This window comes from Pseudomonas sp. FW305-3-2-15-C-LB1, from assembly GCF_058787615.1.
On sequence record NZ_JBYSZX010000012.1, the window covers coordinates 56,126 to 171,468 of the forward strand.

The 115,343-nt window shown below is 61.0% G+C and carries 94 protein-coding genes and 1 pseudogene (2 of these 95 running past the window's edge); 41 read left to right on the forward strand and 54 right to left on the reverse strand.

Annotated elements, in window-relative coordinates; genetic code table 11:
* The 4 genes in view from cobW to AC3WP7_RS21565 are tightly spaced (at most 3 nt apart) and all read left to right on the forward strand, a layout consistent with a single transcriptional unit that may run on beyond the window.
* Positions 1-255 carry the 3' portion of a cobalamin biosynthesis protein CobW gene (gene cobW, locus AC3WP7_RS21550; RefSeq protein WP_071490665.1) on the forward strand. 807 nt of this gene lie to the left of the window's left edge, so 255 of the gene's 1,062 nt are visible here — the last part of the coding sequence; its start codon lies beyond the left edge, outside the window; the stop codon is at positions 253-255.
* Positions 256-258: 3 nt separating this feature from the next.
* Positions 259-4,020 carry a cobaltochelatase subunit CobN gene (gene cobN, locus AC3WP7_RS21555; RefSeq protein ID WP_102592829.1) on the forward strand — a complete coding sequence of 1,254 codons (3,762 nt, stop codon included), beginning with the start codon at positions 259-261 and terminating at the stop codon, positions 4,018-4,020.
* Entirely contained in the window at positions 4,020-5,021 is a 1,002-nt protein-coding gene (locus tag AC3WP7_RS21560; RefSeq protein WP_102592828.1) for a magnesium chelatase ATPase subunit I, read from the forward strand. The genes cobN and AC3WP7_RS21560 overlap by 1 nt, the downstream gene beginning before the upstream one ends.
* The gene (locus tag AC3WP7_RS21565) at positions 4,946-5,677 is read left to right on the forward strand and encodes a vWA domain-containing protein (protein WP_102592827.1); all 732 of its coding nucleotides are present in this window, start codon (positions 4,946-4,948) and stop codon (positions 5,675-5,677) included. The genes AC3WP7_RS21560 and AC3WP7_RS21565 overlap by 76 nt, the downstream gene beginning before the upstream one ends.
* A gap of 133 nt (positions 5,678-5,810) precedes the next feature.
* Here AC3WP7_RS21565 and AC3WP7_RS21570 read toward each other — a convergent pair whose 3' ends face one another.
* Positions 5,811-6,758 carry a DUF1853 family protein gene (locus AC3WP7_RS21570; protein ID WP_093127508.1) on the reverse strand — a complete coding sequence of 316 codons (948 nt, stop codon included), beginning with the start codon at positions 6,756-6,758 and terminating at the stop codon, positions 5,811-5,813.
* Between the two features lie 145 nt (positions 6,759-6,903).
* On the opposite strand from AC3WP7_RS21570, the gene AC3WP7_RS21575 reads away from it, so the two are divergent.
* Genes AC3WP7_RS21575 through pepN form a run of 6 tightly spaced genes read left to right on the forward strand, consistent with a single transcriptional unit; the run spans position 6,904 to position 13,404 of the window.
* Complete coding sequence (locus tag AC3WP7_RS21575; protein WP_003217892.1) at positions 6,904-7,794, forward strand: NAD(+) kinase; 891 nt, start codon at positions 6,904-6,906, stop codon at positions 7,792-7,794.
* Positions 7,791-8,765 carry a metallophosphoesterase gene (locus AC3WP7_RS21580; RefSeq protein ID WP_162276401.1) on the forward strand — a complete coding sequence of 325 codons (975 nt, stop codon included), beginning with the start codon at positions 7,791-7,793 and terminating at the stop codon, positions 8,763-8,765. The genes AC3WP7_RS21575 and AC3WP7_RS21580 overlap by 4 nt, the downstream gene beginning before the upstream one ends.
* Positions 8,762-9,631 carry a rhomboid family intramembrane serine protease gene (locus AC3WP7_RS21585; RefSeq protein WP_093530407.1) on the forward strand — a complete coding sequence of 290 codons (870 nt, stop codon included), beginning with the start codon at positions 8,762-8,764 and terminating at the stop codon, positions 9,629-9,631. Before AC3WP7_RS21580 ends, AC3WP7_RS21585 begins: the two co-directional genes overlap by 4 nt.
* A gap of 14 nt (positions 9,632-9,645) precedes the next feature.
* A complete protein-coding gene (locus AC3WP7_RS21590; RefSeq protein WP_017528545.1) occupies positions 9,646-9,906 on the forward strand; it encodes a YeaC family protein in 261 nt (86 codons plus the stop codon).
* Positions 9,903-10,733, forward strand: a complete 831-nt coding sequence (locus AC3WP7_RS21595; RefSeq protein WP_093514517.1) for a DUF2797 domain-containing protein — start codon at positions 9,903-9,905, stop codon at positions 10,731-10,733. Before AC3WP7_RS21590 ends, AC3WP7_RS21595 begins: the two co-directional genes overlap by 4 nt.
* A 13-nt stretch (positions 10,734-10,746) precedes the next feature.
* Positions 10,747-13,404 (forward strand): aminopeptidase N, encoded by a 2,658-nt coding sequence (pepN, locus tag AC3WP7_RS21600; RefSeq protein ID WP_093127515.1) that lies wholly within the window; start codon positions 10,747-10,749, stop codon positions 13,402-13,404.
* A gap of 52 nt (positions 13,405-13,456) precedes the next feature.
* On the opposite strand, the gene AC3WP7_RS21605 is transcribed toward pepN, so the two are convergent.
* Positions 13,457-14,503: an aldo/keto reductase gene (locus AC3WP7_RS21605; protein ID WP_093127518.1), complete on the reverse strand. Its 1,047-nt coding sequence runs from the start codon at positions 14,501-14,503 to the stop codon at positions 13,457-13,459.
* A gap of 161 nt (positions 14,504-14,664) precedes the next feature.
* Between AC3WP7_RS21605 and AC3WP7_RS21610 the strand changes: the two genes are divergently transcribed.
* The 4 genes from AC3WP7_RS21610 to AC3WP7_RS21625 all read left to right on the forward strand — a co-directional run bounded on the left by AC3WP7_RS21610 (position 14,665) and on the right by AC3WP7_RS21625 (position 17,553).
* Complete coding sequence (locus tag AC3WP7_RS21610; RefSeq protein WP_093127521.1) at positions 14,665-15,381, forward strand: helix-turn-helix transcriptional regulator; 717 nt, start codon at positions 14,665-14,667, stop codon at positions 15,379-15,381.
* Positions 15,382-15,433: 52 nt separating this feature from the next.
* Entirely contained in the window at positions 15,434-15,769 is a 336-nt protein-coding gene (locus AC3WP7_RS21615; protein WP_071490655.1) for a nuclear transport factor 2 family protein, read from the forward strand.
* A gap of 15 nt (positions 15,770-15,784) precedes the next feature.
* A complete protein-coding gene (gene zapE, locus AC3WP7_RS21620; RefSeq protein ID WP_102592826.1) occupies positions 15,785-16,888 on the forward strand; it encodes a cell division protein ZapE in 1,104 nt (367 codons plus the stop codon).
* A gap of 173 nt (positions 16,889-17,061) precedes the next feature.
* A complete protein-coding gene (locus tag AC3WP7_RS21625) occupies positions 17,062-17,553 on the forward strand; it encodes a GNAT family N-acetyltransferase (protein ID WP_093127531.1) in 492 nt (163 codons plus the stop codon).
* 90 nt (positions 17,554-17,643) lie between these two features.
* Here the strand turns inward: AC3WP7_RS21625 and AC3WP7_RS21630 are convergent, their stop codons facing one another.
* The 4 genes from AC3WP7_RS21630 to AC3WP7_RS21645 form a co-directional block, all read right to left on the reverse strand.
* Positions 17,644-17,865 (reverse strand): hypothetical protein, encoded by a 222-nt coding sequence (locus AC3WP7_RS21630; protein WP_093127534.1) that lies wholly within the window; start codon positions 17,863-17,865, stop codon positions 17,644-17,646.
* A 144-nt stretch (positions 17,866-18,009) separates the two neighbouring features.
* Positions 18,010-20,238 (reverse strand): TonB-dependent siderophore receptor, encoded by a 2,229-nt coding sequence (locus AC3WP7_RS21635; protein WP_102592825.1) that lies wholly within the window; start codon positions 20,236-20,238, stop codon positions 18,010-18,012.
* A gap of 113 nt (positions 20,239-20,351) precedes the next feature.
* Entirely contained in the window at positions 20,352-22,109 is a 1,758-nt protein-coding gene (locus AC3WP7_RS21640) for a phosphoethanolamine transferase CptA (protein ID WP_093127750.1), read from the reverse strand.
* 161 nt (positions 22,110-22,270) lie between these two features.
* Positions 22,271-22,450, reverse strand: a complete 180-nt coding sequence (locus AC3WP7_RS21645; RefSeq protein WP_255337132.1) for a DUF6026 family protein — start codon at positions 22,448-22,450, stop codon at positions 22,271-22,273.
* A gap of 270 nt (positions 22,451-22,720) precedes the next feature.
* On the opposite strand from AC3WP7_RS21645, the gene gnd reads away from it, so the two are divergent.
* The 4 genes from gnd to AC3WP7_RS21665 all read left to right on the forward strand — a co-directional run bounded on the left by gnd (position 22,721) and on the right by AC3WP7_RS21665 (position 30,892).
* Positions 22,721-23,704: a phosphogluconate dehydrogenase (NAD(+)-dependent, decarboxylating) gene (gene gnd / locus AC3WP7_RS21650; RefSeq protein ID WP_071490650.1), complete on the forward strand. Its 984-nt coding sequence runs from the start codon at positions 22,721-22,723 to the stop codon at positions 23,702-23,704.
* Entirely contained in the window at positions 23,701-25,224 is a 1,524-nt protein-coding gene (zwf, locus tag AC3WP7_RS21655) for a glucose-6-phosphate dehydrogenase (protein ID WP_071490649.1), read from the forward strand. The genes gnd and zwf overlap by 4 nt, the downstream gene beginning before the upstream one ends.
* The gene (locus AC3WP7_RS21660; protein ID WP_102592824.1) at positions 25,221-26,066 is read left to right on the forward strand and encodes an HAD family hydrolase; all 846 of its coding nucleotides are present in this window, start codon (positions 25,221-25,223) and stop codon (positions 26,064-26,066) included. Before zwf ends, AC3WP7_RS21660 begins: the two co-directional genes overlap by 4 nt.
* Before the next feature lie 95 nt (positions 26,067-26,161).
* Entirely contained in the window at positions 26,162-30,892 is a 4,731-nt protein-coding gene (locus AC3WP7_RS21665) for a dermonecrotic toxin domain-containing protein (RefSeq protein WP_102592823.1), read from the forward strand.
* A gap of 1 nt (position 30,893) precedes the next feature.
* On the opposite strand, the gene AC3WP7_RS21670 is transcribed toward AC3WP7_RS21665, so the two are convergent.
* The gene (locus AC3WP7_RS21670) at positions 30,894-31,154 is read right to left on the reverse strand and encodes a hypothetical protein (RefSeq protein ID WP_093514511.1); all 261 of its coding nucleotides are present in this window, start codon (positions 31,152-31,154) and stop codon (positions 30,894-30,896) included.
* 345 nt (positions 31,155-31,499) lie between these two features.
* Between AC3WP7_RS21670 and AC3WP7_RS21675 the strand changes: the two genes are divergently transcribed.
* The gene (locus tag AC3WP7_RS21675; RefSeq protein ID WP_102592822.1) at positions 31,500-32,825 is read left to right on the forward strand and encodes a sigma-54 dependent transcriptional regulator; all 1,326 of its coding nucleotides are present in this window, start codon (positions 31,500-31,502) and stop codon (positions 32,823-32,825) included.
* A 121-nt stretch (positions 32,826-32,946) separates the two neighbouring features.
* On the opposite strand, the gene fapF is transcribed toward AC3WP7_RS21675, so the two are convergent.
* From fapF to AC3WP7_RS21710, 7 genes are all read right to left on the reverse strand, one after another.
* Entirely contained in the window at positions 32,947-34,251 is a 1,305-nt protein-coding gene (gene fapF, locus AC3WP7_RS21680) for a fibril amyloid transporter FapF (RefSeq protein WP_093514509.1), read from the reverse strand.
* Between the two features lie 49 nt (positions 34,252-34,300).
* Complete coding sequence (gene fapE / locus AC3WP7_RS21685; RefSeq protein ID WP_102592821.1) at positions 34,301-35,044, reverse strand: fibril amyloid subunit FapE; 744 nt, start codon at positions 35,042-35,044, stop codon at positions 34,301-34,303.
* A 38-nt stretch (positions 35,045-35,082) separates the two neighbouring features.
* Complete coding sequence (gene fapD / locus AC3WP7_RS21690) at positions 35,083-35,763, reverse strand: fibril amyloid maturation endopeptidase FapD (RefSeq protein ID WP_071490642.1); 681 nt, start codon at positions 35,761-35,763, stop codon at positions 35,083-35,085.
* Between the two features lie 62 nt (positions 35,764-35,825).
* Positions 35,826-36,575: an amyloid-like fimbrin subunit FapC gene (fapC, locus tag AC3WP7_RS21695; RefSeq protein WP_102592820.1), complete on the reverse strand. Its 750-nt coding sequence runs from the start codon at positions 36,573-36,575 to the stop codon at positions 35,826-35,828.
* Positions 36,576-36,642: 67 nt separating this feature from the next.
* Positions 36,643-37,194 carry a fibril amyloid subunit FapB gene (gene fapB, locus AC3WP7_RS21700; protein WP_102592819.1) on the reverse strand — a complete coding sequence of 184 codons (552 nt, stop codon included), beginning with the start codon at positions 37,192-37,194 and terminating at the stop codon, positions 36,643-36,645.
* Positions 37,191-37,649 (reverse strand): fibril amyloid chaperone protein FapA, encoded by a 459-nt coding sequence (gene fapA, locus AC3WP7_RS21705; protein ID WP_492561390.1) that lies wholly within the window; start codon positions 37,647-37,649, stop codon positions 37,191-37,193. Before fapA ends, fapB begins: the two co-directional genes overlap by 4 nt.
* A gap of 330 nt (positions 37,650-37,979) precedes the next feature.
* Positions 37,980-38,975: a FecR family protein gene (locus tag AC3WP7_RS21710; RefSeq protein ID WP_102592818.1), complete on the reverse strand. Its 996-nt coding sequence runs from the start codon at positions 38,973-38,975 to the stop codon at positions 37,980-37,982.
* Positions 38,976-39,120: 145 nt separating this feature from the next.
* Between AC3WP7_RS21710 and AC3WP7_RS21715 the strand changes: the two genes are divergently transcribed.
* On the forward strand, positions 39,121-39,390 hold the full coding sequence (locus tag AC3WP7_RS21715) for a PepSY domain-containing protein (protein WP_092248979.1): 270 nt from the start codon (positions 39,121-39,123) through the stop codon (positions 39,388-39,390).
* 20 nt (positions 39,391-39,410) lie between these two features.
* On the opposite strand, the gene AC3WP7_RS21720 is transcribed toward AC3WP7_RS21715, so the two are convergent.
* Entirely contained in the window at positions 39,411-44,495 is a 5,085-nt protein-coding gene (locus tag AC3WP7_RS21720) for a dermonecrotic toxin domain-containing protein (RefSeq protein WP_309475189.1), read from the reverse strand.
* Positions 44,496-44,783: 288 nt separating this feature from the next.
* Here AC3WP7_RS21720 and AC3WP7_RS21725 point away from each other — a divergent pair, with 288 nt between their 5' ends.
* Complete coding sequence (locus AC3WP7_RS21725) at positions 44,784-45,821, forward strand: Ldh family oxidoreductase (protein ID WP_071490636.1); 1,038 nt, start codon at positions 44,784-44,786, stop codon at positions 45,819-45,821.
* 36 nt (positions 45,822-45,857) lie between these two features.
* On the opposite strand, the gene AC3WP7_RS21730 is transcribed toward AC3WP7_RS21725, so the two are convergent.
* A complete protein-coding gene (locus AC3WP7_RS21730; protein ID WP_016979401.1) occupies positions 45,858-46,178 on the reverse strand; it encodes an ElaB/YgaM/YqjD family protein in 321 nt (106 codons plus the stop codon).
* Positions 46,179-46,341: 163 nt separating this feature from the next.
* Between AC3WP7_RS21730 and AC3WP7_RS21735 the strand changes: the two genes are divergently transcribed.
* Entirely contained in the window at positions 46,342-46,596 is a 255-nt protein-coding gene (locus tag AC3WP7_RS21735; RefSeq protein WP_058424873.1) for a hypothetical protein, read from the forward strand.
* Here the strand turns inward: AC3WP7_RS21735 and AC3WP7_RS21740 are convergent.
* On the reverse strand, positions 46,568-47,482 hold the full coding sequence (locus AC3WP7_RS21740) for a LysR family transcriptional regulator (protein ID WP_092248988.1): 915 nt from the start codon (positions 47,480-47,482) through the stop codon (positions 46,568-46,570). The genes AC3WP7_RS21735 and AC3WP7_RS21740 overlap by 29 nt on opposite strands.
* Positions 47,483-47,564: 82 nt before the next feature.
* On the opposite strand from AC3WP7_RS21740, the gene AC3WP7_RS21745 reads away from it, so the two are divergent.
* On the forward strand, positions 47,565-48,491 hold the full coding sequence (locus AC3WP7_RS21745; RefSeq protein WP_102592816.1) for a carbon-nitrogen hydrolase family protein: 927 nt from the start codon (positions 47,565-47,567) through the stop codon (positions 48,489-48,491).
* Between the two features lie 157 nt (positions 48,492-48,648).
* On the opposite strand, the gene AC3WP7_RS21750 is transcribed toward AC3WP7_RS21745, so the two are convergent.
* Positions 48,649-49,110 carry an LEA/WHy family protein gene (locus AC3WP7_RS21750; protein ID WP_092248995.1) on the reverse strand — a complete coding sequence of 154 codons (462 nt, stop codon included), beginning with the start codon at positions 49,108-49,110 and terminating at the stop codon, positions 48,649-48,651.
* Between the two features lie 12 nt (positions 49,111-49,122).
* Positions 49,123-50,550, reverse strand: coding sequence for a nucleobase:cation symporter-2 family protein (locus tag AC3WP7_RS21755; RefSeq protein ID WP_092248998.1), 1,428 nt, complete (start codon positions 50,548-50,550; stop codon positions 49,123-49,125).
* Between the two features lie 233 nt (positions 50,551-50,783).
* Here AC3WP7_RS21755 and AC3WP7_RS21760 point away from each other — a divergent pair, with 233 nt between their 5' ends.
* Positions 50,784-52,409 (forward strand): methyl-accepting chemotaxis protein, encoded by a 1,626-nt coding sequence (locus AC3WP7_RS21760; protein ID WP_093127591.1) that lies wholly within the window; start codon positions 50,784-50,786, stop codon positions 52,407-52,409.
* 132 nt (positions 52,410-52,541) lie between these two features.
* On the opposite strand, the gene AC3WP7_RS21765 is transcribed toward AC3WP7_RS21760, so the two are convergent.
* The 11 genes from AC3WP7_RS21765 to AC3WP7_RS21815 all read right to left on the reverse strand — a co-directional run bounded on the left by AC3WP7_RS21765 (position 52,542) and on the right by AC3WP7_RS21815 (position 64,829).
* A complete protein-coding gene (locus tag AC3WP7_RS21765) occupies positions 52,542-53,519 on the reverse strand; it encodes an NAD(P)-dependent oxidoreductase (RefSeq protein WP_102592815.1) in 978 nt (325 codons plus the stop codon).
* Positions 53,516-54,808: an MFS transporter gene (locus tag AC3WP7_RS21770; protein WP_071490628.1), complete on the reverse strand. Its 1,293-nt coding sequence runs from the start codon at positions 54,806-54,808 to the stop codon at positions 53,516-53,518. Before AC3WP7_RS21770 ends, AC3WP7_RS21765 begins: the two co-directional genes overlap by 4 nt.
* A 45-nt stretch (positions 54,809-54,853) precedes the next feature.
* Positions 54,854-55,795 (reverse strand): sugar kinase, encoded by a 942-nt coding sequence (locus AC3WP7_RS21775; protein ID WP_093127600.1) that lies wholly within the window; start codon positions 55,793-55,795, stop codon positions 54,854-54,856.
* Positions 55,788-56,570 (reverse strand): sugar phosphate isomerase/epimerase family protein, encoded by a 783-nt coding sequence (locus AC3WP7_RS21780; RefSeq protein WP_102592814.1) that lies wholly within the window; start codon positions 56,568-56,570, stop codon positions 55,788-55,790. The genes AC3WP7_RS21775 and AC3WP7_RS21780 overlap by 8 nt, the downstream gene beginning before the upstream one ends.
* A 44-nt stretch (positions 56,571-56,614) precedes the next feature.
* Entirely contained in the window at positions 56,615-57,628 is a 1,014-nt protein-coding gene (locus AC3WP7_RS21785; protein WP_102592830.1) for a LacI family DNA-binding transcriptional regulator, read from the reverse strand.
* A gap of 109 nt (positions 57,629-57,737) precedes the next feature.
* Complete coding sequence (locus AC3WP7_RS21790; RefSeq protein WP_102592813.1) at positions 57,738-58,325, reverse strand: LysE family translocator; 588 nt, start codon at positions 58,323-58,325, stop codon at positions 57,738-57,740.
* 54 nt (positions 58,326-58,379) lie between these two features.
* Complete coding sequence (locus tag AC3WP7_RS21795; RefSeq protein ID WP_092249015.1) at positions 58,380-59,219, reverse strand: AraC family transcriptional regulator; 840 nt, start codon at positions 59,217-59,219, stop codon at positions 58,380-58,382.
* A 73-nt stretch (positions 59,220-59,292) separates the two neighbouring features.
* Positions 59,293-59,934 carry a DUF1345 domain-containing protein gene (locus AC3WP7_RS21800; RefSeq protein WP_102592812.1) on the reverse strand — a complete coding sequence of 214 codons (642 nt, stop codon included), beginning with the start codon at positions 59,932-59,934 and terminating at the stop codon, positions 59,293-59,295.
* 127 nt (positions 59,935-60,061) lie between these two features.
* Positions 60,062-60,457, reverse strand: coding sequence for a hypothetical protein (locus AC3WP7_RS21805; protein WP_092249018.1), 396 nt, complete (start codon positions 60,455-60,457; stop codon positions 60,062-60,064).
* Positions 60,458-60,587: 130 nt separating this feature from the next.
* On the reverse strand, positions 60,588-63,680 hold the full coding sequence (locus tag AC3WP7_RS21810; protein WP_102592811.1) for a multidrug efflux RND transporter permease subunit: 3,093 nt from the start codon (positions 63,678-63,680) through the stop codon (positions 60,588-60,590).
* Positions 63,681-63,686: 6 nt separating this feature from the next.
* Positions 63,687-64,829, reverse strand: coding sequence for an efflux RND transporter periplasmic adaptor subunit (locus AC3WP7_RS21815; RefSeq protein WP_058424858.1), 1,143 nt, complete (start codon positions 64,827-64,829; stop codon positions 63,687-63,689).
* Between the two features lie 288 nt (positions 64,830-65,117).
* On the opposite strand from AC3WP7_RS21815, the gene AC3WP7_RS21820 reads away from it, so the two are divergent.
* Both AC3WP7_RS21820 and AC3WP7_RS21825 read left to right on the forward strand, forming a co-directional pair.
* The gene (locus AC3WP7_RS21820; protein ID WP_092249023.1) at positions 65,118-65,819 is read left to right on the forward strand and encodes a response regulator; all 702 of its coding nucleotides are present in this window, start codon (positions 65,118-65,120) and stop codon (positions 65,817-65,819) included.
* Positions 65,820-65,822: 3 nt separating this feature from the next.
* Positions 65,823-67,124 carry an ATP-binding protein gene (locus tag AC3WP7_RS21825; protein ID WP_092249025.1) on the forward strand — a complete coding sequence of 434 codons (1,302 nt, stop codon included), beginning with the start codon at positions 65,823-65,825 and terminating at the stop codon, positions 67,122-67,124.
* On the opposite strand, the gene AC3WP7_RS21830 is transcribed toward AC3WP7_RS21825, so the two are convergent.
* Genes AC3WP7_RS21830 through AC3WP7_RS21840 form a run of 3 tightly spaced genes read right to left on the reverse strand, consistent with a single transcriptional unit; the run spans position 67,125 to position 68,878 of the window.
* Positions 67,125-67,793, reverse strand: coding sequence for an anti-sigma factor (locus AC3WP7_RS21830; protein ID WP_102592810.1), 669 nt, complete (start codon positions 67,791-67,793; stop codon positions 67,125-67,127).
* Complete coding sequence (locus AC3WP7_RS21835) at positions 67,790-68,305, reverse strand: sigma-70 family RNA polymerase sigma factor (RefSeq protein WP_093127629.1); 516 nt, start codon at positions 68,303-68,305, stop codon at positions 67,790-67,792. Before AC3WP7_RS21835 ends, AC3WP7_RS21830 begins: the two co-directional genes overlap by 4 nt.
* Before the next feature lie 51 nt (positions 68,306-68,356).
* Entirely contained in the window at positions 68,357-68,878 is a 522-nt protein-coding gene (locus AC3WP7_RS21840) for a DUF3455 domain-containing protein (protein WP_092249032.1), read from the reverse strand.
* A gap of 140 nt (positions 68,879-69,018) precedes the next feature.
* On the opposite strand from AC3WP7_RS21840, the gene AC3WP7_RS21845 reads away from it, so the two are divergent.
* Both AC3WP7_RS21845 and AC3WP7_RS21850 read left to right on the forward strand, forming a co-directional pair.
* Positions 69,019-69,789 (forward strand): class I SAM-dependent methyltransferase, encoded by a 771-nt coding sequence (locus tag AC3WP7_RS21845; protein ID WP_102592809.1) that lies wholly within the window; start codon positions 69,019-69,021, stop codon positions 69,787-69,789.
* Between the two features lie 91 nt (positions 69,790-69,880).
* Positions 69,881-70,666, forward strand: a complete 786-nt coding sequence (locus AC3WP7_RS21850; protein WP_092249036.1) for a sulfite exporter TauE/SafE family protein — start codon at positions 69,881-69,883, stop codon at positions 70,664-70,666.
* Between the two features lie 84 nt (positions 70,667-70,750).
* On the opposite strand, the gene AC3WP7_RS21855 is transcribed toward AC3WP7_RS21850, so the two are convergent.
* Complete coding sequence (locus AC3WP7_RS21855; protein WP_102592808.1) at positions 70,751-71,992, reverse strand: acyl-CoA dehydrogenase family protein; 1,242 nt, start codon at positions 71,990-71,992, stop codon at positions 70,751-70,753.
* Between the two features lie 252 nt (positions 71,993-72,244).
* Between AC3WP7_RS21855 and sfnG the strand changes: the two genes are divergently transcribed.
* A complete protein-coding gene (sfnG, locus tag AC3WP7_RS21860; RefSeq protein ID WP_093514493.1) occupies positions 72,245-73,330 on the forward strand; it encodes a dimethylsulfone monooxygenase SfnG in 1,086 nt (361 codons plus the stop codon).
* Between the two features lie 43 nt (positions 73,331-73,373).
* On the opposite strand, the pseudogene AC3WP7_RS21865 reads toward sfnG, so the two are convergent.
* A pseudogene (locus AC3WP7_RS21865) lies at positions 73,374-73,817 on the reverse strand (GNAT family N-acetyltransferase); the annotation flags it as partial.
* A 94-nt stretch (positions 73,818-73,911) separates the two neighbouring features.
* Between AC3WP7_RS21865 and AC3WP7_RS21870 the strand changes: the two are divergent.
* Both AC3WP7_RS21870 and AC3WP7_RS21875 read left to right on the forward strand, forming a co-directional pair.
* A complete protein-coding gene (locus AC3WP7_RS21870) occupies positions 73,912-75,498 on the forward strand; it encodes a RimK family ATP-grasp domain-containing protein (RefSeq protein WP_092249040.1) in 1,587 nt (528 codons plus the stop codon).
* 7 nt (positions 75,499-75,505) lie between these two features.
* Positions 75,506-76,444: a magnesium transporter CorA family protein gene (locus tag AC3WP7_RS21875; RefSeq protein WP_092249042.1), complete on the forward strand. Its 939-nt coding sequence runs from the start codon at positions 75,506-75,508 to the stop codon at positions 76,442-76,444.
* Positions 76,445-76,472: 28 nt separating this feature from the next.
* On the opposite strand, the gene map is transcribed toward AC3WP7_RS21875, so the two are convergent.
* Together map and AC3WP7_RS21885 are read right to left on the reverse strand one after the other, a co-directional pair.
* On the reverse strand, positions 76,473-77,228 hold the full coding sequence (map, locus tag AC3WP7_RS21880; protein WP_102593264.1) for a type I methionyl aminopeptidase: 756 nt from the start codon (positions 77,226-77,228) through the stop codon (positions 76,473-76,475).
* A complete protein-coding gene (locus AC3WP7_RS21885) occupies positions 77,228-77,428 on the reverse strand; it encodes a ParD-like family protein (RefSeq protein WP_003190946.1) in 201 nt (66 codons plus the stop codon). Before AC3WP7_RS21885 ends, map begins: the two co-directional genes overlap by 1 nt.
* A 273-nt stretch (positions 77,429-77,701) precedes the next feature.
* Here AC3WP7_RS21885 and ilvA point away from each other — a divergent pair, with 273 nt between their 5' ends.
* Positions 77,702-78,724 carry a threonine ammonia-lyase, biosynthetic gene (ilvA, locus tag AC3WP7_RS21890; RefSeq protein ID WP_102593265.1) on the forward strand — a complete coding sequence of 341 codons (1,023 nt, stop codon included), beginning with the start codon at positions 77,702-77,704 and terminating at the stop codon, positions 78,722-78,724.
* 234 nt (positions 78,725-78,958) lie between these two features.
* Complete coding sequence (locus AC3WP7_RS21895; protein ID WP_071490607.1) at positions 78,959-79,228, forward strand: DUF1652 domain-containing protein; 270 nt, start codon at positions 78,959-78,961, stop codon at positions 79,226-79,228.
* Here the strand turns inward: AC3WP7_RS21895 and AC3WP7_RS21900 are convergent.
* From AC3WP7_RS21900 to AC3WP7_RS21955, 12 genes are all read right to left on the reverse strand, one after another.
* The gene (locus AC3WP7_RS21900) at positions 79,225-79,617 is read right to left on the reverse strand and encodes a hypothetical protein (RefSeq protein ID WP_102593266.1); all 393 of its coding nucleotides are present in this window, start codon (positions 79,615-79,617) and stop codon (positions 79,225-79,227) included. The two genes, AC3WP7_RS21895 and AC3WP7_RS21900, sit on opposite strands and share 4 nt — an antisense overlap.
* An 84-nt stretch (positions 79,618-79,701) precedes the next feature.
* Positions 79,702-79,971, reverse strand: coding sequence for a DUF2790 domain-containing protein (locus AC3WP7_RS21905; RefSeq protein WP_102593267.1), 270 nt, complete (start codon positions 79,969-79,971; stop codon positions 79,702-79,704).
* 87 nt (positions 79,972-80,058) lie between these two features.
* Positions 80,059-80,997 (reverse strand): carbohydrate kinase family protein, encoded by a 939-nt coding sequence (locus AC3WP7_RS21910; protein ID WP_071490604.1) that lies wholly within the window; start codon positions 80,995-80,997, stop codon positions 80,059-80,061.
* Positions 80,998-81,009: 12 nt separating this feature from the next.
* Complete coding sequence (gene xylB, locus AC3WP7_RS21915) at positions 81,010-82,491, reverse strand: xylulokinase (RefSeq protein ID WP_102593268.1); 1,482 nt, start codon at positions 82,489-82,491, stop codon at positions 81,010-81,012.
* 78 nt (positions 82,492-82,569) lie between these two features.
* A complete protein-coding gene (locus AC3WP7_RS21920; protein ID WP_102593269.1) occupies positions 82,570-84,051 on the reverse strand; it encodes a mannitol dehydrogenase family protein in 1,482 nt (493 codons plus the stop codon).
* Positions 84,052-84,069: 18 nt separating this feature from the next.
* Positions 84,070-85,173: an ABC transporter ATP-binding protein gene (locus AC3WP7_RS21925; RefSeq protein ID WP_102593270.1), complete on the reverse strand. Its 1,104-nt coding sequence runs from the start codon at positions 85,171-85,173 to the stop codon at positions 84,070-84,072.
* Between the two features lie 22 nt (positions 85,174-85,195).
* The gene (locus AC3WP7_RS21930) at positions 85,196-86,026 is read right to left on the reverse strand and encodes a carbohydrate ABC transporter permease (protein ID WP_003173672.1); all 831 of its coding nucleotides are present in this window, start codon (positions 86,024-86,026) and stop codon (positions 85,196-85,198) included.
* Positions 86,027-86,036: 10 nt separating this feature from the next.
* The gene (locus AC3WP7_RS21935; RefSeq protein ID WP_071490600.1) at positions 86,037-86,927 is read right to left on the reverse strand and encodes a carbohydrate ABC transporter permease; all 891 of its coding nucleotides are present in this window, start codon (positions 86,925-86,927) and stop codon (positions 86,037-86,039) included.
* 92 nt (positions 86,928-87,019) lie between these two features.
* Positions 87,020-88,303, reverse strand: coding sequence for an ABC transporter substrate-binding protein (locus AC3WP7_RS21940; RefSeq protein ID WP_371858640.1), 1,284 nt, complete (start codon positions 88,301-88,303; stop codon positions 87,020-87,022).
* A 293-nt stretch (positions 88,304-88,596) separates the two neighbouring features.
* A complete protein-coding gene (locus tag AC3WP7_RS21945) occupies positions 88,597-94,998 on the reverse strand; it encodes a hypothetical protein (RefSeq protein WP_102592978.1) in 6,402 nt (2,133 codons plus the stop codon).
* 141 nt (positions 94,999-95,139) lie between these two features.
* The gene (locus tag AC3WP7_RS21950) at positions 95,140-96,045 is read right to left on the reverse strand and encodes an AraC family transcriptional regulator (protein WP_071490598.1); all 906 of its coding nucleotides are present in this window, start codon (positions 96,043-96,045) and stop codon (positions 95,140-95,142) included.
* 72 nt (positions 96,046-96,117) lie between these two features.
* Positions 96,118-97,407: a glycosyltransferase gene (locus AC3WP7_RS21955; RefSeq protein ID WP_093530351.1), complete on the reverse strand. Its 1,290-nt coding sequence runs from the start codon at positions 97,405-97,407 to the stop codon at positions 96,118-96,120.
* Positions 97,408-97,565: 158 nt separating this feature from the next.
* Between AC3WP7_RS21955 and tpx the strand changes: the two genes are divergently transcribed.
* The 7 genes from tpx to AC3WP7_RS21990 all read left to right on the forward strand — a co-directional run bounded on the left by tpx (position 97,566) and on the right by AC3WP7_RS21990 (position 110,432).
* The gene (tpx, locus tag AC3WP7_RS21960) at positions 97,566-98,066 is read left to right on the forward strand and encodes a thiol peroxidase (protein ID WP_092249064.1); all 501 of its coding nucleotides are present in this window, start codon (positions 97,566-97,568) and stop codon (positions 98,064-98,066) included.
* Between the two features lie 231 nt (positions 98,067-98,297).
* The gene (locus AC3WP7_RS21965) at positions 98,298-99,599 is read left to right on the forward strand and encodes an MdtA/MuxA family multidrug efflux RND transporter periplasmic adaptor subunit (RefSeq protein WP_102592977.1); all 1,302 of its coding nucleotides are present in this window, start codon (positions 98,298-98,300) and stop codon (positions 99,597-99,599) included.
* Positions 99,596-102,697, forward strand: a complete 3,102-nt coding sequence (locus AC3WP7_RS21970) for an MdtB/MuxB family multidrug efflux RND transporter permease subunit (RefSeq protein WP_102592976.1) — start codon at positions 99,596-99,598, stop codon at positions 102,695-102,697. Before AC3WP7_RS21965 ends, AC3WP7_RS21970 begins: the two co-directional genes overlap by 4 nt.
* A complete protein-coding gene (locus tag AC3WP7_RS21975; protein WP_071490593.1) occupies positions 102,694-105,801 on the forward strand; it encodes an efflux RND transporter permease subunit in 3,108 nt (1,035 codons plus the stop codon). Before AC3WP7_RS21970 ends, AC3WP7_RS21975 begins: the two co-directional genes overlap by 4 nt.
* A complete protein-coding gene (locus tag AC3WP7_RS21980; RefSeq protein ID WP_092249070.1) occupies positions 105,798-107,267 on the forward strand; it encodes an efflux transporter outer membrane subunit in 1,470 nt (489 codons plus the stop codon). Before AC3WP7_RS21975 ends, AC3WP7_RS21980 begins: the two co-directional genes overlap by 4 nt.
* Before the next feature lie 267 nt (positions 107,268-107,534).
* Positions 107,535-109,631, forward strand: coding sequence for a putative bifunctional diguanylate cyclase/phosphodiesterase (locus AC3WP7_RS21985; RefSeq protein ID WP_102592975.1), 2,097 nt, complete (start codon positions 107,535-107,537; stop codon positions 109,629-109,631).
* A gap of 54 nt (positions 109,632-109,685) precedes the next feature.
* Positions 109,686-110,432 carry an SDR family oxidoreductase gene (locus AC3WP7_RS21990; RefSeq protein ID WP_092249074.1) on the forward strand — a complete coding sequence of 249 codons (747 nt, stop codon included), beginning with the start codon at positions 109,686-109,688 and terminating at the stop codon, positions 110,430-110,432.
* Positions 110,433-110,441: 9 nt separating this feature from the next.
* On the opposite strand, the gene AC3WP7_RS21995 is transcribed toward AC3WP7_RS21990, so the two are convergent.
* From AC3WP7_RS21995 to AC3WP7_RS22010, 4 genes are all read right to left on the reverse strand, one after another.
* Positions 110,442-110,897 carry a hypothetical protein gene (locus AC3WP7_RS21995; RefSeq protein WP_256573002.1) on the reverse strand — a complete coding sequence of 152 codons (456 nt, stop codon included), beginning with the start codon at positions 110,895-110,897 and terminating at the stop codon, positions 110,442-110,444.
* Positions 110,898-110,990: 93 nt separating this feature from the next.
* The gene (mapR, locus tag AC3WP7_RS22000) at positions 110,991-112,400 is read right to left on the reverse strand and encodes a GntR family transcriptional regulator MpaR (RefSeq protein WP_071492582.1); all 1,410 of its coding nucleotides are present in this window, start codon (positions 112,398-112,400) and stop codon (positions 110,991-110,993) included.
* A gap of 31 nt (positions 112,401-112,431) precedes the next feature.
* Complete coding sequence (gene ccoG, locus AC3WP7_RS22005; RefSeq protein ID WP_092249080.1) at positions 112,432-113,841, reverse strand: cytochrome c oxidase accessory protein CcoG; 1,410 nt, start codon at positions 113,839-113,841, stop codon at positions 112,432-112,434.
* A 183-nt stretch (positions 113,842-114,024) separates the two neighbouring features.
* A complete protein-coding gene (locus AC3WP7_RS22010; RefSeq protein WP_092249082.1) occupies positions 114,025-114,264 on the reverse strand; it encodes a DUF3203 family protein in 240 nt (79 codons plus the stop codon).
* Between the two features lie 121 nt (positions 114,265-114,385).
* On the opposite strand from AC3WP7_RS22010, the gene AC3WP7_RS22015 reads away from it, so the two are divergent.
* Positions 114,386-114,874 carry an MgtC/SapB family protein gene (locus AC3WP7_RS22015; protein ID WP_093127690.1) on the forward strand — a complete coding sequence of 163 codons (489 nt, stop codon included), beginning with the start codon at positions 114,386-114,388 and terminating at the stop codon, positions 114,872-114,874.
* Between the two features lie 21 nt (positions 114,875-114,895).
* On the opposite strand, the gene AC3WP7_RS22020 is transcribed toward AC3WP7_RS22015, so the two are convergent.
* Positions 114,896-115,343, reverse strand: the final stretch of a protein-coding gene (locus tag AC3WP7_RS22020) for a M10 family metallopeptidase C-terminal domain-containing protein (RefSeq protein WP_269076711.1). Its footprint extends 956 nt past the window's final position; only the last 448 of its 1,404 coding nucleotides appear in the window; the start codon falls outside the window, past its right edge; the stop codon is at positions 114,896-114,898.

Here is a 115,343-nt window from a genome sequence, read left to right on the forward strand (position 1 = left end):
GCCGATGAAGCACTGCTGCTCGATGCCCTGACGCAACTGGTGGTGCAACACGGCATCCTGCGCGTCAAAGGTTTCGCCGCCATCCCGAACAAACCGATGCGCCTGCTGATCCAGGGTGTGGGCACGCGGTTCGACAAACACTTCGACCGCGCCTGGGGCGCTGAAGAAGCGCGCACCACGCGCCTGGTGCTGATCGGCCAGGAACTGGACGCGGCGGGCCTCGAAGCGCAACTGCGCGCCGCCCTCAGCGTCTGACCCATGCACCTGCTCAGGACCCAGCCCGGTGGTTTCGTCTCGGACGACAATATTGCCGACCTTGGCCAAACCCCCGCTGACCTGGTGATCCTGTGCAGCGGCGATTCCAGCCTGGCGCTGCTGGCCGAAGCGGCCCAGCAATTGCCCGACGACTACCCGAGCCTGCGCCTGGCCAACCCGATGCAGGTGCAGAACCATGCCTCGGTCGACTTGTACGTCGATGAGGTGCTGCGCCACGCCAAGGTCATCCTGATTTCGCTGCATGGCGGTATCGGTTACTGGCGCTACGGCATCGAGCGTCTGGTGGAGTTGGCCGAGCGCGGTGTGCAGCTGATCCTGGTGCCGGGGGATGATCGCCCGGACCCGGAACTCAGCGGGCTGAGCACCGTCGGTGCCGAAGCGCGTGATCGGCTGTGGCACTTCCTGCGTCAGGGCGGCCTGGGCAATGCCCTGGATTTCTATCGTTGCCTGGCCAGCGCCTACCTGTGCCGCGACTATGCCTGGGCCGAGCCCCAAACCCTGCCACGCACGGCGATCTATCACCCGCACCACGCCAGCGCCCGCCTGAACCATTGGCAGGCAGACTGGAACGCCGACTGGCCGGTGGCGGCGGTGTTGTTCTACCGCTCCCATTTGCAGGCGGCCAATACCGGTTTTATCGATGTGTTCTGCCAGCGCCTGCACGCAGCGGGGCTTAACCCGTTGCCGATGGCGGTCGCCAGTTTGAAAGAGCCCGGCTGCCTGGCGGTGGTCGAAGACCTGCTGGATGAGGTCGGCGCGGCGGTGATCCTCAATACCACCGGCTTCGCCCAATCCAGCCCCGAAGCGCCGCATTTGCGCCCGTTTCGCCGCAATATCCCGGTGATCCAGGCCATTTGTGCCCAGGACAACCAGCCCGGCTGGGAGGCCAGCGAGCAGGGCCTCGGCCCCCGCGACCTGGCGATGCACATCGCGTTGCCGGAGCTGGATGGGCGCATCATCAGCCGGCCCATCAGCTTCAAGGACCTGGCCTGGCGCAGCGAACGCAGCCAGTCGGATGTGGTGTGCTACCGCGCTGCGCCGGAACGCATGGATTTTGTCGCCGAGCTGGCGCGGCGTTGGGTCGAGTTGGCGAGGGTGCCGAATGCGGAGAAACGCGTTGCGCTGATCCTCGCCAACTACCCGACCCGCGACGGTCGCATCGGCAACGGCGTGGGCCTGGATACACCGGCGGCGGCGCTGAACATCCTGCGTGCCTTGCAAGCCGAAGGCTATGCGCTGCCGGACGTATTGCCGGAGTGTGGCACGGCGTTGATCCACGAGTTGCTCGGCGGCGTCACCAACGACCTGCACAGCCTCGACCTGCGCCCTTGCCATCAAAGCCTGGGCCTGGACGAGTACGAGGCGATGTTCCAGTGCCTGCCCGAAGCCAATCGCCAGGCGGTGCTGGAGCGCTGGGGCGCGCCGCAGAACGATCCGATGTGTCGCGACGGTCGCCTGATGATCGCCGGCCTGCGCCTGGGCCTGACGTTTATCGGCGTCCAGCCGGCGCGGGGTTACCAGGTGGACGCCAGCGCCGTGTACCACGACCCGGACCTGGTGCCGCCCCACGCGTACCTGGCGTTCTACTTCTGGCTGCGCCACACCTACGGCGCCCACGGCGTGATCCATGTGGGCAAGCACGGCAACCTGGAGTGGCTGCCGGGCAAGGGCGTGGGCCTGTCGGAAAACTGCTGGCCCGATGCGTTGCTGGGGCCGCTGCCGAATATATATCCGTTTATTGTCAATGACCCGGGCGAGGGCGCCCAGGCCAAGCGGCGCACCCAGGCAGTCATCATCGACCACCTGATGCCGCCGCTGACCCGTGCCGAAACCTACGGCCCGCTGCGTAACCTGGAGCTGCTGGCGGACGAATATTACGAAGCGCAGTTGCTCGATCCGCGCCGCGCCCTGGAGCTGCAGAAGGACATTCTCAAGCTGGTGCGCGAAACCCGCATCGACCAGGAGCTTGAGCTGGAGAGCGACGCCGATGCCGCCGTGTGGTTGCCGCGCCTGGACACCTACCTGTGCGACTTGAAGGAATCGCAGATCCGCGACGGCCTGCATATTTTTGGCGAGTCACCCGAGGGTCGCCTGCGTATCGATACCTTGCTGGCACTGCTGCGCATCCCGCGTGGCGATGGCCGTGGCCCGCATTCGAGCTTGCTGCGCGTGCTGGCCAAGGCCTTCGAACTGGGCTTCGACCCGCTGGACTGCGCCCTGGCCGAACCCTGGACCGGACGCCGGCCGCTGGTGCTACAGAAGATCGACGGGCAGTTGTGGCGTACCGCCGGCGATACCCGTGAACGCTTGGAGCTTTACGCGGCGCGATTGATCGAGCAAGCCCTGGAAGGGCCGCTTGAGCAATTGGAAGAGCCCGGTTGGGAGGACGTGAAGGCCGTAATCGAAAGCCTGCGTATTGTCGTGGCACCTCGGCTGGATGCCTGTGGCCCGGCAGAAATGCGCGGTTTGCTGGATGCCTTGAGCGGCCGTTTCGTGCCCGCTGGCCCCAGTGGTGCGCCGAGTCGTGGGCGTTTGGATGTGTTGCCGACCGGGCGCAACTTCTTCACCGTCGATGTGCGCAACCTGCCTACCACCACCGCCTGGCGCATCGGTTTTCAATCCGCCAACCTGATTCTGGAGCGGCACCTGCAAGACCATGGCGACCACCTGCGCCAACTCGGCTTGTCGGTTTGGGGGACCGCGACCATGCGCACCGGCGGCGATGACATCGCCCAGGCCATGGCGCTGATGGGCGTGCGCCCTGTATGGGCGACGGGCAGTCAGCGCGTGGATGACTTTGAAATCCTGCCCGTCAGCCTGCTCGATCGTCCGCGCGTTGATGTGACGTTGCGCGTGTCCGGTTTCTTCCGGGATGCCTTTGCCAATCTGATCCGCCTGTTCGATGCGGCGGTGCAGGCGGTGGCTGCGCTGGACGAACCTGACGATCTGAACCCGCTGGCCGCCAAGGTGCGCAGTGAGCGTGAAGCGTTGCTGGCTTCGGGCCTGGACGCAGAGGCCGCGGCAAAACAGGCCGGCTGGCGCATCTTTGGTGCCAAGCCCGGCGCCTACGGTGCGGGCGTGCAGGGCGCGATCGACGGGCGTCTCTGGCAAAGCCGTGAAGACTTGGCCGAGGTTTACCTGAATTGGGGCGGCTACGCCTATGGCGGTTCCGACGAAGGTACTGCCGCCCGCGGGCAATTCGCCCAGCGCCTGAGCCAGGTGCAGGCCGTTTTGCAGAACCAGGACAACCGCGAGCACGACCTGCTCGATTCCAACGATTACTACCAATTCCAGGGTGGCATGCTCGCTGCCGTGGAAACCCTGAGCGGCGACAAGGCCGCCAGCTACCACGGTGACCATAGCCAGCCTGACCTGCCGAAGATCCGCACGTTGAAGGAAGAGCTGAACCGGGTGATCCGTTCCCGCGCCGCCAACCCCAAGTGGATCGAAGGCGTGAAGCGCCATGGCTATAAAGGTGCGTTTGAAATGGCCGCGACGGTGGACAATCTGTTCGCCTTCGACGCCACCACCGCACTGATTGACGATCACCAATACGCACTGTTGGCCGACGCCTACTTGCTCGACCCCGACACCCGGGCCTTTGTGCAACAGCACAACCCCGATGCACTGCGCGACATGACCGAGCGCATGCTGGAAGCCCAGCAGCGGGGCATGTGGCAGGAACCGGGGGCATACCGCGAGGCGTTGGAAAACCTGTTGCTGGATATAGAAGAAGACAGCTGATGACTGATATTCCCCATTTCCCGCTGTCCGCCGTGGTCGGCGCCGATGACCTGAAACTGGCGCTGTGCCTGACCGCTATCGACCCGAAGATTGGCGGTGTGCTGATCGAAGGCCCGCGCGGCATGGCCAAGTCCACCCTGGCGCGGGGTCTGGCCGACCTGCTGGCCAGTGGTCAGTTCGTGACCTTGCCCTTGGGCGCCACTGAAGAGCGCCTGGTCGGCACGCTGGACCTGGACGCCGCATTGGGCGAAGGCCGGGCGCAATTCTCCCCCGGTGTATTGGCCAAGGCCGACGGCGGCGTGCTGTACGTCGATGAAGTCAATTTGCTGCCCGACCATCTGGTGGACCTGCTGCTGGATGTGGCTGCCAGCGGCACCAACCTGATCGAGCGCGATGGCATTTCCCATCGCCATTCGGCGCGCTTCGTGCTGATCGGCACCATGAACCCGGAGGAGGGCGAGTTGCGCCCGCAACTGCTCGATCGCTTCGGTTTCAACGTGGCCTTGAGCGGGCAGACCTTGCCGGCCGAGCGTGGGCAGATCATCCGGCGTCGCCTGGATTTCGACAGCGACCCTGTTGCCTTTTGCACGCAGTGGGACGTGCCACAAGCGGCATTGCGCGAGCGTTGCACCCAGGCACGGGCGCGGCTCGACAGCATTGCACTGGATGACCTGGCGCTGGCGCAGATCACCGAGCGCTGCTTTGCGGCGGGGGTCGATGGCCTGCGTGCGGACCTTGTCTGGTTGCGCGGTGCCAGGGCTCATGCCGCTTGGCGGGGAGCCAGTGCCATTGCCGAGGAAGATATCCAAGCGGTTGCTGAATTCGCTCTTCGCCATCGCCGTCAGGAACAGTCTCCTCCACCGGCCAGCCCGCCGAGTGAAGGGCAGTCGCCGAAACCCTCCGACACCTCGCCCGGTCAAGGCCAATGGGGCGATATGCCCGCACCGGCGCTGCCCACTGGCGCACGCCGGGAAGTGCCCGCCTGGCCAAAAAAGCCCTAGGCATTCGCCCTCGACCTGACGCGGGGGCGGATGCGCGACCCAAGGCAGGGCGACTAGGCAACGGCAGGCAAGGCAAGGCACGCAGCGCGAAGCAGGGCGCGATCAACTGGCCGGGCACCTTGCTTGGCGGTCGGCCGCAAACGAGAGAGGACTTGCTGTTTCACCTGCGCAGTCGTGCGGCCCATGAGCTGTGGTTGGTGATTGTCGATGCGTCGGCGTCCACCCGACGACATCGAGCGCTCTCCGACGCCAAGGGCTTGTTGGCGCAGTTGTTTGACGACGCCTACCGCCAGCGGTCGCGCCTGGCACTGTTGACGGCCAGCGGGCAGGCGCCGAAGTGGCAGGTGCAGGGGTTGAAAGCGGCCAAGGGTCTGGCGGGTTGGCTGGCGCAGTTGGGCGCGGGCGGCGGTACGCCATTGCTGGCGGCGCTTGTCGAGGCCGGAAATTGGCTGGCATTGCGGCGCAAGCGCTATCCGGCGGAGCAGCAGCGGCTGTTAGTGATTACCGATGGGCGGCTTAAGGAGATTGGCGGGTTGCCGGTGTTGGATTGCACTGGGTTGCTGGTGGATATCGAGCGGGGGCCGATCAGGTTGGGCAGGGCTCAGGAGTTGGCTTTTGGGTTGCAGCTGGAGTATCGGCATATCGACCAGTTGTAGTGCCTGCACCGGCCCTATCGGGGGCAAGCCCCCTCCCACATTGGATTGGGTTCACACATTTGTATTTGTGAATAGAGTCAAGTGTGGGAGGGGGCTTGCCCCCGATGAGGCCCTAAAAGACAGCGCAAAACTGTCAGCCCGCCCCCGGCACATTCGGCCAAAGATCCGCCACCAGAAACAACCGCTCGGCTTCCTCCCAATCCTCACCCACCTGTACCAGCCGCACCAGCAGCTGCGCCGGAGCCATCGGGTCCAGGTCGGCCAGCCAGCCGTGCATCTGTTGTTCGCTCCACACTTCTTCCGTGGGGTAGTGCGCCGGCGCCAGCCAGGCATGCCGGGGCAGGGGCTGCCAACGGCCCGGTTGGCTGAGGCTGACAAACGCCTGCCAGTCACGCTGATGCAACCAGCGCCCACGCAAATGCTGCGGATGCGCGCCACTGGGAGCCATGGCCTGGCCGGGCCAGGGGTAGAGCAGGTAGCCCCCCAACCATAAATGCGCATCAAACTGTTGGACATCCAACGCGGCCAGCACTTCACGGCTTTCCGCCCGTGACGATATCGGCAACTGATGCTGGGCCAGATGCGCCAGCTTGCGGTCCAGTCGATCATGACAGCCCGGGCCGAGCCATTGCGCAGTGTCCTGGCCGTTACCGTCCTGCGGGCCCAGATACAGCTTGATCGCCAGTTCCAGGTGATGCACGCCATCGCGGTCGCGCAGCAACATGTCCAGCTCGCCGAGGGTGTGCCCGGCACGGCGGATCGGCAGGTTGGCGGCCAGCAATTCCACGCCCGGCGCATGCTGCACCGCAAACTGCCACAGGCGTTCGTAATACAGGCCCAGGCGGCGCGTACGTGACAGGCTCAGCCACTGCTGCAAGGCGCTGCTGTCCTGGTCCAGTTGGCGTAGCCAGCGTTCCAGCAGATGCGGCGCCTGCACCCAGTCGCTGCCGGCCAGCGGGTGACGTTGTGGCCATGGCGTTTGCGCGAGCATCGGCGGGGCGAGCATCACCCACGCCAGGTCGCGCACCTCGGGGTGGCGCAGCTGGCGGGGCAGGTTGTGCAGATCGGGGAACACAGTCATGGTCCGAGCATAGCCTTTTAACGGCGCTGAAGGTGGCTGAGAACCGTTGTCATCAAGGCTTCACGGCGACAAAGGATTTTGCCTGAGACGGCCTTTCGCCCATAATCGTTCTTTTTTGCCACACTCCACATCCCGCAGGAGCCCCATGGAGCAATTTCGCAATATCGGCATTATCGGTCGCCTGGGCAGTACCCAGGTGTTGGACACCGTCCGCCGGCTGAAAAAATTCCTGCTGGAGCGTCACCTGCATGTGATCCTCGAAGACACCATCGCTGAAATCCTGCCGGGCCACGGCCTGCAGACCTCGTCGCGCAAGATGCTCGGTGAAGTCTGCGACATGGTCATCGTGGTCGGCGGCGACGGCAGCCTGCTCGGCGCGGCCCGTGCCCTGGCGCGGCATAACGTGCCGGTGCTGGGGATCAACCGGGGCAGCCTGGGGTTCCTCACCGATATCCGCCCGGATGAGCTGGAAGTCGAAGTGGCCAAGGTGCTCGACGGTCATTACCTGGTGGAGAACCGCTTCCTGCTGCAGGCAGAAGTGCGCCGCCACGGCGAAGCCATCGGCCAGGGCGATGCGCTCAATGACGTGGTGCTGCACCCCGGCAAGTCCACGCGGATGATCGAGTTCGAACTGTATATCGACGGCCAGTTCGTGTGCAGCCAGAAGGCCGACGGCCTGATCGTTGCCACGCCTACCGGCTCCACCGCCTACGCGCTGTCGGCGGGTGGCCCGATCATGCATCCCAAGCTGGATGCCATTGTGATCGTGCCGATGTATCCCCATATGTTGTCGAGCAGGCCGATTGTGGTCGACGGCAACAGTGAACTGAAAATCGTGGTGTCCAAAGATATGCAGATCTACCCGCAGGTCTCGTGTGACGGGCAGAACCATTTCACCTGCGCCCCCGGTGACACCATCACCGTGAGCAAGAAGGCACAGAAGTTGCGGTTGATCCACCCGCTGGACCACAACTACTACGAAGTGTGCCGCACCAAGCTGGGCTGGGGCAGCCGCTTGGGGGGTGGAGGCGACTGATGCTCGATCCCGCGCGTAGCTACGACCTGATTGGTGACGTGCACGGTTGCGCCCATACCCTTGAGCACTTGCTCGACCTGTTGGGCTACCACAAGCAGGGCGGCACCTGGCGCCATCCAACGCGTATGGCGGTGTTCCTCGGCGATATCATCGACCGTGGCCCGCGCATCCGCGAGGCGCTGCATATCGTCCACGACATGACCGAGGCCGGCCAGGCGCTGTGCATCATGGGCAACCACGAGTTCAACGCCCTGGGCTGGACCACACCGGCACCGCCGGGCAGTGGCAGGCAGTTCGTGCGTGAGCACAACCCACGGCATGCACGGTTGATCCACGAGACCCTGACCCAGTTCGAACATCACCCGGCCGACTGGCACGACTTCCTCGGCTGGTTCTATGACATGCCGCTGTTTGTCGACGCCGGGCGCTTCCGTGTGGTGCATGCGTGCTGGGATGATGGCTTTATCCAGCCGCTGCGTGGCACCTTCCCGGACGGCTGCATCGACCAGCACTTCCTGCAGGCCGCCGCCGTGCCGGGCAGTTTTGCCTGCAATGCGTTCGACCGCCTGTTGCGCGGCACCGACATGCGTTTGCCGGACGGCCTCACGTTGACCGGTGGCGATGGCCTGACGCGCTCGTTCTTCCGCACCAAGTTCTGGGAAGACGACCCCAAGACCTACGGCGATATCGTGTTCCAGCCCGATGCACTGCCCGAGCCGGTGGCGCGTACACCGTTGTCGTCCACCGAAAAGAATTCCCTGCTGCGCTACGGCGTCGATGAACCGCTGTTGTTCGTCGGGCATTACTGGCGCAGTGGCAAACCGGCGCCGATCCGCCCGAACCTGGCCTGCCTGGACTACAGCGCGGTGCTGTACGGCAAGCTGGTGGCGTACCGCCTGGATCAGGAAACGCGGCTGGACCCGAATAAATTCGTCTGGGTCGACGTTGAGCGGCCCGAGGTCATCCAATGAGTACCGTGGCCGTATTGCGCCTGCCACTGAGTGTGGACCTGGGCGGCTTTATCCAATTGCTGCAACGCATGCAGGTGCCCCATCGCGTCAGTGAAGAGGCCGGGGAGCAAGTGTTATGGGTACCCGAGACCATCAGCGACGACGTGCGCGTGCTGTACCAGCGCTTTCCCGCCGGTGACCCGGACCGGCAACTGGATATTCCCGAACAGGCAGCGAACAGGCGCCCTGGATTTGTCCAGCAACTGCGGCACAGCCCATTGACCGCTCTGGTGTTGCTGGCAAGCATCATCGTCGGCGCGGTGACCTTGCTCGGTGAAAACCTGCAAGCCATGAGCTGGCTGACATTCCTGCAGTTTCGCATTATCGGCGAGTACATCCAGTTCACGCCGCTGGCCGACAGTCTGGCGGCGGGGCAGTGGTGGCGCTTGGTCACGCCGATGCTGATCCACTTCGGCATCCTGCACCTGGCCATGAATGGCATGTGGTACTGGGAGTTGGGCCGGCGCATAGAGGCGCGCCAGGGCAGTATCAACTTGCTGGGCCTGACCCTGTTGTTCAGCCTGGTCTCCAACTACGCTCAATACGCTTATGGTGGCCCCGGTCTGTTCGGTGGGTTGTCCGGCGTGTTGTATGGCCTGCTCGGGCATTGCTGGATTTTTCAACTGCTGTCGCCCAACCCGGCCTATCGCCTGCCCCGTGGGGTACTGGTGATGATGCTGGTCTGGCTGCTGCTCTGCCTGTCGGGGCTGGTCTCGATGATCGGTTTCGGCGAAATCGCCAACGCGGCCCATGTCGGCGGCTTGGTCATCGGTTGCCTGACAGGTTTGCTGGGCGGGCTGTACAGCCGTCGCAAATCGTCTATTTGATAAGGAAGAGCCTCATGTCCTCTTTTGCTGAAATGATCGAAAACATCACCCCGGATATCTACGAGAGCCTCAAGCTCGCCGTGGAAATCGGCAAGTGGTCCGATGGCCGCAAGCTCACTGCCGAACAGCGCGAGCTGTCGTTGCAGGCGGTGATCGCCTGGGAAATCCAGAACCTGCCGGAAGACCAGCGCACCGGCTACATGGGCCCGCAGGAATGCCAGTCGAAATCGACCACCGTGCCGAACATTCTGTTCAAGTCGGATGCGATCCATTGATTGAAATTGGTCGCGGTGCAGTCAGCAAGATGTCGGCGCAACTCGGTGAGCCGACCGTTCAATACGCGTTTCGACTGGGCGACGCCGAGGTGCCGGTCAACCCGTTGATCGGCACCCATGTGCGCCTGGAATACCTCGGTGCCATCCATTGCAGCCATTGCGGCCGCAAGACCAAGACCAGCTTCAGCCAGGGGTATTGCTACCCGTGCATGACCAAGCTGGCCCAGTGTGACCTGTGCATCATGAGCCCCGAGCGTTGCCATTACGACGCCGGCACCTGCCGCGATCCAGGCTGGGGCGAGAAATTCTGCATGACCGACCATGTGGTGTACCTGGCGAACTCGTCAGGGATCAAGGTCGGCATCACCCGTGCCACCCAGTTGCCGACGCGCTGGCTCGACCAGGGCGCGAGCCAGGCGCTGCCGATCATGCGCGTGGCTACCCGCCAGCAGTCAGGTTTTGTCGAAGACCTGTTCCGCAGCCAAGTGGCCGACAAGACCAACTGGCGTGCGCTGCTCAAGGGCGACGCCCAGTCCGTCGACCTCAAGCAGGTGCGTGACCAACTGTTCGCCGCCTGTGCTGACGGCCTGCTGGGTTTGCAGGAACGCTTTGGCCTGCAGGCCATCCAACCGGTCACCGACATCGAGCCGCTCGAAATCCGCTACCCGGTGGAGCAGTATCCGGCGAAGATCGTCAGCTTCAACCTGGACAAGAACCCGATTGCCGAAGGCACGCTGCTGGGGATCAAGGGCCAGTACCTGATCTTCGATACCGGCGTGATCAATATTCGTAAGTACACGGCCTACCAGCTCGCCGTGCATCAGTAGAAGGATGCCACCCATGCGCACCGAACAACCGAAGATGATTTACCTCAAGGACTATCAGGCGCCGGACTACCTGATCGACGAGACCCACCTGACCTTCGAGTTGTTCGAGGACCACAGCCTGGTCCACGCGCAACTGGTGATGCGCCGCAATCCCGAGCGCGGCGCCGGTTTGCCGCCGTTGGTGCTGGACGGCCAGCAGCTGGAGCTGTTGAGCGTGAACCTGGCCGATCAGGCACTGAGCGCTGGTGACTACGAGCTGACCGACAGCCACCTGACGGTGCATCCGCAAAGCGCGACGTTTACCCTGGATACCACGGTAAAAATCCATCCGGAAACCAACACTGCCCTGGAAGGCCTGTACAAGTCCGGCAGCATGTTCTGCACCCAGTGCGAGGCCGAGGGCTTTCGCAAGATCACCTATTACCTCGATCGCCCGGATGTGATGAGCACCTTCACCACCACGGTGATCGCCGAGCAACACCGCTACCCGATCCTGCTGTCCAACGGCAACCCGATCGCCAGCGGTCCGGGTGAGGACGGCCGCCATTGGGCAACCTGGGAAGATCCGTTCAAGAAACCGGCTTACCTGTTCGCCCTGGTGGCCGGCGATCTGTGGTGTGTCGAAGATACCTTCACCACCATGACCGACCGCACCGTGGCGCTGCGCATCTACGTCGAGCCGGAAAACATCGACAAGTGCCAGCACGCCATGACCAGCCTGAAAAAGTCCATGCGCTGGGACGAAGAAACCTATGGCCGTGAGTACGACCTCGACATCTTCATGATCGTCGCGGTGAACGATTTCAACATGGGCGCCATGGAAAACAAGGGCCTCAACATCTTCAACTCCAGCGCCGTGCTGGCCCGTGCCGAAACTGCCACCGACGCCGCGCACCAGCGGGTCGAGGCGATCGTTGCCCATGAATACTTCCATAACTGGTCGGGCAACCGCGTGACCTGCCGCGACTGGTTCCAGCTGTCGCTCAAGGAAGGCTTCACCGTTTACCGTGACTCGCAATTCTCCGCCGACATGAACTCGGCCACGGTCAAGCGCATCCAGGACGTGGCGTACCTGCGTACCCATCAGTTCGCCGAAGACGCCGGTCCGATGGCCCACGCGGTGCGCCCGGACAGCTTCATCGAGATCTCCAACTTCTACACCCTGACCGTGTACGAAAAGGGCTCGGAAGTGGTCGGCATGATCCACACCTTGCTCGGCGCCGAAGGCTTCCGCAAGGGCAGCGACCTGTACTTTGAACGCCATGACGGCCAGGCCGTGACCTGCGACGACTTCATCAAGGCCATGGAGGACGCCAACGGCGCCGACCTGACCCAGTTCAAGCGCTGGTACAGCCAGGCCGGTACGCCGCGCCTGGCGGTGAGCGAGTCCTACGATGCGGCGGCGAAAACCTACAGCCTGACCTTCCGCCAGAGCTGCCCGCAAACCCCGGACAAGGTGGAAAAACTGCCGTTCGTAATTCCGGTGGAGCTGGGCTTGCTGGACGGGAAGGGCGCTGGCATTGCCTTGCGCCTGGCCGGTGAGAAGGCTGCGGGAGGCACGTCGCGGGTGATTTCGGTGACCGAGGCCGAGCAGACGTTTACCTTCGTTGATATCGCCGAACAGCCGTTGCCTTCGCTGCTGCGCGGGTTCTCGGCGCCGGTGAAGCTGAGCTTCCCGTACAGCCGCGACCAACTGATGTTCCTGATGCAGCATGACAGTGACGGTTTCAACCGTTGGGACGCCGGCCAGCAGTTGTCGGTGCAGGTGCTGCAGGAGTTGATTGAGCAGCATCAACAGGGCCAGGCCTTGAAGATGGATCAGCGCTTGATCACTGCGCTGCGCAGCGTGCTGAGTGATGAAAGCCTGGATCAGGCGATGGTCGCGGAAATGCTGTCGTTGCCGGGTGAAGCCTACCTGACCGAAATCAGCGACGTGGCGGATGTGGATGCCATCCACGCCGCCCGTGAGTTTGCGCGCAAGCAACTGGCGGACAACCTGCACGAGGCGCTGTGGTTGCGTTACCAGGCCAATCGCGAGCTGTCCAGACAAACGCCGTACGTGGCGGCCGCCGAGCACTTCGCCCGTCGTGCGTTGCAGAACATCGCGCTGTCGTACCTGATGCTCAGCGGTAAGCCAGAGGTGTTGGCGGCGACCATCGAGCAATTCGACACTGCCGACAACATGACCGAGCGCCTGACCGCGCTGGCGGTGCTGGTGAATTCGCCGTTCGAGGCAGAGAAAGCCCAGGCGCTGGCGGTGTTTGCCGAGAACTTCAAGGACAACCCGCTGGTCATGGACCAGTGGTTCAGCGTGCAGGCTGGCAGCACGTTGCCGGGCGGGCTGGCGCGGGTCAAGGCGTTGATGGAGCACCCGGCGTTCACCCTCAAGAACCCGAACAAGGTACGCGCCTTGATCGGTGCCTTTGCCGGGCAGAACCTGATCAACTTCCACGCGGCGGACGGTTCGGGCTATCGCTTCCTGGCGGACCTGGTGATCCAGTTGAATGGCTTGAACCCGCAGATCGCTTCGCGCCAGTTGGCGCCGCTGACCCGCTGGCGTAAATACGACAGCGCGCGCCAGGCGTTGATGAAAGCCGAGCTGGAGCGCATTCTGGCGTCCGGTGAGTTGTCGAGTGATGTGTTCGAGGTGGTCAGTAAGAGCCTTGCCTGAGTTGCATCGTTGAATAAAAAACGGCCTGTTCGACAGGCCGTTTTTTTTCGCCTCAGATAACCGGTGGTCGCGGGGTGTCCAGGCCGTTATCGACGGGGAAGCGCTCTGCGATGATCCCGTGCGGCACGCCCAGCGGGATGGCACTGGCGGTGTCAAGGCGGGTGACTTGCTCGGCCGACAGATGCACATTCAACGCGCCGAGGGTGCTGTCCAGCTGGGCGCGGGTGCGCGAGCCGAGGATCGGGACCAGCGCGGTGGTCGAGCGCCGGGCCTTGTCCCGCAGCCAGGCGATGGCGACGTGGGTCGGTGTGGCGTCGATTTCACCGGCAACCGCCAGCAGCGTATCGAGCACTGCGGTTTCACGCGCAGTGTGTTCGGCGTGCACCAGGATCCCGAGTTTGTTGGCGCGGTTGTCGTCCTGGGTGTTGCGGTACTTGCCGGTCAGGAAGCCACCGCCCAGGGGCGACCACAGCGTGGCGGCCAGCCCCAATGCTTCGGCCATTGGCAGCAGCTCGCGGTCGGCGCTGCGCTCGACCAGGCTGTATTCCACCTGGATGCCGATGATCGGCGCGAAACTGCGTACCTCGGCCAACAGGTCAGCGCGGGCAATGCGCCAGGCGGGGAAGTTGGACAGGCCGGCGTAGTGGATCTTGCCGGCGCGCACCAGATCATCGAGACCGCGCAGGATCTCTTCCATGGGCGTGACGTTGTCGCTCATGTGCGCCCAGAGCAGGTCGATGCGGTCGGTGTTCAGGCGCTTGAGGCTTTCTTCCACCGAGCGCACCAGGTTCTTGCGGTTGTTACCGAGCCGGATCGTGCCCTCATCGGACGGTTCGGTGCGCAGGGTGTACTTGGTGGCCACCACCAGGTTGTCGCGTTCCGAGGCGATAAATTCCCCCAGCAGCTTTTCGGCCTGACCGAACTGGTAGCCATTGGCGGTATCGAGGAAATTGCCCCCGGCTTCGAGGTACCCGTCAAAAATCGCCTTGGCTTCGTCGCGTTCGGCGCCATGGCCCCAGCCCGTACCGAAATTACCGGTGCCCAAGGCCAGTTCGGATACCTGCAGGCCGCTGCGGCGGCCAAAGACTTTATTGCGCATACAAGGACTCCTGAGGCAGTGATTTTCTTACATGTTTAGTAACATGTATTTAATATGATCTTGGTAATGTATTCGGTCAAGGGGGCTTTTTTACTGCTGACGTTTTCTGACAGGGGGCTCTGTTAAGCTGCGTCACTTTTCTATTCTCGGCAGGCGTTCCTGTGTCGCGAACCACTCGTCTACTGACTTTGCTCCAGGCCCTGCGGGGCAAGAAACGTCCCGTGACCGCTGCCGTGCTGGCGGCGCAGTTGGAGGTGTCCGAGCGCACGCTGTATCGCGATATCGCCGAATTGACTGCCTTGGGCGCGCCGATTTTTGGTGAGGCGGGGGTAGGGTATGTGTTGCGCAGTGGCTTGTTTCTGCCACCCTTGATGTTGAACGCCGAGGAAACCGAAGCCATCGTGCTCGGCCTGCGTTATGTCGACCAGCGTGGCGACGAGGTGCTCAGTCGCGCTGCGGCCAATGCTCTGGCGAAGATCGCCGATGTACTCGACCCCGCCGCCCAGGAAGCCTTGCGCAACCCGACACTGCTGCCTGGCCCGCCGGGGTTTGGTTACCCGGAAAACCGCGTGCCGCTCAATGTGTTCCGCGAGGCCATTCGCAACCAGGCCAAGCTGCAGATCGATTACGCCGACGCCAGCCAGACCCAGAGCCAACGGCTGATCTGGCCCCTGGCCCTGGGCTTTCTGAATGAAGTACGGGTGATTGTGGCCTGGTGTGAGTTGCGCGGTGCCTATCGCACCTTTCGCACCGACCGCGTGGCGAGTGCCGAGGTGCCCGGTGAGCGTTACCCGGGCCGGCGCAGCGATTGGCTGCGGGCCTGGCGCAAGCTGATGGAACAGAATGAATCCGGTCCCTTCACTCCTGACAAAAACTGACACGATCCTGGCTTAGCATGGCACTACAAATCACCAAGAAAGGAGCTGTGCCATGTCTATCCCTGAGTTGGCGCCGGCCATCGTGGCCTATATCGCAGCGGCCAATACCCGTGACACCTCGGCTATCGCCCAGTGTTTTGCCGAGGATGCCAATGTGTTCGATGAAGGCCAGCACCAGGTGGGCGCCGCCGCCATAGCACGCTGGATGGAAGACACCGGGCGTCGTTATCAGCCGCGGGTCGAAGTGCTCAAGGTGCAACACCGTACCGGCAAGGTGTTGGTCAGCAATATCGTGTCCGGCAATTTTCCGGGCAGCCCCTTGGAGCTGCGCTACACCTTTCGCTTGAACGAGCAGGGCAAGATTTCGCGGCTGGATATTTCGCTGTAGTTCATACTGGCGGGCATGACTTTCGACACGCCCCTCGCTGCCTACCAACACGCCGTTGCCCAACAGGGTTTCGTCGCCGACGCTGCCCAGCGCCGCGCGGTGGATGCCCTGCAAGCCTGCCACCAAGCCCTGCACCACGGCCATGCGCCGATCACTGGCGTGTACCTGTGGGGCCCGGTGGGGCGGGGCAAGACCTGGCTGATGGACCAGTTCCATCAAAGCCTGCGAGTGCCCGCGCGGCGCCAGCATTTCCATCACTTCATGCAGTGGGTGCATCAGCGTCTGTTCCAACTGACCGGCACCCACAACCCCTTGCAGGCCCTGGCCCGGGAACTGAGCCAGGCAGTGCGTGTGCTGTGCTTCGACGAATTGTTCGTCAATGACATCGGTGACGCGATTATCCTCGGGCGGCTGTTCCAGGTGATGTTCGAAGAAGGCGTCGTGATGGTCTGCACCTCCAACCAACCACCTGACCAGCTGTATGCCGATGGCTTCAACCGCGAGCGCTTTTTGCCGGGCATTGCAGCGATCAAGCAGCACATGCATGTGGTTGCGGTGGATGGGGGAGAGGATCACCGGTTGCATCCGGGTGTAGGACTCCAGCGCTACTGGGTCAATCAACCCGAGGCGCTGGCGTGCGTGTTCCAGCGCTTGGCCCAGGGCGAGCCAACCCGCAGCGGGCCGATTGTCGTGGGGCATCGCGCCATCGTCGCCGTGCAGTCCAGCGACACCGTGCTCTGGTGCCGTTACGCCGACCTGTGCGAACAACCGCTGGCGGCCATGGATTTCATGCTGCTGTGCGATCGCTTCAAGGCCATCCTGATTGGCGAAGTCCCCAACCTCAGCGCGCAACAGCGTCCTGGCCGGATTGCCCGTGGCACCGAGGATGGCGTTCAGCGTGTAGTGGCCGGCGACCGTGAGTTGCCGGCGCTGTCGGTGCACGATGACAGCGTGCGTCGGTTTATCGCCCTGGTGGATGAGTGCTACGACCGTAAAGTACCGCTGTTCATCGAGGCCCAGGTGCCGCTGGAGCGACTTTATACCGAGGGCTACCTGGCGTTTCCCTTTCGCAGGACACTCAGCCGGCTGCAAGAAATGCAGTTGCAGCGTTTTGGCTGACGCCCGTACGAAAAAATCCAGGAATCGTCTGATTGCGCTTTTTCAACCACGCAACGTTCGCGTATTCATGCGCATATTTGTAGTTAATCTCCTTCATCTGGCGCTCGCTCCACGCTTACAATCGTGCCCCTCACAGGGAGCCGAATCCCTTGTAATCGTGATCGAGGAAGGACATGGACACCCCAGACATCCTGGTGCTGCAAGCCAGCTACACCAACCCCGTGCATGCCGACGCCATCGGCCGCGTGCTCAACCATTATGCCGAAGACCCGATGGGCGGTGGTCACAGCCTGCCCGCCGACCTCCTGGAGCAACTGCCGGGCGAGCTGGCCAAACGGCCCCATGCGTTCAGCGTGCTGGCGTTTGTGGGGGGAGAACCGGCGGGTCTGGTCAATTGTTTTGAAGGGTTTTCCACGTTTGTCTGCCGTCCTTTGGTCAATGTCCACGACGTGGTGGTGATGGATGCATTCCGTGGTTTGGGGCTGAGCCAGAAAATGCTGCAAAAGGTCGAGGAAATCGCCCGTCAGCGTGGCTGCTGCAAGATCACCCTGGAGGTACTGGAGGGTAATGCGGTGGCTCAAGCGGCGTATCGCAAGTTTGGTTTTGATGACTCGAAGTTTGATCCGGCCCACGGGCGCATGTTGTTCTGGAGCAAACCGCTTTAATAAATTACAGGCAAAAAAAGGCGCCATTGAATGGCGCCAAAGTTGACCTTGGCCAAAGGAGCGGGATGGCAAAGGGTTAATACGGTTACATCAAGTGTTTGGTTGTTGCTCGGCAGCGGACTTGTCAGCGGTTTCTTTCTTCACGCTCTTTCCATCGGCCAGCGCGGTTTGTTCAGCGGTGCCGTGGGTTTGTTGCTGCACGAAGGTAAAGTCCTTGTAGAACGCCTTGGAACGCTCCGAGCCACCTTCGGCGAAGGCGGCGGCGGAGGTCAAGGTCATCAGGCTGGCAACTATCAGGGTAGAAAGTTTCATGGCAGTGTTTCCGGTAAGTGTGATCGGTATCCGCTCTGTCCTTGATCAGATTCATGGGGCGAGTGTGGAGAGAGTTTATTAAGTAGGAATTAACGCCAGAAAAACCAAAAGCTAACAATTTCGTTAACTTTTGGTTAAAAAATCCTACAGCTTCCAGTCCAAAGCCAAGGTGACCGAGCGTGGGTCACCCCAATACACGCCGTTATAAAAGCCAACGCGCTCGTAATACTTTTTATCAAATAGATTGTTGACGTTAAGCGATGCCGTAACATGTTCGTCGAACTGGTAGCGGGACATCAGGTTGACCACGCTGTAGGCCTGCTGAGTGATCTTTGCCCGTGTGGTGATTCGATTTCCCTCGCTGTCACGGGCCCCCGTTGGCCGGTTGCCGAATTCATGGATATCGCTCTGCCAGTTCACGGCACCGCCTACCGTCAGGTTGCGCCATGCACCGGGTAAGCGGTAGGCACTGGAAACCTTCAGCAGGTTTAGCGGTTGGCCGGTGTTGTTGCGTTTGTCCGTGCCATTCACCGAGTGGGTATAGGTGTAGCCGGCCGTGAGATTCCAGTCCGGCATCACCTCGCCGGCCACCTCAAGCTCGAAGCCGCTCACTTTGTTACCCTTGCCGCCTGACTTGTAGTACTCCTCGCCCGTGATCGGGTTCGGCGGTACGGAGTCATCCCGTTCCGCGACGTTGTCCTGCTTGCTCCAGAAATAGGCGGCCGCTACGTTCAAGCGCTCCTGCAACAAGCTCCCCTTGAGCCCCACTTCATAGTTGCTGCCCACCACGGGCTCCAGGTATTTGTTGCTGACGTCCTTGAGGCTCTGCGGCTTGAAGATGTCGGTGTAGCTGGCGTAGGCGGTGTACTCCGGGGTGATGTCGTAGAGCAGCCCGGCGTAGGGCGTCCACATATCATTGTGGGTCTGGCGGGTCTTGTTGGCCCTGAGCAATTGGTCATTGGCCGTGTATTCAGGCGCCGCGCTTTCCAGCTCCCAGCTGCCATAACGGCTGCCGAGTACCGCATGCAGGCGCTCGGTCAGGCTCAGGCGCGTGGCCAGGTAGCCGGCTTTCTGTTGCTTGCTGCTGTGCTCACCCTTGAGGCCGGTCACGGTGTCGGGAAACTTGCCGATCCCGCCCATGTATTTCCAGTCTTCGATGCTGTAGTAGCCGTCCGGGATGTTGTCGCGCATCACTGGCGAGACGTCCCGCTGTGTGGCTTCGCCATAACCCACCATCAGTTCATGCTCGCGGCCCAGCAGCGCATAGCTGCCGGCCAGGTTGAGATCTACCGCCTCCATTCTCGAGGTGCCGCGCATATGGCTGGCCCAGGCCGTCATGCCACTGCGGTCGTCGTTGGGGAACCCCGCGCCGCCGTAGTAGACCTTGCCGTCCGTGTCGCTCTGGCGATGGGTGTAGGCCGCCTTCAAGTGCCAGTCGCCGCCCAGGCGGTGGTCGAGGCTGGCAAAGGTGGTCTTGTCGGTCAGCGGCCAGGAACTCCAGTGCGCTGCCATATTGGTGGAACGTGACAGTCCGGCCTTGCCACCCTGGCTGTTCCAGTAGGGCACGGTGCCCCAGGAAGTGCCCTGTACCTTTTTGTCCTGGTAATCAAAACCGACCGCCAGCACGGTGTCGTCCGACAGGTCGCCTTCGAGGATGCCGTAGCCGACTGCCCGCTGCAGCGCGTAGTTGTCACGGAAGGATTGGCTGTCGCGATAGGCCAGCACTGTACGCCCGCGCAGCTTGCCGTCGTACGCCAACGGGCCGCCGACATCCACGAAGCTGTAGTAGTTGTCATGGCTGCCACCGCTCACCCCGGTTTTCGCCTGCCACTGGGCGGTGGGGCGCTTGCGCACCATATTGACCGTGGCCGAGGGGTCGCCGGCGCCGGTGGTCAAGCCGGTAGCACCGCGAACCACCTCGATGCGGTCGTAGATGATGGTGTCGGAATCGGACTTCATGTAGCCGAACGTGTTGAGCATCCCATCAATCTGGAAGTTGTTGATGCCGTAGCCACGAGAGGAATAGGACACGCGGTCGGAGTCGTTGTGCTGGACGTTGACCCCGGTGGTCTGGCGCAGCACTTCGGTCAAGGTATTGAGATTGAAATCATCCATCTGCTGGCGAGTGATCACCGAGATCGATTGCGGGGTTTCCTTGACCGACAGGTTCAGCCGCGTGGCGGTGCTCATCGAGCCGGTGGTGTAGGCCCCGGTGTGTTCGGTGGTGGCACCCAGGCCTTCGGCGGTGATGCTGGTGGACCGCAGCTCGAGGGCTTTGTTTTCGGGGTCGGTTTCAGCCAGTAGGTCGGGGCTTGCCACCACGCTGAAGAGGCCGATGGTGAGCGTCATGGAACGGGTGAAAGGCGCGAACATCGCGGAAGACTCCTTGTCGTCTTTGCGGCCTTTCCGGTCGGAATGGCCTTGGTTCAAAGACGAAAGGAGAGGGGGATCTTTAGGCTTAAACGAGAATGATTGTTATCTTTCTGTTACAAGGCCGGTTTTTCCTGGAGCACCACGTCGGTCGGGCTGGCCTTTTTCGGCTTGATCAGACTGAAGTCGATCAGGGGCTTTTGTTGGCGCTCGTAAGGGTTGCCAATCATCCGTGGGCGCGGCGTGAAGCTGTCACTCACCAGGCTTTTTGTACGGTCGAGTTCATTGAAGCTAAGACCGGCCATATCAGCCCAGGTGTGAATCAACTGCGAGCTGGAGTAGGGCCGTTGCAAGTCACCGGCGAAGCTCCAGTCGTGGGTTTCGCGCCATTTCGGTGAGGCATAGGCCATGAACGGAATGGTGTACATCGGCGCTGTCGGCTTGCCTTCGTTACGTCCCAGGGTGGTGTGGCCAATCGAGTCGAAGACATCCTCGCCATGGTCCGACAGGTACAGCAGGAAGCCGTTGGGATCGGTCTTGGCGTAGTCCTTGATCAGGCTCGACACCACGAAGTCGTTGTACAGCACCGCATTGTCATAGCTGTTGTAGGTCGGCAACTGATCGTCGCTGATGCCCGCCGGCACGCCCTGGCGGTCGGTGAATTTGTCGAAGGTCGGCGGGTAGCGATACTGGTAGCTCATGTGGGTGCCCAGCAAGTGCACCACAATGAACTTGCGCTCGGCCGGATCGGCCAGGGCCTTGGAAAACGGCGCCAGCACGTCGCCGTCGTATTGGCGGGCGTTCTGGTTGCGGTTGTTGTTCAGGTACACCTGTTCGTCGGCCTGTTCGGAAAAGGTCGTGAGCATGGTGTTGCGCTTGGTCATGGTCTGCTGGTTGGTGATCCAGTAGGTCTTGTAGCCGGCCTGTTTCATCACGCTGACGATGGACGGCGTCTTGAGGTACAGGTCCGGGTTTTCTTCGTCGGCGAAGGTCAGCACCTGTTGCAGCGCCTCGATGGTGTAGGGCCGCGGGGTAATGACGTTGTCGAACACCGCCAGTTGGTCGCGCAGTTTGTCCAGCTCCGGCGTGGTGTTGCGCGGGTAGCCGTAGAGGCTCATGCGCTGGCGGTTGGTGGACTCGCCGATCACCAGCACCAGGGTCGACGGTTGGCCGGCCATGGTGTCCTTGAGGTTGGTCAGGGGCGGGATCTGGCTGGCGCTGTCGAGCATGCCTTGCATGTTGTCCAACTGCTCGGTGTAGCGGCGGTAGGCGACGATCATCTGCCACGGCACCGCTGGTTCAATACGGGTTTCAAAACGATCGATGGCTTGTTCCATGTTGTCGCTGGTGGCGATCTGCTTGACCAGCGGATAACCCACCACCGCCAGCACAATCGCTGCCGCCGCCAGTATCGACTGGCCGCGAGGCAGGTAGACCGGGCGCAGCCGCGTCCACAGGAATACCGCGAAGGCGGTATGGGCGATGAACGCCAGCACGATCCACCAGGCAAAATACTGGGTGGCGTATTCGCCGGCTTCCGAGATGTTCGACTCGAACATGATGAAGATGACGCTTTGGGAGAATTCCTGCTGGTAGATGAAGAAATAACCCAGGCTGGCCATGGAGCACGCCCACAGTACTGCGCCGATCAAGGCGGCGAGCAGTCGTGTACGGCTGGGGAACAACAGCATGGGCGCAAGCCACAGCGCACTCATGAAAAAGGCTTGGCGAAAACCACTGAAACCGGAAGTTCCGGTCAACTGGATCAGCAGTTGGGTAATGCCCGAGAAGTACCAGAAAAACAAGAACAGCCAGCCAAGGCCGGCCCAATCAAAGCCTTTCGCAGACGTGGTGCTGCGTTTGAACATCGCCATCCAGTGCTCCAACCCGATGATTTTCCAGTTGACGCGCAGGGCTGCACGCAACGGAGGCCACCCTTGCATGGGGTGGCCCTTGGGGGCTGGAGTATCGGGAGAGGCATGTGAAAACTTTGTGAGATTTTTGTAGCGGTTATCTTACAAAGCGATGACGGGGCTCAGCAGAGCGCGGGTTGCGCACCGGCGGGCTGGTCCAATTGGGCCTGGATGATATGGGCACGCAGGCGCAGGACTTCCTGCTGCAGCTGTTCGCGCTCGTCTTTCAACTGGCGCAACTCGTCGCGACGGATAGTGACGTAGAGGGTCTGTGGCGGACGTGTCATCTGTGCAGTGCTCATTGCTTACCTCGCAAATAGCCGGTGTGTCGCGGTGTGCCAGAACGCTTGAGTCGAGGTTCTCGGCAGCAGTCGGAGACAATTCTGAATTCTTTTTGCGGGCAATGGAACTTTTTTATTTTTGATGGTCGTGTGACTTTTTGTGCCGCGATGCTGAAATGATGGCAACTTTTTTCCATGAAACTAGCGGTATCCGCGCTGGACTAACCCTCATTAGCCGCATTGCGCTATAAACTATGTCACACATTTTTTAGTAGTTAGGAGCATCAGCACATGCAACTGGGGATTATCGGACTAGGCCGCATGGGCGGGAATATTGCACGGCGCCTGATGCTCAATGGGCATACCACCGTTGTTTACGACCGTAACGAAACATTTGTAAAAGGCCTGAGCGAAGAGGGCGCCACCGGCGTTTCCGACCTCAAGGCGCTGGTTGACGGGCTGCAAAAGCCGCGCACCGTGTGGGTCATGTTGCCGGCGGGCGCGCCCACCGAAGACACCATCAACGCATTGAGCACGCTGCTCGAAGACGGTGATGCAATCATCGACGGCGGCAACACCAACTACAAGGACGACGTGCGCCGGGCCAAGGCCCTGGCGGAAAAGGGCCTGCACTATGTCGACGTCGGCACCTCCGGCGGCGTGTGGGGTCTGGAGCGTGGCTATTGCATGATGATCGGTGGCGACGCCGAGACCGTGCAGCGCCTTGATCCTATCTTCAAGAGCCTGGCCCCGGGCCTGGGCAATATCCCGCGTACCAAGGATCGTTCCTCCAGCGCCGACCCGCGTGCCGAGCAGGGTTACATTCATGCAGGCCCCGCCGGTTCCGGGCACTTCGTCAAGATGATCCATAACGGCATCGAGTACGGGATGATGCAGGCGTTTGCCGAAGGCTTCGACATTCTCAAGACCAAGAACTCGGAAAACCTGCCCGAAGACCAGCGTTTCGACCTGAACGTCGCCGACATCGCCGAAGTCTGGCGCCGTGGCAGTGTGGTCTCGTCCTGGCTGCTGGACCTGACCGCCGATGCCCTGGCCACCGACCCGAAACTCGACGGCTACTCCGGCTCCGTGGCCGACAGTGGCGAAGGCCGCTGGACCATCGAAGCCGCCATGGAACAAGCCGTGCCGGTGCCAGTATTGTCCACTTCGCTGTTCGCCCGCTTCCGTTCGCGCCAGCAGAGCACTTACGGTGACAAAATGCTCTCTGCCATGCGCTTCGGCTTTGGTGGTCACGTGGAGACTTCCAAAAAATGACCGCCAACGGCAAGAAACCTAAGGCCGAACCCGCTCCGCCCACCACCCTGTTTCTGTTTGGTGCCCATGGTGACCTGGTAAAGCGCCTGCTGATGCCGGCGCTGTACAACCTCAGCCGTGATGGCCTGCTGGGCGATGGCTTGCGCATTGTCGGCGTGGATCACAACGCCATCAGCGATGCCGACTTCGCCAAGAAACTCGAAGACTTCATCCGCACCGAAGCGGCGAGCAAGGTCAAGGGCAATGCCGACAACGCATTGGACCCCGCCTTGTGGGCGCAGTTGGCCAAGGGCATCAGCTACGTCGAGGGCGACTTCCTCGACGACAGCACCTACGCCGACATTGGCCGCAAGATTGCCGACAGCGGTACCGGCAACGCGGTGTTCTACCTGGCCACCGCGCCGCGCTTCTTCAGTGAAGTGGTGCAACGCCTGGGCAGTGCCGGCCTGTTGACGGAAACCGACGACAGCTTCCGTCGCGTGGTCATCGAAAAACCCTTCGGCTCCGACCTGGCCACCGCCGAGGCGCTGAACGCCAGCCTGCTCAAGGTGATGAGCGAGAAGCAGATCTATCGCATCGACCATTACCTGGGCAAGGAAACGGTGCAGAACATCCTGATCAGCCGTTTCTCCAACGTGCTGTTCGAAGCGTTCTGGAACAACCATTACATCGACCACGTGCAAATCACCGCCGCCGAAACCGTCGGCGTTGAAACCCGGGGCAACTTCTTCGAAAAGACCGGTACCCTGCGCGACATGGTGCCCAACCACCTGTTCCAGTTGCTGGCGATGGTGGCCATGGAGCCGCCCGCAGCCTTTGGTGCCGATGCGGTACGCGGTGAAAAGGCCAAGGTGATCGGTGCAGTGCGCCCCTGGTCCCTGGAGGATGCGCGGGCCAACTCGGTACGCGGGCAGTACACCGCCGGCGAAATCGGCGGCAAGCCACTGCCGGGCTACCGTGAAGAAGCCAACGTTGCGCCTGACAGCAGCACCGAGACCTTCGTCGCCCTCAAAGTGATGATCGACAACTGGCGCTGGGTCGGCGTGCCGTTCTACCTGCGTACAGGCAAGCGCATGAGCGTGCGCGACACTGAAATCGTGATCTGCTTCAAGCCGGCCCCGTATGCGCAGTTCCGAGACACCGAGGTGGACGAACTCAAGCCCACCTACCTGAAAATCCAGATCCAGCCGAACGAAGGCATGTGGTTCGACCTGTTGGCGAAGAAGCCCGGGCCAACCCTGGATATGGCCAATATCCAGTTGGGTTTCGCCTACAAGGACTTCTTCGAAATGCAACCGTCGACCGGGTACGAAACCCTGATCTATGACTGCATGACCGGCGACCAGACTTTGTTCCAGCGTGCCGATAACATCGAAAATGGCTGGCGCGCCGTGCAGCCGTTTCTTGATGCTTGGAAGGAAGACGACGGCATCCAGGCCTACAAGGCCGGTGAAGACGGCCCGGCCGCCGCCGACGCGCTCCTGGCCCGCGATGGCCGCACCTGGCACCGCCTCGGATGAGTGATGCAGCGATTCATCCCATCCGTTTTATCCTCAGTGACGTGGACGGCACCTTGCTCCACCCCGACCACAGCCTCAGCCAGCGCACCGTCGACACGGTGCATGCGCTGCGTGACGCCGGGGTGTTTTTCAGCCTGGCCAGTGGGCGTCCGCCCAAGGCCATGCTGCATCTGATCGAAACGTTCGGTATCGATGTGCCTGTGGTAGGCTTCAACGGTGGCACGCTGATCAACCCCGATGGCAGCATCCTGGTTGCCCACCATTTGCCGGCGGAAGCGGCGCTGGTCACCCTGGCGCTGTTTTCCGGCGAGCCGGACGTGGAAGTGTGGGTGTTTGCCGACGGTGACTGGCTGCGCCGCGACCCGCCCGGGCCGATGGTACAGCGCGAAGCCGATGGCCTGGGCTACGGGCCGGTGGTGGTGGAGAGTTTCGAGCCCTACCTGGATCGGATCGACAAGATCGTCGCCGCGAGCAACAACACCTCGTTGCTGGTCGAGCTCGAAGCGCAGTTGCAGCCCAAGGTACAGGGGCTGGCCCAGGTGTCGCGTTCACAACCGGTTTACCTGGATGTGACGGCGATGCTGGCCAACAAGGGCGAAGCCTTGAAGGCCCTGGCCGCACACCTGGGTATACCGCTGGAGCAGACTGCAGCGATCGGCGATGGCGGTAACGACCCGGCGATGTTCCAGGTGGCCGGGTTGTCGATTGCCATGGGGCAGGCGGAAGAAACCGTCAAGCGCCAGGCCAGTGTGGTCACCGGTAGTAACCTCGATGAGGGCGCCGCCGAGGCGATCGAGCGGTTTATCCTGGCAGGCTGGGAAGGCACCGACGTCGTGCGATAGACAGATACAGCAATGAGGCGGGGCACTGCGCCGACAATGGAAGCTGACTTAATGCGCCCGCTATGGCAGGGCGCTTCATCAGCAAGGAATGTCCCATGGCCGCCCTGTCTACTCCTCCCTGTCGCGAGCGTTGCGCGGCGCTTGCGCAGAACATCCTCCAACATTTTGCCGAGCCCCCTTCGTTGCGGGATGTTGCGTTGCGCGTGCTGCAACACCACCTGGGCACGCAGTACCCCTGGCTGCCCATCAATCACACCGAGCCGATATTGTTGCGACCGGTGTATCGCTACGACAACGGCAGTTACACCATTGAACGCCATGACGCACAAAACCTGCCGGATGCGCTGATCGAGCGTTGCGCGACGGGTCGGTTCGTCGATTTTGCCCAGGACCATTCCATCGTGCGCGACGTCGAGGGTTTGCCGCTGCCGTTGAACGTCGATATCGGTTATGTCGAGCGAATGCTCAATCAGCAGGGTCCGGTGTTGCTCGAGCGCTATCAGGAAGCGCTGGTGGATTACTGGATGAGCCGGGGAGAGGGCCAGGTCGTTCGCTACATAGGCCTGGCCGACATTCTCAGGAATGCGTTGATGGACGCGGCGACCCATGCAGCCTTGGCCGGGACTGAGTTGGATCTGGTGATGAGTCTGATCAGCCGCTCACAGCAGACTTCGCACCTGGAGCCGGCCAACGGGCAGGCCTACATCGTTGACCAATGGGGCGAAACCGGGGCAATCAACCTTGAGATGCTGCGCGGGCTGGTGCTGGTCAAGCAGCAGGGCGAACGTACGACGGTGTTGCTCTTCACCCTGTCGAAGGGCATTCAACGCTTTGATTCCCTGGCGCAATTGGGCGAATGGCTGGTCAACCTGTTGAGCGCAATAGCGTCCGGCCATTCGATGCAATGGCGTTTGTACCAGCCTGCTGGCAATATCTTCTACAGTTTCAGCCTGACCTTCCTGGCCAAACAACTGGCAGATATCAACGCCGTCCTGTCTTTGGTCCGAACATTTCCCGAACCACAATATGTACTGGAACGTGCAATGGAGGTCATCACCGCTGACTTTGACAGCACTGCCCTCGAATCCCCGCTCTTGGAGCGTCTGCGTAACGCACTGCCGGGATGGTTGATACAGGCACCCAATGACCTGCAATTGCAAATGAGCCGCCATGTCCTGGACCTGGCCAGACAGGTCCGGCAGCCGGACTGGCGAGCCTTTGACGAAGGCGTGCCGTCGTTGCTTGATTACGCGCGCCAGGGGCTGTCGGCGCAATTGGCCAAGGACCACCCCGGCGAACCGGTGCTCGACCCCGACCGCATCAAGGTGATGATCGAACTTGATGAGCGTGACCTGCAAACGCAGCCCGCGCTGTTGTGGCAGTTGCCGCCGTTATACAACCATGGCAGCTGGACCCTGAGCGAGTTTGCATGGTTGCCGTTGACGGCCGTCGATCCTGCACGACTTACGCTCACGGCGGCCCCTGGCGACCCTGATGTATCGCTCACACCCGCTCAAGCGCTGGCCGTGGTCGCGCGGGCTGATGTTCGCGGCGGCTACAATCGGTTGATCCGGGAAAAGTTCAAGGACAACGAGAGTGAGCGGCGCTGGCGCCAGGCCCAGTTCATCCGGCAAGTGCGCCTGCAAATACCCATGCTGGCGCTGGAATACCACCTCAAGTACCCCCAGGCGTTTTCCCGGAAAGCCTACACCAGCGTGGTCGCCGTATTTCAGCCGCGCGCCGCCGCCAAGACCGAGGCGATCGTGCTACGCCCTTTGGCATTCAACGCCCAGGTAGGCGAACAACCCGATACTGTTCGCAACACGTTCATCATCGGCCCGCGCAACCTCAACGCAGGCCCGCAAATACTGTATCGGCCAATGTGTGCAGTGAAATTCATCGAGTTTGCCACGGCCGACGCACTGATGGCGGCCATCGCCAGTCCCGGGCAATTGCAGTACCAAGTGTTGGCCTGGTTGCCGGAGACGGCAAGGTCGCGTTATTTGGTACCGGGCGTGACGGCTCCCAGCCCCGCGGCGTTCGAGGCGGTCGACTTCAATCAGTCGCTGTGGTCGGGCGACGGCATTGTCCTGGCTGACAGGGAGGTCGACGGCGACTATATGGAGGCGCTGTTCAGCAGCAGCGTCGACACGATGTTAAGCCTGACAGAACCGGTAGAGCCGACCGCGCTGGAGGTGTTCTGGGACTGGATCAAGCGCTTTCTCGGCGTAGGCCTGTTTCTGCTCCTGACCTTCTATGGGGGGGCGGTTGGCCGGGCATTGGGGTGGCTGTACCTGGCGTGGTCGGTGGTGCAGGACGTTCGCGTGATTGGCCAGGAGCACGCCGAAGACAAGGCTTCCAGCGTGGCCGACCTGTTGTTGAATATCGGTTTGCTCCTGCTCAGCCGTGGTCGTATTTCCACCAAGGCGGGAGTGCGATCGAAAACTGATGATTTGCTGGACCTGGCCCAGGGCGCGGATCTGGAGCAAAGTATTGAAATGAGCTGGAGCGAGGCAGCGGAACATCCGTCCGAAGGTGGCCAGACCAGTCGCATCCAGACGCCGACGGTTCAATTGCCGACGGTGCAGGGGCCTGAAGAGCTGGTGCGGGGGACGGGGGACCTGGAGCGGTTATGGAGCGGTCTGTTCCAGCGGCTGTCGGTTATTCGCCTGGCCGAACTGGCGCTGTACAAGGTCAGGCCGCTGCCGTATGCCGAGCGCATCAGCAGCGGTCAGCAACGTGGCTTGTTCCGTGCCGGCGGAGCCGTATACGCAAGTATCGATGGGGACATGTACAAGGTCGAGCAGCACCAGGGGGCCACGCGCGTGGTCAGCGACGACCTGGTGAACCGTTTCGGCCCCCAAGTGGTGGCCGGTGAACACGGGCAATGGTTGTTTTCCCCTGGGCCGGTCGTGCCCCACGACTTCCAGGAAGCCCTCGCGCTGGAGAAACAGCGTCTGGCGCAATTGAAAAGTGCCGAGCAACGACGCAAGGCCCTCGATGATGAATACAACCAATTGGTGCTGAAGTTTGCGGGCCTGGTCTATCCCGCCGACGATACGCTGCAGGTGCTGACCCAGCGCAGTGACGAGCCCGGCACGCTGGCACTGATCGAGGAGGAGTTGGCCAATGCGAGCACCGCGTTTTGGTGTTCCAGCGCGCTGATGGAGGCGCTCACCCGGCGTCGGGAAATGATGTTGATCAGGGAGTTCAGTGCGTTGTACAACCGGTTCGCCGCCGGAGCAGTCAAGGCGCGGCGCAATCAGACATTGTTGCTTGCCAGCAAACGCAAGGTCATGCTCCATGACGATCTTTTCAACGCTGCGTGGTTCGATGCACAGAGTCTGAGCAAACGGGTCCTGGATACTCGAACCTGGGGTGGGATCGCCGCAAGGCTGCCCGATTACGCAGCGCTGGAACTGGAGGCTATCGAGGCTTGCCTGGACGCCGAACGGCGTTTTGAAGACATGAAGCGCTCGGGCAGGATTGGCGACACGGCTGTTGCCGCGCTGGATAACGCGGCCTGGGCCGGTGGTCGCATGTCCTTGAAATGGCAAGAATTACACCTGCGCACCCTGGCGTTGCAGTGTTTCAACGGGCGAGTGAGCACCTTCAGGGATGCGACGATGGACCTGATCGAAGAGCTCACCGCGTTATGCAGCCTGAAGCTGTTGACTTATCGGGAGCTATATACCACCGGCCGTTTTAACCTGGACCATCAACTGCGAGTCGCCAATGACGCACTGGATGGGGTGGTGCTGGCCAACCTGCGCGTGGCTTACCATCTGGCCCCTTTGCCTCCCTATATTGTCCCTCAAGCACTGGGCAACTTTCGAAGCCATGTCAGGCGGCTGCAGCTCAGGCTGGAAGAAGAACTGATCGAGCGCTATCGGCACTACCAGGATGCCAGCCTGGAAGCCATTTCCACAAAAGTTACCAGCATGCCCAAGCGACTGATTGATGACGGCATATTGGGAGCGGTGATCGGCAATCCACGCAGTGTGCTCGAGCAAAGTGTCACCCATGAATATGTGGATGTGCTGGAGCCTTTCGACCATCGCCCTGTCTTTACATTCGAGCGTCCGGGGGTTGAACAGGAGTCCTTGTGGAGAGCAGTGCCGAGGCTTGTAACGCCGCCCGACAACGATGATGCGCTCCAGTCGCTCGCTGACATCGGCAATGAGGCACTGCGCCTGTGGCGCAATGCACAGCGAGAGTACGACCTGCTTTGCGGCCTGGAGACCATCCAGAGGTTGTCGCCCCGCTTGGCGCGCGGCGAATGGTGGAAGTATGCCCAGCGTATGAGGACGCAACGGGAGTTACTCATCAAGGCACTCAACGCGCGACCGGACTCGCCCGGGCATCGGGACCTGCAAGACTTCTTCCGACATACCCCCAGTGCGCTGTATGACGAGATCTTGCGCTACATGGAGGAGGGTTCGGCGATGCGTGACCGTATGATCATGAAGTACTCGCCGACATCGGAAGGGCTGTTGCAACTGTACAAGGCCTGGAAGGTCGACGTAGTGGAAAGGCCATCTTCAGTCGAACTGATCCGCGAGTTCGAAGTGCGCGAAAAGTCCAGCGGCCGCCCGCTGTGGCTGGCCCGTTTCCACTATAGGACACGGGCGGCACGGGATATCGGCTACCACTTCATTCGCGGGTATCTCAAACGCTTTGTAGAGCGCAACATCAGCTATAAGAAGTTGACAGACTATGCGGCGAATAATCGACTGCAACTGATCAATGTCCTGCGCTCGAACATTGATCACGAAGTTGCCGAAACCGTGTTCTTCACCGAAGACGTCAGCTCAACGGTGCGTTGAATTACTTCGGCATGGCCCAGGTTTGCAATTGATAGCCGCTCTTGTCCAACTCGGCACGAGCCTGCAACAGCAAGTTTTCCAACTGAGTTGGATCGGAATAGACGTCGGCATCCAGTTGCTGGCTGCCGATGCGGGTATTGGTGCGGTCGATGACGCTCAGGCTGAGGGCGCCATTGCCGTCATGCCAGGCCACGCACTGAAAGGGTTGGAAAGCACGGTCTGCGATCAAAAGAGCTTCGTTGATGCGGAGCGGGGCGTTCATGTGGGTCGTCTCTCTAAATGCCCATTCAAGTGATTGCCGGCGGTTGGGCTGACCGTGCGGCGGGTTACTTGTACTGATGCACGATGGCGGGGTACGGGTCACATGTTAGAACAACTATTTTCGTATTTTAGTGATTGACGTCATGTAAGCGGCTGTTTTGAAAGCTGAATGAAAGTTTCCCAGGTTCGCAACTTTATTCGTTGAAAACACCGGCCAGTGGCTTTTTGCCCACACTTATAGCGAAATGGTACAAGCCGCGCGTCAAGATCTTGCTAGTGTTAGCCGCAGACGTCACAAACCGTTGTTTCTAAATAACTTTAACAATTTTGACGCCAAGGAACAGTCATGGGTATGCCTCCCGTTCAACGTCGGTTGCTAGTGGTTGATCCCTGTGATGATTGCCACGACCTGTTGCCTGGATTGCGCGCAGCCGGCTGGGCGGTCGACAGTTGCCCGCTGGAAGGGGTCGGCGAGCGGTCCTGTGATGTCGGCCTGCTGCGCCTGCAACCCTCTCACCTGGAACGCCCTGAAGCGGTCAAGGAGTTGATTGGCCGCAGCGGCACCGAGTGGATTGCCGTGCTCAGCCCGGACGTACTGCGCCTGCAGAACGTCGGTGATTTTGTCTGCGAGTGGTTTTTCGACTTCCATACCTTGCCCTTCGACGTCGCCCGGGTGCAGGTCACCCTGGGCCGTGCCTTTGGCATGGCGCGCTTGCGCGGCAAGGGCTACACCCTGGTGGATGAGCCTGAGCATGAGCTGCTGGGCGACAGCCGGGCGATTCGTGAACTGCGTAAATTACTGTCCAAGCTGGCGCCCACCGAGTCGCCGGTGTTGATCCGTGGCGACAGCGGCACGGGTAAAGAACTGGTGGCCAGGACGTTGCACCGCCAGTCCCAGCGCCATGCCAAGCCCTTTGTCGCGATCAACTGCGGGGCAATCCCGGAACACTTGATCCAGTCCGAATTGTTCGGCCATGAAAAGGGCGCGTTTACCGGCGCCCATCAGCGCAAGGTCGGGCGTATTGAAGCGGCCCACGGCGGCACGCTGTTCCTGGATGAGATCGGTGATTTGCCGATGGAACTGCAAGCCAACCTGCTGCGCTTTCTGCAGGAAAAACAGATCGAGCGCGTCGGTGGCAGCCAGCCCATTCCCGTGGATGTACGGGTGTTGGCCGCGACCCACGTCGACCTGGAGGCCGCAGTTGAAAGGGGCGCTTTTCGCGAAGACTTGTATTACCGGCTCAACGTCCTGCAAGTGGTGACGGCGCCGTTGCGCGAACGCCATGGCGACGTGGCGATGCTGGCCAACCATTTTTCGCGCTTTTACAGCCAGGAGACGGGCCGACGCCCGCGCAGTTTCAGCGAGAGTGCTCTGGTGGCCATGGCCAAGCACGCCTGGCCGGGCAATGTGCGCGAGCTGGCCAACCGCGTGCGCCGTGGCCTGGTGCTGGCCGAAGGACGCCAGATCGAAGCCGCTGATCTGGGATTGCAGGCCGAACAGGCAATTTCCCCGCCGATGGCTACACTGGAAGACTACAAGCACCGCGCCGAACGCCAGGCGCTGTGCGATGTGCTCGACCGGCACAGCGACAACCTGAGTGTCGCCGCCCGTGTGCTGGGGGTTTCCCGGCCAACGTTCTACCGGTTGCTGCACAAACACCAGATCCGCTAGGGCGGGTAAACCGAAAAGCCCCGCAACGACCCTTATCGTTGCGGGGCTTTTCCTTATGTACTGTGGCGAGCGGGCTTGCCCTGCGTTGGGCTGCGAAGCAGCCCCCCACCCCCGGCTCTCCCTAAAAGTAATACGGAAACTTCAAGCTGAACGTAAAGTCCGGCGCATCATCCGTCATCCCGATCGCCAGGTTCGGCACGATCGTCAGGTTATCCGACGCGGCAATGGTCATGCCCACGTTGAAGTAACCGGCGTTGGCATCGCTGGACACCACTGACTGCCAGTCCCCTCCGTCAGGCTTGAGCTTGCTCTTGCGCTGCACCAGATCGGAGACCGAGAACGACATACTCATCTTCTCGTTCAAGGCAAATGCGACGCCTACACCGAGTTGGAAACTGTCACCCAGGCTGACCTTGCCGCCGACTTTCTGGTTGACGTCGCTGCTGATGTCGTCAAACGACTCCTCGAAGTTATGGGTATAGGAGAACGAGCCAAACAGCACCGCAGGGTCGAAGGTCTTGACCAGCGAGATACCCGGGGTAATCGACCAGACACCATTACCGGTGGGCAGGTTTTCCGGTACATACAGGTTGTCGTTGGCGGTTGACCTGACCAGCTTGATGCCGAACGGTTCTTTGCCCGTTGGCGCCTTGACGCGCAGCGACACTACCGCATCCGGCAGGGTGGGGGTTTCGTCGAGGAACTTGTAGGCCACACCGAAGTTGACGTCGCCAATGGTCGGGTCACGGCTCACCGACTCTTCCGAGGTGGCGTTGGCATTGTTGCCGGCGCCGCCCGACTGGTAGGTCGACTCGCGGTACACCACCGGTACGTTCACATCGAACTGCCAGCGGTTGTCGACGTTGTAGCGCCCCGTCAGGTCCAGGGTCCAGTTATCCGACTTGATCCGGTCCAGATTGATATTGCCCAGGAAGATCGAATCCAGCGCCAGGAAGCCGTTGAGTGTCAGTTGGCGTGCATCGTAGCGCGCATAAGTGATGCCGGTTTCAAAGCTGAATTTGCCATTGCCGAAGAAGCCGCTGGCCTCGTTATAGAGGTTGCTCACGCTTTGCGCAGGCGCCGAATCGTCCTTGAGCGACTGCCCATAGGAACTGCCGCCACCGCCCGCACCGCCGGAGGCCGCCGCCGCTCCCGTGCCTGCCACGGTGGCACCGCTGGCCTTTTGAAAGTCCGCCGGGGATTTGGCCAGGCGTTTGGGCGCGGGGGTCGCCGGCGTGTCCTCGACCTGGCGCACCCGTTGCTCCAACACCGCCAGGGCTTTCTGTTGCACTTCGTACCGCTGCTTGAGCTCCAGAAGTTCCTGCTTGAGGGTTTCGATATCGGCGTCTGGCGCGGCATACAACACGGATGCGGGCAAGAGCGTACTTAAACAGACCACCGCACGTAGCGATAACGATCGATGCATGAAATAAGCCGTCCTTTTCTAATGCGTAAGTGTCGAGGGTCAGCGTAGTTCAATAACCGAGAGTGCGTAGGCCTTTGAGTTGATCCAGATTGCAGTTCAACGCCGGGTTGTTCAATGCGTTATTCATGACCACGTTGAGTTGGGTCATGTTGTTGACGAAGTTGCTGTTTCCAGTCAATACCGTGCCTTGCAGCACCTGGCCGCCACCAATCTGCTGGAGGCTGTTGCCTTGGTTATGATTGGCCTGGATCGCCATCTGCAAGCCGCCATTGTTGGCCGAGACGCTCACGCGGCCTGCCGCGCTGTCGCCGGTCACGGTACCGCCGGCCACCAGCACCTGCCCCGATTGCGCGGCATTGGAAGGTGCAAAGCCGTTTTCAGTGACGTTGATCCCGACATTGTTGTAGGCGGTGTTTTTGTCGCCGGCGGCACGCACACTCTGGGTCACGCCTGTGCCGGTGCCCAGGCCGGCACCTCCGGTGACGTTACCGGTGCCGGCGTTCGGGTTGGTGCCGTTCCCGGTCGAGCCGGTGGTCTGCACGTAGAACTGCGGTGTAATGGTCGATGAATCGATTTGCATGCTGGCCTTGCCGGTGAGGGTGTCGCCCACGGCATTGGTCCAGGTGCTGCTCATGACAATACCGAAGCTGATGATCCGCCCCGGCATTACATAACGACCGCGCAACTCGGCCAATTCCGAATCCTTGAGTTCGATCGGCTTGAATGCCGATGAAGCATAAGCGGGCATTGAGGCTGCCAGACACAAGACCGTCAGCCAACGGGGAGTGTTCATCTGCTGCTCCTGGAGCGTCCTGCCCCTTATTGCGCTTCTTAGAAGAAGTCGCTCTGGATGAAACCGAAATCCATCAGCTCGGCATCGCCTACGGGCCTGAACTCATTCAGTTGGTTCTTGGCGGTCAGCGGTGTGGGCGGGTCCAGCAAGGCATTGGCCTTGTCGTAGCCTTCACCCAGCACGGCGAACACGATGCCGTTCCAACCCTTGACGAAGTCGTCGCGCGAATAGCGCTTGTGGCCCAGCACCGGGTCGCCGATATAGACCCAGTCCTTGTCGGCGCGCTGCAACACCACAAAGTGCTTGTAGCCACGAATCTCCAGCAGCACCACTACGGGGATTTTCACGGTCACCAGGGTGTCCGGCGAAATCTTGTAGCCCCGGGCCCGCATGCCGATGCTTTCGAGGTAGCGCTTCATGTCCAGCATGGAAAAACCCTGGGTGCGAACCAGGTCCTGGTCGGCATTGACCAGCATGCCTTTGATCACGTGGTCTTCATCGACGTCGAGCCAATAGCCCTGGCGCAGGATGGTGGCGAGTGCCGCGGCACCGCAGCTGAAATCGGTTTTCTGTTCCACCAGGTTGGCGAATTTGCGTTCACGGATGCTCTCGACCTTCTTGTAGATGACTGCACCGCCAGGCATGGCGGAAATCGCCATGGTGCCTGCCCAGGTCGGGCCGGTGAGCAGCATCAGGAGGGAAAGGGTCGCGAGGCGCATGATCGTGTGACCTGCTGGACACTGGAAAAAGAAAGGGGCCTTGTTGCCAAGGCCCCGTTGGATCAGAAGCGCACGCCGCTGCCGCAAACGCTGCAACCTTGGCCTATAGAGAAGCTGTTGCTGCCTTGGTTGCCGGCACCGGATTGCAGGTTCACACCTACGTTGCCGGAGTTGCGGTTAACCGAGTTGTCGAGGCTCGAGTTGTTGGAGACATACTGAGGTTTGCCGCCATAGCCATAGCCGTGGCTGGTAGCCGCCGTGTTGAGGTAGTTGTTGGCGAGCGAGTTTTGCTCGGTGTTGGCGGCCGCTGCGATGTTTTTGCCATCAGCGGTGGTGATTACCAGGTTGTTTTTAGCCTGGTTGCCTTGACCGGCTTGGCCGTTGTAACCCACGTTGCCGGAGTTACCGTTGATGCCGTTATCCACGGAGGCGTTGTTTTGGGTGCCCTTGTTGATGAAGTTGTTCAGCGCGCTGTTTTGGTTGACATCGACTACCGCGAAAACGGTAGCAAAGTCGCCCTTGGCGTTGGAGACCGCGCCAGAGTTGTCAGCCAGGTTGCCGCTGCCGGATTGAACGTTAACGCCGACGTTACCGCTGTTGCTGTTCACCGAATTATCGTTGGACGCGTTATTTTCGGTCTTGGTGTCATCGAACTTGTTGCCGATACTGTTTTGTACGTCCGTAACTACCGAGGCAACCACACCGGTAGGTTGAGGCGCTGGATGCCAGCCACCACCACCTGCTTGAGCTGCAGCAGCCATGAGTGCAGCGAGCGCGAAAACCATTGGTTTCAGAGCCATTTGAGGTTTCATGGTGTTTCTCCTTGCTTCTAATTAGTTGGTTAAGTGTTGGTACGGTCTAACGTGTGCTACCAAGCGGTTACTTGATAGTGATGCCCAGGGTGTTAGCCACTCGGTTCCCCACCCCAGCACTCTGGTTCACCTGAATCACTCCTCGGCTGCCGGTGAAGGCCTGGTCGCTTGTCACGACCTGGCGGCTGCCAGTGGTGGGGGTGAGCCCTGAGTCGGTTGCCAGCGTCGTCGTGTTCTGTTGCAACAGGACGCTGTCGTCGATGGCTTGCGGGTCAGAATTGACGCTGATCCGCACGGCATTGACTGATTGGTTATTGGCCCCGGCGGACTGGTTGACGCCCAACATGCCGTTGCCATTGGTAAAAGAAGTGCCCTCGATCGCCGCCTTGGCGTTCAGGGAAGGGTCGACCTTGCCGTCTATCCTCTGGGTATTGCCGGTGGTGGCCTGGCCGCCCAGCGTGACGGCGCGGTTGTTTGCCGTTTGCTGCTGGTTGCCCGCCGCCTGGTTGATCATCAGGTTGCCGGTGTAGTCCTTGCCGCTGTTGTTGATCACGGCGGTGTTGTCGGCCATGGCCACGGCGCTGCCCAGCAGGGCCAGAATGAACAGGGCGCGTTTCATGGTTTGCCACCCAGCATGCCGCCCAGGTTGTTCAAGGGCGCCATGCCGCGCTGAATCGAATCGCTGATCTGCCCGCCCATGCTGCCGCTGCCGCCCGAGCGGCTGGCTGCTGCGCCGGCACCCAGCGTGGACATACCGTTTTGCGTGGCACTCAAGCCGGTGAGGTTGCTGTTGGGCTGGAGGGCGCGGGTAATGCCCAGCCCGCTGCTGACGCTACCGAAGTCACGGTCGCTCAGCTCGCCGGACAGGGCGCTGTTGATTTCTCGGCTGGGATTGGCGTTGGCGGTCTGGGGATAAGGATCAGGACCAAAAGAGGAGCGGCCATACATGTGGCCCTCTACGTTGCGGCCCGTCACGATCACGCCGTCACCTGCCAGGGCTGGAAGACTGATACTGGCGCTGAGTACACAGCTGGCCAGCAGTACGTTCATCGAACCTTGAGTGAATGTGATCACGGCGGCATTCCTTATTCTTAACGCTGACCCTAAACAGCGTTGTGAGGGAAAGAGCAGAAGCCGTGCCGCTTTTGATTTATTACCGTTTTTCAAAGGCTTGCAATAACTGCAAGGCAAAATGATAGCCGTGCTGTATCAGCCGTGAGACAACCGCCCTGAAAGCCCCGGCTATCCAGCCACTGCACAACCGCTTCACCCCGTTGTATCAGCGCTGTAACACCGAACATGACGAAACGCTGAATCCGCTGCGCACGGGCGATCCAGGGACGGTGTGTGTAAAAAAAATGGACAGTGCGGGCGCAAGGATGCCTAAAGCACGACGCAACAGACTCAGCCTTTGGGGGCTTTACGCGGAATGGAATTGAGGACGGGATTGCCGTCCTGGTTCTGGGTCAGGTAGACCGGCAGAACCTTGGGCAGGGAGGGCACGAGGTTGTTGACCTCGTTGATGTTGTAGATACCGCCGATGCGAATCGTGCCGGTGTTGGCGTCGGCCAACATCACCGGTTTGCTGAGATAACGGTTGATCAGCGGCAATGCATCGGCCAGGGCCAGGTTGTCGAGGATCAGCTTGCCCTGGCGCCACGCCAGGGCCGAGTCATTGGGGCTGATTGCACGCACGCTCGGTGTGGCGTCGCCCTGTTGATAGCTGGCCTGCATGCCGTGGGTGAGGGGGACGCTGCCGTGCACCTGGTCGCTGCTGACCTGAACCGAGCCTTCCAGCAGCATCACCCGCACCTGGTCTTCATATTTCCAGACGTTGAACTGGGTGCCCGTGACGCGCACCTGACCTGCGCCGGCGTGCACGATGAAAGGATGGGTACTGTCATGGCTGACCTTGAAAAACGCTTCGCCCTTGTTCAGCGTGACGCGGCGCTGGTCCTTGTAGTTGCTGTAGACCAGTTCGGTGCCCAGGTTGAGTTCCACCTGGCTGCCGTCGCCCAGGGTGACCTGGCGCAAGCCGTTGGCAGCATCGAAGCGTTCATAGGAACTCGGCAGCCAGCCCGCTTCCCAGCCAGTGAAGGCGGCGAGGGGCAGGGCGGCCAGGCAGATGGCCGCTGCCACGGCATAGGTGCGCACCCGGCTGCGGGGTTTGGAGGGCACTGTTACCGGCGGGATGTCGCTGCGCGGCAAGTGGTCGGCGACGTCCCAGATCTCCAGCATCGCGGCGTATTCAAAGGCGTGCAGGGGGTGCGAATCATGCCATTGGGCAAAGGCCTGACGTTCGCCGGGCGTGCAATCGCTTGCATGCAGGCGCATGCACCAATGCGCGGCGGCGTCGGTGATGGCGTCATATTCGGCTTCTGAAAGGGACTTTTCGCTCATTTACTCATCCTGATTTCCCACATTCTAACCTCCCAAGGTGGACGGCGAGAACAGCCGTCATGGCGATTGCACATCAATTGGAACTTATTCTCGTTTGTTGCTACCTAAAAAAATATTCAGGACATTCCCACAATGGAGTACGACGATGCTGAAGAGAACCTTAGTCACCCTGTGTGCAACCACCGCCTTGCTCAGTGCAGGCGCTGCCCTGGCGGACAAGCCGGGCGCAGGCTGGATTACCATTGAAAAAGCCATCGAAGTGGCCAAGACCAAGGCCGGCTACGTCGAGGTCTATTCGGCAGAAGCCGACAACGACGGCTATTGGGAAGTCAAAGGCCGCAAGTCCGATGGCACCGTGTATGAAGCCCGTATCGACGGCGCATCAGGCAACGTTCTGCGTGACCAGAAAGACTGATACATCCTCCAGGGGCCTGTTCAGGCCCCTGGCTCCAAGCGCCTTCCCAGATGTGTAATCAGAAAGGTCACCGAGTCGGCATTTGCCAGGATGATGTCCATCCGAAGGTCCGCATTGCTCATGAATGTCTGCCGCGCTTCATCCAATGTCCTGGCGCCCGTGAGGTGCAGTACCCTGTCGCGCAGTTTGGTGGAGCCGGTCTTGCCGAAGTCTTCCCAGCGTTGTTCTAGTGCATCCCAGCTCTTGAACAGCATCGTTGCCGGCGTGAGCGCGGAGAGGGCAGTGCTTTGCAAAGTGGACAGGCTCGTGTGCTTGCGCAAGCCCTCGGCCGTACCGCGATGGATCAGGTCCACGAACGGGCGGATGGTGTCCATGTAGGCAATGTCTTCGGTGTTCGACGCCAAGTGACTGATCTCATGGATAAGGGTAGCAGCCCGTGCATGATCCTCGAGATCGAACGGTGCAGTGAGGTGCTCGCGGTATTGATCCATGCCGGTATTGAAAAAGCGATCCAGCAGATAGATTTTCCGCTCTGCATCCTCAGGAATCACAAAAGCGATTTCGTCGTCGATGGGCCAGCGTGAAGTGCCGGTGACAAATCGATTGGAGTCCAGGGTGAGTAGATCCTGCCGGGTCATCTCCTCCATGACTTCCATGACCCGGTTGCGGATTTTCTCCACTTGCCCGGGGTTGAAATTCAGCAGGCCGAACATCTCGCTCAAGAAGCGACCGACAGTGGATTCGGTAAGGCGCTGCAGTGCAAACTCCGCAAGGTTGCGCTGGCAGGTATTGGTGTAATACAGCGCAACGTTGAGTGCGCGGTCGATAGACAGCCCTTTGTCACGATCAAGCCCGCGAATGGCCGGCATGCCGACAGCCTCGATATTGATGGCGTCGCGTTCTGATAGATGGGTGCTGACCCGGTCCCTGATACGGGACACGGTTGGCCCGAAGCGCGGCTCGCGCATGGACAGATCGAACACCCACTGACCCTGTGCGTTGCGTTCGACAAAGGGCCCCAGTTCCCGAGCAAGGCTGACTCGCCATTGTGTGCCGCTGCGGGCGACCGGGTAGACTCGGCCGGCCACGGGCACATAGGTGCGGCTGTTGATCGGCTGGGTGTACACGTGGTTCTGGCGGTCGAGTGACAAATCGGTCAATGCCACCGTGACGTCTTCGAACCGCCGTAACCGAGTGCGCAATGGGTCTGTGATGTCCAGGGTTTCTACGGTGGTGGCAGGCACCGGGCCTTCCCAGGTCGTGGGTGGCTGCGTGTCAGTCTCAGCCGCGGTCACACCGTCGAGCTCTTTGCGCAGCGACGCCATTGAAGCCACGCCTTGGATAAACAGGCGCAGACCGGCGCCAAAGTGCTGCTCTTGCAAATTCTCGGCGGAGGCTTCAAACAGCCTGAAGCTACGCCAGACCACCAGCGGAAACTTGAGTTTGCCCGCAATGAATTGCAGTGCCATGGGAATGCCTTTACGTACAAGGCTGGTTACGCCCTCCCACAGATGCTTGCCCTCTTTGGTGAATTGGTTGGAAAGCATGTTGATCAACTGGAGGGCATTGTCATGAAACAGCAGTCGCAGCAGGTTGCCTCTGATCGGATTCGAAGCCAGGCTGATGTTTTCTTTTTCTTTTTCTTTTTCTTTTTCCTGCGAGGTCGACGCTTCGAACAGATTGCGCCATGTTGCCTGTTCGGGATCCCCCAACTGGCTGATGATCCAGGCCTGAAGTGGGCCTGGGCGGCTGATGTCATCCAGCAATTTTTCTTCGTCGCCGTATTCCTTCAAAACGCTCAACGGGGCATAGGGTGCATAGAGCACCAATGGCCCGCTTGTTCCGGCCCTCGCGCCTATCACATAAACGCCAGGCACCCTGGCCGGAGTCGCCCCGCGGGTGGCAATCAGTTCCAGCGGACGGATCATTGCGGTGGCGCCGCTGACAGCTTCCCGGGCAACGGCATCTGGCATATCGAAAATCTGTTGGATAAAACCCCACGCCGTCGTGCTCAGGCGTTCCGCCAGCTTTTCCTCGTGGGCATGCAGCAGTACTTGCCACGGAAGCTGCTGACAGAATAGCTCGCGGCGTTTGCGCGCATCCTCGGTGTCAGCTGTCAGGTGGGTGGTCAACAGGTCGCGGTAGATTTTCCCGATGTCCAATTGGCGTACCAATTGGACGATCGCTTCGCCATTCAATGCGGCGGGCAAGGGTGTTGTGCCGCGTGCGTGCGGTGTGAGGTTATCGGGCTGCAGGTCGGGCAAATGGCGCAGGGCAAACTCAGTCAGGCTTTGGGTGTGCCCATTGAGTGCCAAGCGTGCCGGGATCAGAATGTCGTCCGGGGACAATGCCTGGTGTGGGAAGCGCGCGTTGAGCAGGGCGGTCAATGTTTCAGCGACCTGTTCCTCCAGAAGCGGCAGGCTATGAAGGTAATCTTGGTTATCCGGGGCGCTGAGACGATATTGCTCGAGCAGTTCGGCATGCAGCAACTGATCCTTTGGCGACGCCATGCCCAGCCAGGCAGGCAGGCCTTGCTGTTGGATCATGGCATTGGCAATGGCTTTCGCCCTGCCGATATTTGACGGTGCCACACGGCCCATCTCGGCATCCAGGCAGTCCTGCAACTGGATCGGTTCCAGAGGCATGGCGAGCCAGTAGTCGAGGGTATCCAGATGATGCACCAGGTGGCTCTTTTGGCGGTTGAGTAAAAAATGCTCGTCGATACGCTGCAATGGGCCCAGTCGGTATCGCTGGTGCGGGGAGCGCAGGCTGATGGGCAAGTTCTGCAGCAGGGCGGTGCGTCGGCCAGGGTGTTCCAGGCGCTGTTGAAGCCGGTTGCGCAGGCTGGTCAGCGAGTCGAAGGCTTCATGGCCGCGCTGCGGCGTCCACAGCACGACTGCACCGGAGAGGCGCGGGTCCAGTCCGCCCCGTTCCGTCAGCACAAAACAGTTGGCCAGGGGGTGAACCGGCTTGTCACCGTTGATGCTGACCGTGACCTCGAAAACATCCGGCAAGAAACCGTGCAATCCATGGCGTTTATCGCGGGTCATGCTGTCGCGACGCAAGACCGTATCCAGCATCGCGTAAGGGGTTTGGCCCAAGGTGTTGTTGAGCCGCCGTAGCTCTGCCTCACTGCGCAGGCCGTGGAGGAGGCTTGCGATCATTTGATCACCATGGTTTTTCATGAATCGCCCGGGCAACGAACGTACGTCGCGTTTGACGAAGTAGGCGGTGGTCTGCGTGATCACTGCATTGAAAATATGGCTGTTGAGGTTGTTCAAGCTCAAGGCTGCGCCGTCGCGCCGCGCGCCGTAAAAACCGATGCGCGGTGAGCTGCCTATATCCGCGGCGGCGTTGGCCAGGCGCTTGATGAAGTGCTCGACCATGTTGACCGATGACTGCGGCAGTCGCTCTTCCCTGTCCTGCGCCTCGCTGGGGTAGGTATTGACGTAGACGTCGCTGGCATCCAGGCCCAGATGGCGCTTATTCATTTCCTCATTGAGGGCTTTGGTGGCCAGGCTACGCACCGTCGGGTGAGTGGCCCGTGCGGCCAGCAAGGCGTTTTCATCGGTCTGCAGTGCTTGGAGTTGCAGTTTGGCGCGTTCTGCCTGCACGGTGGATGGCCGGCCGTTTCCGCTGCTGACGGGGTGCATGCTCCAGCGTCCGCTGGCGTCGAGGTCCAGCAGGCGGCTGTCGAGCATCTGGCGGATGTCCAGGGAGCAATCGAGCAAAGCGGCCAGGTCCACGGTGCCCTCGCTGCGGCGGAATTGCGTCAGTGCATGCTCCAGGTTGCTCAGTTGCTTGTCTTGAATGTCTGTGAGCATCCCACCGAACACACTGCCCTGTGTCGCCCGCCCGCTAACCTGTACGCCACGCATGGCGAGGTAAATGCTGCGCTCCTCCAGGGAGAGGAAGTTCAACAATTCGTCTTGATGCCCGGCGGCCTTGAGCATGCTCAACAGCGTGTCGTTCAGGTCGTCGACATCCTTGAGCACCTGCAGCCCGCGTGATTGGGTGTACAGGTAGGCGTGCTCGTCACTGATCAACAATGTGGCGGCAAGCTCCACGTGATGTTGATAGGGCGCATGGATGCTGATTTTTTCGATGCGCAAGCCTTTTTGCCACGCGTTGCGCTCAGCCTCGTCGGGGAGGAAGACGGCGAGCAGGCGGTAGGCGTTGTCTGAGGACAAAATGTCGCTTTGTGACTGGCGCTTGAGCAGCATGTCCAGGCGGAACTTGTCGCTCATGATTTGAGTAAACAAATCCAGGCGTGACATGTTCTGGCTGATGGGGGCATTCCACCAGGTTTGCAGCAGGGCGCTCAGCAGCTTGGAGAAGATTGCGCTGGCTTGCTGAACCAGGCTTTCCCAGCGTTGCAGGTCTTGTTGATGCTGGGCCGCGCTGAACCGGCTGGTGTCATGCCTGGGGTTGACGAAAGTGCGTGTGCGCTGCGCCGGCCAATCGTGCCTGGCGTAGTACTGCAGCAAGGTTTCAGCCAGGGTGGCCGAAGCCACCCAGTGGGAAGTGCTCCCGGGAATGTCCGGGGTTGATGAGACGAAACTGTTGACCCGCGTGTCTTTGAGCTTGAGCCCTTGAAAGTGTGGGCTCGCTGCCCCGACAAGGTCGAGGACCGCTTCCAGCAGGTCGGGCAGCGTCGGCAGGGTTTGCAGTTCTTTCAACGCCCACTGCAGATCCTGGGTCTGGTTGGCGCGCAGGGTGTTTTGCTGGTCTTCGAATACCGCGTGTTCAACCGTGGCGGTGCTGAGCGTGAAGGGGCTGCCGGGGTTGAACTGGTTGCGCCATTCAATAGGTACAAACCTGATTAAATCAAGGTATGAGGTTGGGTCTTTGAGTCGCCGGGTTATCTCATCCAGGCAGTCCTTGCGCTGATTGAATACCTCGATACCGGCATAGGGGGTGTAGAGCGCAGTCTTTTTCTCTTCGGGGCTCGAACTCATCATGAACGCACCGGCGAGCGCGACTGCACGCTTGCCGCGCCTTTTCAACATCAGGGTTTCCACGGTCATCGGCGCGTCACGATTATAGCGCCCGACATGGGTGGCGCCGTACACCGTACTCAGCCAATTGACATCCTTGAGTGTCAAACCCAGCGCCCGCTCTCGGTCGGTTGGGTGTTTTCTCGAAACCGGACGCAGGTACTCATCAAAAAAATACGGGGGATCTACATGGGCCATGAGCTGCTCTCTGTAAGGGCCTGGGGATGGCAACGATGATGAGCAGCACGTTAGGGGCAAAGGGTGCGATGACTGCGGTACATAACTGATCGGAGACGGCCATGCCGATAAAGTCGATTGACAGCAGGCCGTCGGCGCGTTGTTTAATCATGGTCTTTCGTCTTGTTGCGCCTTCCAATCATAAAATCGGAGCTTCAGATGTCTACGCCGTCCAACGTCGTTGAGGGTTCCCGCGTCACGGTCGCTTTCGCTGAACTGGTCGCGCTGTTGCAAGAGGTGTTCGTACGGCACGGTACGTCCCTTGAAGTCGCGGCGATCCTCGCCCACAACTGTGCCAGTGCTGAACGCGATGGCGCCCACAGCCACGGCATTTTCCGTATTCCCGGCTACATCAGCACCCTGGCCAGTGGCTGGGTAAATGGCAAGGCCGTGCCCCAGGTGACCGATGTCGCCTCAGGGTTTGTGCGCGTGGACGCCGCCAACGGCTTTGCCCAGCCGGCGCTCGAAGCCGCACGTGCGCTGCTGGTGGAGAAAGCCCGCAGTGCCGGCATTGCCCTGCTGGCGATCCATAACTCCCACCACTTCGCCGCCCTGTGGCCGGATGTCGAGCCGTTCGCCGAAGAAGGCCTGGTGGCCCTTAGCGTGGTCAACAGCATGACCTGCGTGGTGCCCCATGGCGCCGACCGCCCGTTGTTCGGCACCAACCCCATCGCCTTTGCCGCGCCTCGCGCCGATGGCTTGCCGATTGTGTTTGACCTGGCCACCAGCGCCATCGCCCACGGTGATGTTCAGATCGCTGCGCGCAAAGGCGAGCGCCTGCCGCCGGGCATGGGCGTCGACAGCCTGGGCCAGCCGACCCAGGACCCCAAGGCGATCCTCGAGGGCGGCGCACTCCTGCCGTTTGGCGGGCACAAAGGGTCGGCGTTATCGATGATGGTCGAACTGCTGGCAGCAGCGTTGACCGGCGGCAATTTCTCGTTCGAGTTCAATTGGGCCGATCATCCGGGGGCGCGCACACCCTGGACCGGCCAACTGTTGATCGTGATCGACCCGAGCAAGACCGCCGGGCAAGCGTTTGCCGAGCGCAGCCAGGAGCTGGTGCGGCAGATGCATGCGGTAGGGTTGCGGCGTTTACCGGGGGATCGGCGCCATCGCACACGGGCGAAGTCGCAGGAGCAGGGGATCGAAGTCGATCGCAAAGAGTTGGAGCACTTGCGGGAAATCGCGCAAGGTTGAACAGGGCTGCGCCGCTGGCGCAGCCCCTGTAGCCGCTTAGTTGCGACGACCGAGCAGCAGGCCGACCACCAGGCCAAACCCTGCGGAAATCGCCACGGTCTGCCATGGGTGACCACCGATGTAGGTTTCGGTGGCATCCACCACCGGCTTGCTGCGCTCGCGCACATTGGACACCGAGTCCAGGGCTTGCTTGAGCTTGATGGCGACCTGCTCGCGCAGGGTTTCGCCTTCTTCGCCTACCAGGGAAGCGCTGCTCTTGAGCAGTTTGTCCGATTCTTCGATCAGCGCGGTGAGTTCGCTGAAGGCTTGGTCCTTGATTTGGTCTTCGACGGCTTGGGCAGCGGTTTTGCGGGCCATTGTGTGACTCCTTGTGAGTGAATGTGGCAGTGAACAATGGAGTATTGGCCAGCGGCAAAAGTTGCAGTTTTTTTGCCGCTGCCTGTTCTTGAGCAAAATCCGAATCAGGAAATTTCGACCTACAGTGTAAGATGTCGCCTATTTGTGCAGCAGGTAATTCAACATGAGCTTCAATCTCGCCAACAAGACCCTCGCCGAACGCGCCGAGCTGGAAGATGAAAAGTCCCGCCTCTATGACCTGTGGCAGACCAACCTGGGCAAGGCCAAGGGCGAAGCTGCACGCTTGTTCGGTGAGCGCGCCAAGCGCAAGGGCAAGTGGGCCGAATGGGTTCGCGCAGAGCTTGACGGCATGTCGCCGCCGGAGTTTTCCAACATGGTGCGCAGCGAAGTCAACAAGCTGATGGCGGCCAACAAGTAAAGCCCGCCACGATGGCTTCACGCACTTTCAACAACAGCGGATCCAGCTGCGCCTGGGTGCGCCAGCCCAGCTCCACCGGGTAGCGCGGCAGTGCCAGCGGGCAGGGCAATACGCGCAGGCCGGTCATCTCGGCAATGGCCTGGGCCGCATGCCCTGGAATGGTCGCCACGGCTTGGCTGCCCTTGAGCAAAAAGGGCAGTGCGGCAAAGTGGCTGGTCGACGCGCACACCTGGCGGCTCAGGCCCTGCGCCGCCAGGCCTTCATCGGTGATGCCGATAAACCCGCCTGACGACACCAAAATATGCTCACGCGTGACAAACTCGTCCAGGCTGATGTGTGCCTGGTCCGAATCCACCAGGCAACGATAATCACCTTCCCCCAGCACCTGGCGGCTCAGCCTGCCCTGGGCAAAACCGCCGGCGGTGATTGCCAGGTCAAGGGTGCGGTCGAGCAGGGCGCCGGCGACGATCTGGCTGTGGGTCTGACGGAAAATCACCCGCAGTTTGGGCGCACGTTGTGCAATCGCTTCGATCAATCGGCGGCCGTAGGCCACCTCGAAATCATCGGATAACCCAAGCACCACTGAGCGGCCCTGATACTGCTGGTTATCCGGGTTGACCATTGCCAGGCTCTGCCGACAGCGGTCCAACGCCTCACTGATCACCGGTTTCAACTGGTTGGCTCGCAACGTCGGCGCCAGGCCGCGCCCGGTACGCACGAACAATTGATCCCCGTACACCTCGCGCAAGCGCCGCAACCCCGCGCTGATCGCCGATTGCGTGACGCCCAGGCGCAAGGCTGCGCGACTGGCACTGGACTCGTCGTGCAACGCTTCGAAGGTTTTCAGCAGGTTGAGATCGACCTGGTCGATATTTGTTTGGCTCATATCATTCAGCACTGAAGTGGGCTTTATTCATGATCGAGGCTGGCGGGAGAATGGGCAACCCCCTTTACCTGGAGTGATCGTGATGCCTGTTTCTACTGTGGCGGCCCTGCAAATCGGTTCCTTGCCCGGCGGCAAGGGTGAAACCCTGGCGCAAATCCTGAGTTATGAGGACCAGATCCTGCGCAGCGGCGCGCAATTGGTGGTGATGCCTGAAGCGCTGCTGGGTGGTTATCCCAAGGGCGAGGCGTTCGGCACACAGTTGGGTTACCGCCTGCCGGAAGGCCGCGAAGCCTTTGCCCGTTACTTTGCCAATGCCATCGATGTCCCAGGTGTGGAAACCGAGGCGCTGGCCGGCTTGTCCGCACGTACCGGCGCCAGTCTGGTGCTTGGCGTGATCGAGCGCAGTGGCAGCACCCTGTATTGCACCGTGCTGTACTTCGAGCCGGCGGGCGGCCTGGTGGCCAAGCACCGCAAGCTGATGCCCACCGGCACCGAACGGCTGATCTGGGGCAAGGGCGACGGTTCGACACTGCCGGTGATCGACACCGCAGTGGGCCGTGTCGGTGGCGCAGTGTGCTGGGAAAACATGATGCCGCTGCTGCGTACGGCGATGTATGCCAAGGGCGTGGAAGTGTGGTGCGCGCCGACGGTGGATGAGCGCGAGATGTGGCAGGTGAGCATGCGCCATGTGGCTCACGAAGGGCGTTGCTTTGTGGTGAGTGCCTGCCAGGTGCAGGCCTCGCCCGAGGCGTTGGGGGTCGAGATCGCCAACTGGCCGGCAGACCGCCCGTTGATCGCGGGCGGCAGCGTGATTGTCGGGCCGATGGGCGACATTCTCGCCGGGCCGCTGCTGGGAGAAGCCGGGCTGCTGACGGCGCAAATCAATACGGATGACTTGGTACGCGCGCGGTATGACTATGACGTGGTGGGGCATTATGCCCGGCCGGATATCTTCGAGTTGGTGGTGGACGAGCGCGCCAAGCCCGGCGTGCGCTACCTGACGGATTGAGCAAAATCCTGTGGCGAGCGGGCTTGCCCCGCGTTGGGTGGCGAAGCCGCCCTGAAGCCAGCGACCGTTTTTGTCTGACACTGTGTGGAGCCTGGGCTGGGGCTGCTACGCAGCCCAACGCGGGGCACGCCCGCTCGCCACAAGTGGGCCGCGTCAATTACCAGGTGGCGGTATTGGGCAGGTCAAGCGTGCCACGGTCCACAAAGCGCATCGTGCCGAACAGCCCGCCCGCCAGTTTGCCCCGCAGCACGTACGGCAGGTTGTTCAGGCTCTGGGTCTGGCTCAGGCCCAGGGTCTGACGCAACACGGAAAACGCCGAAACACTCACCGGCACCCTCAGGACCGTCTCGGAAAATCGCGGGATGGAGCCGCTCTGGTCACTCACCCCCGACGCCAACGGTCGGCCATTGACCTCCAGGTCCAGGGCCACGCCGTTGTAGTCGATCGCCGTTTCATTGGGGTTCTGCACCCGCAGTTTCACGGCGAAGCGCACTTCCAGGTCCTGGCTTTGCAGGGGCTCGATGCCCACTACGTTGATGTTCACCGGATCACGGTCGGGGAACAGCGCACAGGCGCTCAAGGTCAGCAGCAACAGCGATAGAACCATGAGCCTGCGCATACAAAGGTGCTCCTATTTCGTGACGTCCGGGTCCTGCATCACTTTGAGGGTAGAGGACTCCGGATCAAATTCATCTTCTTCCAGCTCTATGAACTCTTCCGGCAGGAAAATGTTCAGCACGATTGCACAGAAAGCGCCCACGGTGATCGGCGACTCGAAGATGTTGTGCAGCGCCTTGGGCAGCTCGCGCAATACTTCCGGCACGGCAGCGACGCCCAGGCCCATGCCGAGGGAGATCGCCACGATCAGCACATTGCGCCGATGCAACCCGGCTTCGGCAAGGATCTTGATCCCAGCGACGGCCACGGTGCCGAACATGATCAGGGTGGCGCCGCCCAGTACCGGCTTGGGCATCAGTTGCAGCACCGCGCCGATCATCGGGAACAGCCCCAGCAGCACCAGCAGGCCGGCAATGAAGTACGCCACGTAGCGGCTGGCTACGCCGGTCAACTGGATCACCCCGTTGTTCTGGGCGAAGGTCACCATCGGCAGGCTGTTGAAGGTGGCGGCCATCGCCGAATTGAGACCGTCGGCCAGCAGGCCGGACTTGATGCGCTTGATATACAGCGGGCCCTTGACCGGCTGTTGGGAAATCATCGAGTTGGCCGTCAGGTCACCGGCTGCTTCCAGCGGCGAGATCAGGAAGATCACCGCCACCGGGATAAACGCCACCCAGTCGAACGAGAACCCGTACTTGAACGGCACCGGCACACTGATCAACGGCACCTCAGGCAGCGCCGCCATGTCCACGCGGCCCAGCAGCCAGGCCACGACGAAGCCCAGGGTCAGGCCGATCACGATCGAACCCAGGCGCAGGAAGGGGTTATTGAAGCGGTTGAGCACCACGATGGTCAGCAGCACCAGCGCCGCCAGGCCCATGTTGCTCGCCGCGCCGAGGTCGCTGGCGCCAAACCCGCCGGCCATGTCAGTAACCGCCACCTTGATCAGCGACAAGCCCATCAGCGTGATGATGGTGCCGGTGACCACCGGGGTGATCAGCTTGCGCAGCTTGCCGATGAACTGGCTGAGCACCACCTCGATAAACGCGGCGAAAAAGCAGATGCCAAAGATCGTCGAGAGGATTTCGTCAGTGCCGCCGCCCCGGGCCTTGACCATGAAGCCCGCGCTGAGAATCACGCTGATAAACGAAAAACTGGTGCCCTGCAGGCACAACAGCCCCGAGCCGATCGGGCCGAAGGTGCGTGCCTGCACAAAGGTGCCGAGCCCCGACACGAACAGCGCCATGCTCACCAGGTATGGCACTTCGCTTTCCAGGCCCAGCACGCCGCCGACGATCAGGGTGGGGGTGATGATCCCGACGAAACTCGCCAGCACATGCTGCAGCGCGGCAAATAGGGCGGCGGTGAAGTGCGGGCGGTCTTCCAGGCCGTAGATCAGGTCGGATTTATAGCGGGGGCGCGGGGCTTGAGCGTCAGACAAAATGCGGGCTCGGGTCAGAAAATGGAGGCGCAGGATGCCAGAAACTGCCTGTCGTCAGAAGTGTAAAAAAATATTTATAAAGCCCCTGCGGGAAACCGCAGCGCCTGCCGATAGCGTGGTTAGGCCCACATACTAATGACAACGGTGGTGACCAAGGTCTGGGCAGTGCGTTGACGCTGACAGATCGTTTCGCGGCAGGGACGCGCGCAGACACTACTTTTGAGAGCTCCCCCATGTCCATCCGTAATCTGAATATCGCTCCTCGCGCTTCTCTCGGTTTCGCGTTTATTGCTGTGTTAGTGGTTGTATTGGGGGTATTTGCGGTCAACCGTATGACGCTGATCCGCCAGGCCTCGGTGGACATGAGTACCAATCAACTGCCAAGCGTGACGTCACTGTCGGTGATCACCGAAAACGTGCTGCGTATGCGCATCCTTTCGTTCCGCGTGCTGGTCAACCGTGAGCCTGCCGGCCTTCAGGAAGCTGAAGTGCGTATCGGCGTGCTGGCCGACAAGGTGAAGACTGCCCAGGCCAGTTACGCAGCCTTGCCTGCCGGGCCCGAGGAGGCCGCCCTGTACAAGGTATTCACGACCACCCTGGACAACTATCTCAAGGCTCAGGCCGAGATGCTGGCGCTGTCCAGGCAGAACAAGGTCGATGAGATGCGCACCTTGATCAACACGCGGATCAAGGACGGCACCGACCAGATGGGCGAACAGCTGAACAAGCTGATCGCCATCAACGCGGCGGATGCCAAGCAAGCCAACGAGGAAGCCGGGCAAAACTACAGCAGTGCCATCACTGGCGCTATTGTCGTTTCGGTTGCCGCCGCATTGCTCACGGTATTGCTGGCCTGGCTGCTGACCCGCAGCATCGTTGCGCCCTTGCGCAAAGCCGTGGAGGTGGCCGAAACCATTGCCGGTGGCAACCTGACCAAGACCATTGAAGACGACGGCAAGGACGAACCGGCGCGCTTGCTCAACGCCTTGTCGACCATGCAAGGCAACCTGCGCCAGACCATCCAGCACATTGCCGGGTCGGCCACCCAGCTGGCGTCTGCCGCTGAAGAGCTGAGTGCGGTCACCGAGGAAGCCTCCAAGGGCCTGCAACAACAGAATAATGAAATCGACCAGGCCGCTACGGCGGTCAACGAGATGACTGCGGCGGTGGAAGAAGTGGCGCGCAACGCGGTGTCCACCTCCGAGGCGTCGACCCAGTCCAACCAGGCGGCGCGGGAAGGGCGCGACCGCGTGGTGGAAACCGTCGGCGCGATCCAGACCATGACCCAGGACGTGCAGAACACTGCCGCGATGATCGAAGGCCTGGCCACCCAAGGCCGGGACATTGGCAAGGTGCTGGACGTGATCCGCGCGATTGCCGAACAGACCAACCTGCTGGCGCTTAACGCTGCCATCGAAGCGGCACGTGCCGGTGAGGCTGGGCGTGGCTTTGCGGTGGTGGCCGACGAAGTGCGGGCATTGGCCCACCGCACGGCGCAGTCGACCCAGGAGATCGAGAAAATGGTCGCCGGTATCCAGAACGGCACCGGTGAAGCCGTGCAGTCCATGCAGCAGAGCAACCAGCGCACCCAGGACACCCTGGAAATGGCCCGCGCCGCCGGGGTGGCCCTGGAGCAGATCACCCAGTCCATCAGCCTGATCAACGAACGCAACCTGGTGATCGCCAGCGCCTCGGAAGAACAGGCCCAGGTGTCCCGCGAAGTGGACCGCAACCTGGTCAATATCCGTGACCTGGCGACCCAGTCGGCGGCGGGTGCCAACCAGACCAGCGCGGCCAGCCATGAGCTGTCGCGGTTGGCGGTGGACCTGAATGGGATGGTGGCCAGGTTCGTTATTTAGCTGGCTGAAATGTGATTTAAATGTGGGAGGGGGCTTGCCCCCGATCTGGGTGGATCAGTTATAGATAAGTCGACTGATACACCGCCATCGGGGGCAAGCCCCCTCCCACATTTGTTCTGTGTTGTGTCAGCGCTACTGTTTCCAGGCGCCTGGGTTCACCAGGTTTTTCGGTTTTTCACCCGCCAACGCCTGCAACAGATTATCCACTGCACATTTGGCCATGGCTTCCCGCGTCTCATGGGTGGCCGAGCCGATATGCGGCGTGGCCACCACATTGTTCAAGCGTAACAACGGCGAGCCATGATTCAGCGGCTCCTGCTCGAACACATCCAACCCCGCCGCTCGAATCGTGCGTTGTTGCAACGCCTGCACCAGTGCCGCCTCATCCACCACCTTGCCCCGTGAGATATTGATAAAGATCGTCTCCGCGCCCATCAGTGCGAATTGTTCGGCGCCAATCAACTTCTCGGTTTCAGCGGTGAGTGGCAGCGTCAGGCAGACAAAGTCGGCCTGTTGCAGCAATTCGTTCAAGCTGCGGTACTGCGCGCCAAAACGGGCCTCCACCGCAGGCTTGGGCGAATGGCTGTGGTAGATCACCGGCATGCCGAAGCCAAAATGCCCGCGCTGGGCCAACGCTTCGCCGATGCGGCCCATGCCGATGATGCCGAGGGTCTTGCCATGCACGTCGCTGCCGAAATGCGCCGGGCCGATGTTTTTGCTCCACTGGCCTGCGCGCACCATGTCGGCCAGTTCGACCACACGGCGCGCGGTGGCCAGGATCAGCGCAAAACCGGTGTCGGCGGTGGTCTCGGTGAGCACATCCGGGGTGTTGCTGAGCAGGATGCCGCGCTCGGTGAGGTAGTCGATATCATAGTTGTCGACGCCCACCGACACGCTCGCCACCGCCTCCAGTCGTGGCGCCAGGTCCAGCAGCCTGGCGTCCAGGCGCAGGCTTGCGCCCAACAGGCCGTGGGCGCCGGGCAGGGCGGCGCGCAACTTGGCCAGGCCGGTCTCGTCCAACGCTTCGATCAGCGTGATCTCGGCCTGTTCATGCAGGCGGGCCATCAACGGTGCCGAGAGTTTCTTGTACAACACGACAGACTTTTTCATGCGGTCTTTACCTTCAATTCCGGGTTGGGCGCCGGCGTACGGTCACTGGCGCCGGGCTTGAGAAAAATCGTCAGCACCACCGACAGCAGCAACGCGCCGCTCATCAGCAGGTAAGAGGCGCCGGGCGAACCGGTGCTGCTATTGAGATAGCCCACCAGGTACGAGCCGCCGAATGAACCCAGGGCGCCCATGCTGTTGATCAGTGCCATGGCGCCCCCGGCGACGTTGGCCGGGAGAATTTCCGGGACGATGGCGAAAAACGGTCCGTACGGCGCATACATGCACGCGCCGGCAATGACCAGCAGGGTGTAGGACCACCAGAAGTGTTCGGCACCGAGTACATAGGACGCGTAGAACGCGATGGAGGCGATCAACAACGGCGGCCATACGAAGCGCTTGCGTTTTTGCAGCTTGTCCGAGCCCCACGACACCACCAGCATGCCGATCACCGCCGCCAGGTAAGGCAGCGCCGACAGCCAGCCGGCTTCGACCATGTCCATCTGCAAGCCTTGCTTGAGGATCGACGGCAGCCACAGTACAAAGCCATACACGCCGATGCTCCAGCAAAAGAACTGCAGCGCCAGGATGATCACCTTGGGCGAGCGGAACGCTTCGGCATAGTTCTTCACCGCCTTGATCCCGACTTGCTCGGCGGCCAGCGCGGTTTCCAGGTCCTGTTTCTCGGCGTCGCTCAGCCACTTGGCATCCTTTGGACGCTCATCGGCCAGCTTCCACCAGATAAACGCCCACAGCACGGCCGGCAGGCCTTCGATGATAAACATCCAGCGCCAGCTGAAATGCTGCACCAGATAGCCCGACACCACTGACATCCACAGCATGGTCACCGGGTTGCCGAGGATCAGGAACGTATTGGCGCGCGAGCGCTCGGCACGGGTGAACCAGTGGCACAGGTACACCAGCATCGCCGGCATCACGGCGGCTTCGACCACGCCGAGCATGAAGCGAATCACGATCAGCATGTAGGCGTTGGACACCACGCCGGTCAGGGTGGCCAGGCCGCCCCACAGGATCAGGCTGACGAAGATCAGCTTCTTGACGCTACGCTTCTGCGCATAGATCGCCCCCGGCACCTGGAAGAAAAAGTAGCCGAGGAAGAACAGCGCCCCCAGCAACGACGACATACCGGGGGTGATCATCAGGTCTTCGGCCATCCCGGAGGCGGCGGCGAAGCCATAGTTGGCGCGGTCCAGGTACGCCAGGCTGTAGGTGATAAAAACGATGGGCATGATGTACCACCAACGGCGGGTGGCGAGTTTCACGGTGTCCATGGGGTTGCTCCTGAGCTTGTTGTAGTTGTGGCAACAGGGAATGGGTCAGGCAACGGATCGAATCGGTAACTCTGAACGCGTGGGCAAGCCTTCCATATCGCCACGGCTCTGCACGGCGCGGCTGCCGATCCAGTTGCCGCGCTGCACCGCCTCGGGAAAGCTGAGGTTTTCCAGCAGGGCGCTGATCATGCCCACGGCAAAACCGTCGCCGGCGCCAACGGTGTCGACCACCTTGTCCACTCGCACGGCGGCGATGAAGCCCTGGTCCATCTGGGTGCGGTAATAGGCGCCGTCCGGGCCAAGCTTGATCGCCACGGCTTCGGCGCCTTGGTCGAGGTAGAACGCGGCGATATCGGCCGGGTCATCGAAGCCGGTCAGTAGGCGACCTTCGCCCAGACCCGGCAGGACCCAATCGGCCAGGCCAGCGAGGGCGTTGATTTCACGGATCATCGTCTGTTGGTTGGCCCACAGCGATGGGCGCAGGTTGGGATCGAACGACACGCTGCGCCCGGCCTTGCGCATCTGGGTCATCAGCTCGGCGGACAACTCGCGGGTGGCGGCGGACAACGCTGGCGGAATGCCGGTGGCATGCAGATGGCGGGCTTGCAGCAGGGCAGGGCTGATGGCTGCGACGGACAAGTGGCTTGCTGCCGAGCCTTTGCGGAAATACTCGACCTGAGGGTCATCACCCGTTTCTTCACGGGACTTGAGCTGAAAGCCGGTGGGGTGCAACGGGTCGACCGCCACATGCCGGCAGTCCAGGCCTTCTTTGTTCAAGGTATCGACCACAAAGCGCCCGAGGGAGTCATTGCCGACCCGGCTCAGCCAGGCCACGTTGAAGCCCAGGCGTGACAGGCCGATGGCGACGTTGCTGTCCGCCCCGGCAATGCGCTTGTGAAACTGCGCCACTTGCGCCAGGTCGCCGGTCTGTTCGGCGACGAACATCGCCATGGTCTCACCAAACGACAGGATATCGATCTCAGACATGGGCATTCTCCACACGCGGTTGGCCAAGGATGGCGAGGGCGGCAATGTGCCGGGTGGTGACCTCGACCAGGTCATCGCCTTGCAGCGGGAATTCCACCGCCCGGGTAATCCCTTGAGTCATATGCTTGAGCAGTTGTTCCCACAGATGCAGGTCGGTGGCGCCCGGCGGCACAGCGACCAGCTTGCCGTCCGGGCGCCGGGCCACGGCCTTGCAGTGCAGGTAATCCACATGCCGGCCCAGCAGGCGTGCAGCGGTTAGAGCGGATTGGTCTTGCCATTGCCAGTTGCCGATGTCGAAGGTCATCTTCACCGGCAGGCCCAGGCGTTCCACTTCGGTGAAGAAGCGCTGCAGGGGTTCGATGCGGCCGCCGTGCAGGGTCTGGTCGTTCTCTACCAACAGGCGGACCGGGTGGCGGTTGAGCAGGGCGTGCAGGCTTTCCAGGTCGTTGGTGTCGGTGAAGTAGCCGAGGGAGACTTTCAGCCAGCGTGAGCCAAACGCCTGCGCCCGATCCAGGGTGGCCGCGAGTTCGGCATTCGCTTGGGCGCGGCCGGCGACCCACAGTTCCAAAGGCGATGAGAACACCGACTTCAAATCCTGTTGCGCTGCTGCCTGGGCCAGTTCGGTGGGCTGTTCGTCCGTTAAAAGCTCTTCGCGCCACTCGATGCACTGGGCGCCGGCGGCGGCGAGGACTTCGACGAAACTAAGCTGGCCCTGCTGACGTACCAGCTCGGCGCCGTAGCTGGAAAGGCTGATGGAGACGGGGTATTGATGCATTGTTGTTTACCTCTGAAACCGGTTTCATTTTTGTTCAAAATTTTTTAGAGAGGCCGGGTCGAGCCACGGACGATCAGCTCGGGCAGGAAATCCAGGGTACGTGTTGGCTCGGTATCGCCGCGCAAGCGCTTGAGCAGGCAATCGAATGCCGTTGCACCGATGGATGCGGTCGGCTGGGCGAGGGCGGTAATACCCGTGCCTACCAGCGGGTACCAGTCCAGGTCATCCAGGGCGATCAGGCCGATGTCGTCGAACAGGTTGCAACCCAGGTTCTTCAATGCACGGGTGCAGGCCAGCGCCGCGACGCCGTTGGCACAGAACAGTGCCTTGGGGCCAGGTTTGGCAAGAAAGGTGTGCAGGTGTTGTTGCAGTGTTTCATCCAACGCCAGCACAGCGCCGGTCAATGCCGGGCGGCTGGCGATTTCAGCCTTGAAACTGTCCAGGCGCTCCAGGCGCGAACTGGTGCCATCGGTGGCTTCACTGACCATCAGCACATCGCGGTAACCCTGTCGCTCCAGATGTTCTACAGCCATACGCACCGCCGCCGGGTTGTCCAGGCCGACCAGGTCGCTGTGCAACGGCTCGACCTTGCGGTCCACCAGCACCAGGGGCATTTCCCGCTGCAGTTCCAGCAGTTGGTCGAGGTGATGGCCGAGGGTGTTCACGATCAACCCTTCGATGTTGTACGAACGCAACGCTGCCAAGTGCTGGCGTTCTTGCTCGTCGTCACGGTCGGTGTTGCATACCACCAGGCTGTAGCCGTGTTGACGGCAAGCGGTTTCGACACCGTGCATCACGGCAATGGAATAGGGGTTGCGGATATCGGCCACCAGCATGCCGATCAGGCGCGTGCGCCCGCGTTTCAAGCCGCGGGCCATCTGGTTGGGGTGGTAGCCGAGTTCGTCAATGGCCTGTTCGATGCGCAGGGCGATGGCATCGGAGAGCAGGGCGCGGTCGTCGCCGATAAAGCGCGACACACTGGCCTTGGATACGCCAGCGCGCTCGGCGACGTCGAGCATGGTCACGCGGCTGCGCTGGGCGGCGGAAAAGTTGTTCACGGTCATCGACCTTCTTTTCTTATTGGAATGACTGAAACCGGTTTCAGGAAAACACTAAACCAGCAAAGTCGTCAAGAAGATGCAGGGCAAGGCCAGATGATCGGTACGTTCAGACCAGCACACCCAACCAGGTCGCGGCCAATAGCAGCAGGGCCATACACTGGTTGAAACGTTGCATGGCCGTGGCCGAACGAAACACCCGTGAGGCGCCGGCCCCTATCAGCGCCCAAGTGCCCAGGCAAGGTATCGATATCAGGAAAAACACCAGGGACAACTGCACCACCTGGCTTTGGCGCTCGGCACACTGACCGGCAAATATACTCACCACCGCGAGCGCCATCATCCAGGTTTTCGGGTTGATCAATTGCAGGCTGGCTGCGCCAATCAGGCCGAGGGGCTTTTCGCGGGTATTCACTTCGATGGCTTGAGCGGGTGCTCTGAAGATCTGCCAGGCCAAGTAGCTCAGCCAGGCGACGCCGGTCAATTGCATGGCCGTTTGCACCTTGGGCAAATGCACCAGGGATTGGCCCATGCCGGTTCCCACTAGCAATACAAGGCCGGCAGCCCCGGCGCAGGCGCCGAAAATAATGGGCAACGCGGCTCTCAAGCCATACTGCGCGCTGTTACTCAGCACCAGGATATTGGTAGGGCCTGGTGTGATCGAGGCGACAAAGGCAAACAACATGAACGGCAACATGGCAGGTGACTCCGACAAACCGAAAGATGGCGTCGATCTTCCCGGGCCGGTATGTCATCTGTCTGGAAGATTTGAGCAGCGTTTGCGGTAGGCGGCGGGCGTCAGACCGTAGGCACGCATGAACCAGCGGCCCAAGTGGCTCTGGTCGGCAAAGCCCAGGGCAATCGCGACATCGGCGGGTTGCTCGCCCTTGGCCAGCAAGTGCCGGGCGTGGGCCAGACGCAGTTGCACCAGATACGCGTGGGGTGGCAAACCAAAGGCGCTCTTGAACGCACGGGTCAGGCGGAAACGGTCGACGCCGCAGGCCAGGGCCAGTTCGTCCATGCCCACGTCCACGTGCAGATGAGCGTGCAGGTATTCCCGCGCCTTGTGCGCAACCAGTGGCAATCGCGGGTCTTCGCGGTAGCGGATGCGCCAGTAGAGTTGGCCGGTGAGGCGCTCCAACAGATGGTCCATGGCGCGCTGGCGCACGATGCGCAGTTCGCCGGCGTGCAGGGTCTGGAAAGCTTGAGTGGTGGCGATGGCCAGGCGCGGGTCGCTGGTCAAGGTATTGGCGAAACTCAGTTGGCTATCGAGTGGTGCCTCTTCAAACACTGCGCTCACTTCCCGCGCCAACCACTGTGGGTCGAGGTAGAGCATGTGGTAGGTAAAGCCGTCTGCGGTGGGTGCGTCGCCGTCATGCAGTTCGCCGGGCTCCACCAGGAACACCTGGCCGGGCACGCTGTTGTGGCGGGTACGGCGACAGTTGAATTGCTGCACGCCTTGCTCGGTCACGCCGATCAGGTAGCTGTCGTGCCAATGCGGATCGTAGGCGTGGCCTTCGAAATGCGCGCGCAGGGTCTCGATGCCGGTGTCGGCGTCCTGGGACAGATCGATCCAATTGTGCGCGGCCATAAATCACCGAAGCGGACTAGGTGAGGCTATTAGCGCCCAGCGCCGTGTGAAGGTCTAGAAGGTTTGTGCAGCCTCAACCGAACAGCCCGGCGGCGATATTGATCGAGAACCCCAGGATCGCGGTGTTGAACAGAAACCCGATCAACGACTGCCCCAGCACCACTTTGCGCATGCTTCGCGTGGCCACACCCACATCGGAGGTCTGCACCGCCACGCCGATGGTGAACGAGAAGTACAGGAAGTCCCAGTAATTGGGGGTCGTCAGCCCTTCGGCAAAGCGCAGCGCCGGTTCCTTGCCGTCCCAGGTGTAATACAGGCGCGCGTAATGCACGCTGAAGATCACCCCGATCAGCAACCACGAACCGATCACCGTCAGCCCGGTAAAGCCGTAGTGCAGCAGGCGTTCGGAAGTGGCCAGGTCCTTGCTGCCGACCAGTTCGAAGGTGATGGTCGCCAGGCTGGCGATGGCGGCGATGCACACGGTGAACAGGACCAGGCCGGCGTTTTCATCTTCGACCTCGGCGATGCGCTTCACGTCTTCGGCCTTGGCGCGACGGGTCAGCCACAGCATCAGCACCAGGTAGGTCCAGACCCCGGCGTTCCAGCCAATCAGGATTTTGCTGACGAGGGTGTCGGCCGGCGCCAGGATGCCCACGGCAATACCCAGCACGGCGGCGGCGGAGAGGCGAGGGTGGGTGCGGGCGAGGAACGGCATGGCGGCTCACAATGAAATGTCTCTGCGAGCACCATAGCGCATTCTTTAGTCCCTGACTGACTGCGTCGAACACTCCTTTTTGTCAGTTGCACGTCCTGGCCATCAAACATGGCGGTTACAGCCGTGCTTATTCAACGTGACGGATGGCGCCGTCCCTGAGTTTGACTGCGGGGTAGTGCGCGACAGGAACCAAGATGGCTTCAAACGTCGCATCAAGCATTTTACGTGTAGGGTCCCACACGAAGGTTATGCTTCCGCTACCGGCATGGCGGGTAGGATAGCCGTACCGTTCGTAGGTGAGCTGCGAAGGGTTGCCAGGACCAACCGGTATGGCTGTTCCACCATTCCCAGGGTTATTGACCGTGATGATGAATTCTCCGGCTGAGTTTCCAGTGCCCGGTGCCTCAATACGCAGCAATTGGCTCGTATGGATTACTGTTAAGTCTTCGCTGACAAAAAAACTGTTTCCAATGCCTACCGCCAGGTACCCGTTGGAAAGCAGTAAGCCTGAGTGTTCGCTCATGGGAAGCTTCTCTTTACTGATCGTTCGGATTGAACAAAGGCACACTAAAACGAAAAAGAACCCTGCGAAACTGTCAACATTGACAGTTTGTAAGGGCTCTTTTCAGTGGGCTTGCGTCGGTTGACGTCAATCAGTCGCGGCGCTTTTTAACCAACTTCATCACCACCACAAAAAACACCGGCACAAACACCACCGCCAGCGTCGCCGTGATCATGCCGCCGATCACGCCGGTACCAATCGCTTGCTGGCTGGCGGAACTGGCGCCGGTGGCAATCGCCAACGGCACCACGCCGAGGATGAACGCCAGCGAGGTCATGATGATCGGGCGCAAGCGCAAGCGCGCAGCCTTCAGGGTGGCGCTCATCAGGTCTTCACCCTGGTCGTACAGGTCCTTGGCGAATTCGATGATCAGGATCGCGTTTTTCGCCGACAGCCCGATGATGGTGATCAGGCCCACTTTGAAGAACACATCGTTGGGCATCCCCCGCAACGCCACGGCCAGTACCGCGCCGAGCACGCCGAGCGGCACCACCAGCAACACCGAGGTGGGGATCGACCAGCTTTCATACAGCGCTGCCAGGCACAGGAATACGATCAGCAGCGACAAGCCCAGCAGTATCGGGGCCTGGGAGCCGGACAGACGTTCCTGCAACGACAACCCGGTCCATTCCTGGCCCAGGCCGGCGGGCAATTGGCTGACCAGGCGCTGGATCTCGTCCATGGCCTCACCGGTACTGTGTCCCGGAGCGGCTTCGCCGGAAATCGCGATGGCCGGGTAGCCGTTGTAGCGGGTCAACTGGGTCGGGCCCTGGGTCCATCTGGCTTCGACAAAGGCGGACAGGGGCACCATCTTGCCGGCGTTGTTGCGCACGTTGATCTTCATCAAGTCCGCCACCTGGCTGCGTTGGTCGCCTTCGGCCTGCACCACCACCCGCTGCATGCGGCCCTGGTTGGGGAAGTCGTTGATATAGGCCGAACCGACGGCCGAGGACAGTACATTGCCGACGTCGGCAAACGACACGCCCAGGGCGTTGGCCTGCTTGCGGTCCACTTCCAGCTGCACTTGCGGTGCTTCGGCCAGGGCGCTTTCGCGCACGTTGGCCAGGATCGGGCTTTTCTCGGCGGCGGCCAGCAATTCAGTACGCGCCGCCATCAGTGCGGCATGGCCGACGCCACCCCGGTCTTGCAGGCGGAACTCGAAGCCGCTGGACGTGCCCAGGCCGTCCACTGGAGGCGGCAGGATGGCGTAGGCGACCGCATCTTTCAGTTCGCTGAAGGCCATGTTGGCGCGGTCGGCAATCGACGATGCGGAGTCATCGCTGCTGCGCTGCGACCAATCCTTGAGCGTGGTAAACGCCAGCGCTGCGTTCTGCCCCGAACCGGAGAAGCTGAAACCCATGATCATGGTGGTATCACCCACCCCAGGCTCTTCGGCGTTGTGCGCTTCGATCTGCTCGGCCACCTGCACCGTGCGATTCTTGCTCGCCCCCGGCGGCAACTGGATATCGGTGATGGTGTAGCCCTGGTCTTCCACCGGCAGGAACGAGGAGGGCAGGCGACTGAACATCCAGCCCAGGCCCACCAGCAATACCAGGTAGATCAGCAGGTAACGGCCACTGCGCTTGAGGGCATAGGCCACCCAGCCTTCATAGCGGTCGGTGAGGCTTTCAAAACGCTGGTTGAACCAGCCGAAGAAACCGCCCTTGGCATGGTGCTCGCCCTTGGGGATCGGCTTGAGCAAGGTGGCGCACAGGGCCGGGGTCAAGGTCAGGGCGAGAAACGCCGAGAACAGGATCGAGGTGGCCATCGACAGCGAGAATTGCTGGTAGATCACCCCCACCGAACCGGCCATGAACGCCATCGGCAGGAACACCGCCACCAGCACCAGGGTGATGCCGATGATGGCGCCGGTGATCTGGCCCATGGCTTTTTTCGTCGCTTCCTTGGGCGACAGGCCCTCGGTGGCCATGATGCGCTCGACGTTTTCCACCACCACAATCGCGTCGTCCACCAGAATGCCGATAGCCAGCACCATGCCGAACATGGTCAGCACGTTGATCGAAAAGCCCAGCAGCAACATGGTGGCAAAAGTGCCCATCAGCGCAATCGGCACCACCAGCGTCGGGATCAGCGTATAGCGCACGTTTTGCAGGAACAGGAACATCACCGCGAACACCAGCGCCATTGCCTCAAGCAGGGTGTAGACCACCTTGGTGATCGAGACCTTGACGAACGGCGAAGTATCGTACGGAATCTTGTACTCCACATTGGCCGGGAAATAGCGCGACAGCTCGTCCATCTTGGCTCGCACCAGGGTGGCGGTGCTCAACGCGTTGGCGCCGGGCGACAGCTGTACGCTGACGGCGGTGGAGGGCTTGCCGTTGAGGCGCGTGGAGAACTGGTATTCCTGGCTGCCGACTTCCACCCGCGCCACATCGCCGATGCGCACGGTGGAGCCGTCCGGGTTGGCCTTGAGCACGATGTCGGCGAACTCGGCCGGCGTCGACAACTGGCCCTTGACCAGGATCGCCGCGGTGATTTCCTGGGTATTGGTACCCGGCAAGTCACCGATGCTGCCCGCCGAGACCTGGGCGTTCTGCGCGCTGATCGCCGCGTTCACATCGGCCGGCGTGAGGTTGAAACCGATCAGCTTCTGCGGGTCGATCCAGATCCGCATGGCACGCTCGGCGCCGTACAGCTGGGCCTTGCCCACACCGTCCAGGCGCTTGAGCTCGTTCATCACGTTACGCGCCAGGTAGTCGCTGAGCGCCACGTCATCGAGCTTGCCGTCGTTGGACGTGAGGGTCACCAGCAGCAGGAAGCCGGCGGAGACTTTCTCCACCTGCAAGCCTTGCTGGGTAACGGCTTGCGGCAGGCGCGGCTCGACCGCTTTGAGGCGGTTCTGCACATCGACCTGGGCCATTTCCGGGTTGGTGCCCGGTTGGAAGGTGGCGGTGATGGTGGCCGAACCCAGGCTGCTCTGGGATTCGAAATACAACAGGTGATCGGCGCCGTTGAGCTCCTGCTCGATCAGGCTCACCACGCTTTCGTCCAGGGTCTGCGCCGATGCACCGGGGTACACCGCGTAGATCTCTACTTTCGGCGGCGCGACGTTGGGGTACTGCGCCACCGGCAACTGCGGGATGGCCAGCAAGCCGGCCAGCAGGATAAACAGGGCGACCACCCAGGCGAAGATCGGGCGGTCAATAAAGAACTGCGGCATGGCGGGTTATTCCTTTACGAGCGGGCTGTCGTCCACTTCAACTTTTTCACCGGGGCGCGCGTGCTGCAGGCCTTCGACGATGATGCGGTCACCGGCTTTGAGACCGCTGCTGACGATCCAGCGATCGTTGACCACCGCGCCCAACTCCACCGGCTGCTGGCTCACGGTCTGCTCGGCGTCCAGCAGCAAGACCATCGGGATACCGGCGCTGTCACGGGTGATGGCGCGTTGCGGCACGCTGATGCCTTGCTTGTCGACGGCTTGCTCCAGGCGCACCCGTACAAAGCTGCCGGGCAGCAGGTCGAGGTCCGGGTTGGGGAACTCGCTGCGCAGGATGATCTGCCCGGTACCCGGGTCGACGCTGATCTCGGCGAACAGCAACTTGCCCGGCAGTGGGTACAGGCTGCCGTCGTCCTCGATCAGGGTGGCCTTGGCCTGGTCCTGGCCGACTTGCTTCAGGCTGCCGGCACGGAAGGCGCGGCGCAGGTCGTTCAGCTCGCGGTTGGACTGGGTCAGGTCGGCATGGATCGGGTCCAGTTGCTGGATGATCGCCAGCGGCGTGGCCTCGTTCTGCCCGACCAGCGCGCCTTCCGTCACCAGCGCCCGGCCGATGCGCCCGGAAATCGGCGCGGTCACAGTGGCGTAACCCAGGTTCAAGCGGGCGCGTTCCACGGCTGCCTTGTTGGCGGCGACTTCGGCGTTGGTCTGGCGTACGGCGGCGCGGGCGTTGTCGTAGTCCTGGCCGCTGATGGCGTTGCCTTCCACCAATTGGCTGTAGCGCTGCTCCTGCAGGCGCGCCTTGAACGCATCCGCCTCGGCCTTGCTCAGGTTGGCCTGGGCGCTGTCGAGGTCGGCCTTGAAGGGCGCGGGGTCGATGCGAAACAGCACGTCGCCCTGTTTCACGTCATGGCCTTCCTTGAACACCCGTTGCATCACCACGCCGGCGACCCTTGCGCGCACTTCGGCGATGCGCGGCGCGGCAATGCGCCCGCTCAGTTCGCTGCTGATCGACAGGGGCTTGGCTTCCAGGGTTTCGATGCGCACTTTGGCCAGGGGCATTTGCGGCGCTTCGGCGGCGGAGTCGCCACACGCGCTCAGGGCCAGGGTGAGGGCCAGCAGGCAAAATGGCGCAAACAGATTCTTCGACATGCTCTTATCCCAATATTGACTGGCGCATCCTAAAGTCACCTGCGCCGTGGTGCTGTGAAGCTGTGTAGCGGGTCTGTGAAGAAATGTAAGGTGCGGCGCGCGGGGCGCCGGGGGCGTATATCCTTGCACAATCCTGCAAACATGGAGATGCCATGTGGGAGGGGGCTTGCCCCCGATAGCGGTGTATCAGTCGAAATACGCTTCACTGAGCCACCGCTATCGAGGGCAAGCCCCCTCCCACATGGGATTTGTGTACGACCAACAACTGTATTTTCTGGAAACACCTTTATGCCCAACATCCTTCTGGTGGAAGACGACGCCGCACTCTCCGAGCTGATTGCCAGCTACCTGGAACGCAATGGCTACCACGTCAATGTGCTCAGCCGTGGCGACCATGTCCGTGAGCGCGCACGCCTGAACCCGCCGGACCTGGTGATCCTCGACCTGATGCTGCCCGGCCTCGACGGCCTGCAGGTGTGCCGCCTGCTGCGTGCCGACTCGGCGGGCCTGCCGATCCTGATGCTCACCGCCCGCGATGACAGCCACGACCAGGTGCTGGGCCTGGAAATGGGCGCCGACGACTACGTGACCAAGCCCTGCGAGCCACGTGTACTGCTCGCCCGCGTCCGCACCTTGCTGCGTCGCAGCAGCCTGTCCGAGCCCCAGGTGGCCAACGACCAGATCATCATGGGCAACCTGTGCATCGACCTGTCGGAGCGCACCGTGACCTGGCGCGATCTGGCGGTGGAGTTGTCCAGCGGCGAATACAACCTGCTGGTGGTGCTGGCGCGGCATGCCGGTGAAGTGCTCAGCCGCGACCAGATCCTGCAACGCCTGCGCGGCATCGAGTTCAACGGCACCGACCGCTCGGTGGACGTGGCCATCTCCAAGCTGCGTCGCAAGTTCGACGACAACGCCGGCGAGGCGCGCAAGATCAAGACGGTGTGGGGCAAGGGCTACCTGTTCAGCCGTTCCGAGTGGGAATGCTGAGCCATGTTTCGTGTATTGCTGCGCCTCTACCTGATCACCATCGTCACCTACAGCCTGGCGATCTATTTGATCCCTTCGTTGGTGATCCAGCTGTTCGAACACCGCTACATGAACTACAACATCGAGCAGACCCGCGGCCAGCAAAAGCTGATCGTCAAGCAATATCAGCGGGCGCCGGTAGAGCGTTGGTCACAGGTGACCGAGCAACTGGGCCGCGATTTTGCGCCGCTGAAAGTGCAATTGCTGTTGCGCCAGGACGCCAGCTACACCCCGGCGGAAGAACAGCTGCTGGAGCAGGGCAAGTCGGTGGTGCGCCTGGGCGAATGGGGCTGGATGGAGCAGATCAGCTCGCCGATCAATGAGCAATTCGTGGTCAAGCTGACCATTCCGCCCGACCCGATGGACATGAACGTGCTGTATTGGGCGATCAACGTGCTGATCGTCGCCGCGCTGCTGGCCTGCCTGCTCATATGGCTGCGTCCGCACTGGCGCGACCTGGAACGCCTGAAAAGCACCGCCGGGCAACTGGGCCAGGGTAACCTGGCTGAACGCACCGGTCTTCCGGCCAGTTCCAGCATCGGCAGCCTGGCATCGGTGTTCGACGCCATGGCCGACGACATCGAGCACCTGCTCAACCAACAGCGCGATCTGCTCAACGCCGTTTCCCATGAACTGCGCACACCGCTCACGCGCCTGGATTTCGGCCTGGCCCTGGCGTTGTCCGAAGATTTGCCCGAGGCCAGCCGCGAACGCCTGCACGGCCTGGTGGCACATATCCGCGAGCTGGATGAACTGGTGTTGGAGCTACTGTCCTACAGCCGCCTGCAAAACCCGGCGCAACTGCCGGAGCGGGTCGAGGTGGTGCTCGATGAGTTTATCGACAGCGTGCTGGGCAGCGTCGACGACGAACTGGAAAATCCCGAGATCGTCATCGATGTCGCGCTCGACTGTGCCGTGGAGCGCTTCAGCCTCGACCCGCGCCTCACCGCCCGCGCTTTGCAAAACCTGCTGCGCAACGCCACACGTTACTGCGACAAGCGCATTCAGGTCGGCGTAAAGGTCTGCGCCAAGGGGTGTGAAATCTGGGTGGACGATGATGGCATCGGCATCCCGCTTGACCAGCGTGAACGCATCTTCGAACCGTTCTACCGCCTGGACCGCAGCCGTGATCGCGCCACCGGCGGTTTCGGCCTGGGCCTGGCCATCAGCCGGCGCGCCCTGGAAGCCCAGGGCGGCACCTTGACGGCGTTGGCGTCGCCATTGGGTGGTGCGCGGTTCCGGTTGTGGTTGCCCAGCGCCGGCTGATCAGAGCACCTTGACCGCACGGCCGATCGCCTGGATCGGCCCGGTGGGCTTGCCGGTCGGCGAGCCCTGTGAGTCTTCCAGGGTCAGTTCGAACAGCTGGTTCTGTGTCAGCGGCGGCAGTTGGTCCAGCGGCACCGACAGTGTCTGGCCCGGCTTGACCAGCCCCAGGGACACCGGCCCCTGCCAGCCATCACCTTTGGTCCAGAACTGCAGGGCCTTGTCGCCCGGCACGTCCATCACGCCCAATGGAATCAATTGGATCTGCTGGTCATTGCTGGCCTGGATCACCCAGCCCGGCGCCTGGCTTTGCGGGGCGACCAACACGACCACAAAGCTGGGTTCAAGGACAGGCGGACGCGTCAGCAGCAGCGCGGCGAGGACCAGCGTGGTGACCATCCCGGCACCGGCCAGGCTGCGCCATACGGCGAGCAGGTTCCACCAGGGGGGGCGGGCACTTGCCGTGTGGCGCTCGATGCGTCGCCATAATTCAGCGGAGGGGGGCACGGGCTCCGCCAAGGCGGTCAGCGGCAACAGACGCTGCTCCCAGGCGTCCACTGCGGCACGCAGTTCGGCGTCGTGCTGGAGACGTTGTTCCACCTCGGCGCGCTGTTCGCCGGGCAGGGTGCCCAGCACGTATTCGCCGGCCAGTTCGTCCAGAGGGGTGCTCATGCCATGCACTCCCGCAGCGCGGCGAGGCTACGTTTGATCCAGGCTTTGACGGTCCCCAGCGGGGCGTCCAGTTTCCGGGCGATTTCGCTGTGGGAAAAACCGTCGACATAGGCATGCAGGATGCACGTGCGACGGGTCGGGTCGAGCTGCTCCAGGCAGGTATGGACTTGCCCGGAGCGTGTGCTGAATTCAACAGTGTCGGTGGCTGCGACCTGCTCGTATTCATCGCCCAGCGGCACTTCACGGTAGTGGTTGCGAACCACATTGAGCGCCAGGTGCCGGGTCACGCTGAACACCCAGCCACGGGCCGAACCGCGGCTGGGGTCGAAACTGCCGGCACCACGCCAGATATTGATGAACGCGTCGTGCACGATGTCTTCGGCCAGCGCTTTTTCGCGCACGATGCGCAAAGCCACGCCGAGCAAGCGACTGCTGTCCTGCTCGTAGAGCTGGCGCAAGGCGCGTTGCTCGCCGCGGGCGCAGGCCCGCAGGCAAGCTTCGTAATCAAACACGTGGTGCTCCCCCCCAACGATCAGTATGGGGGGCAGCGTAGCCGACTTTGCTCAGTTGGCCGCCCAGAAGATGTAATCCGCCTGGTATTTCACCACTTCCTGCTTGCCTTTGCTGGCCGTGGTGCACGCGCTGCTCGGCGCCACGCCACCCTTGAGCGCCACGCGCTGGATGTAGCTCACGCCGCTCATTGCACCCTTGCCTTCGGCCGGGTTGGCCTTGACCAGTTGATACGGCAGGTTGCCCGCCCCCGCCGGTGCCACGGCCAACTGCGTGCCGGTGATTTTCGAGCCGTCCTCGGCCTGCCAGGTGGCCGGTGGGCCGAAGTAGGTGCCGACTGGTTTACCGCTGCGGTCGTTCAACACTGCCTTGGGCCCGACAAAAGTCCACTCGGTCTGGCCGGCGGCGTTGGCTTTGTCGCGACACTCGTAGGTGATTTCGCCAACGCCGGTGGTCTCCAGTGCCACTTTGTGGCCGTCCGGCACCTTGATGCTGTCGGGCAGGTCGGCCTGGGCAAAGGCGGCAGGCGCGGCGGCGAGCAGGGCGGTGAGGCAGAGCAGTGCTTTAGCGTTCATGGGTACTTCTCCATTTCAGTGAAACAGCGGGGTAACTGAGAGGACTACCCATGGCCGGCACGATTGGATGCAGCGATTAGAAAATAAACCTGAGAGGGCGCACACTGTGTCCCCCCGTTTTACCCGAGGAGAGATTGGCAATGACTGGTGTGCACACGTCTGCTCAACAAGGTTTTTCTGCCCAGGCTGTTACCTACGCCCAGGGGCGACCGGATTATCCGCGGCAACTCACCGGCTGGCTGGCCGACACGTTGCGCATCAGCGCGCAGTCCAGCGTGATTGACCTGGGCGCCGGCACCGGCAAGTTCACCCGCTTGCTCAGCACCCTGGCACCGACCCTGATCGCGGTCGAGCCGGTGGCGGCGATGGGCGCGCAGTTGACCAGGCTGCTGCCGGATGTGCGCCTGCTCAACGGCACCGCTGAATCCATCCCATTGCCAGGCGCCAGCGCCGATGCAGTGGTGTGCGCCCAGGCGTTCCACTGGTTTTCCACCGAAGCCGCACTGACGGAGATACATCGCGTGCTCAAGCCTGACGGCCGCCTTGGCCTGGTGTGGAATGTGCGAGACGAATCGGTGGATTGGGTCGCCGCGATCACCGACATCATCTCCCCGTACGAGGGCGATACCCCGCGCTTTCATACCGGGCGTTGGCGTGACGCGTTCAGCGGCAAGTATTTTTCCCAACCCGAAGTCACCTGTTTCCCCTATAGCCATGTCGGCAGTCCTCAAGAGGTGATCATGGATCGCTTTCTCTCGGTGAGCTTTATTGCCGCGCTGGACGATGAGCCCAAGGCCCGCGTTACCGCGCAATTGCAGGCGCTGATCGACACCCATCCGGCGTTGAAGGGGAAGGACACCGTGGCCTTTCCGTATAAGACCCAGGCTTATGTCTGTCATCGACTGGCCTAAAAGGCATAAAGTCAGATCATATTGGTATAAGTCGTTATAAGAAAAATCGCTATCCTGCGGCCAGAAATTTATAAGGCCGCAGGTAGCTGTAATGGATGTGGGTAATTTTGGTTTTGTGGTTGCCGGTCTGATCGTGGGTTTTATCGTGGGCATGACCGGTGTGGGCGGCGGTTCGTTGATGACGCCGATCCTGTTGTGGTTCGGCATCAACCCGGCCACTGCCGTGGGTACCGATCTGTTGTACGCCGCCATCACCAAGTCGGGTGGGGTGCTGGTACACAGCAAGAACAAGAATATCGACTGGACCATCACCGGCTGGCTGACCCTGGGCAGTGTGCCGGCGGTGTTGCTGACGCTGTGGTTTCTGGCCAGCCTGCATACTGACCCCAGCGCCATGAATGCAGTGATCAAGCAGGCGCTCGGTGTGGTGCTGCTGCTGACGGCGTTGGCGATTCTGTTCAAGAAAAGCCTGTTGGCGTTTGCCCAGCGGCATGCGGGCGACAGCTATCACATGAGCCCGCGCAACTTGAATGCGCTGACGGTGGTGACAGGGGCGATCCTCGGCACCATGGTGGCGCTGACCTCCATTGGCGCGGGTGCGCTGGGGACGGTGGCGTTGTTTATTCTTTATCCGTTTCTGGCCACGCGGCGGCTGGTGGGGACTGAGATTGCGCATGCCGTGCCGTTGACCCTGGTAGCCGGGTTGGGGCATGCCAGCATGGGGAATATGGATTGGCATCTGCTCGGGTTTTTGTTGATGGGGTCGTTGCCGGGGATCTATATCGGTAGTCATATGACGGGGAAGTTGCCGGATGGGGTGCTGCGGCCGTGTTTGGCGGTTATGCTCATGGCCATTGGTTATAAACTGGCTTTCTGATTGGGGGCATATCCGTTGTTCAGGTAACGGCCATTTAGGGTTCCGCCATCACCTAAATAACGGATATACACACAGTCAAAAACCTCAACCCACTACGCCAGGCCCATTCCCAATCTGCCAGACAAACGGCGGCTCAGCCCCATTGACCACCCAATTCCCCACAATCCGCGCCTTGTAAATCAGCGGATTATGCGACGACACCGTCCGCGCATTCCGCCAATGCCGATCCAGCGCCTTACCCTGGCGCACATCCGAAGCCCCCAGCGCATTAAACAACTCGCTGGTCGCCCGCTGAATCAACGACGACACCACCACCTGTGCGGTAGCCGACTCAATCTCGGCCGCCACATTGGCTTCGCGCTCTACCGCATCGTCGCCCCCGAATCGCGCCACATACGCCCGTTGCGCGGGCAGTGTCGCCTTCAGCGCGCTCGCTTCGGCGGCATACACCAGCGCCGCCACTTCACCCACCACCTGTTGAATCTGCGCATCCTGGCTGACATGCGCCGCATTGCCATGGCTGTAGATGCGCTTGCGGCTGCGCACCTGATGCGCCACATCGCGCAGTGCGGCACGGCCGATGCCCGCCAAGGTGGCCAGCAGCACCAGTTGGTAGAACGCGGTCTGGTATTTGAAGCGCGTGGCAAAGTCGATCACGTTGTCCGCCTCCACCACCGCATCGGTAAAGCGCGACGTGCCGCTGCCGGTGGTGCGTTGGCCAAAACCGTCCCAGTCGTCACTGTGTTCCACGCCAGGCTGACGGGCGCGGGTCGCGGCGATCACGTCGCCACCGGTGTCGCTGCGTTGGGCGTACACATCGATCCAGTCGGCGAAGATGCTGCCGGTGCTATAGAACTTTTCTCCGTTGAGCTTCCACTGGTCGCCGTCGGGGCTGACCTGGGTGACCACGTCGCCAATGGCCACGTTGCCGATCTCGGTCCAGGCACAGCCGACGATATCGCCGTCCACAAATCGCTTGAACCACACATCGCGTCTGGCGCCGGGCGGTGCATTCAGGCGGTCTTCGGCAAAGGCGAAGTGCCCGCGCAGGGCCTGGGGCACGTTGGAGTCGGCTTCGGCCAGTTCGATCAGCAGTTCGAACAACTGCGGCAATGAAGCACCACCGCCGCCATACTCCACCGGCACGCGCACCGCGCCAAACCCCGCCTCCTTGAGCCATTGGATCGGCTCATGGGGCAGGGTGCGGCTGTGTTCGCGTGCTACGGCGCCTTCGGCGATGCGCTGGAAGATCGGGCGAAAGCGTGCCGCCAGCGTGGGGTAGTCGACGCCGGTGGACAGCGGGTTGATGACGTGATGTTCGGTCATGGCGAGGTTCCTGGGCAGTGATCGATGTAGAGGCGATTGCACAGTCCGTGCCGGGTGCCGGGGCGCGTATTTACGGGGACAAACGTCGAGTCACTGTTGCCCTGGCAACAGCGGATCGACAAACCCGTGCAATCCAGGACACTGGCGACGGCGCACGGTATTCAACGCAGCCCGCATGGCGCGGGCGTTTCCCAGCCTGGCACGCTTGCTGCTCAAGCCCTGGTACATCCCTTTTGTGCGAGGTACCGTCCGATGACTCAACACGCCGTGAAATTTGCCTACTGGGTGCCCAACGTCAGCGGTGGGCTGGTGGTCAGCAAAATCGAGCAACGCACCCACTGGGGCATCGATTACAACCGCAAGCTGGCGCAATTGGCTGAGGCTGCCGGCTTCGAGTACGGCCTGACCCAGATCCGTTTTACCGCCGGCTACGGCGCCGAGAACCAGCATGAGTCCGTGGCATTCAGCCATGCGTTGCTGGCTGCAACCACCAAGCTCAAGGTGATCGCCGCGATCCTGCCCGGCCCGTGGCAGCCGGCGCTGGCGGCCAAGCAATTGGCAACCATCGACCAACTCACCAATGGTCGTATCGCGGTGAATATCGTCAGCGGTTGGTTCAGGGGTGAGTTCCAGGCCATTGGCGAACATTGGCTGGAGCACGACGAGCGTTATCGCCGCTCCGAAGAGTTCATCCGCGCCCTCAAAGGCATCTGGACCCAGGATGACTTCACCTTCAAGGGCGACTTCTACCGGTTCAACAATTACACCCTCAAGCCCAAGCCACTGGGCCAGCCGGAAGTGTTCCAGGGCGGCAGCTCGCGGGCGGCACGGGACATGGCGGCGCGGGTGTCGGACTGGTACTTCACCAACGGCAACACCCCGGAAGGTATCAAGGCCCAGGTCGACGACATCCGTGCCAAGGCAGCAGCCAATAACCACTCGGTCAAAGTCGGCGTCAACGCCTTTGTGATCGCCCGCGACACCGAGGAAGAAGCGCGCGCCGTGCTGGCGGAGATCATCGACAAGGCCGACCCGGAAGCGGTGAATGCCTTCGGCGATGCGGCGAAACAGGCCGGCAAGGCGTCGCCGGAGGGAGAGGGCAACTGGGCCAAATCCAGCTTCGAGGACCTGGTGCAGTACAACGATGGCTTCAAGACCAACCTGATCGGCACGCCGCAGCAGATCGCCGAGCGCATCGTTGCGCTCAAGGCGGTGGGGGTGGACCTGGTACTCGCCGGGTTCCTGCACTTCCAGGAAGAAGTCGAATACTTCGGCAAGCGCGTGTTGCCGCTGGTGCGAGAGCTTGAAGCCAAGGCGGCAATCAAACAGGTGGCTTGATCCGTGCGAGCTTGATCCGTGCAAGTAGTGAGCGGGCTTGCTACAGGTGTTTTTCCAGGCGCAGGGCGGGCGTGTGGTCTTCGTAGTAATCGTTGATCAGGGCAAAGCGCCGATAACCGTTGCGCTCATAGAGGTTGAGGGCGCCGGGGTTGTCGGTGCGTACTTCCAGACGTATGCAGGTGTAGCCCTGTGCCACGGCGATAGCTTCCACGCCGTTCAGCAACTGCTTGCCCAAGCCAATGCCGCGTGCATGCTCGGCAATGGCAATCGAATACAGGCGCGCCGAGGAGGCGCCCCGACGAAACAACACCAGCGCATAGCCGAGTAACTGCCGGTCATTTTCCGCCACCAGCAACTGGCCGTGGGCGCGGCTGACCATCCACTGGAAACTGCGCGATGACAGCCGGTCGCTGCTGAAACAGCGCTGTTCCAGTGCCACCAGTTCAGACACATCGTTGGAGGTTGCAACGCGAAAGCAAAGAGCCATATGACCGCCGTAAAAGTTGCGTAACGAAACGGGACTTCTCTAAATGATCGTGCTTAATAGAAAAGGTCGAGTTCTCTAAAGCGGATCAACTATTATGTCGGCGGTACAAGGTCATTGGCGTGAAGTATCGGAGCAAACAGTCGCGACGACAATAACTGACAAGGGTTATTTTCTTGCCCCTATCAAAGGAACCCGTCAAGTCGTGATCATTGTCGAGCGCAAGGAAGATTGGGCCTCCTACTTCCCCAGCGAAGATATCGTCACCGCCCAGGAGTACCTGGAACAGACCCGGGAAACCGAGACTGGCAAGCGTGTGCAGGTGATCAACCTGTGCCGCGGCTATAAGTACCTGGGGCACGGTTATTACTGCTCGCTGCTGGCCGAAGCCCGCGGGCACAAGGTGATTCCGTCGGTGCGCACCATCAGCGAACTGACGAAGAAGTCGCTGTACGGGCTGGCCCTGGACGACCTGGATAAAACCCTCGATAAAGCCTTGAGTCATCATCTTTACAGCAATACCGAAGGCTTTACCCTGACACTTTACTTCGGCCGGACCAATATAGAACCGTTGCAGGACCTGGCCCGTCAGTTATTTGAAGCGTTCCCGTGTCCCATCCTGTTAGTTGATTTCAAAAGGAATAACGGCTGGCATATCGAAGGGATCAAGTCCGGTGTATTGCACAAGTTGCGCGATGACCAGGAAGATCAATTCGCCCATGCGCTGGACAACTTCAGCCGCAAGATCTGGCGCCAGCCGCGCTCACGTCGCCTGGCCCGTTATGACCTGGCCATCCTGCACGATCCCCAGGAACAGTTGCCGCCGTCCAACGCCAAGGCATTGGATAATTTCATCCGCGTAGGCAAGGGCCTGGGCATCGATGTGGAGTTGATCGAGCGCAAGGACTATTCGCGCCTGGCCGAGTACGACGCCTTGCTGATCCGCGAAACCACCAGTGTCGACAACCACACCTACCGTTTTGCCAAGAAAGCCGAAAGCGAAGGGCTGGTGGTGATGGACGATCCGGCGTCGATCCTGCGCTGTACCAACAAGGTCTACCTCACCGACTTGCTCAACAGCCACCAACTGGGCATGCCCGCCACCGAGATTCTGTACAAGGAACGACCGGAAGACTTCGAACGGGTCGGCGAGCGCCTGGGCTTCCCGCTGGTGCTGAAGATCCCTGACGGATGCTTTTCCCGAGGCGTGATCAAGGTTGAAAGCCAGGAGGCTTTGCTCAAGGCGACCGCCGAGTTGTTCGAGCATTCGGTGCTGTTGCTGGCCCAGGAATTCTTCTACACCGAGTACGACTGGCGCATCGGCGTGCTCAACCGCAAGCCGATCTTTGCCTGCCAGTACTTCATGTCCAAGGGCCATTGGCAGATCTACAACCACAAGGCCATCGGCCAGGACATCAACGGTGAATGCCGCACCCTGGCGGTCCATGAAGCGCCCAGGGCAGTGGTGGAGCTGGCGGTGAAGACCGCCAACCTGATCGGCGATGGCCTCTACGGCGTCGACCTCAAGCAGTCCGGTGACAAGGTGGTGGTGATCGAGGTCAACGACAACCCCAACCTGGATGCGGGCATCGAGGATGCGTACTTGCAGGACGACTTGTATGGCCTGGTGCTGGAGGAATTCGTGCGGCGCCTGGAGTTGAAGCGCCAGGGCCAGGTCTGGTGACCCGGCGATGATCCAGCGTTTCGACCTGACCGATGGCAAGCTGCAGGGCGGGGAGAGTGACGCAGCCCCGGTCATGTTGTTTAACAACCCTGACCTGGCCGAACGTGAGTGGCTGCGCGACCACCACAAGCTGGACGAACACGCCCTGGCCTCGGCCCTGGACCCGGACGAAGTCTCGCGTATCGAATTTCACCCCGACAATCTGTTCCTGATCTGGAAGCGGCCGGAGAACTACTCCGGCGGCGGCAACCTGGTGTTCGAAGTGTCGTCCTGCGGCCTGCTGTTTTCCCCCAGCCGCCTGCTGGTGATCGCCACCGACGAAACCCCGCTCAACGGCCTAGGCAAGCGCCGTCCGCTGCACACGCCGCTGGATGTGCTGCTCGATCTGTTGCTCAACAACATCCACCATTACCTCGGCCACCTGAAGGTGATCAAGCTGGTCGCCCGCGAGTTGCAGCAGCAGTTCAATGCGTCCATGAGCAACCACCACCTGATGCAGATGTTCAACCTCAGCGAGAGCCTGATCTATTACATCAACGCGCTGCACAGCAACGGGGCGGTGTTGTCGCGGTTGCGCAACCACGCGGAAAAGGAACATTTCAGCGCCGAGATCATCGGGCTGATCGATGACCTGATCATCGAGAACCACCAGTGCTACAAGCAGGCGGAGATCTATTCCAACGTGTTCTCCGGCCTGATCGATGCGCGTGGCAACCTGATGAACAACAGCATGAACAACCTGTTGCGCAAGCTCACACTGATCAACGTGGTGTTCCTGCCGCTCAACCTGATTGCGAGCATTGGTGGCATGTCGGAGTTCAGCATGATGACGGCGGGGACGCCGTGGTGGGTGTCGTATCCGTTGTTCCTGCTGGTGATGGGGCTTGGGGCGGGGTTGATGGTGTTGGGGCTGAAGCGGATAGCGGGCGGCGCCAATGTGGTATGAACACCGGCTCCTACAGGGGGGGTGTCGTTCAGGCGCCGGGTTGCAAGGTCAAGACCTCGAACCCATCCGCCGTCACCGCCACGGTATGTTCCCACTGCGCCGACAGGCTGTTGTCCTTGGTGACCACCGTCCAGCCATCCTTGAGGCTGCGTACTTTCGAGCTGCCCTGGTTGAGCATCGGCTCCACGGTAAACACCATGCCTTCACGCAGTTCCAACCCGGTGCCGGGACGGCCAAAGTGCAGGACCTGCGGTTCTTCGTGCATCTCGCGCCCAATCCCGTGGCCGCAATACTCACGCACCACGCTGTAGCCGTTGGCCTGCGCGTGGCTCTGGATCGCGTGGCCGATATCCCCCAGGCGTGCGCCGGGCTTGACCTGGCGGATGCCGGCCCACATGGCTTCAAAAGTCTGTTCCACCAGGCGCCGGGCCTTGGGTGCGACGGTACCGATCATGTACATCTTGCTGGAGTCGGCGATGTAGCCGCCTTTTTCCAGGGTGATGTCGATGTTGATGATGTCGCCGTCCTTGAGGATCTCCTTGGCGCTGGGCATGCCATGGCACACCACCTCATTGATCGAGGTGTTGATGCAGAAGGGGTAGTCGTACTGACCCAGGCTCGCCGGGCGGGCCTTGAGGTCATTGCGGATGAAGGCTTCGACGGCGGCGTCCAGCTCCAGGGTGGAGCGGCCGACCGCGACGTACCCATCGAGCATGCTGAACACCTGGGCCAGCAGGCGGCCGGATTCACGCATCACCGCCAGTTGTGCGGCAGTCTTGATCATCAACTGCGCCCCCGGATCAGGTCGGGCTTGTCCAACAACAGTTTGTTGATCAGCTCGTTATAGGGCAGGTGAGGATTGAGTTCGGCAAGCAGCCCGATCTTGATCCAGAATTCGGCCTGGGCGTTGATGGAGCGGTCCATCGCGGCGCTGGCCAGGCGCAGTTGTTCGTGCAGTTGGTCGGTGATCTTGACGATGCCCATGGTGTTCACTGTGTGGTGTCAATATACAAAGCGTATATGTTTCGTATATCGATAGTAAACCCCTGGCCGCCAAATGGCGCTTGACCATTGACTTGCCCGCAGGCCGCCGGTTAGTTTCGTCACATGACATTTCAAGCCTTTCGTAGCCAGCCAAGCATTATTACCGCCATTCCTCATTTGGCGGGATAGCACACGGCTGTACCCAAACCCGCCCTAGAGGCGGGTTTTGTTTTTCCGTCTCCAGGGTTTCTGACAAAAAGCCAGGAGACACCCATGAGCACCTGCACCGCGCCTCACACCGCCGACCCGGGACTGCTTGAGCATTACGTGAAGAAGATTCTTGCCGCCCCGGTATACGACCTGGCGGTGCGCACGCCGTTGCAGGCGGCCCCGGCCCTGTCGGCGCTGCTGGGTAACCAGGTGTTGCTCAAACGCGAAGACCTGCAACCGACCTTTTCCTTCAAGATTCGCGGCGCCTACAACAAGCTGGTGCAGCTTACGCCTGAGCAAAAAGCCCGTGGCGTGGTGACCGCGTCGGCGGGTAACCACGCCCAGGGTGTGGCCCTGGCGGCACGGGAACTGGGGATCGAGGCACGCATTGTAATGCCCGCCAGCACCCCGGAACTCAAGGTGCTGGGCGTGCGTTCACGCGGCGCCGAAGCGGTGCTGCACGGCGCAAGCTTCCCGTTTGCCCTGGCCCACGCGCTGCAGTTGGCCGAGTGTTCCGGGTGCACCTTTGTTTCGCCCTTCGATGACCCGGACGTGATCGCCGGCCAAGGCACCGTCGCCATGGAGATCCTGCGCCAGCAGCAAGGGCCACTGGACGCGATCTTCGTGCCGGTGGGCGGTGGTGGCCTGATCGCCGGCGTCGCCGCCTACGTCAAATACCTGCGGCCCGAGATGCGCATCATTGGCGTCGAGCCCGAAGGTTCCAGCTGCCTGTTGGCGGCACTGCGGGCCGGTGAACGGGTGATACTACCCAGCGTCGACGGGTTTGCCGACGGCACGGCAGTGGCGCAGGTCGGCGCGTATGGCTTCGAGATCTGCCGCGACTGGGTGGATGAAGTCATCACTGTCAGCAACGACGAACTGTGCAGCGCCATCAAGTTGATCTACGACGACACGCGGTCCATCACCGAGCCTTCCGGTGCGTTGGCGGTAGCGGGCATCCGCCACTACGTGGCCCGTCATCAATTCCGCGGACAGACCCTGGTGGCGATCAACTCCGGGGCGAACATCAACTTCGATAGTTTGCGACATGTTGCTGAAAGGGTGGCTGCACAGGGCGCCGTTTAACTTGAAGCCCAGGGTTAAACGATTAATCGCAGCGGTTCGACGACGATTCCGTCGACACTGTTCAACCTCTATAACAACGCACAGTGCTTATGAGGAAAGGTTACAACAAGGGCAGTTTTTGCCGAGTAGGCTTGGGAGTTACAAGCGTCTGCCAGGGTCGGCAAGACGTGGCGGGCACGCGCCTGCCAGGTTCATGACAATCTGTTGGCAGTCTCAGAAAAGGAGAGGTTGACCATGCTTTCGGAACTAGAGCTTCGCAGCATCATTGAAGGAAGTTTCCTGCCTAAACGGTGCGAATGCACCAAAGCCGAAGATGCCTCGCTGACGATCAAGATCTATGACGACCGTGACCGTGACCGGGTGGATTTGGAAGTCAAAGGTATCAACGCCGACAAACTCGACAGCAGTCGAGCGATTTGCAACCTGATTGCCGGGTTGCGCGAAGACCTCAAGCACACCCATGCACCCGCCCTGCAACGCGCGGGAGGGCGCAGCTTCTATTAGCTTGACGCTTGAGTATGAGGGACCGAAGACCTGTGGGCCTGGATAAACGCCAGGCCCAATACGGTTTCTGTTGCCACCGCCAGCAGGATGCCTGGCCCCGCATTGCCCTTGATCCACTCACCAAACCCCAATAGCGCCAGCACCAGGCACCCGGTGACAAACCCGGTGGTCAGGGCGCGGCGCGTGTCTGAAGGAGGCGCGTGACGGGCGCGGTAGAACATGATGCCGATGCCCAGGAAGAGCGCGGCGTTGCGGCGCGACACCATCCCGGTGGCGTTGGAATACTCCACGCTCCACAACCACAGCAGCAGGTCGGGACGCAGGCCCCAGACCAGTGCGAGGGCGAAGCACAGCAGGGCGGTGAAGGTGGCGAGGGTACGGAAGTTCAAGCGCGTGGCGAATCCTTTCAGCCTTATGACAAGCCCGCAAGCGTACGCCTATTTGTGCGGGCCTGGCTCTATTGTTTCAACGCCTCAGTTCTGGAAGTCGCAGGCTTCGGACATTTTTCGGTAGCTCACGTCTTCCACCTTGCCTGCTTTATCCAGGAACTTGATATCCGCCTTGATGACCTTGCACTCATCGGTCGGGGTTTCGTTCATGGCCAGCACCTTGTCGATATTCATCGGCAGGCCGTAGTGGTAAGGCACGGGTTTGACGGCGACTGTTTGATCGTCGGCCTGGGCCAGGCCAGACGCAGCCGCCAGTGCAAGGGTGGCACCGAGCATCAACGTGCGCAGTTTCATGGTGTTTCTCCGCAACAAGTGGGTACAACTTCACTCTCGGCTTGCGGGATTAACCATCGATTAAAGTTTGCCTGGCTGACAAAAGCTTCATCCAAGCTGATGACGATAGGGCAGGTCCGGCCCGGTCTTGCCGCAGGTCATCGCCGCGGCGCGAATGGCAAAGCCCAGCATGACGTCGATCTGTGCCCGCGTGAGCTGTTGCAGGCCCTCTACCGAGTCAAGCTGCTGCTCGGTCAGCCAGGCAATCAACGCCGCCTGGAAGGTGTCGCCGGCCCCCACCGTGTCGGCCATCACCACCTTGACTGCCGGTTGCGACCAGTTGCCGTGCTGGCGGCTGAACACACTGGCACCGTCGCCGCCACGGGTGAGGAACACCAATTGGCAACGGTGTTGCAGCCAGCCCTGCAGCACGCTTTCCGGCGACTGGTCCGGGTAGAGCAGGTGCAGGTCTTCGTCGCTGACCTTGATCAGGTCGGCATGCTTGACCAGCTCCGCCACGCGGTCGCGCCACAGCTGGATATCCGGCTGCGGGTTGAGGCGCACGTTGGGGTCGAGGCTGATCAGGCGTTTGCCGCTTTCGCGCTTGACCAGGTTCAGCAGGGTGTCGCCAATCGGCTGCACCACCAGGGAAAACGAGCCGATATGCAGGCCGCGAATGTCAGCCCCCAACGCGGGCAGGTGGGCGACTTCCAGCAGGCGGTCGGCGCAGCCTTCGCCTCGGAAGTTGTACTGCGGTGAGCCATCGGCACCCACGGCGACCATCGACAGGGTGGTCGGTGCGGCGAACTCCACCAGGAACTGCTCGCTCACGCCTTCATCCTTGAGCACCTGCAACAGGCGGCGGCCAAGGAAGTCGGTGGACAAGCCGCCGAACAACCCGGCCTCGATACCCAGGCGGCGCAGGCCTACCGCCACGTTGAACGGCGAACCGCCGGCAATCGCCTTGTAGTTGACCTTGGAAGCCTGCCCGCTGGCATCTTCCTCGCTGAAGAAATCAAACAGCGCTTCACCACACACCAGATACATAGTCGTTCGCTCTTAAAGGGTTGCCACGAGTTGTTGATAGCGCTCGTAAGCCTGCTGGTAGGCGCCTACGCTGGCCGCCACCGGCAGGGTCCGGCTGGCGGGGTCGACGCTTACGCATTTGTCGCACAGGCTGGCCAGCGCTTCGCCGGACTGGCACCACGCCGCCTGGATCGCTGCGCCCAGGGCCGCGGCTTCGCTTTGTTCGGTGCAGACCACCTCGGTGTTCATGATGTCGGCCACCATCTGCCGCCACACCGGGCTCTTCGAGCCGCCGCCGATCAGGCGGATGCTCTGGCTTTGCAGGCCGGTCTCGCGCAGCAGGTCGAGGCCGTAGCGCAGGCCGAAGGTGGTGCCTTCGACCACGGCGCGGCACAGGTTCGCGCGGGTCAGGTTGGTCATGGTCAGGCCGTGCAGGCTGCCGGTGGCGTGGGGCAGGGCGGGTACACGCTCACCGTTGAGGAATGGCAGCATGCTCACGCCGTCGGCGCCGATGGGCGCCTGATCGACCAGGGTGTTGAACGCGGCCAGGTCGAGGTCGAACAGCTCGCGCATGACCCCGGTGGCGTTGGTCAGGTTCATGGTGCAGATCAATGGCAACCAGCCGCCGCTGGATGAGCAAAACGTCGCGACCGAAGCCTGGGGGCTGACGTTGGGTTGGTCGGCAAATGCATACACGGTGCCCGATGAACCCAGGCTCATGGTGATCACGCCGGCTGCGATATTACCGGTGCCAATGGCGCCCATCATGTTATCGCCGCCGCCGCTGGACACGATGGCGTTGGGGTTGATGCCCAGGCGTTCGGCGATGGCCGGCAGGATCGTGCCGACGCCTTGATTCGCTTCGATCAACGCCGGCAGCGCCGCTTCAAGGCGGCCGCTGGGATCGATGTGCTTGAGCAGGTCCACATCCCATTCACGGCTGCGCACATTGAAGTAGCCGGTGCCGGAAGCATCGCCATACTCGGCGACGGCGCGGCCGGTGAGCCAGTAGTTGAGGTAGTCGTGGGGCAGCAGGATATGCGCAATGCGTGCAAACAGGTCCGGGTGCTGTTCGCGGGTCCACAGCAGCTTGGACACGGTATAACCCGGTGCAATCGCCACGCCGAGGCGTTCCAGCGAGCCGTTCTCACCGCCCAGATAGGCCAGCAGGCGCTCGTTTTCAGGCGTGGTTTCGGTGTCGCACCACAGCTTGGCCGGGCGCAATACCTCACCGTGTTCATCCAGCAGCACCAGGCCATGTTGCTGGCCGGACACGCCGATACCGAGGATATCCTGGCCGTCCACGCCGGCCTGTTGCAGGGCGCGGTGGGTGGCCTCGGTGAAGGCCTCCAGCCATTCCTGGGTGTGCTGTTCGCGGCGACCGTTGGCGCCGCTGATCAGGGTGTGCGCCGCAGCGCCGAGGCCGAGTACCTTGCCGCTGGAGGCGTCGAGAACGATGGCCTTGGTGCCCTGGGTGCCGCAGTCGATGCCGAGAAACAGGTTTTGCTGGGTCATGAGGGTGTGCTCAGCAGTTTATTGTTCGAGTTGGCAATGCATTCCAATGTGCAAGGGGGCAAGCCCCCTCCCACATGTTCAAGTCGGTTTCTTCAGGAGGTGCTTCAGGGTTTCGGTCACGCCGTGATCACGCAAGCTTGCATAACACCGTTCGAACGCTGCCACAAACTCGGCCGACTTGGGAATAGCCGTGCCAAAAATCTCTTCCACCCCCAGCAGGCGCTTGCTGATCAGTGCATCGTCACTCACCAGTCCCTGGCAGAACTCGGCACGCGGGTCGGGGATCTTGTAGCTCACGCCATGTTCATCCACGCCTTTCAGGTACAACGCCCAGGCCGCTACCACCAGCGCCGCACGCTGCGTCTCGCGCCCATCGGCAATCAACCGGTTGATGGTCGGCACGGTGAACTTGGGAAACTTCGACGAGCCATCGGAACACACGCGCTCCAGTTGATCGGCAATCGCCTGGTTGGAGAAGCGGTCTACCAACGTCTGCTTGTACTCCGTCAGGTCGATGCCCGGCACCGGCGCCAGGTTCGGCGTGACGTCCAGGTCCATATAGGCGCGCATGTAGGCCACGAACAGCGGGTCATTCATGGTCTCGTGCACAAACCGATAACCCTTGAGAAAACCCAGGTAGGTCAACGCCAGGTGGCTGCCGTTGAGCAGGCCGATCTTCATTTCTTCATAGGGCGTAACGTCATCGGTGAACTGCACGCCGACCTTTTCCCAGGCCGGGCGCCCGTTGACGAATTTGTCTTCCAGCACCCACTGCACAAAGGGTTCGCACACCACCGGCCAGGCGTCGTCGATACCGTGCTCGTCATGCAATTGCAGGCGGTGGGCGGTGCTGGTCATCGGTGTGATGCGGTCGACCATGGCATTCGGGAAGCTCACATTGGCCTTGATCCAGTCGTGCAACTCGGCATTGTGCAGCGCCGCGAACGCCAGCAGGGCCTTGCGGGTCACGGCGCCGTTGTGCGGCAGGTTATCGCAGGACATCACGGTAAACGCCGGGGTGCCGGCGGCGCGGCGCTGGGTCAACGCGGCGCAGATAAAGCCGAACACGGTTTTCGGTGCGCTCGGGTGCGCCAGGTCGTGGCGGATCTGCGGCAGGTGGGCCATGAACTCGCCGTTGCTGTCGTCGATGCAGTAGCCGCCTTCGGTGATGGTCAGTGAGACGATGCGAATGGCCGGGTCGGCCAGTTTGTCGATCAGCGCCTGGGCGCCGTCTTCGGCCAGCAGCATGTCGCTGATCGAGCCGATCACCCGCACCTCGGTGTCGTCGGTGTCGCCCAGTTCGTACAGGGTGAACAGGTAGTCCTGGCCCGCCAGGTCGTCGCGGGCCTTGCGGTCCTCGGCACGCAGGCCGACGCCGCAGATGCTCCAGTCCAACCCTTCGCCAGTGTTCATCAGCGCATCGGTGTAATACGCCTGGTGCGCACGGTGAAAACCGCCGACGCCGATATGGGCGATGCCCTGGGTGGTGCTGGCGATGGCATAGGTGGGCAGCTTCACTTGCGGTGCCAGCTGGGTGAGGTTGTGTTTATTCAGTTTCATCAGCTCAATCTCGCGAAATCAGGCGGCAGCGCGCAGTGGGCGGGCCACGGCCACGCCATCGGTGTCGAACAGATGGCAGTGCGCCGGGTCCAGGTGCAGGTGCAGCGTCTCGCCGTACTGGCTGGCCATGTCGCCACGGATGCGCATGGTCAGCGGTTCGCCATTGGCGGTGATGACGTGGCAGAAGGTGTCGCTGCCCAGGCGCTCGCCGACGTCGGCGGTGACGGTCAGGGTGGTTTGGCCGGGCGTGGCGATTTCCAGGTGCTCCGGGCGAATGCCCAGGGTCACCGCGCTGCCGGCGCTCAGGGTGGCGCTGCTCAACGGCAGGCTGATGGTGGTGCCGGCATCCAGTTGCACTTCACAGCCCTGGCCTTCGACGTGGGTGACCTTGCCTTTGAGGAAGCCCATCTTCGGCGTGCCGAGGAAACCCGCCACGAACAGGTTGGCCGGCTGGTGGTACAGCTCCAGCGGCGAGCCGACCTGCTCGATACGGCCACTGTTGAGTACTACTACTTTGTCGGCCAGGGTCATGGCTTCGACCTGGTCGTGGGTCACGTAGATCATGGTCGCTTGCAGTTCTTTATGCAGGCGCGCCAGTTCCAGGCGCATCTGCACGCGCAGGGCGGCGTCGAGGTTGGACAGCGGTTCGTCGAACAGGAAGATCTTCGGGTTACGCACAATCGCCCGGCCAATGGCCACACGCTGGCGCTGGCCGCCAGACAGTTGCTTGGGCTTGCGCTCCAGCAACGGCCCAAGTTCCAGGATGCGCGCCGCTTCGCTGACTTTGCTTTCCACCAGTTTCTTGTCGACACCGGCCAGGTCGAGGGCAAACGACATGTTCTTGCGCACGCTCATGTGCGGGTACAGCGCATAGGTCTGGAACACCATGGCCAGGTCGCGCTTGGCCGGGGTCACTTCGGTGATGTCGCGCCCGTCCAGTTCGATGGTGCCTTCGCTGACTTCTTCCAGGCCGGCGATCAGGCGCAGCAGCGTGGATTTACCGCAGCCCGAGGGGCCGACGAACACCACGAATTCCTTGTCGTTCACTTCCAGGTCGATGCCCTTGATGATGGAAAAGCCTTCGAAGCCTTTTTGCAGATTCTTGATTTTCAGGTTGGCCATGAGGGGCCTCCGCTAGGAATTATTATTTAACGGCGCCGAAGGACAGACCGCGCACCAGCTGTTTCTGGCTGATCCAGCCAAAGATCAGGATCGGCGCGCAGGCCAGGGTCGACACGGCGGACAATTTGGCCCAGAACAGCCCTTCGGGGCTGGAGTAGGAGGCGATCAGCGCGGTCAGCGGCGCGGCGGCGGACGAGGTCAGGTTCAGCGACCAGAACGCCTCGTTCCAGCACAGGATCAGCGACAGCAACACGGTTGACGCCAGGCCACCCTTGGCAATCGGCAGCAGTACACGGACCATTTCCTGCCATAGGGTGGCGCCATCCAGGCGGGCGGCTTCGAGGATGTCCTTGGGGATATCCTTGAAGTAGGTGTAAACCATCCAGACCACGATCGGCAGGTTGATCAGGGTGTAGATGATGATCAGCGCGATGCGTGTATCCAGCAGGCCGAAGCTCTTGGCCAGCAGGTAGATCGGCATCAGCACGCCCACCGGCGGCAGCATCTTGGTCGACAGCATCCACAGCAGCGTGCCTTTGGTGCGCTGGGTTTCGTAGAACGCCATGGAGTAGGCGGCCGGCACCGAGATCAGCAGGCACAGGGCGGTGGCGCTGAAGGAGATCAGCACCGAGTTCCACGCATAACTGAAGTAGTTGCTGCGCTCGTTGATGTGCAGGTAGTTCTCCAGCGTCGGCGTGAAGATGAACTGCGGCGGCGTGGCGAACGCGTCGATCTCGGTCTTGAAGCTGGTCAGCACCATCCAGAAGATCGGGAAGAAAATCAGGATCGCGATGGCCCAGGCCAGGGTGCCGAGCAACAGGCTTTGCAGGCGGCGGGATTGTTGAAGCGTCATGGCGCGGCCCTCAAGGCTTGTCAGTCAGGTTTTTGCCGATCATCCGCACCAGGATGATCGCCGCGATATTGGCGATGACCACGGCAATCAAGCCGCCGGCCGAGGCCATGCCCACGTCGAACTGCACCAGCGCCTGGTTGTAGATCAGGTACGCGAGGTTGGTCGAGGCGTAACCGGGGCCACCGTTGGTGGTGGTGAAGATTTCGGCGAACACCGAGAGCAGGAAGATCGTTTCGATCATCACCACCACGGCAATCGGCCGGGCCAGGTGGGGCAGGGTCAGGTGCCAGAAGATCGCGATGGCGCCGGCACCGTCCAGACGCGCAGCTTCCTTTTGTTCCTGGTCGAGGGACTGCATGGCGGTCATCAGCAGCAGGATCGCAAAGGGCAGCCATTGCCACGACACGATGATGATGATCGACAGCAACGGGTAGTGCGCCAGCCAGTCCACCGGCTCGGCACCGAACAGCTTCCACACGGCAGCGAGAATCCCCGACACCGGGTGGAAAATCAGGTTCTTCCAGATCAGCGCGCCGACGGTAGGCATGATGAAGAACGGCGAGATCAGCAGCACCCGCACCAGGCCACGACCGAAAAACTCACTGGCTTCGAGCAGGGCACTGATCAACACACCGAACACCACACTGATCAGCAGCACGCTGCCCACCAGCAACAGGGTATTGGTGGCGCCGGGCAGGAAGCCCGAGTCGGTCACGAAGTAAGCGAAGTTTTCCAACCCCACGAACTCGTTTTCACCGGGGTAGAGCAGGTTGTAGCGGATCAGCGAAAAGTACAGGGTCATGCCCAGCGGCACGATCATCCACAGCAGCAGCAAGGCCACCGAGGGGCTGACGAGGAACCAGCCGGGGTTGGCCAGGCGGTTTTTGGCGGGTGTATTCATTAGGGTCAAGACCAGTCAGATACGAATCGGAGCGCGGTCAATGTGGGTGGGGGGCTTGCCCCCTCCCACATTTGACTGTGGGTGGGGCTGGGTTATTTGGGGTAACCCGCCCGCTTCATCTCACGCTCGGTGGTGGTCTGCGCGGCGGTCAAGGCTTGATCCACTGTCTGCTGACCGGTCAGCGCGCCCGAGAAGAACTTGCCGACCTGGGTGCCAATCGCCTGGAACTCAGGAATGGTCACCAACTGGATACCGATATACGGCACCGGCTTGAGCGTCGGTTTGGTCGGGTCCGCGACTTTCAACGATTCCAGCGTCACCTTGGCAAACGGTGCGGCTTTCATGTACTCGTCGCTGTAGGTCGACTTGCGCGTGCCTGGCGGTACGTTGGCGACGCCGTCGGTCTTGGCGACCAAGGCACCATATTCCTTGGAGGTGGCCCAGCTGGTGAACACCTTGGCGGCGTCCTTCGCCTTGGAACTGGTCGGGATCGCCAGGCTCCAGGAGTACAGCCACGACGTACCTTTGTCGGTCTTTTCATGAGGGGCAAAGGTGAAGCCGACATGGTCAGCCACTTTGCTCTGGGTCTTGTCGGTGACGAACGAGCCGGCCACGCTGGCATCCACCCAGATCGCGCACTTGCCGCTGTTGAACAGCGCCAGGTTTTCGTTGAAACCGTTGCTGGAAGCGCCCGGCGGGCCGGATTTCTTCATGTTGTCGACGTAGAAGTTCAGTGCGTCCTTCCATTCAGGGCCGTTGAATTCCGGCTGCCATTTCTCATCGAACCAGCGCGCCCCGTAGCCGTTGGCCAGGGTGGTGATCAGCGCCATGTTCTCGCCCCAACCGGCTTTGCCGCGCAGGCACAGGCCGTATTGCTCTTTGCTCTTGTCGGTGAGTTTGCTGGCGAATTCGCCGATCTGGGTCCAGGTCGGGTGCTCGGGCATGGTCAGCCCGGCGTCCTTGAACAGATCGGTGCGGTAATAGGTGATCGAGCTTTCGGCGTAGAACGGCAGGGCGTACAGCGAGCCTTTGACGGACAAACCGTCACGTACTGAAGGGAAGACATCGTCGAGGTCGTAGGACGCCGGCAGATCCTTCATCGGCTCCAGCCAACCCTTGGCGCCCCACAGTGCAGCTTCGTACATGCCGATGGTCAATACATCGAACTGCCCACCCTGGGTGGCGATGTCGGTGGTCAGGCGCTGGCGCAGTACGTTTTCTTCGAGCACCACCCAGTTCAGCTTGATCTCCGGATGCTCGGCCTCGAAGGTTTTCGAGAGCTTTTGCATGCGGATCATGTCGCTGTTGTTGACGGTGGCAATGGTCAGGGTCTGCGCGCCAAAGCTGACGGCGCTGAGGGTCATGCAGGTGGTCATGCAGGTAGAGACGAGCAGTGCTTTTGCTGTGAACTTCATCGCGCACTCCATTTCCATGCCCAGGGGGCTACGGAAGGACAGTTATTGTTGTTGTGTCTTCCTACAAGGAGTCAGGAAGAGTGTGCGTCGATTACAGCCTTGAAACGGCGATGTGACAAATCCTTGGGAGCACTAGGACTGATACTTTTTTGCACTTGAGTTCAGGTGGGGGCTTGACGCCGGCGGGCATCCGAAAACCTGGCGCCCTGAATAGCGCGGTGGGGCCAGGTCTTCGCAGGTTACGATGCTACGACTTAATAGGCTCTTTTTTCATGCGTGGTCAGCTCTTTGATCCACTGTGGGTCCACAGGCTTGCGCCATTGGCCACGGGTGTGAATTTTCAGGCCTTTTGCGTCCCACTCGGCCATCTTCTTCTTCACTGACTCGGTGTACTCGGATGCCCTGCATGAAATTTCGGCCCAGGGGTCGACGATCCAGGCGTCTTTCCATTCGGATTGTGAAAAATCAATGGTGGCTTTACCTCCCGAGGCCGGTCCGCCGACAACTGTGAATACGTGGTCGCCTCCTTCCACATACCATGTTTGGGCCTTTCCTCCGCTTTTTTCGATGATGTTTTCGGATAGCAAAGCCATTTCCCCACAGTTTCCAGCCCCGGACTTCACAATCAGGTTTGGATGGTTCAACGCCCCAGGCGGTACGGTGTTGCGCAACCAGTTAATCGTCATATCTGCGGCCTCAGTGCGGGCCAGGTCCGCTTTTGAGTGCATTTGGTTAGCAGGCCCCAGGCCGGTGGCTTTCATGGAACGGTTCACGCTGTCTTGCGCTTGTTGTGCGTAGAATTTGTTTTGCTGTTCAGCGGTCCACGATGTGAAGTTGGCGGGATGGTCCAGCGCGGTAACCTGGTTGGGTTGCAAGGCAATATCCGCTTTATCAATCGCTTTGGCCCGCTGTAGCTGATAGACAACCTCGCGTTGCTGTTCATCCGTCAGATTCTTGCACATTGCTTTTAACTCATCGATGTCCTCTTTCAAGTAGCCCGTGCGCTCCAGATCTTCAAAGGCAAATTTCAATTTTGGCAGCGCAATGAAATTGGCATCAAACGGTAAGTTGGCAGCACCTTGACGGATGCTGAATTTATTCCGGTAAGCCCTCACCATCGGCAGCTCCCTACGCGTGCATTTATTGAACGTCAGCTGGCTGCCGGGTGTCTCCTCCAATCGTGCGTAGTAGAACTCGGCGGTATCCGCCTCGATCACCAGGTATTTGGCGGTACTGCCGTGTGCCTTGTCGTTAACGATCACCCCACGCAGTTCACGTTTATCGTCGACAGCATCAGTGATGCGGTTGAGCTTGACCACGCGTGTTTCTCGCTCCAGCCCCTCACTGTGTTGTGCGCTGAAAAAGCCGAATTCGGGTTCATTTTTGAGTGTGCCGGTGATTTTTGATTTGTAGACGATGGGCTTGGTCCCAGGCACCGGATGCAATTTTGGCCCCCTTTCGCCGTCGACCATTTTCCAGCGGCGGCGTTCGAAAATCACAAACTGGCCCTTGCGCAGGAACTTCGGCGCTGAGGGAAACAGGCGCACGTGCTCAAGCGCCTGAAGTTCCTGCTTCAATTCGCCGGATACCTCCTCGATGAACTTGGTAAAACAGACGTCGTTGGCACCGCGCTTGACGCGGCCGCCGATACTGGGGGCTGGGCACCAGGCTTCAAAGCTTTCCAGCGGCGTGTAGTGGTCGGCTGACTCCAGGTCTCGTAGCAAGCCTGGTTGGCGAGAGTCGTAGCGGTAAACCTTGCCCTCGTTGATCAAGTCGAAGCCATGGGTGCGCGTGACGGTATAGGCATCTGCGGCCAAAGGCTTTTCGGTGACCAGGGCTTTTGTGCCGTCGGAAAAGGTTTCTTGTTTCAGGACCGAGGATGTGTCAGACACAAAACCCTCAAGCGCAGGACCATAAGCGGCCATGGTCTTTGCGTCGTAGGCATACCACTCATTGCCCTGGCGTATGGCGGTGATGTTGGCCCGGTCCTGAGCCCCGGAAAGCCACACGCTGCCATTGGCCATGTCAGCTGTCTGCTCAGTTAGCTGGCCATCCTGAAGCCGGCTCAACGAGCGGATTGATTGCGTGGTAGTGGCAGCCGTGAAGTCCTTGAGCTCAATTGCTTCAACCTCTTTAACGCCAAACTTCTCGATAAACCCCGCGGATACCTTGGCAGCCGCCCAAGATGCAGCAGATTTGGCCAAGCCCCACAAATTGCTGGCGCCCTCTGTGGCAACAAGGATCGCGACATCAATGCCAAGGTCTACGCCTGCTTTCAGGAATTGGCCGTGATAAAGGTCTTCCAAGCTGCTGGTGCCGGGCAAGGAGTGCCATATGGCCTTGAAGAAGTCACGGGGTTGCGTGGCCGTTTCAAGTGTATTGCTGGACCAATTACGGTGAAGGTCGACAAAGTCGGATTTGTACAGGTATGTGGAGTCGACCATCACTTTGGCCAATTTCGATAGTCTTCCAGCCACATAATGGGGGGAGAACGCGTCATTTTCCTGGTGGGCAGGGAAGGACACCGGTAACGGCCAGGGTTCGTTATTGTCATCCAGGAGGCGTTGATCGGTGGCTCTCAAAACGACTTCTGATTTAACCCCCGATTTAGGTTCAGTGCCGGTCTTGAAAGCCTCGGCATCGATTTCCAGGCTGACTTTTTGGCCTAGGGGGGTATCCGGATCAATGTCGGCAATTCTTACAATCTGGCCCCACGTCGGGTAAACCGCAAAATCTCTTCTGGCCCCGTTGTAGATCGACGTGATCACCATGCCGCTGCCGGCGCCTTCAACGTTCAAAAACTCTACGTCGCCATAAAGCAGGCTCTTGCGCTCTTCGACAGGCAGCTTGTTGAGCATGTTCTCGAACAGTGTCGTGGTATGCCGCCTGCGAAGATTGAAATCCGCCTTTATAGCCTTGTCGAATTCATCGTTGATCACTGGAAAGCCAGGTTCCCCGGCCTTTTTACGCAGGCTGTCGAAATCCACATGATTGCCTTCCTGCCCCCAGCTTTCATCCAGCCTGCCTGCTTCATAGATTTCTGCCAGGCTATAGTGTCTCCCGCTGATCAAACCAGCGAGTTCGTTTTCAATCATAAAGCGTTTTTCATAGTCGATATGGCTGCCGAACTGTTCTCTTAGTACTTTCAGTGCCATGTCCCTTCTATTGGGCGCTTCAACTGTTCTCAGCCACTGGACGGCTTCGGCGGTGGCCTGGGTGGCTGCCTGGAGTTTCTGCTGGCTGTCTTTCAATTGCTCCAGGGTGTAGTTGTTCTTATCAACGTTGTTATGGATGGCCGCCCAATCCAATAACGGATTCATTTGCGCGTAGCTGTATATCTGCGCTTCCAGTGCTGAGATAGGCCGGATGTTATGAAGACTCATGATTTCCGGGTACGTCATGTTTGCGGTCGCGCCAGGCGCTGTCCATTCGATCCGGTTGACCGCAGTCGTAAACTCGACATCCTCCGGCGAGCCGAGCGTTACTTGTTTCGGTACATCCTTCACCAGTAATTGCGGTGCCGCCCCTTGTAGAAGCAAGTGCGCAACTGCCGGTGCAAGGTGACGAGGGATGCCTTTGTTCTCAATCAGGTGTTGCGTGAAGCGTTCGCGCCTGAGGTGAGTGCTGCGGCCAACGTTATCGTTGTCGGTCAAATCGGCTCCGGCAATGGTCTTGTGTTGAGTGCCGGCCGTTGGATCAACTTCCAGTATCAGGTACGTCAAAAGCAACTTCCTCAAGCTGGTTGAGGTTACAGCCACCTTAATGCGGGTTTGCAGATCGGTGGCGAGTTCAAGCGCATCACTGCAGGTAAGCAGTTGCTCCAGTGCCTGTTCAGGATCGGTACTGAGGTTGGTAACCCTACTGCTGAGGTAATTGAGGAGCGTGTTATTGGTGCCGATCCTTTTTTTCGCCTCTTCGACCAGCTCATCGCGTTGCGCGGCATTCAGCGGCAGTGGCGTCGACAGGAACCCCCAGCGATTGCCCAGCGGAGGAGAGTGGGGAGCCCGCGTCTGCAAGGCCTTCAGCAAATTGTCGTTGTCTGCTTTTGATGACACTGGGTACCAGTTGTTGTGCGAGATAAATTCGGCAACCGTTGTCACGCCCTTGGGTTGATGGGAAGAGTCTGGATCGACCACAAGGCGCCTGGAGCCGCTGTCCGGTGTCCAGTTTTCCAAGGCTTGGATCAGTCTGTAACGGTCGTTGCTGTCACCCACTGCGGTGTTTTGCCGGGCCAGCCAGCCCATTGTGTTTTCTGGGTTATCAGGTGGGTTGGGAAATTGTTGGGTGCGGCCCATCAAGGCAGCCTGTTGGTCAAATCTCGTGCTGCCGGGGGTGTCGCTGAGGCTATAAAAGTTGGCCACCCATTGGTAGGGAGCACCGTTGGATTCGGCGTGAAGCAGTGCAATGGGTTGTGTTTGATTCGCGAATGCCTGCGCTGCGGTTAGCACGGGCGCCAGCGCGTCAAAGTAATTGGGGTACTTTTGCGCGAACGCGGTGGCAGTGAAACGCTGTTCTTGCGCCCCAACCTTGCTAACCAGCGCGTTGTCCGTGGGGTCATAACGCAAGGAAGCCAGGTCAACCTTCTGCTCATGCGCCCACGCCTTGAAACCCTGGCTATTGAGGGCTTTGTGCAGGTAGGCCCGCCATTGACCGAACAGGCTGTTGGGCGGTATCAGTTGGATGATTTTCGATGCGGCTTGTTCGGGGGCGAGTTTCAGTTCAAGCATTGCACGATGAACAGTGGTGGCAAGCTCACCTTCGGCGCGCGCCAAAAGGTCTTCGGGGGTGTCCTCAGATTCCACAAGCGCCGCCCGGCTGGCTTTGATGGCGGCGGCCAGTTTTTCAAGTGGCGAGGGGGAGAGCGGCGTAGAGGCCAGCATTTGCGTCACGGCCTGCTGGTTTTGCCGTACGGCGACAGACTGGGGATCGTTCAACGAGGTGTCGACCAGTGCGCTGAAGGTTTGATTTTGAACCAATGCTAAGCCACGATTTAGCAAGGTGTTCAGTTGGTGTTCTTTCCAGTCGGGTTGTCGGGTGTCTGGCTGAGGGGGCATTTGCTCATTGTAGAAACGCATCACCTCGTTCAGTGTTGCGGTGGGCGGAGCAGGGTAGTGCACATTGGCATGAGAGCCTGCGGCCATCTGCTGCACCGCCTGCTTTATCTTGAGCCAGACATTACTCCACTCTTCTGACTTTTCTGACACATCGTTCAGGGTGAACGTGATTTCCACGCCTTTCACGTTGGCGGTCAGGGTGCCTGTGTCGGGGTTGATGCGGGCCGTCTTGGGATCAAGGCCTTGTTTCTGCGCAAAGTCGGTAAAAGTGGTGCTTGTGAACGCATTCAGAAGCTGCTGGCGAACTTGGTTGAAGGTTGAGTACTCGGGCACTTCATTGAGCATAGGTGGCGTATTGTCATTTCCACCATTCAGCGCTGGCAATTGTTTCAGCAGCGTCTCGCTGCACTGCCATGCCAGCGCCTCGTCGGCCTCCTGAACCCTTTGGGTTGCGGTCAACGGCGCATAGCGAGCGAGGCGTTGATCCAGTTGCTCCGCAGGCAGATCGACGATTTGTTGCTTGGCTTGCTGTTGACGTTGCTTGACGGGGGCATAGTGTTGCTCGTAAAGCGGGTCGGAATGACGTAGCGAAGGAAATGTTCCCTCACGAATCAACTGCCCAATGTTGAATAACGTATCCTCATTGTAGTTTCGGGAGTAATCATGGGGCAGTGGCACGCCATAGAAGTTGGTAATCAGCTCAGGAAACGCCCGGTCTCGCCCGAAAAATCTGAAAGGTTCACGACTGGAGCCCGCCACTTTTGTGACCGCTTTGAAAACCTCCGATGTTGCCCTTGAAAAACTGTCTTTGTCGTACTGGCTGATATCAATGTCGTGGTCCTCCTGCTGCAGGAGGAGGCGCCCGGCGGGGTCGATCACCAACGATTCACTATCGATGTCATGGGTTTGGGCAAACGATTTGAAGGGTTCCGAGCGAAGCGCATCATCCAGCTCGGCAAGGGCCAGGCCAAAAGTGGAGTCGGGCTCGACGTGAACCGTGTATTGGGTGCCTTTTAGAGCCAGCTCTTTATCGTTAAGCAACGCGTTGATCAGGGTGTAGGCTGTATTGATCGCCAACTCCGCATCAGCCTTGTCAACCAATGTGTCGGCGAACTTGCGCAGCGAGGCGTTGCCTGTGTCCTGGCTGGGGGGCGCGTTCTGCAGATCTCGACGTAAGCGCGAAGAAACAGGGCGAATTTTTGGCGCGCTGGGCACGGGACTATCAATGATTTCTTGAATCAACTGCTCGGCGTTTTTTTGCGGATCGAGCGCACTTGGCTGACCAAGAAGTTTCTCGACCTCTGCCCGTACTGCGGGAGCTGCCAGCGGATCAGGCGAACTCATCACGTGTTGCCTGATCTGCTCGAACAAGCTTGATTGTCCTTTTGTCGCTCTGAATCTGAGCAAGGATTCAATGCGCTGACGCGTGCGATCCGGCAGATCAACCGGCGGGGTGAAAGGTGTCTGGCGTTGGTCGATGGGGTTAGCGAAAAGTCCGATGACGATGGAGGTGACCGAGGTGCGGAGCGTGCCAGCCGGTGGTTTCGGGTTATCACGCTGCGCAGTGGTTGTGCGGTGGTTTGAGACTGGAAGCCCGATCATGAGAAGTCCTCAACAGCAGCGGATATAGGCAGGAAATTCCGCGTAAATGGAAAATGGAAGACACTTTTCTTACGTGGCAACCAGCGCTGTTAGGTTCCTTTTGAATTCCCCTATAGATCTATCTAGGGAGGCGTCGCTGTTTCAGGCGAGGTTCTGCTCAGTCAGTCGCTGCACCGCCAGGCGACGGTAGTGGGAAGGGGTCATGCCCTTGAGTTGCTGGAAGCGCCGGTTGAAGTTGGAGATATTGTTGAAGCCCGACTCGAAACACACATCCGTCACGGCTTTATCCCCATCGGCCAACAACTCGCAGGATTTGCTGATACGCAACCGGTTGACGAACTCGATGAATGTGCGCCCGGTGGCCTGTTTGAACACGCGAGAGAAGTAAGTGGGCTTCATGCCCAAGTATTCCGCCACTTCTTCGAGCGGCAACTCCCGCGCGTAGTGGGCGAAAATGTAGTCTACGGCGCGGTTGGTGCGGTCGATGCTGTGCTCGTCGGCCAGTTGCGGCGTGGTTACACCGGACAGCAGTTGGTAGTCCTCGCAGGCGCTCAACACGTCCAGCAGGATAAAGAAGTGCCCCAGGCGCGCCATGCCCTGGGCGTCCTCGATGCGTTGCATCAAGGTCATGGCCTGGGCGATGGTCTTTTTGCAGCGAAACTCGATGCCGGACTGTGCCCGCTCCAGCAGCGGCGCCAGGCTTTTGAGTTCGGCGAAGATGTGGCTGCCGTGCTCGAACAGCTCATCGGTAAAGTTCACCAACATGTCGCGCTTGGGCACCACCTCGTCTTCCTCCACCTGGCTGATCCAGTTATGGGGCAGGTTGGGGCCGGTGAGGAACAGACTTTCCGGGTAGAAGTTGCCGATGTAGTCACCGATAAACACCTTGCCGGAGCTGGCGACGATCAGGTGCAGCTCGTATTCCTTGTGGAAGTGCCAGCGCACCAGCGGGCAAGGGAAACCGTGTTGGCGATAAATAATGGACAGGCCGTTGTGGTCGTCCATCAGTTCGTAGGAAGGGTCGGTGATGCGCGTTGCTCGGGTCATGCTGCCGTCGCTTTATTGTGGTTGCTGCGTAGGATAATGCCCCCTTGCGCACGACCTCGCCAGCGTCGATGTTTATACGTTGCGGTTTTTTGCCTCGATCCACTGGGACATGTACTGCGTACTTTTGTGGGCATGGTGGCGCAGCATGCTGCCGGTGAAGTTATCGCGGCGATGGGCCGAAAGGCGCCCGCGGCACTGCTCCAGGCAGGCCACCAGCGCCGGGCCATGGATGTTCTGGTCATACCGTCTGGCCAGCAGTCGGCGACCGTCCTCCTGGGCCTGGTTCCAGCGTTCACAGTCTTGATACAGGGCCACCGCGGCTGCCGCGAGGGCCGGGGCGCTTTGTTCCACGGCACCAGGCCACGGCTGTTCATCCCCCATGGCCTCGGCACCGATCGGCGTGGTGACGTTTGGCGTGCCGCACAGCATCGCATCCGCCAGCTTGCCCTTGATCCCGGCGCCGAATCGCAAGGGTGCCAGGCAGATGCGCGCCGCGGACATCACTTGCAGGGCGTCTTCGGCCCAGTTCATTACATGAAAGCCCTGCGCCGGGTTGTGCAGGGCCGTGGCTTTGGGCGGGGTGTAGGCGCCATAAATGTGCAGTTGCGCTCCCGGGAGTTGCTGGCGGATCAGCGGCCACAGGCTGTTCTTCATCCACAGCACCGCATCCCAGTTGGGGGCGTGGCGGAAGTTGCCGATGCTGAGGAAATGGGCACGGTCTTCAAATGGCGCGAAGGGCTCGGTCGGCGGTTCCAGCATCAGCGGGCACCAGTGGAGCAGGGCGGCGGGCACCTTGAACTGCTCGGTGAGCAGGCGTGCCTCTGCGTCGGAGATCATCAGGCTGATGTCACAGCGATAAATCGCGGCGATTTCGCGCTTGGCAATGTCAGTGTCGGCCATTAGCCGGAATTCTTCGTCCAGGGCCAAATTGAACAGGGCGCTGAAGTCGTTACTGTCTGGATGCGTCCTCAGGTGGTCCTTGAGGTGCTGGTGCCGGGCATCGCGCAGGCTTTGCAGGTCGCTGGTTTCCAGGACGCGAAGGGCATCGGGGCATTGTTTCTCGACACGCCAGCCAAACTGCTCTTCCATCATGAAGCGGTCGAACAGCACGATATCCGGGGCGAGTTCGCGGATAAAATCATCGAAACTGCTGTTATTGAGTTCGATTAGGCATTCGGCGATGCCCAGCGCGGGCAAATCGGCCTTGTGCTCGCCGATGGTTGCGGGGCTGCTGAAGGTTATGTCCCAACCTTGTGTCAGAAAGCTCTCAAGAATCTGCATCATATGCCCGCCTGCGGCCGAGGAACGCGGCTCCGGCCAGACATAACCAATGACCAGGACTTTGGTGGCAGGCTGATTCATCAACAACAGGTTCCTTGAAGGGCAGGGCGATCGGCGCGCAATTAAACCATAACCGGCGGCATGAGAATTTATGTCTGGCGGTAGGTAGCCATCGCACTTTGTGGTTAACTTCCGCCTCTCGAATTCGTTTCATCAAACCCAGCATAAGGATTCTGTTCATGGCTCAAGTCACCCTTCGTGGTAATCCTGTCCAGGTTGAAGGCGAACTGCCGAAAACCGGCTCCACCGCTCCTGAATTCAGCCTGGTTGCTGTCGACCTGTCGCAAGCGACCCTGGAAACCTTCGCCGGCAAGCGCAAGGTTCTGAACATCTTCCCAAGCGTTGATACCCCGACCTGCGCGACCTCGGTACGCAAGTTCAACGCCCAGGCCAACGACCTGAGCAACACGGTCGTGCTGTGCATTTCCTCTGATCTGCCGTTTGCCCAGAAGCGTTTCTGCGGCACCGAAGGCCTGGACAATGTGCTGAGCCTGTCGGACTTCCGCAACGCCGACTTCGCTGTCGACTACGGCGTTTCCCTCGCCGACGGCCCACTGCAGGGCCTGACCGCCCGCGCCGTGGTGGTACTGGACGAGAACAACACTGTGCTGCACAGCGAGCTGGTTGCGGAAATCGGCCAGGAGCCGAACTACGAAGCAGCCCTGGCTGTTTTGAAGTAACTGTTTCGGTACGTTACTGTCGTTTTGCAGTAACACGCGTGATGCATGATTGCGGCCTGGCCTAGTCCAGGCCGTTTTTATTTGTGTCTCAACTGCTTAGCGAAATAGCGGGCAGACTAAGATCAGAAGTTAAAAGTTGTAAGCCCAAGGTAAATAGCCGGTAAAGGCGCTTTTCTAAATGCGCCCCAGTGCTTATCTTTCAGCCTCCCAAAGAAGAAGCTCTCGCGCCCAATGGTTGATCACTCCATGCAATCCTCCCCCCGTAAGTCCCGCCGCTGGCTGTTCGGCCTGCTTGTGCTGCTGGTTATCGCCGGCCTGTGCTGGAAGTTCTGGCCCGGCAGCCATAAGGATGGCGCCGAAAAGCCCGCGGGCCATGCCGGCAAGACGGGGATGATGCGCCCGGGGTTCGGCGGCTCCGTCGGCCCGGTACCGGTGCGCGTGGCGCCCGCCGTGCTGGGGGAGTTCCCGGTGTACTACAAGGCGCTGGGCACGGTGACCGCGCTCAACACCATCAATGTGCGCAGCCGGGTAGGCGGCGAGCTGGTGAAGATTGCCTTTGAGGAAGGCCAGATGGTCAAGGCCGGCGACCTGCTCGCCGAGATCGACCCGCGCAGCTACCAGAACGCCTTGCTCCAGGCCCAGGGCACGCTGATGCAGAACCAGGCTCAGTTGAAGAACGCCCAGGTTGATGTGCAGCGTTACCGCGACCTGTACGCCCAGGACAGCATCGCCAAGCAGACCCTGGACACCGCCGAAGCGCTGGTCCTGCAATACCAGGGCACGGTCAAGACCAACCAGGGCGCGGTGGATGACGCCAAGCTCAACCTCGAATTCACCAAGATCCGCGCACCGATCAGCGGCCGCGTGGGCCTGCGCCAGGTCGACGTAGGCAACCTGGTGGCGGCCAACGACACCACCTCACTCGCGGTGATCACCCAGACACAACCGATCAGCGTGGCCTTCACTCTGCCGGAAAACACCCTGGAAACCGTGCTCACCCGCTACCACGCCGGCAACAAGCTGCCTGTAGAGGCCTGGGACCGTGGCGACGTGAAGAAGCAGGCCACCGGCGTGCTGCAAAGCCTGGACAACCAGATAGACGTCACCACCGGCACCCTGAAGTTCAAGGCGCGTTTCGATAACAAGGACCAGGCGCTGTTCCCCAACCAGTTCGTCAATGTGCACTTGCTGGCCGATACCCTGCATAACGTGGTGCTGGCGCCGTCGGCGGCGATCCAGTTTGGTAACACCGGAACCTTCGTCTACGTGCTGGACGGTGACAAGAAGGTCAAGATGCAGCCCCTGGTGGTCGGTGATTCCGATGGCGACAACACGGTGATCAAAGAGGGCCTCAAGGCTGGCGACCGCGTGGTTTTGGAAGGCACCGACCGCTTGAAGGACGGCAGCGAGATCGAAGTGGTCAACGACAGCAGCGAAGTGCCGACCACCCCGACCGAACACCTGCAAGGCAAGCCTGCGGCTAAAGGGGAGACCGGTTCCTCCGCCGGCAAGGCGCAAAAGGTCGGTTCATGAACCTGTCGCGGCTGTTTATCCTTCGCCCGGTCGCCACTACGCTGAGCATGCTGGCCATTGTCCTGGCCGGCATCATCGCGTACCGCTTGTTGCCGGTGTCGGCCTTGCCCCAGGTGGATTACCCGACGATCCGGGTGATGACCCTGTACCCAGGGGCCAGCCCGGACGTGATGACCAGTGCGGTCACCGCACCGCTGGAGCGCCAGTTCGGGCAAATGCCCGGCCTCACACAGATGGCCTCCACCAGTTCCGGCGGAGCGTCGGTGCTGACCCTGCGTTTCAACCTCGACATCAATATGGATGTCGCCGAGCAGCAGGTGCAGGCCGCGATCAACGCGGCCACCAACCTGCTGCCCAAGGATCTGCCGGCGCCGCCGGTGTACAACAAGGTCAACCCGGCGGACACTCCGGTGCTGACCCTGGCGATCACCTCCAAGACCATGCTGCTGCCCAAGCTCAATGATCTGGTGGATACGCGGATGGCGCAGAAAATCGCGCAGATCAGCGGCGTCGGCATGGTCAGCATCGCCGGCGGCCAGCGCCAGGCGGTGCGCATCAAGGTCAACCCCGAGGCCCTGGCGGCCAACGGCTTGAACCTGTCCGATGTGCGCACGCTGATCGCCGCGTCCAACGTCAACCAGCCCAAGGGCAACTTCGACGGGCCGACCCGTGTGTCGATGCTCGATGCCAACGACCAGTTGGTCTCGCCCGCGCAATATGCCGAACTGATCCTGGCCTACAACAACGGCGCGCCATTGCGCCTCAAGGACGTGGCGCAGATCGTCGACGGCGCTGAAAACGAACGCCTTGCCGCCTGGGCCAATGAAAACCAGGCGGTGCTGCTGAACATCCAGCGCCAGCCGGGTGCCAACGTGATCGAGGTGGTGGACCGCATCAAGGCATTGCTGCCCAGCATCACCGACAACCTGCCGGCCGGCCTCGATGTGACGGTGCTCACCGACCGTACCCAGACCATCCGCGCCTCGGTCAAGGATGTGCAACACGAATTGCTTATCGCCATCGCCCTGGTGGTCATGGTGACGTTCCTGTTCCTGCGCCGGGTCAGTGCCACGATCATCCCGTCCATCGCCGTGCCGCTGTCGCTGGTGGGCACCTTTGGCGTGATGTACCTGGCCGGATTCTCCATCAACAACCTGACGCTGATGGCGCTGACCATCGCCACCGGGTTCGTGGTGGATGACGCGATCGTGATGCTGGAGAACATTTCCCGCTATATCGAGGAAGGCGAAACACCATTGGCCGCCGCCCTCAAGGGCGCCAAGCAGATCGGTTTCACCCTGATTTCCCTGACGCTGTCGCTGATTGCAGTGTTGATCCCGCTGCTGTTCATGGCCGACGTGGTCGGGCGCCTGTTCCGTGAGTTCGCCATTACCCTGGCGGTGGCGATCCTGATTTCCCTGGTGGTGTCCCTGACCCTCACGCCGATGATGTGCGCACGCTTGCTCAAGCGTGAGCCAAAAGAGGAAGAGCAGGGGCGTTTCTACAAGGCCAGCGGTGCCTGGATCGATTGGTTGATTGCGCGTTACGGGAGCATGTTGCAGTGGGTGCTCAAGCACCAGCCACTGACCCTGCTGGTGGCCATCGCCACCCTGGGACTCACTGTATTCCTGTATCTGGTGGTGCCCAAGGGGTTCTTCCCGGTGCAGGATACCGGCGTGATCCAGGGCATTTCCGAAGCGCCGCAGTCGATTTCCTTCGCCGCCATGAGCCAGCGCCAGCAGGAGCTGGCCAAGATCATCCTGGCCGATCCAGCGGTGGAAAGCCTGTCGTCGTATATTGGTGTGGACGGCGATAACGCTACCCTCAACAGCGGGCGCCTGTTGATCAACCTCAAGGCCCACGGCCAGCGTGACTTGAGCGCAGCCCAGGTGATCACCCGTTTGCAGCCGGAGATCGACAAGCTGGTGGGCATCCGCCTGTTCATGCAGCCGGTGCAGGACCTGACCATAGAAGACCGTGTGAGCCGTACCCAGTACCAGTTCAGCATGTCCTCGCCGGACGCCGAGCTGCTGGCGCTGTGGAGCGACAAGCTGGTGCATGCGCTCAGCCAGTTGCCGGAACTCACTGATGTGGCCAGCGACCTGCAGGACAAAGGCCTGCAGGTGTACCTGGTGATCGACCGCGATGCGGCCTCGCGCCTGGGCGTGAGCGTATCGACCATCACCGACGCCCTGTACGACGCCTTCGGCCAGCGGCAGATTTCCACCATCTACACCCAGGCCAGCCAGTACCGCGTGGTGTTGCAGGCCCAGTCCGGCGAGACACTCGGGCCGGACGCGCTGAACCAGATCCACGTGAAAACCACCGATGGCGGCCAGGTGCGCTTGTCCAGTCTGGCCCATGTGGAACAGCGTCAGGCGCAGTTGGCGATTGCCCATATCGGCCAGTTCCCGGCGGTGATGATGTCGTTCAACCTGGCCCCCGGCGTCGCGCTGGGCAAAGGCGTGGAGCTGATCAACCAGACCCGGAAAGACATCGGTATGCCGGTGGGCGTGCAGACTCAGTTCCAGGGCGCAGCCCAGGCGTTCGAAGCGTCGCTGTCGAGCACCTTGCTGCTGATCCTGGCGGCGGTGGTCACCATGTACATCGTGCTCGGTGTGCTCTACGAGAGCTATATCCACCCGATCACCATTCTCTCGACCTTGCCATCGGCGGCGGTGGGAGCCTTGCTGGCCTTGCTGCTCAGCGGCAATGACCTGGGCATGATCGCGATCATCGGCATCATTCTGTTGATCGGTATCGTCAAGAAGAACGCGATCATGATGATCGACTTCGCCCTCGACGCTGAACGCAACCAGGGCCTCGACCCGCAGACCGCCATTTACCAGGCGGCGCTGCTGCGCTTCCGGCCGATCCTGATGACCACCCTGGCGGCGTTGTTCGGCGCGGTGCCGTTGATGCTGGCCACCGGTTCCGGCGCGGAATTGCGCCAACCGCTGGGCCTGGTGATGGTCGGCGGTCTGCTGGTGAGCCAGGTGTTGACGCTGTTCACCACCCCGGTGATCTACCTGTACTTCGATCGCCTTGGCCGCCGCTGGCGCAAAGAGCCGCAAAGCCTGGAGCCGGTTGAGTCATGAACCTGTCCGGACCTTTCATCCGCCGGCCGGTCGCGACCATGCTGCTGAGCCTGGCGATCCTGTTGCTCGGCGGTGTCAGCTTCAACCTGCTGCCGGTATCGCCACTGCCGCAGATCGATTTTCCGGTGATCGTGGTATCGGCCAGCTTGCCAGGCGCCAGCCCCGAAGTGATGGCGTCTACCGTGGCCACGCCGCTGGAGCGTTCGTTCGGCGCGATTGCCGGCATCACCACCATGAGCAGTTCGTCGAGCCAGGGCTCTACCCGGGTGATCCTCGCGTTCGATTCCGACCGCGACATCAACGGCGCGGCGCGGGAAGTGCAGGCGGCGATCAACGCCTCGCGCAACCTGCTGCCCAGCGGTATGCGCAGCATGCCCACCTACAAGAAGATCAACCCGTCCCAGGCGCCGATCATGGTGCTGTCGCTGACCTCGGACGTGTTGCAGAAGGGCCAGTTGTACGACCTGGCCTCGACCATTCTTTCCCAGAGCCTCTCGCAGGTTCCGGGTGTGGGCGAAGTGCAGATCGGCGGCAGCTCCCTGCCGGCCGTGCGCATCGAGCTGGAGCCCAAGGCTCTCGACCAGTACGGCGTGGCCCTCGATGATGTGCGCAACACCATCGCCAACGCCAACCAGCGCCGGCCCAAGGGCTCGCTGGAAGACAATGAGCGTAACTGGCAGATCCAGGCCAACGACCAGTTGGAAAAGGCCAAGGACTACGAGCCGCTGCTGATTCGCTACCAGAACGGCGCTGCCCTGCGCCTTGGGGATGTGGCCAAGATCAGCGACGGTGTGGAAGACCGCTATAACAGCGGCTTCTTCAATAACGACTCGGCGGTACTGCTGGTGATCAACCGCCAGTCCGGTGCCAACATCATCGAGACGGTGCGGCAGATCAAGGCGCAGTTGCCGGCGTTGCAGGCGGTGCTACCGTCCAGCGTCAAGCTGAGCCTGGCCATGGACCGCTCGCCGGTGATCACCGCCACCTTGCATGAAGCCGAGATGACCTTGCTGATTGCCGTGGGGCTGGTGATCCTGGTGGTGTACCTGTTCCTGGGGAATTTCCGCGCCTCGCTGATCCCGACCCTGGCGGTGCCGGTGTCGCTGGTGGGCACCTTTGCGGTGATGTACCTGTACGGGTTCTCGTTGAACAACTTCTCGCTGATGGCGTTGATCCTGGCCACCGGCCTGGTGGTGGACGATGCCATCGTGGTGCTGGAGAACATCTCCCGGCACATCGACGAAGGCGTGCCGCCGATGAAGGCGGCGTACCTGGGCGCACAGGAAGTCGGCTTTACCTTGCTGTCGATGAACGTGTCGCTGGTGGCGGTGTTCCTGTCCATCCTGTTCATGGGCGGGATTGTCACCAACCTGTTCCGCGAGTTTTCCATCACCCTGTCGGCGGCGATCATTGTGTCGTTGATTGTCTCGTTGACCCTGACCCCGATGCTCTGCGCGCGCTGGCTGAAACCCCACGTCAAAACGCAGATGACCGGTTTGCAACGCTGGAGCCAGAAGATCAACGACCGCATGGTCGCCGGCTACGCCACCAGCCTGGACTGGGTGCTGCGCCATCGGCGCCTGACCCTGCTCAGCCTGTTGCTGACCATCGGCATGAACGTGGCGCTGTACGTGGTGGTGCCGAAAACCTTCATGCCCCAGCAGGACACCGGCCAATTGATCGGTTTTGTGCGCGGTGACGACGGCCTGTCCTTCAGCGTGATGCAGCCGAAAATGGAGACCTTCCGCAAGGCGGTGCTCAAGGACCCGGCGGTGCTCAGCGTGGCCGGCTTCATCGGCGGCAACAACGGCACCAACAACGCGGTGATGCTGGTCCGCCTCAAGCCCATCAGCGAGCGCAAGGTCTCCGCCCAGGCGGTGATCGAGCGTCTGCGCAAGGATGTGCCGCTGGTGCCGGGCGGGCGCCTGTTCCTGATGGCCGACCAGGACCTGCAATTCGGCGGTAGCCGCGACCAGACCAGTGCGCAGTATTCCTACATCCTGCAAAGCGGCGACCTGGCGGCATTGCGCCTGTGGTACCCGAAAGTGGTCGCGGCGCTGCGCGAGTTGCCGGAACTCACCGCCATCGACGCCCGTGAAGGTCGCGGTGCGGCGCAGGTCACGTTGATTGTCGACCGCGACCAGGCCAAGCGCCTGGGGATCGACATGAACATGGTCACGGCCGTACTGAACAACGCGTACAGCCAGCGGCAGATTTCGACCATCTACGACAGCCTCAACCAGTATCAGGTGGTGATGGAGGTCAACCCGAAATATGCCCAGGACCCGATCACCCTCAACCAGATGCAGGTGATCACGTCCACGGGCGCACGGGTGCCGTTGTCGACCATCGCCCATTATGAGAACAGCCTGGCCGACGACCGCGTCAGCCACGAAGGCCAGTTCGCCTCGGAAGACATCGCCTTCGACATGGCGCCCGGCGTGACGGTGGAGCAGGGTACGGCCGCCATCGAACGGGCGATTGCCAAGGTCGGCTTGCCGGAAGACGTGATTGCCAAGATGGCCGGTACCGCCGATGCCTTCGCGGCCACGCAGAAGGGCCAGCCGTTCATGATCCTCGGCGCGCTGGTGGCGGTGTACCTGGTGTTGGGCATTCTGTACGAAAGCTACATTCACCCGCTGACCATTCTCTCGACCTTGCCCTCGGCGGGTGTCGGCGCCATGCTCGCCATTTACCTGACGGGAGGCGAGTTCAGCCTGATCTCCCTGCTGGGCCTGTTCCTGTTGATTGGGGTGGTGAAGAAAAACGCGATCCTGATGATCGACCTGGCGCTGCAGCTGGAACGCAATGACCGCATGGGGCCGCTCGAATCGATTCGCAGTGCCTGCCTGCTGCGCTTGCGCCCGATCCTGATGACCACCCTGGCGGCCATCCTCGGCGCCTTGCCGTTGCTGCTGGGTGCGGGCGATGGCGCGGAAATGCGCCGTCCCCTGGGCCTGACCATTATCGGTGGCCTGGTGTTCAGCCAGGTCCTGACCCTTTACACCACCCCGGTGGTTTACCTTTATCTCGACCGCGCGCGCCACCGCTTCAACGCCTGGCGCGGCGTGCGGACCGATGCTGCCCTGGACACTGCGCTATGACCGATTCAACCTTTGCCCGATTGGCCCTGTTCCGGGGTTCCCGCGTGGCGAGCCTGGTGCTCTGCGGCGTGTTGCTCAGCGCCTGCGCCGTCGGCCCCGACTACAAACGTCCGGAAGTGGTCGAACCGGCGCAATTCAAGGAAGCCAAGGGGTGGCGCCAGGCCACCCCCAGTGATTCCCTGGCCCGTGGCGCCTGGTGGGAGTTGTACGGCGACCGCCAGCTCAATGAGCTGGTGCTGCGCCTGAACAGTTCCAACCAGACCGTGGCCCAGGCCGAAGCGCGCTTTCGCCAGGCCCAGGCACTGGTGCGCAGTTCCCGTGGGGCGTTTTACCCCACCGTCGACCTGAGCGCCGGGAAAACTCGGGCCAGCCAGGGCACCGGCAGCAGCAGCGCCAGCCTGAGCAGTTCCAGCAGCGGTATCCGCGACACCCTCAATGCGCAGTTAGGCGTGAGCTGGGAAGCGGACATCTGGGGCAAGCTGCGCCGGGGCCTGGAAGCCAATGAGGCCAGTGCCGAAGCCAGCTCGGCGGACCTGGCGGCGATGCGCCTGAGCCAGCAGTCGGAACTGGTGCAAAGCTACCTGCAACTGCGCGTCATGGATGAACAGACACGCCTGCTGCAAGCGACCCTGGAGACTTATCAGCGCTCCCTGCAAATGACCGAAAACCAGTACCGCGCCGGTGTTTCCGGCAAGGACGCGGTGGCCCAGGCGCAGACCCAGCTCAAGACCACCCAGGCCAGCCTGATCGACCTGATCTGGCAGCGCGCCCAGCTGGAAAACGCGATTGCGGTACTGATTGGCGAGGCGCCGGCCAACTTCAACCTGGCGGTGAGCAAGGACATCCCGGCGCTGCCGCAGATCCCGGTGAGCCTGCCCTCGCAGTTGCTTGAGCGTCGCCCGGACATCGCCTCGGCCGAACGCTCGGTGATCGCCGCCAACGCCAATATCGGCGTGGCCAAGGCCGCCTACTACCCGGACCTGACCCTGAGCCTGGCCGGTGGTTACTCCAGCAGCACCTACGCCGACTGGATCAGCCTGCCGAACCGCTTCTGGTCGGTGGGGCCCAAGCTGGCCATGACCCTGTTCGATGGCGGCCAACGTTCGGCTGAAGTCGACCGCACCGTGGCCTCCTATGACGAAACCGTCGCCAAGTACCGCCAGACGGTGCTGGATGGTTTCCGCGAAGTGGAAAACTACATGGTGCAGCTCAAGGTGCTGGAGGACGAGGCGGTGGTCAGCAACGAAGCGCTGGCGGCAGCGCGTGAGTCGCTGCGCCTGACCCAGAACCAGTACAAGGCCGGGCTGATTGCCTACCTGGATGTGGTCACTGTGCAGGCCACGGCCCTGAGCAACGAGCGCACGGTGCTGACCTTGCTGCAGACGCGCCTGGTGGCCAGTGTGCAATTGATCGCCGCGTTGGGCGGTGGCTGGGATGGACAGACACCGATCGCCGACAAAAACTGAAGATCAACTCGATCCAATGGATGGGCTTGCTGTGATGAACAGGCGTGTTGAGGTTGGCGTGCCCGCTCACCACAATAAGCCCGCTCACCAAGTCCCACCGCCATATTTGGCCTCAACAAACCCTCGTTTTGAGTCATCCGATTGGCGTCAAAATGCCACTAATGGCGCTCTGATAATTAATCAAGTACTCAAGAATTATTCTCGCTACAATCGCCCGCTTTGCCATTTCGCACGAGCCTTTCGGGCTCGCTGTGCACGAGAAGTCCCATGCTCATCGGTAGTTACTCGCCCTCGCTGGTCGTGATCTCACTGTTCGTTGCGATCCTCGCTTCTTACACCGCGCTGGACCTTTCTGGCCGCATCGCCACCGCCAAGGGGCGCGCCGTTTACTTATGGATCACTGGCGGATCCATGGCGATGGGGGTGGGGGTGTGGTCCATGCACTTCATCGGCATGCTGGCTTTGCGCTTGCCGTTTGCCCTGGGCTTCGACCTGGGGATTACCGCGCTGTCGTTGCTGATTGCGGTGCTGTCCAGCGGCTTTGCCTTGTGGCTGGTCAGCCAACCGCGCCTGCCGGCCTGGCAGCTGGGGTTGGGGGCGCTGATCATGGGCACCGGCATTGCCAGCATGCACTACACCGGCATGGCGGCGATGCGCATGACGCCGGGCATCGATTACGACCCGACGCTGTTTGGCGCTTCGTTATTGATCGCGGTGGTGGCCTCCGGTGCAGCGTTGTGGATCGCCCATAATCTGCGCCGCAATACGCCGTATGTGCGCCTGGCCCGGGGTGGGGCGGCGGTGGTGATGGGTTTTGCCATCGTCGGTATGCATTACACCGGCATGGCAGCCGCACGCTTTGCCGATGAGAGCTTCTGCGGCGCGGCACTGAACGGTTTGAGCGGCAAGGGCCTGGATAACCTGGTGCTGGTTACCACCCTGGCGGTGCTGGCCATCGCTTTGCTGACGTCGTTGCTCGACGCACGCCTGGAAGCGCGCACAGCGGTTCTCGCCGACTCCCTGAGCCAGGCCAACCAGGAACTGACCCACCTGGCCCTGCACGACATGCTCACCGGCCTGCCCAACCGCACCTTGCTCGCCGACCGCATCCAGCAAGCCATGCAGGCGGTAAAAGAGCAGGGCGGCTGTTTTGCGCTGATGTTTATCGACCTGGACGGCTTCAAGCCGGTCAACGATGCTTTTGGCCACCATATGGGCGACCAGTTGCTGCGCGAAGTCGGCCAGCGCCTGCGCGAAGACTTGCGCAGTCACGACACCCTGGCGCGCATCGGCGGCGATGAGTTCGTATTGCTGGTGCAACTGACCCAGCCGGACGATGCCCTCGGCCTGGCCGAGCGCCAGGTGGTGCTGATCAACCGCGCCTTCCAGGTGGCCGAACATGAGTTGAAGATCTCCGCCAGCGTGGGCATCGCCGTGTTCCCGGGCAACGGCAATAACCCCCAGGAATTGCTGATGAACGCCGACGCCGCGATGTACCACGCCAAGGGCATGGGCAAGAACGGCTACAGCTTCTTTGATGCGTCGATGAACACCAACGCGCGCAAGCAATTGCAGTTGTTGCAGGACCTGCGCAATGCGGTGGAACAGCAACAATTTCGCTTGTACTACCAGCCCAAGTACGATGCGGCCAGTGGCATTGCGGTGGGGGCCGAAGCGCTGTTGCGCTGGGAGCATCCACAACAGGGCCTGTTGTTGCCGGCGACGTTTATCGAATTGGCGGAAAAGACCGGGTTGATCATCCCCATCGGCGAATGGGTACTCGATGAAGCCTGTCGCCAAATGAGCCTGTGGTACGCCCAGGGCTACGAAGATTGGCGTATCGCCGTGAACCTGTCGGCGCTGCAGTTCTGCCACGCCGGGCTGGTCAAGAGCGTGGCTCAAGCCCTTGAGCGTCATCGCTTGCCAGCCAACAGCCTGACCCTGGAAATCACCGAGACCACCGCCATGAGCGACGCCGATGCGAGCATGACGGTGTTGCAGCAGTTGTCGGACATGGGCGTCGATCTTTCCATCGATGACTTCGGCACGGGTTATTCCAGCCTGATGTACCTCAAGCGCCTGCCGGCCAACGAGTTGAAGATCGACCGTGGGTTTGTACGCGACCTGGAGCACGACAGCGATGATGCCGCCATCGTCTCGGCCATTGTCGCCCTCGGCCAGGCCCTGGGCCTGCGTATTGTTGCCGAAGGGGTGGAAACCGATGTGCAACAGACCTTTCTCACGCGCCTGGGGTGTAACTCCCTGCAAGGTTATCTGCTGGGCCATCCGTTGCCGGCGGAAGGGTTCATGGTCGACATCCAGCGTGCCGAAGACACCTTGGCGCCTGACAAAAGCCGTGCATGACGGGTATTCTTGGATCCAGCCCTAAACATCAGGTTGAATCAGGAGACCGCACGCATGGACAAAGTCGTCATCATCACCGGGGGCAGCCGTGGGATCGGCGCCGAGACGGCGTTGCTGGCCGCTCGCCAGGGTTATCGCATCTGCATCAACTATCAGTCTGACGAAGAGGCTGCCCACCGTGTGCTCGAACAAGTCCGCGCCCTGGGCGCCCAGGCGATTACCGTGCGCGCCGACGTGAGCATTGAAGATGAAGTGATTGCACTGTTTCATCGCGTCGACACCGAACTGGGCCGCGTCACCGCACTGGTCAACAACGCCGGTACCGTGGGGCACAAATCCCGTGTGGATGAGATGTCCGAGTTCCGTATCCTGAAAATCATGAAGACCAATGTGCTGGGGCCGATCCTGTGTGCCAAGCACGCGGTGCTGCGCATGTCGCCCAAGCATGGCGGGCAGGGCGGCAGCATTGTCAACGTGTCGTCGGTGGCGGCGCGCCTGGGGTCGCCCGGCGAGTATGTCGATTACGCTGCGTCAAAGGGCGCGCTCGACTCCTTCACCATTGGTCTGTCAAAGGAAGTGGCGGGTGAGGGCATTCGCGTCAACGCGGTGCGTCCTGGCTATATCTACACCGACTTCCATGCCCTGAGCGGCGACCCGGACCGGGTCAGCAAACTCGAATCCGGTATCCCCATGGCCCGTGGCGGGCGCCCGGATGAGGTGGCGGAAGCGATTATCTGGCTGCTGTCGGATAAGGCTTCGTATGCCACCGGGACGTTCCTTGATTTGGGCGGTGGCCGTTAGACGGCGGTGCTATCGGGTCCGCAAATGGCGCAGTGCGTCATAGCCCTTTAATGAAAACGCCTGGAGCAGGCTGGCTTCCGAATTGTAAACGGTGCTGTAGCCATCGCTGTTGAAACCATCGATCTGTCCATTGCGGCTATGGCTACCGTTTAGATAGCGATCGTCCAGGTTATCGAGAAACCGCAACACTTGGTCCAGATAGTAGAGCGCATTGGCCCTGGCTTCCGGGTGCGGGTTGGCTTCGGTGAAGTCACCCACCTGGCGTTTCAGGTCATCAATCAAGTGGTAATTGTCGCGATTGTCCAAAAAATTCTTAAGTACAGGGCTCTGTTCGATAATCCTGTCTGCAGAACGGTGATCGCCGGCAGGACGCCCCGTCGGGCCTGTCATCTCGCGTATTTGTTGCTGTTCTACTGCACGCATGTAATGGGGGGGGATCGGCAGTGGCTTGTCGGACATGCTCATGGGAAAGTTCCGGGTCAAAATGGGGTAAACGCATTCTCCCTTGTGAGAAACTTGCGCTTCTTTATGTGGTTCCTTGTTTTATCGGGTTCCCGTTCAAAACGACCGCACAATCCGCCCCAACGTCTCCATCGCCTTTTCCGACGCCTCGGTCCACGGGCTGCCATAGTTCAGGCGAATGCAGTTGCGAAAGCGCTGGGTCGCCGAGAAGATCGGCCCCGGCGCAATGCTGATGCCCTGCGCCAGGGCCATCTGGAACAGCTTCAGCGAGTCCGTCTGCTCCGGCAGTTCCAACCACAGGAAGTACCCGCCGGCCGGTTGGCTGACCCGCGTCTGTGCCGGAAAGTAGCGCGCGATGGCGGCCAGCATGGCGCTTTGCTGTTCTTCCAGGGCATAGCGCAATTTGCGCAGGTGCCGGTCGTAGCCGCCATGTTGCAGGTAATCGGCAATTGCGGCCTGGGCCGGCATTGAGGGGCATAGCGACGTCATCAGTTTCAAACGTTCGACCTTCTGCGCAAAACGCCCGGCCGCGACCCAGCCCACGCGATAGCCGGGGGCCAGGCTTTTGGCGAAGGAGCCGCAATGCATCACCAAACCTTCGGTGTCGAAGGCCTTGGCCGGCTTGGGTGCCTGCTGGCCATAATACAATTCGGCATACACATCGTCTTCGATCAGCGGCACCTGATGCTCGCGCAGCAGTTCCACCAGGGCCTGCTTCTTGGCTTCCGGCAGCGTCGCGCCCATGGGGTTCTGGAAGCTGGTCATGGTCCAGCAAGCCTTGATCGGGTAGCGCTGCAGGGATTGCGCCAGGGCGTTGAGGTCGATGCCGTCGCGCGGGTGCACGGGGATTTCCACCGCCTTGAGTTTCAAACGCTCCAACACTTGCAGGCACGCATAGAACGCCGGCGCTTCGATGGCCACCAGGTCACCCGGTTCGGTGACGGCTTGCAGGCACAGGTTGAGGGCTTCCAAGGCGCCATTGGTGATCAGCAGTTCCTCCATGGGCAGCATCAGGCCACCGACCATGTAGCGCAGGGCGATTTGCCGACGCAGTTGCGGGTTGCCCGGCGACATGTCGGTGACCACCAGGCGCGGGTCCATTTCGCGGCTGGCGCTGGCCAGGGACCGGGCCAGGCGCGGCAACGGGAACAGCATCGGGCTGGGGAACGCCGAGCCGAAGGGCACGGTGTTGGGGTCCTTGATCGAGTCGAGCACCGAGAACACCAGTTCGCTCACATCCACTTCGGTGGACTCATGCACCTGCTCGCTCACCACCGGCTCGGAAAACGGGCTGGGTGCGTGGGTGTTGACGAAGTAGCCGGAACGCGGCCGTGCCCGGATCAGGCCACGGCGTTCCAGCAGGTAGTAGGCCTGGAACACTGTCGACGGGCTGACGCCGTACGTCTGGCTGGCGTAGCGTACCGAAGGTACCCGCTGGCCGGGGCCGAGCACGCCGGAGCGGATCAGTTCTGCGATGTCGTCGGCGAATTTTTCGTAGCGTTTCATGGGGGCTCAATTAGCTTTTTACAGGTATTTTTCAGCGGTTCAGCGGCGCCACAAAGCGGCTGTCGGCAGCGCTATGGATCCACGGCTCATCCACATCCGAGACTTTGAAGCGCAAGGTCTGCGAGCTGCTCGTCGGTTTGTCCGCCAGCAATGCCACCGACACCGGCACATCGATGATTTCCCCCGGTGCCAGGCTGATCTCGGTCTTGCCCTGCAATTGGAAGCCGTCGGCGTCCACCAATTCCAGGCGGTAATCCTGGCGCTGCTGGGTCTTGTTGATCACCTTGAGACTGTAGATGTTTTCAATCTGGCCCTGGGCGTTCTCGCGGAACATGCCACGGTCCTTGGTCACGTCCAGCGAGACCATGGGTCGTTCCACCAAGGCCACCACCAGGGCTGCGATCATCACCAGCAGCACCGCACTGTAGCCGATCAGGCGCGGGCGCAGCAGGTGGGTTTTGCCGCCTTGCAGTTGATGTTCGCTGGTATAGCTCACCAGGCCGCGCGCGTAACCCATTTTGTCCATGATCGAATCGCAGGCGTCGATGCACGCTGCACAACCGATGCACTCCATTTGCAAGCCATCGCGGATGTCGATACCGGTAGGGCAAACCTGCACGCACAGTTGGCAGTCGATGCAATCGCCCAGGCCGACGTCGGCGGGTTTCACTTCACGTTTGCGCGGGCCACGGCGTTCGCCGCGAGCCACGTCGTAGGAAATGGTCAGGGTGTCCTTGTCGAACATCACGCTCTGGAACCGCGCATACGGGCACATGTGCATGCACACTGCTTCGCGCAACCAGCCGGCGTTGATGTAGGTGGCACCGGTAAAGAACAGCACCCAGAACAGGCTGACGCCGCCCATCTGCCAGGTCAGCAGTTCGCTGGCCAGGGGGCGGATCGGCGTGAAATAGCCGACAAAGGTCAGCCCGGTCAGCACACTGATGCCCAGCCACAAGGCGTGCTTGGCCGAGCGCCGCGCCAGTTTGTCCAGGCTCCAGGGCCCGGCATGCAGCTTGATGCGCTGGTTGCGTTCACCTTCGGTGACCTTTTCACACCACATGAACAGCCAGGTGAATGAACTCTGCGGGCAGGTGTAGCCGCACCACACACGGCCAGCGAACACGGTGATCGCAAACAGGCCGAAGGCGCAGATGATCAGCAAGGCCGATAGCAGGATGAAATCCTGGGGCCAGAAGGTCGCCCCGAAGATGTGGAATTTGCTTTCAGCCAGGTCCCACAGTACGGCTTGCCGGCCACCCCAGTTCAGCCACACGGTGCCGAAAAACGCCAGGAACAGAAAGCCTGCACCGCCTACGCGCAAGGTGCGGAACAGGCCGGTGAAACTGCGGGTATGAATCAGATTGTCGCTGGATTTGGCCTTCACCTTCTTCGGGTGTATGGGCTCAAAGGTTTCCACGGTGGGGATTCTTTCGCTCATGTCGTTCGCTCATCAGCCTCCATCAGGCCAATGAACTATGCGCGGGGGGCTGTTTGCATAACAGACTCAGGTAGCGTGATAAAAAGCGGATCAGATAGGCTGCGCGAGGTGTGCTGCGACAATGCGCTGCACCCCGTATCGCCTAGGGTGCAGCGCTATGACGGGTGTATTGATACAGATCAATCAAATCAGCGAACCAGGCTCTTCGGCCTTCACATGCTGGCGTCCATCGTGGGCTCCGGCGACCGTCAGCGCGTCGGCCTCGGCTTCAGTGATATAGATCCGCTCGGCGGCCAATTCCACGTAGGACATGGATTTTTCGGTGTCGGTCAGGACAGTGACCCGCGTCGCTGGCACGCTCTGTTCCTGGCGGTTGTCGTCGAGCATGAAGTAGCACAGTTGGTTGTCGATACGAATGGGCATGCCGATCTCCTTTCTCATGGGCTATGCAAGGTTAGGGGTAGGCAATGTGCAGGGGTTCCAGGCAACTGACTGGCGGTCGCCGCTGTCCATCCTTTACCAACAACGATAAAGGACGGCATCCATGGACGCCTGGTGGCATGAAGTGTGGCAAACCCTGCAGGCTGAATTCGCTGATATCGGCGACGCCAGGCAACTCACCCAGATCACCGTGCGCCTGCTGATCGCGGCGGTCCTGGGCGGCATCCTCGGCTTTGAGCGCGAGAGCAAGGGCAAGGCCGCCGGGGTGCGCACCCACATGCTGGTGGCGCTGGGTGCCGCGTTATTTGTGATGGTGCCGCAGATGTCCGGCAACCAGGCGGATGCAATGAGCAGGGTGGTCCAGGGTGTAATTGCCGGGATCGGTTTCCTGGGCGCGGGGACCATCATCAAGGGCAAGGACGATGAAGAAGGGCATGTCAAAGGCCTGACCACCGCCGCCGGCCTGTGGATGACCGCTGCGATTGGGGTCTCGGCCGGGTTGGGCCGGGAATCGACAGCGGTACTCAGTACATTGCTGGCCTTGGCGGTGTTCAGCGTGATGCCCAGGCTTGTGCGTATGTTGGAGAAGTAGGCCTATGCTGGGCGGCCAGCCTCATAGCACCACATCGCTTGGTTGTAGTTGGCCTCGTACTTCCACTTCAAAGGTCGCGTGTCCTGCCCCGTAATTTATCATCAGCGTGCTGACGTTTTCTTTTGGGTCATAGTAAATGGCGCCTTCGCCAGCTATCAGCCCGTGTCCCATCCCCTGCTCGAGGACGGACTCGTTCAAGCGTACCGGCTTGCCACCGGTTACTGTGCGTATACCCGACACATCAATCTTGTCCTTGCCGCTTTCGAAATCCATGATGGTATCGACGCCGTTGAACATGCTCGAATCAGTCGGACTGCCGTAGACAAAGGTATCCGCGCCTTTCCCGCCCCACAGCTTGTCCCAGCCTCTGCCGCCATGAATAACGTCGTTACCGTCACCGCCTTCCAGGATGTTATTGGCGTCGTTACCCACGATCAAATCGTCGCCCTTGCCGCCTTTGGCGTTTTCG

Coding starts and splice junctions, on each gene's coding strand:
- cobN (WP_102592829.1), top strand. CDS start 259: ATGCACCTGCTCAGGACCCAGCCCGGTGGTTTCGTCTCGGACGACAAT.
- AC3WP7_RS21560 (WP_102592828.1), top strand. CDS start 4,020: ATGACTGATATTCCCCATTTCCCGCTGTCCGCCGTGGTCGGCGCCGAT.
- AC3WP7_RS21565 (WP_102592827.1), top strand. CDS start 4,946: ATGGGGCGATATGCCCGCACCGGCGCTGCCCACTGGCGCACGCCGGGA.
- AC3WP7_RS21570 (WP_093127508.1), bottom strand. CDS start 6,758: ATGACTGTGTTCCCCGATCTGCACAACCTGCCCCGCCAGCTGCGCCAC.
- AC3WP7_RS21575 (WP_003217892.1), top strand. CDS start 6,904: ATGGAGCAATTTCGCAATATCGGCATTATCGGTCGCCTGGGCAGTACC.
- AC3WP7_RS21585 (WP_093530407.1), top strand. CDS start 8,762: ATGAGTACCGTGGCCGTATTGCGCCTGCCACTGAGTGTGGACCTGGGC.
- AC3WP7_RS21590 (WP_017528545.1), top strand. CDS start 9,646: ATGTCCTCTTTTGCTGAAATGATCGAAAACATCACCCCGGATATCTAC.
- pepN (WP_093127515.1), top strand. CDS start 10,747: ATGCGCACCGAACAACCGAAGATGATTTACCTCAAGGACTATCAGGCG.
- AC3WP7_RS21605 (WP_093127518.1), bottom strand. CDS start 14,503: ATGCGCAATAAAGTCTTTGGCCGCCGCAGCGGCCTGCAGGTATCCGAA.
- AC3WP7_RS21615 (WP_071490655.1), top strand. CDS start 15,434: ATGTCTATCCCTGAGTTGGCGCCGGCCATCGTGGCCTATATCGCAGCG.
- zapE (WP_102592826.1), top strand. CDS start 15,785: ATGACTTTCGACACGCCCCTCGCTGCCTACCAACACGCCGTTGCCCAA.
- AC3WP7_RS21625 (WP_093127531.1), top strand. CDS start 17,062: ATGGACACCCCAGACATCCTGGTGCTGCAAGCCAGCTACACCAACCCC.
- AC3WP7_RS21630 (WP_093127534.1), bottom strand. CDS start 17,865: ATGAAACTTTCTACCCTGATAGTTGCCAGCCTGATGACCTTGACCTCC.
- AC3WP7_RS21635 (WP_102592825.1), bottom strand. CDS start 20,238: ATGTTCGCGCCTTTCACCCGTTCCATGACGCTCACCATCGGCCTCTTC.
- AC3WP7_RS21640 (WP_093127750.1), bottom strand. CDS start 22,109: ATGGCGATGTTCAAACGCAGCACCACGTCTGCGAAAGGCTTTGATTGG.
- AC3WP7_RS21645 (WP_255337132.1), bottom strand. CDS start 22,450: ATGAGCACTGCACAGATGACACGTCCGCCACAGACCCTCTACGTCACT.
- gnd (WP_071490650.1), top strand. CDS start 22,721: ATGCAACTGGGGATTATCGGACTAGGCCGCATGGGCGGGAATATTGCA.
- zwf (WP_071490649.1), top strand. CDS start 23,701: ATGACCGCCAACGGCAAGAAACCTAAGGCCGAACCCGCTCCGCCCACC.
- AC3WP7_RS21660 (WP_102592824.1), top strand. CDS start 25,221: ATGAGTGATGCAGCGATTCATCCCATCCGTTTTATCCTCAGTGACGTG.
- AC3WP7_RS21665 (WP_102592823.1), top strand. CDS start 26,162: ATGGCCGCCCTGTCTACTCCTCCCTGTCGCGAGCGTTGCGCGGCGCTT.
- AC3WP7_RS21670 (WP_093514511.1), bottom strand. CDS start 31,154: ATGAACGCCCCGCTCCGCATCAACGAAGCTCTTTTGATCGCAGACCGT.
- AC3WP7_RS21675 (WP_102592822.1), top strand. CDS start 31,500: ATGGGTATGCCTCCCGTTCAACGTCGGTTGCTAGTGGTTGATCCCTGT.
- fapF (WP_093514509.1), bottom strand. CDS start 34,251: ATGCATCGATCGTTATCGCTACGTGCGGTGGTCTGTTTAAGTACGCTC.
- fapE (WP_102592821.1), bottom strand. CDS start 35,044: ATGAACACTCCCCGTTGGCTGACGGTCTTGTGTCTGGCAGCCTCAATG.
- fapD (WP_071490642.1), bottom strand. CDS start 35,763: ATGCGCCTCGCGACCCTTTCCCTCCTGATGCTGCTCACCGGCCCGACC.
- fapC (WP_102592820.1), bottom strand. CDS start 36,575: ATGAAACCTCAAATGGCTCTGAAACCAATGGTTTTCGCGCTCGCTGCA.
- fapB (WP_102592819.1), bottom strand. CDS start 37,194: ATGAAACGCGCCCTGTTCATTCTGGCCCTGCTGGGCAGCGCCGTGGCC.
- AC3WP7_RS21710 (WP_102592818.1), bottom strand. CDS start 38,975: ATGAGCGAAAAGTCCCTTTCAGAAGCCGAATATGACGCCATCACCGAC.
- AC3WP7_RS21715 (WP_092248979.1), top strand. CDS start 39,121: ATGCTGAAGAGAACCTTAGTCACCCTGTGTGCAACCACCGCCTTGCTC.
- AC3WP7_RS21725 (WP_071490636.1), top strand. CDS start 44,784: ATGTCTACGCCGTCCAACGTCGTTGAGGGTTCCCGCGTCACGGTCGCT.
- AC3WP7_RS21730 (WP_016979401.1), bottom strand. CDS start 46,178: ATGGCCCGCAAAACCGCTGCCCAAGCCGTCGAAGACCAAATCAAGGAC.
- AC3WP7_RS21735 (WP_058424873.1), top strand. CDS start 46,342: ATGAGCTTCAATCTCGCCAACAAGACCCTCGCCGAACGCGCCGAGCTG.
- AC3WP7_RS21740 (WP_092248988.1), bottom strand. CDS start 47,482: ATGAGCCAAACAAATATCGACCAGGTCGATCTCAACCTGCTGAAAACC.
- AC3WP7_RS21745 (WP_102592816.1), top strand. CDS start 47,565: ATGCCTGTTTCTACTGTGGCGGCCCTGCAAATCGGTTCCTTGCCCGGC.
- AC3WP7_RS21750 (WP_092248995.1), bottom strand. CDS start 49,110: ATGCGCAGGCTCATGGTTCTATCGCTGTTGCTGCTGACCTTGAGCGCC.
- AC3WP7_RS21760 (WP_093127591.1), top strand. CDS start 50,784: ATGTCCATCCGTAATCTGAATATCGCTCCTCGCGCTTCTCTCGGTTTC.
- AC3WP7_RS21765 (WP_102592815.1), bottom strand. CDS start 53,519: ATGAAAAAGTCTGTCGTGTTGTACAAGAAACTCTCGGCACCGTTGATG.
- AC3WP7_RS21770 (WP_071490628.1), bottom strand. CDS start 54,808: ATGGACACCGTGAAACTCGCCACCCGCCGTTGGTGGTACATCATGCCC.
- AC3WP7_RS21775 (WP_093127600.1), bottom strand. CDS start 55,795: ATGTCTGAGATCGATATCCTGTCGTTTGGTGAGACCATGGCGATGTTC.
- AC3WP7_RS21780 (WP_102592814.1), bottom strand. CDS start 56,570: ATGCATCAATACCCCGTCTCCATCAGCCTTTCCAGCTACGGCGCCGAG.
- AC3WP7_RS21790 (WP_102592813.1), bottom strand. CDS start 58,325: ATGTTGCCGTTCATGTTGTTTGCCTTTGTCGCCTCGATCACACCAGGC.
- AC3WP7_RS21795 (WP_092249015.1), bottom strand. CDS start 59,219: ATGGCCGCGCACAATTGGATCGATCTGTCCCAGGACGCCGACACCGGC.
- AC3WP7_RS21800 (WP_102592812.1), bottom strand. CDS start 59,934: ATGCCGTTCCTCGCCCGCACCCACCCTCGCCTCTCCGCCGCCGCCGTG.
- AC3WP7_RS21805 (WP_092249018.1), bottom strand. CDS start 60,457: ATGAGCGAACACTCAGGCTTACTGCTTTCCAACGGGTACCTGGCGGTA.
- AC3WP7_RS21810 (WP_102592811.1), bottom strand. CDS start 63,680: ATGCCGCAGTTCTTTATTGACCGCCCGATCTTCGCCTGGGTGGTCGCC.
- AC3WP7_RS21815 (WP_058424858.1), bottom strand. CDS start 64,829: ATGTCGAAGAATCTGTTTGCGCCATTTTGCCTGCTGGCCCTCACCCTG.
- AC3WP7_RS21820 (WP_092249023.1), top strand. CDS start 65,118: ATGCCCAACATCCTTCTGGTGGAAGACGACGCCGCACTCTCCGAGCTG.
- AC3WP7_RS21825 (WP_092249025.1), top strand. CDS start 65,823: ATGTTTCGTGTATTGCTGCGCCTCTACCTGATCACCATCGTCACCTAC.
- AC3WP7_RS21830 (WP_102592810.1), bottom strand. CDS start 67,793: ATGAGCACCCCTCTGGACGAACTGGCCGGCGAATACGTGCTGGGCACC.
- AC3WP7_RS21840 (WP_092249032.1), bottom strand. CDS start 68,878: ATGAACGCTAAAGCACTGCTCTGCCTCACCGCCCTGCTCGCCGCCGCG.
- AC3WP7_RS21845 (WP_102592809.1), top strand. CDS start 69,019: ATGACTGGTGTGCACACGTCTGCTCAACAAGGTTTTTCTGCCCAGGCT.
- AC3WP7_RS21850 (WP_092249036.1), top strand. CDS start 69,881: ATGGATGTGGGTAATTTTGGTTTTGTGGTTGCCGGTCTGATCGTGGGT.
- AC3WP7_RS21855 (WP_102592808.1), bottom strand. CDS start 71,992: ATGACCGAACATCACGTCATCAACCCGCTGTCCACCGGCGTCGACTAC.
- sfnG (WP_093514493.1), top strand. CDS start 72,245: ATGACTCAACACGCCGTGAAATTTGCCTACTGGGTGCCCAACGTCAGC.
- AC3WP7_RS21870 (WP_092249040.1), top strand. CDS start 73,912: ATGTCGGCGGTACAAGGTCATTGGCGTGAAGTATCGGAGCAAACAGTC.
- AC3WP7_RS21875 (WP_092249042.1), top strand. CDS start 75,506: ATGATCCAGCGTTTCGACCTGACCGATGGCAAGCTGCAGGGCGGGGAG.
- map (WP_102593264.1), bottom strand. CDS start 77,228: ATGATCAAGACTGCCGCACAACTGGCGGTGATGCGTGAATCCGGCCGC.
- AC3WP7_RS21885 (WP_003190946.1), bottom strand. CDS start 77,428: ATGGGCATCGTCAAGATCACCGACCAACTGCACGAACAACTGCGCCTG.
- ilvA (WP_102593265.1), top strand. CDS start 77,702: ATGAGCACCTGCACCGCGCCTCACACCGCCGACCCGGGACTGCTTGAG.
- AC3WP7_RS21895 (WP_071490607.1), top strand. CDS start 78,959: ATGCTTTCGGAACTAGAGCTTCGCAGCATCATTGAAGGAAGTTTCCTG.
- AC3WP7_RS21905 (WP_102593267.1), bottom strand. CDS start 79,971: ATGAAACTGCGCACGTTGATGCTCGGTGCCACCCTTGCACTGGCGGCT.
- AC3WP7_RS21910 (WP_071490604.1), bottom strand. CDS start 80,997: ATGTATCTGGTGTGTGGTGAAGCGCTGTTTGATTTCTTCAGCGAGGAA.
- xylB (WP_102593268.1), bottom strand. CDS start 82,491: ATGACCCAGCAAAACCTGTTTCTCGGCATCGACTGCGGCACCCAGGGC.
- AC3WP7_RS21920 (WP_102593269.1), bottom strand. CDS start 84,051: ATGAAACTGAATAAACACAACCTCACCCAGCTGGCACCGCAAGTGAAG.
- AC3WP7_RS21925 (WP_102593270.1), bottom strand. CDS start 85,173: ATGGCCAACCTGAAAATCAAGAATCTGCAAAAAGGCTTCGAAGGCTTT.
- AC3WP7_RS21930 (WP_003173672.1), bottom strand. CDS start 86,026: ATGACGCTTCAACAATCCCGCCGCCTGCAAAGCCTGTTGCTCGGCACC.
- AC3WP7_RS21935 (WP_071490600.1), bottom strand. CDS start 86,927: ATGAATACACCCGCCAAAAACCGCCTGGCCAACCCCGGCTGGTTCCTC.
- AC3WP7_RS21940 (WP_371858640.1), bottom strand. CDS start 88,303: ATGACCACCTGCATGACCCTCAGCGCCGTCAGCTTTGGCGCGCAGACC.
- AC3WP7_RS21945 (WP_102592978.1), bottom strand. CDS start 94,998: ATGATCGGGCTTCCAGTCTCAAACCACCGCACAACCACTGCGCAGCGT.
- AC3WP7_RS21950 (WP_071490598.1), bottom strand. CDS start 96,045: ATGACCCGAGCAACGCGCATCACCGACCCTTCCTACGAACTGATGGAC.
- AC3WP7_RS21955 (WP_093530351.1), bottom strand. CDS start 97,407: ATGAATCAGCCTGCCACCAAAGTCCTGGTCATTGGTTATGTCTGGCCG.
- tpx (WP_092249064.1), top strand. CDS start 97,566: ATGGCTCAAGTCACCCTTCGTGGTAATCCTGTCCAGGTTGAAGGCGAA.
- AC3WP7_RS21965 (WP_102592977.1), top strand. CDS start 98,298: ATGGTTGATCACTCCATGCAATCCTCCCCCCGTAAGTCCCGCCGCTGG.
- AC3WP7_RS21970 (WP_102592976.1), top strand. CDS start 99,596: ATGAACCTGTCGCGGCTGTTTATCCTTCGCCCGGTCGCCACTACGCTG.
- AC3WP7_RS21975 (WP_071490593.1), top strand. CDS start 102,694: ATGAACCTGTCCGGACCTTTCATCCGCCGGCCGGTCGCGACCATGCTG.
- AC3WP7_RS21980 (WP_092249070.1), top strand. CDS start 105,798: ATGACCGATTCAACCTTTGCCCGATTGGCCCTGTTCCGGGGTTCCCGC.
- AC3WP7_RS21985 (WP_102592975.1), top strand. CDS start 107,535: ATGCTCATCGGTAGTTACTCGCCCTCGCTGGTCGTGATCTCACTGTTC.
- AC3WP7_RS21990 (WP_092249074.1), top strand. CDS start 109,686: ATGGACAAAGTCGTCATCATCACCGGGGGCAGCCGTGGGATCGGCGCC.
- AC3WP7_RS21995 (WP_256573002.1), bottom strand. CDS start 110,897: ATGAGCATGTCCGACAAGCCACTGCCGATCCCCCCCCATTACATGCGT.
- mapR (WP_071492582.1), bottom strand. CDS start 112,400: ATGAAACGCTACGAAAAATTCGCCGACGACATCGCAGAACTGATCCGC.
- ccoG (WP_092249080.1), bottom strand. CDS start 113,841: ATGAGCGAAAGAATCCCCACCGTGGAAACCTTTGAGCCCATACACCCG.
- AC3WP7_RS22010 (WP_092249082.1), bottom strand. CDS start 114,264: ATGCCCATTCGTATCGACAACCAACTGTGCTACTTCATGCTCGACGAC.
- AC3WP7_RS22015 (WP_093127690.1), top strand. CDS start 114,386: ATGGACGCCTGGTGGCATGAAGTGTGGCAAACCCTGCAGGCTGAATTC.